Origin of the sequence: Deinococcus sp. AJ005 (assembly GCF_009017495.1) — a bacterium.
Taxonomy (GTDB): domain Bacteria; phylum Deinococcota; class Deinococci; order Deinococcales; family Deinococcaceae; genus Deinococcus.
Window position 1 is genome coordinate 2,222,841 of the sequence record NZ_CP044990.1, and the last position, 111,989, is coordinate 2,334,829.

General features: G+C 64.9%; 111 protein-coding genes (2 of these 111 cut by a window edge). 46 read left to right on the forward strand and 65 right to left on the reverse strand.

The genetic code is table 11. The features are described from left to right. Both DAAJ005_RS12685 and DAAJ005_RS12690 read right to left on the reverse strand, forming a co-directional pair. On the reverse strand, positions 1–260 hold the 5' end (the start) of the coding sequence (locus tag DAAJ005_RS12685) for a class I SAM-dependent RNA methyltransferase (RefSeq protein WP_151847429.1). Its footprint begins 1,015 nt before the window's first position; only the first 260 of its 1,275 coding nucleotides appear in the window; its start codon is at positions 258–260; its stop codon lies off the left edge, out of view. 39 nt (positions 261–299) lie between these two features. Beyond that, a complete protein-coding gene (locus DAAJ005_RS12690; protein WP_151847430.1) occupies positions 300–929 on the reverse strand; it encodes an NTP transferase domain-containing protein in 630 nt (209 codons plus the stop codon). A gap of 185 nt (positions 930–1,114) precedes the next feature. Here DAAJ005_RS12690 and DAAJ005_RS12695 point away from each other — a divergent pair, with 185 nt between their 5' ends. Next, complete coding sequence (locus DAAJ005_RS12695) at positions 1,115–1,579, forward strand: carbon monoxide dehydrogenase subunit G (RefSeq protein WP_151847431.1); 465 nt, start codon at positions 1,115–1,117, stop codon at positions 1,577–1,579. Between the two features lie 16 nt (positions 1,580–1,595). Here the strand turns inward: DAAJ005_RS12695 and DAAJ005_RS12700 are convergent, their stop codons facing one another. From DAAJ005_RS12700 to DAAJ005_RS12730, 7 genes are all read right to left on the reverse strand, one after another. Further along, a complete protein-coding gene (locus DAAJ005_RS12700) occupies positions 1,596–2,219 on the reverse strand; it encodes a hypothetical protein (RefSeq protein ID WP_151847432.1) in 624 nt (207 codons plus the stop codon). Between the two features lie 113 nt (positions 2,220–2,332). After that, the gene (locus tag DAAJ005_RS12705) at positions 2,333–3,238 is read right to left on the reverse strand and encodes a hypothetical protein (protein ID WP_151847433.1); all 906 of its coding nucleotides are present in this window, start codon (positions 3,236–3,238) and stop codon (positions 2,333–2,335) included. Next, on the reverse strand, positions 3,190–4,881 hold the full coding sequence (locus DAAJ005_RS12710) for a hypothetical protein (RefSeq protein ID WP_151847434.1): 1,692 nt from the start codon (positions 4,879–4,881) through the stop codon (positions 3,190–3,192). Before DAAJ005_RS12710 ends, DAAJ005_RS12705 begins: the two co-directional genes overlap by 49 nt. Before the next feature lie 115 nt (positions 4,882–4,996). Continuing rightward, a complete protein-coding gene (locus DAAJ005_RS12715) occupies positions 4,997–5,773 on the reverse strand; it encodes an ABC transporter ATP-binding protein (protein WP_151847435.1) in 777 nt (258 codons plus the stop codon). A 46-nt stretch (positions 5,774–5,819) separates the two neighbouring features. Continuing rightward, positions 5,820–6,533, reverse strand: coding sequence for a hypothetical protein (locus tag DAAJ005_RS19205; RefSeq protein WP_226342414.1), 714 nt, complete (start codon positions 6,531–6,533; stop codon positions 5,820–5,822). 25 nt (positions 6,534–6,558) lie between these two features. Beyond that, positions 6,559–7,113, reverse strand: coding sequence for a DUF402 domain-containing protein (locus DAAJ005_RS12725; RefSeq protein ID WP_151847436.1), 555 nt, complete (start codon positions 7,111–7,113; stop codon positions 6,559–6,561). A gap of 226 nt (positions 7,114–7,339) precedes the next feature. Next, positions 7,340–9,880, reverse strand: a complete 2,541-nt coding sequence (locus DAAJ005_RS12730) for a U32 family peptidase (RefSeq protein ID WP_192930754.1) — start codon at positions 9,878–9,880, stop codon at positions 7,340–7,342. A 192-nt stretch (positions 9,881–10,072) separates the two neighbouring features. On the opposite strand from DAAJ005_RS12730, the gene DAAJ005_RS12735 reads away from it, so the two are divergent. Both DAAJ005_RS12735 and aspS read left to right on the forward strand, forming a co-directional pair. Beyond that, positions 10,073–10,642, forward strand: coding sequence for an ankyrin repeat domain-containing protein (locus DAAJ005_RS12735; RefSeq protein ID WP_192930755.1), 570 nt, complete (start codon positions 10,073–10,075; stop codon positions 10,640–10,642). A gap of 182 nt (positions 10,643–10,824) precedes the next feature. Beyond that, positions 10,825–12,162, forward strand: a complete 1,338-nt coding sequence (gene aspS, locus DAAJ005_RS12740; protein ID WP_151847437.1) for an aspartate--tRNA(Asn) ligase — start codon at positions 10,825–10,827, stop codon at positions 12,160–12,162. Between the two features lie 148 nt (positions 12,163–12,310). Here the strand turns inward: aspS and DAAJ005_RS12745 are convergent, their stop codons facing one another. After that, entirely contained in the window at positions 12,311–12,799 is a 489-nt protein-coding gene (locus tag DAAJ005_RS12745) for a peptidylprolyl isomerase (RefSeq protein WP_151847438.1), read from the reverse strand. 160 nt (positions 12,800–12,959) lie between these two features. Here DAAJ005_RS12745 and glp point away from each other — a divergent pair, with 160 nt between their 5' ends. Further along, a complete protein-coding gene (glp, locus tag DAAJ005_RS12750) occupies positions 12,960–14,165 on the forward strand; it encodes a gephyrin-like molybdotransferase Glp (protein WP_151847439.1) in 1,206 nt (401 codons plus the stop codon). Positions 14,166–14,390: 225 nt separating this feature from the next. Beyond that, positions 14,391–15,314 carry an Ig-like domain-containing protein gene (locus tag DAAJ005_RS12755; RefSeq protein WP_151847440.1) on the forward strand — a complete coding sequence of 308 codons (924 nt, stop codon included), beginning with the start codon at positions 14,391–14,393 and terminating at the stop codon, positions 15,312–15,314. Positions 15,315–15,380: 66 nt separating this feature from the next. On the opposite strand, the gene DAAJ005_RS12760 is transcribed toward DAAJ005_RS12755, so the two are convergent. The 4 genes from DAAJ005_RS12760 to DAAJ005_RS12775 form a co-directional block, all read right to left on the reverse strand. Then, positions 15,381–16,589 (reverse strand): thiolase family protein, encoded by a 1,209-nt coding sequence (locus DAAJ005_RS12760; protein ID WP_151847441.1) that lies wholly within the window; start codon positions 16,587–16,589, stop codon positions 15,381–15,383. A gap of 229 nt (positions 16,590–16,818) precedes the next feature. Then, positions 16,819–17,142, reverse strand: a complete 324-nt coding sequence (locus tag DAAJ005_RS12765; RefSeq protein WP_151847442.1) for a hypothetical protein — start codon at positions 17,140–17,142, stop codon at positions 16,819–16,821. Further along, positions 17,139–18,308, reverse strand: coding sequence for a S9 family peptidase (locus DAAJ005_RS12770; RefSeq protein ID WP_151847443.1), 1,170 nt, complete (start codon positions 18,306–18,308; stop codon positions 17,139–17,141). The genes DAAJ005_RS12765 and DAAJ005_RS12770 overlap by 4 nt, the downstream gene beginning before the upstream one ends. A gap of 73 nt (positions 18,309–18,381) precedes the next feature. Further along, the gene (locus DAAJ005_RS12775) at positions 18,382–20,727 is read right to left on the reverse strand and encodes a 3-hydroxyacyl-CoA dehydrogenase/enoyl-CoA hydratase family protein (protein WP_151847444.1); all 2,346 of its coding nucleotides are present in this window, start codon (positions 20,725–20,727) and stop codon (positions 18,382–18,384) included. A gap of 310 nt (positions 20,728–21,037) precedes the next feature. Between DAAJ005_RS12775 and DAAJ005_RS12780 the strand changes: the two genes are divergently transcribed. Next, on the forward strand, positions 21,038–21,685 hold the full coding sequence (locus DAAJ005_RS12780; RefSeq protein ID WP_151847445.1) for a hypothetical protein: 648 nt from the start codon (positions 21,038–21,040) through the stop codon (positions 21,683–21,685). A gap of 4 nt (positions 21,686–21,689) precedes the next feature. Here the strand turns inward: DAAJ005_RS12780 and DAAJ005_RS12785 are convergent, their stop codons facing one another. The 3 genes from DAAJ005_RS12785 to DAAJ005_RS12795 form a co-directional block, all read right to left on the reverse strand. Beyond that, on the reverse strand, positions 21,690–22,769 hold the full coding sequence (locus DAAJ005_RS12785; protein ID WP_151847446.1) for a hypothetical protein: 1,080 nt from the start codon (positions 22,767–22,769) through the stop codon (positions 21,690–21,692). Between the two features lie 151 nt (positions 22,770–22,920). After that, positions 22,921–23,187 carry a hypothetical protein gene (locus DAAJ005_RS12790; protein WP_226342415.1) on the reverse strand — a complete coding sequence of 89 codons (267 nt, stop codon included), beginning with the start codon at positions 23,185–23,187 and terminating at the stop codon, positions 22,921–22,923. Next, a complete protein-coding gene (locus tag DAAJ005_RS12795) occupies positions 23,184–23,951 on the reverse strand; it encodes a sulfite exporter TauE/SafE family protein (protein WP_075833938.1) in 768 nt (255 codons plus the stop codon). Before DAAJ005_RS12795 ends, DAAJ005_RS12790 begins: the two co-directional genes overlap by 4 nt. A 144-nt stretch (positions 23,952–24,095) precedes the next feature. On the opposite strand from DAAJ005_RS12795, the gene DAAJ005_RS12800 reads away from it, so the two are divergent. Continuing rightward, a complete protein-coding gene (locus DAAJ005_RS12800) occupies positions 24,096–24,464 on the forward strand; it encodes a hypothetical protein (RefSeq protein ID WP_151847448.1) in 369 nt (122 codons plus the stop codon). Positions 24,465–24,531: 67 nt separating this feature from the next. Here DAAJ005_RS12800 and DAAJ005_RS12805 read toward each other — a convergent pair whose 3' ends face one another. The 5 genes from DAAJ005_RS12805 to DAAJ005_RS12825 all read right to left on the reverse strand — a co-directional run bounded on the left by DAAJ005_RS12805 (position 24,532) and on the right by DAAJ005_RS12825 (position 29,771). Beyond that, a complete protein-coding gene (locus tag DAAJ005_RS12805) occupies positions 24,532–26,226 on the reverse strand; it encodes a VanW family protein (RefSeq protein ID WP_151847449.1) in 1,695 nt (564 codons plus the stop codon). Between the two features lie 158 nt (positions 26,227–26,384). Continuing rightward, on the reverse strand, positions 26,385–27,710 hold the full coding sequence (locus tag DAAJ005_RS12810; protein WP_151847450.1) for an aspartate aminotransferase family protein: 1,326 nt from the start codon (positions 27,708–27,710) through the stop codon (positions 26,385–26,387). 86 nt (positions 27,711–27,796) lie between these two features. Beyond that, a complete protein-coding gene (locus DAAJ005_RS12815; RefSeq protein WP_151847451.1) occupies positions 27,797–28,675 on the reverse strand; it encodes a DMT family transporter in 879 nt (292 codons plus the stop codon). Continuing rightward, positions 28,672–29,328: a pyridoxamine 5'-phosphate oxidase family protein gene (locus DAAJ005_RS12820; protein WP_151847452.1), complete on the reverse strand. Its 657-nt coding sequence runs from the start codon at positions 29,326–29,328 to the stop codon at positions 28,672–28,674. The genes DAAJ005_RS12815 and DAAJ005_RS12820 overlap by 4 nt, the downstream gene beginning before the upstream one ends. Next, positions 29,325–29,771: a GNAT family N-acetyltransferase gene (locus tag DAAJ005_RS12825; protein WP_151847453.1), complete on the reverse strand. Its 447-nt coding sequence runs from the start codon at positions 29,769–29,771 to the stop codon at positions 29,325–29,327. Before DAAJ005_RS12825 ends, DAAJ005_RS12820 begins: the two co-directional genes overlap by 4 nt. A gap of 17 nt (positions 29,772–29,788) precedes the next feature. Between DAAJ005_RS12825 and DAAJ005_RS12830 the strand changes: the two genes are divergently transcribed. Further along, entirely contained in the window at positions 29,789–31,255 is a 1,467-nt protein-coding gene (locus DAAJ005_RS12830; RefSeq protein WP_151847454.1) for a PLP-dependent aminotransferase family protein, read from the forward strand. On the opposite strand, the gene DAAJ005_RS12835 is transcribed toward DAAJ005_RS12830, so the two are convergent. The 4 genes from DAAJ005_RS12835 to DAAJ005_RS12850 form a co-directional block, all read right to left on the reverse strand. Next, on the reverse strand, positions 31,252–31,824 hold the full coding sequence (locus DAAJ005_RS12835; RefSeq protein WP_151847455.1) for a cob(I)yrinic acid a,c-diamide adenosyltransferase: 573 nt from the start codon (positions 31,822–31,824) through the stop codon (positions 31,252–31,254). The two genes, DAAJ005_RS12830 and DAAJ005_RS12835, sit on opposite strands and share 4 nt — an antisense overlap. Before the next feature lie 142 nt (positions 31,825–31,966). After that, positions 31,967–33,493, reverse strand: coding sequence for a 4-alpha-glucanotransferase (malQ, locus tag DAAJ005_RS12840; protein ID WP_151847456.1), 1,527 nt, complete (start codon positions 33,491–33,493; stop codon positions 31,967–31,969). A 225-nt stretch (positions 33,494–33,718) separates the two neighbouring features. Further along, positions 33,719–35,404, reverse strand: a complete 1,686-nt coding sequence (locus DAAJ005_RS12845; protein ID WP_151847457.1) for a bifunctional UDP-sugar hydrolase/5'-nucleotidase — start codon at positions 35,402–35,404, stop codon at positions 33,719–33,721. Positions 35,405–35,652: 248 nt separating this feature from the next. Further along, complete coding sequence (locus tag DAAJ005_RS12850) at positions 35,653–36,327, reverse strand: TetR/AcrR family transcriptional regulator (RefSeq protein ID WP_226342416.1); 675 nt, start codon at positions 36,325–36,327, stop codon at positions 35,653–35,655. 505 nt (positions 36,328–36,832) lie between these two features. On the opposite strand from DAAJ005_RS12850, the gene pnp reads away from it, so the two are divergent. Beyond that, positions 36,833–39,001 (forward strand): polyribonucleotide nucleotidyltransferase, encoded by a 2,169-nt coding sequence (gene pnp / locus DAAJ005_RS12855; RefSeq protein WP_151847459.1) that lies wholly within the window; start codon positions 36,833–36,835, stop codon positions 38,999–39,001. A 127-nt stretch (positions 39,002–39,128) separates the two neighbouring features. Here the strand turns inward: pnp and DAAJ005_RS12860 are convergent, their stop codons facing one another. The 3 genes from DAAJ005_RS12860 to DAAJ005_RS12870 all read right to left on the reverse strand — a co-directional run bounded on the left by DAAJ005_RS12860 (position 39,129) and on the right by DAAJ005_RS12870 (position 42,675). Beyond that, on the reverse strand, positions 39,129–39,920 hold the full coding sequence (locus tag DAAJ005_RS12860) for an amino acid ABC transporter permease (RefSeq protein ID WP_151847460.1): 792 nt from the start codon (positions 39,918–39,920) through the stop codon (positions 39,129–39,131). Between the two features lie 203 nt (positions 39,921–40,123). Next, complete coding sequence (locus tag DAAJ005_RS12865; protein WP_151847461.1) at positions 40,124–41,053, reverse strand: hypothetical protein; 930 nt, start codon at positions 41,051–41,053, stop codon at positions 40,124–40,126. Between the two features lie 263 nt (positions 41,054–41,316). After that, entirely contained in the window at positions 41,317–42,675 is a 1,359-nt protein-coding gene (locus DAAJ005_RS12870) for an acyl-CoA dehydrogenase family protein (protein ID WP_151847462.1), read from the reverse strand. 107 nt (positions 42,676–42,782) lie between these two features. Between DAAJ005_RS12870 and DAAJ005_RS12875 the strand changes: the two genes are divergently transcribed. Beyond that, on the forward strand, positions 42,783–43,298 hold the full coding sequence (locus DAAJ005_RS12875; RefSeq protein WP_151847463.1) for a hypothetical protein: 516 nt from the start codon (positions 42,783–42,785) through the stop codon (positions 43,296–43,298). 102 nt (positions 43,299–43,400) lie between these two features. Here the strand turns inward: DAAJ005_RS12875 and DAAJ005_RS12880 are convergent, their stop codons facing one another. Beyond that, the gene (locus DAAJ005_RS12880; protein WP_151847464.1) at positions 43,401–44,870 is read right to left on the reverse strand and encodes a M1 family metallopeptidase; all 1,470 of its coding nucleotides are present in this window, start codon (positions 44,868–44,870) and stop codon (positions 43,401–43,403) included. Between the two features lie 16 nt (positions 44,871–44,886). After that, positions 44,887–45,363 (reverse strand): NUDIX domain-containing protein, encoded by a 477-nt coding sequence (locus tag DAAJ005_RS12885; protein ID WP_151847465.1) that lies wholly within the window; start codon positions 45,361–45,363, stop codon positions 44,887–44,889. A 174-nt stretch (positions 45,364–45,537) separates the two neighbouring features. Between DAAJ005_RS12885 and DAAJ005_RS12890 the strand changes: the two genes are divergently transcribed. The 9 genes from DAAJ005_RS12890 (at position 45,538) to DAAJ005_RS12930 (ending at position 54,197) form a co-directional block, all read left to right on the forward strand. After that, the gene (locus DAAJ005_RS12890; RefSeq protein WP_151847466.1) at positions 45,538–46,668 is read left to right on the forward strand and encodes a B12-binding domain-containing protein; all 1,131 of its coding nucleotides are present in this window, start codon (positions 45,538–45,540) and stop codon (positions 46,666–46,668) included. Between the two features lie 32 nt (positions 46,669–46,700). Then, positions 46,701–47,585, forward strand: coding sequence for a complex I NDUFA9 subunit family protein (locus DAAJ005_RS12895; RefSeq protein WP_151847467.1), 885 nt, complete (start codon positions 46,701–46,703; stop codon positions 47,583–47,585). A gap of 168 nt (positions 47,586–47,753) precedes the next feature. Further along, a complete protein-coding gene (locus tag DAAJ005_RS12900) occupies positions 47,754–48,914 on the forward strand; it encodes a YjgN family protein (protein ID WP_151847468.1) in 1,161 nt (386 codons plus the stop codon). A gap of 2 nt (positions 48,915–48,916) precedes the next feature. Continuing rightward, positions 48,917–50,056 carry a M48 family metallopeptidase gene (locus DAAJ005_RS12905; RefSeq protein ID WP_151847469.1) on the forward strand — a complete coding sequence of 380 codons (1,140 nt, stop codon included), beginning with the start codon at positions 48,917–48,919 and terminating at the stop codon, positions 50,054–50,056. A gap of 9 nt (positions 50,057–50,065) precedes the next feature. Beyond that, complete coding sequence (locus DAAJ005_RS12910; RefSeq protein ID WP_151847470.1) at positions 50,066–50,644, forward strand: NADPH-dependent FMN reductase; 579 nt, start codon at positions 50,066–50,068, stop codon at positions 50,642–50,644. Next, positions 50,641–51,387, forward strand: coding sequence for an RluA family pseudouridine synthase (locus DAAJ005_RS12915; RefSeq protein ID WP_226342417.1), 747 nt, complete (start codon positions 50,641–50,643; stop codon positions 51,385–51,387). Before DAAJ005_RS12910 ends, DAAJ005_RS12915 begins: the two co-directional genes overlap by 4 nt. A 73-nt stretch (positions 51,388–51,460) precedes the next feature. Beyond that, complete coding sequence (locus tag DAAJ005_RS12920; protein ID WP_151847471.1) at positions 51,461–51,691, forward strand: ferrous iron transport protein A; 231 nt, start codon at positions 51,461–51,463, stop codon at positions 51,689–51,691. After that, positions 51,688–53,913 carry a ferrous iron transport protein B gene (gene feoB, locus DAAJ005_RS12925; RefSeq protein ID WP_151847472.1) on the forward strand — a complete coding sequence of 742 codons (2,226 nt, stop codon included), beginning with the start codon at positions 51,688–51,690 and terminating at the stop codon, positions 53,911–53,913. The genes DAAJ005_RS12920 and feoB overlap by 4 nt, the downstream gene beginning before the upstream one ends. Continuing rightward, positions 53,913–54,197: a helix-turn-helix domain-containing protein gene (locus DAAJ005_RS12930; RefSeq protein WP_151847473.1), complete on the forward strand. Its 285-nt coding sequence runs from the start codon at positions 53,913–53,915 to the stop codon at positions 54,195–54,197. The genes feoB and DAAJ005_RS12930 overlap by 1 nt, the downstream gene beginning before the upstream one ends. A gap of 5 nt (positions 54,198–54,202) precedes the next feature. Here DAAJ005_RS12930 and DAAJ005_RS12935 read toward each other — a convergent pair whose 3' ends face one another. After that, positions 54,203–54,904 carry an aminotransferase class IV gene (locus DAAJ005_RS12935; RefSeq protein WP_226342418.1) on the reverse strand — a complete coding sequence of 234 codons (702 nt, stop codon included), beginning with the start codon at positions 54,902–54,904 and terminating at the stop codon, positions 54,203–54,205. Further along, positions 54,901–56,814, reverse strand: a complete 1,914-nt coding sequence (locus DAAJ005_RS12940) for a chorismate-binding protein (protein WP_226342419.1) — start codon at positions 56,812–56,814, stop codon at positions 54,901–54,903. Before DAAJ005_RS12940 ends, DAAJ005_RS12935 begins: the two co-directional genes overlap by 4 nt. Positions 56,815–56,901: 87 nt before the next feature. Here DAAJ005_RS12940 and DAAJ005_RS12945 point away from each other — a divergent pair, with 87 nt between their 5' ends. From DAAJ005_RS12945 to DAAJ005_RS12955, 3 genes are all read left to right on the forward strand, one after another. Next, positions 56,902–57,366 (forward strand): RrF2 family transcriptional regulator, encoded by a 465-nt coding sequence (locus tag DAAJ005_RS12945; RefSeq protein ID WP_029479874.1) that lies wholly within the window; start codon positions 56,902–56,904, stop codon positions 57,364–57,366. 134 nt (positions 57,367–57,500) lie between these two features. After that, positions 57,501–58,586: a quinone-dependent dihydroorotate dehydrogenase gene (locus tag DAAJ005_RS12950; protein WP_151847474.1), complete on the forward strand. Its 1,086-nt coding sequence runs from the start codon at positions 57,501–57,503 to the stop codon at positions 58,584–58,586. Positions 58,587–58,588: 2 nt separating this feature from the next. Next, the gene (locus DAAJ005_RS12955; protein ID WP_151847475.1) at positions 58,589–59,338 is read left to right on the forward strand and encodes a metallophosphoesterase; all 750 of its coding nucleotides are present in this window, start codon (positions 58,589–58,591) and stop codon (positions 59,336–59,338) included. A gap of 207 nt (positions 59,339–59,545) precedes the next feature. Here DAAJ005_RS12955 and DAAJ005_RS12960 read toward each other — a convergent pair whose 3' ends face one another. The 3 genes from DAAJ005_RS12960 to cobA form a co-directional block, all read right to left on the reverse strand. Further along, positions 59,546–60,781, reverse strand: coding sequence for an aminopeptidase (locus DAAJ005_RS12960; RefSeq protein ID WP_192930756.1), 1,236 nt, complete (start codon positions 60,779–60,781; stop codon positions 59,546–59,548). Between the two features lie 112 nt (positions 60,782–60,893). Then, positions 60,894–61,076, reverse strand: coding sequence for a 50S ribosomal protein L32 (gene rpmF / locus DAAJ005_RS12965; protein WP_151847477.1), 183 nt, complete (start codon positions 61,074–61,076; stop codon positions 60,894–60,896). A gap of 206 nt (positions 61,077–61,282) precedes the next feature. After that, positions 61,283–62,803, reverse strand: coding sequence for a uroporphyrinogen-III C-methyltransferase (cobA, locus tag DAAJ005_RS12970; RefSeq protein ID WP_151847478.1), 1,521 nt, complete (start codon positions 62,801–62,803; stop codon positions 61,283–61,285). A 56-nt stretch (positions 62,804–62,859) separates the two neighbouring features. On the opposite strand from cobA, the gene DAAJ005_RS12975 reads away from it, so the two are divergent. Then, positions 62,860–63,591: a GNAT family N-acetyltransferase gene (locus DAAJ005_RS12975; protein WP_151847479.1), complete on the forward strand. Its 732-nt coding sequence runs from the start codon at positions 62,860–62,862 to the stop codon at positions 63,589–63,591. 3 nt (positions 63,592–63,594) lie between these two features. Here the strand turns inward: DAAJ005_RS12975 and DAAJ005_RS12980 are convergent, their stop codons facing one another. From DAAJ005_RS12980 to DAAJ005_RS13000, 5 genes are all read right to left on the reverse strand, one after another. Next, positions 63,595–64,845 carry a peroxiredoxin-like family protein gene (locus DAAJ005_RS12980; RefSeq protein WP_151847480.1) on the reverse strand — a complete coding sequence of 417 codons (1,251 nt, stop codon included), beginning with the start codon at positions 64,843–64,845 and terminating at the stop codon, positions 63,595–63,597. A 116-nt stretch (positions 64,846–64,961) separates the two neighbouring features. Then, a complete protein-coding gene (locus tag DAAJ005_RS12985) occupies positions 64,962–65,408 on the reverse strand; it encodes an NUDIX hydrolase (RefSeq protein WP_226342420.1) in 447 nt (148 codons plus the stop codon). Continuing rightward, on the reverse strand, positions 65,405–65,848 hold the full coding sequence (locus DAAJ005_RS12990) for an NUDIX hydrolase (RefSeq protein WP_151847482.1): 444 nt from the start codon (positions 65,846–65,848) through the stop codon (positions 65,405–65,407). The genes DAAJ005_RS12985 and DAAJ005_RS12990 overlap by 4 nt, the downstream gene beginning before the upstream one ends. A 9-nt stretch (positions 65,849–65,857) precedes the next feature. Further along, entirely contained in the window at positions 65,858–66,760 is a 903-nt protein-coding gene (locus DAAJ005_RS12995; protein WP_151847483.1) for a P1 family peptidase, read from the reverse strand. A gap of 45 nt (positions 66,761–66,805) precedes the next feature. Then, on the reverse strand, positions 66,806–68,611 hold the full coding sequence (locus tag DAAJ005_RS13000; RefSeq protein WP_151847484.1) for a M3 family oligoendopeptidase: 1,806 nt from the start codon (positions 68,609–68,611) through the stop codon (positions 66,806–66,808). A gap of 183 nt (positions 68,612–68,794) precedes the next feature. Here DAAJ005_RS13000 and DAAJ005_RS13005 point away from each other — a divergent pair, with 183 nt between their 5' ends. From DAAJ005_RS13005 to DAAJ005_RS13020, 4 genes are all read left to right on the forward strand, one after another. Continuing rightward, positions 68,795–70,036, forward strand: coding sequence for an ABC transporter substrate-binding protein (locus tag DAAJ005_RS13005; protein ID WP_151847485.1), 1,242 nt, complete (start codon positions 68,795–68,797; stop codon positions 70,034–70,036). 121 nt (positions 70,037–70,157) lie between these two features. Next, on the forward strand, positions 70,158–71,096 hold the full coding sequence (locus tag DAAJ005_RS13010; protein WP_151847486.1) for a carbohydrate ABC transporter permease: 939 nt from the start codon (positions 70,158–70,160) through the stop codon (positions 71,094–71,096). Next, on the forward strand, positions 71,093–71,947 hold the full coding sequence (locus DAAJ005_RS13015; protein ID WP_151847487.1) for a carbohydrate ABC transporter permease: 855 nt from the start codon (positions 71,093–71,095) through the stop codon (positions 71,945–71,947). The genes DAAJ005_RS13010 and DAAJ005_RS13015 overlap by 4 nt, the downstream gene beginning before the upstream one ends. A gap of 230 nt (positions 71,948–72,177) precedes the next feature. Continuing rightward, positions 72,178–73,305 carry an LLM class flavin-dependent oxidoreductase gene (locus tag DAAJ005_RS13020; protein ID WP_151847488.1) on the forward strand — a complete coding sequence of 376 codons (1,128 nt, stop codon included), beginning with the start codon at positions 72,178–72,180 and terminating at the stop codon, positions 73,303–73,305. Positions 73,306–73,379: 74 nt separating this feature from the next. On the opposite strand, the gene DAAJ005_RS13025 is transcribed toward DAAJ005_RS13020, so the two are convergent. The 4 genes from DAAJ005_RS13025 to DAAJ005_RS13040 all read right to left on the reverse strand — a co-directional run bounded on the left by DAAJ005_RS13025 (position 73,380) and on the right by DAAJ005_RS13040 (position 76,970). Then, positions 73,380–73,895, reverse strand: a complete 516-nt coding sequence (locus tag DAAJ005_RS13025) for a hypothetical protein (protein ID WP_226342421.1) — start codon at positions 73,893–73,895, stop codon at positions 73,380–73,382. Between the two features lie 88 nt (positions 73,896–73,983). Next, positions 73,984–75,342 carry a phosphoglucosamine mutase gene (glmM, locus tag DAAJ005_RS13030; protein ID WP_151847490.1) on the reverse strand — a complete coding sequence of 453 codons (1,359 nt, stop codon included), beginning with the start codon at positions 75,340–75,342 and terminating at the stop codon, positions 73,984–73,986. A 39-nt stretch (positions 75,343–75,381) separates the two neighbouring features. Beyond that, positions 75,382–76,491, reverse strand: coding sequence for a winged helix DNA-binding domain-containing protein (locus DAAJ005_RS13035; protein WP_226342422.1), 1,110 nt, complete (start codon positions 76,489–76,491; stop codon positions 75,382–75,384). 2 nt (positions 76,492–76,493) lie between these two features. Beyond that, a complete protein-coding gene (locus DAAJ005_RS13040) occupies positions 76,494–76,970 on the reverse strand; it encodes a peroxiredoxin (protein WP_151847491.1) in 477 nt (158 codons plus the stop codon). A gap of 109 nt (positions 76,971–77,079) precedes the next feature. On the opposite strand from DAAJ005_RS13040, the gene DAAJ005_RS13045 reads away from it, so the two are divergent. From DAAJ005_RS13045 to rpsI, 3 genes are all read left to right on the forward strand, one after another. Next, complete coding sequence (locus tag DAAJ005_RS13045) at positions 77,080–78,219, forward strand: deoxyguanosinetriphosphate triphosphohydrolase (protein ID WP_151847492.1); 1,140 nt, start codon at positions 77,080–77,082, stop codon at positions 78,217–78,219. 222 nt (positions 78,220–78,441) lie between these two features. Beyond that, positions 78,442–78,900, forward strand: a complete 459-nt coding sequence (gene rplM, locus DAAJ005_RS13050; protein ID WP_075834394.1) for a 50S ribosomal protein L13 — start codon at positions 78,442–78,444, stop codon at positions 78,898–78,900. Positions 78,901–78,902: 2 nt separating this feature from the next. Then, positions 78,903–79,304 carry a 30S ribosomal protein S9 gene (gene rpsI, locus DAAJ005_RS13055; protein WP_029479913.1) on the forward strand — a complete coding sequence of 134 codons (402 nt, stop codon included), beginning with the start codon at positions 78,903–78,905 and terminating at the stop codon, positions 79,302–79,304. Positions 79,305–79,390: 86 nt separating this feature from the next. Here rpsI and DAAJ005_RS13060 read toward each other — a convergent pair whose 3' ends face one another. Beyond that, a complete protein-coding gene (locus tag DAAJ005_RS13060; protein ID WP_151847493.1) occupies positions 79,391–79,861 on the reverse strand; it encodes an NfeD family protein in 471 nt (156 codons plus the stop codon). 2 nt (positions 79,862–79,863) lie between these two features. Next, positions 79,864–80,784: an SPFH domain-containing protein gene (locus DAAJ005_RS13065; protein WP_151847494.1), complete on the reverse strand. Its 921-nt coding sequence runs from the start codon at positions 80,782–80,784 to the stop codon at positions 79,864–79,866. A gap of 76 nt (positions 80,785–80,860) precedes the next feature. On the opposite strand from DAAJ005_RS13065, the gene DAAJ005_RS13070 reads away from it, so the two are divergent. Then, the gene (locus DAAJ005_RS13070; RefSeq protein WP_226342423.1) at positions 80,861–82,285 is read left to right on the forward strand and encodes an ATP-binding cassette domain-containing protein; all 1,425 of its coding nucleotides are present in this window, start codon (positions 80,861–80,863) and stop codon (positions 82,283–82,285) included. A 46-nt stretch (positions 82,286–82,331) separates the two neighbouring features. On the opposite strand, the gene DAAJ005_RS13075 is transcribed toward DAAJ005_RS13070, so the two are convergent. Continuing rightward, complete coding sequence (locus DAAJ005_RS13075) at positions 82,332–83,291, reverse strand: SMP-30/gluconolactonase/LRE family protein (RefSeq protein ID WP_151847495.1); 960 nt, start codon at positions 83,289–83,291, stop codon at positions 82,332–82,334. A 158-nt stretch (positions 83,292–83,449) separates the two neighbouring features. On the opposite strand from DAAJ005_RS13075, the gene DAAJ005_RS13080 reads away from it, so the two are divergent. Continuing rightward, on the forward strand, positions 83,450–84,049 hold the full coding sequence (locus tag DAAJ005_RS13080) for a PsbP-related protein (protein ID WP_151847496.1): 600 nt from the start codon (positions 83,450–83,452) through the stop codon (positions 84,047–84,049). A gap of 42 nt (positions 84,050–84,091) precedes the next feature. Here the strand turns inward: DAAJ005_RS13080 and DAAJ005_RS13085 are convergent, their stop codons facing one another. Both DAAJ005_RS13085 and DAAJ005_RS13090 read right to left on the reverse strand, forming a co-directional pair. Next, the gene (locus tag DAAJ005_RS13085) at positions 84,092–84,940 is read right to left on the reverse strand and encodes an HAD-IIB family hydrolase (RefSeq protein ID WP_226342424.1); all 849 of its coding nucleotides are present in this window, start codon (positions 84,938–84,940) and stop codon (positions 84,092–84,094) included. Between the two features lie 220 nt (positions 84,941–85,160). After that, positions 85,161–86,168 (reverse strand): MDR family oxidoreductase, encoded by a 1,008-nt coding sequence (locus tag DAAJ005_RS13090; protein WP_151847497.1) that lies wholly within the window; start codon positions 86,166–86,168, stop codon positions 85,161–85,163. Positions 86,169–86,496: 328 nt separating this feature from the next. Here DAAJ005_RS13090 and DAAJ005_RS13095 point away from each other — a divergent pair, with 328 nt between their 5' ends. After that, a complete protein-coding gene (locus tag DAAJ005_RS13095) occupies positions 86,497–87,834 on the forward strand; it encodes a hemolysin family protein (RefSeq protein WP_151847498.1) in 1,338 nt (445 codons plus the stop codon). After that, a complete protein-coding gene (cdd, locus tag DAAJ005_RS13100; RefSeq protein WP_151847499.1) occupies positions 87,831–88,280 on the forward strand; it encodes a cytidine deaminase in 450 nt (149 codons plus the stop codon). The genes DAAJ005_RS13095 and cdd overlap by 4 nt, the downstream gene beginning before the upstream one ends. 64 nt (positions 88,281–88,344) lie before the next feature. Here the strand turns inward: cdd and mnhG are convergent, their stop codons facing one another. The 7 genes from mnhG to mbhE form a co-directional block, all read right to left on the reverse strand. Continuing rightward, positions 88,345–88,713 (reverse strand): monovalent cation/H(+) antiporter subunit G, encoded by a 369-nt coding sequence (mnhG, locus tag DAAJ005_RS13105; RefSeq protein ID WP_151847500.1) that lies wholly within the window; start codon positions 88,711–88,713, stop codon positions 88,345–88,347. A gap of 22 nt (positions 88,714–88,735) precedes the next feature. Further along, the gene (locus DAAJ005_RS13110) at positions 88,736–88,996 is read right to left on the reverse strand and encodes a monovalent cation/H+ antiporter complex subunit F (protein ID WP_075834375.1); all 261 of its coding nucleotides are present in this window, start codon (positions 88,994–88,996) and stop codon (positions 88,736–88,738) included. Continuing rightward, on the reverse strand, positions 88,993–89,505 hold the full coding sequence (locus tag DAAJ005_RS13115) for a Na+/H+ antiporter subunit E (protein WP_151847501.1): 513 nt from the start codon (positions 89,503–89,505) through the stop codon (positions 88,993–88,995). The genes DAAJ005_RS13110 and DAAJ005_RS13115 overlap by 4 nt, the downstream gene beginning before the upstream one ends. Further along, positions 89,502–91,070, reverse strand: coding sequence for a proton-conducting transporter membrane subunit (locus DAAJ005_RS13120; RefSeq protein ID WP_151847502.1), 1,569 nt, complete (start codon positions 91,068–91,070; stop codon positions 89,502–89,504). Before DAAJ005_RS13120 ends, DAAJ005_RS13115 begins: the two co-directional genes overlap by 4 nt. Next, a complete protein-coding gene (locus tag DAAJ005_RS13125) occupies positions 91,067–91,531 on the reverse strand; it encodes a Na+/H+ antiporter subunit C (protein ID WP_151847503.1) in 465 nt (154 codons plus the stop codon). The genes DAAJ005_RS13120 and DAAJ005_RS13125 overlap by 4 nt, the downstream gene beginning before the upstream one ends. Before the next feature lie 172 nt (positions 91,532–91,703). After that, the gene (locus DAAJ005_RS13130) at positions 91,704–92,207 is read right to left on the reverse strand and encodes a Na(+)/H(+) antiporter subunit B (RefSeq protein ID WP_151847504.1); all 504 of its coding nucleotides are present in this window, start codon (positions 92,205–92,207) and stop codon (positions 91,704–91,706) included. After that, positions 92,204–94,561, reverse strand: coding sequence for a hydrogen gas-evolving membrane-bound hydrogenase subunit E (gene mbhE / locus DAAJ005_RS13135; RefSeq protein WP_151847505.1), 2,358 nt, complete (start codon positions 94,559–94,561; stop codon positions 92,204–92,206). The genes DAAJ005_RS13130 and mbhE overlap by 4 nt, the downstream gene beginning before the upstream one ends. Before the next feature lie 314 nt (positions 94,562–94,875). Here mbhE and DAAJ005_RS13140 point away from each other — a divergent pair, with 314 nt between their 5' ends. Beyond that, the gene (locus DAAJ005_RS13140) at positions 94,876–95,976 is read left to right on the forward strand and encodes a 3-deoxy-7-phosphoheptulonate synthase (protein WP_151847506.1); all 1,101 of its coding nucleotides are present in this window, start codon (positions 94,876–94,878) and stop codon (positions 95,974–95,976) included. A 303-nt stretch (positions 95,977–96,279) separates the two neighbouring features. Here DAAJ005_RS13140 and DAAJ005_RS13145 read toward each other — a convergent pair whose 3' ends face one another. Both DAAJ005_RS13145 and DAAJ005_RS13150 read right to left on the reverse strand, forming a co-directional pair. Beyond that, positions 96,280–96,870, reverse strand: coding sequence for an ATP/GTP-binding protein (locus DAAJ005_RS13145; RefSeq protein ID WP_151847507.1), 591 nt, complete (start codon positions 96,868–96,870; stop codon positions 96,280–96,282). 64 nt (positions 96,871–96,934) lie between these two features. After that, positions 96,935–97,420, reverse strand: coding sequence for a roadblock/LC7 domain-containing protein (locus DAAJ005_RS13150; RefSeq protein WP_029479938.1), 486 nt, complete (start codon positions 97,418–97,420; stop codon positions 96,935–96,937). Between the two features lie 124 nt (positions 97,421–97,544). On the opposite strand from DAAJ005_RS13150, the gene DAAJ005_RS13155 reads away from it, so the two are divergent. Further along, positions 97,545–99,569 carry a phosphodiester glycosidase family protein gene (locus DAAJ005_RS13155; RefSeq protein WP_370519714.1) on the forward strand — a complete coding sequence of 675 codons (2,025 nt, stop codon included), beginning with the start codon at positions 97,545–97,547 and terminating at the stop codon, positions 99,567–99,569. A gap of 146 nt (positions 99,570–99,715) precedes the next feature. Beyond that, entirely contained in the window at positions 99,716–100,951 is a 1,236-nt protein-coding gene (locus DAAJ005_RS13160) for a S8 family serine peptidase (protein ID WP_151847508.1), read from the forward strand. A 29-nt stretch (positions 100,952–100,980) separates the two neighbouring features. Here the strand turns inward: DAAJ005_RS13160 and DAAJ005_RS13165 are convergent, their stop codons facing one another. The 6 genes from DAAJ005_RS13165 to DAAJ005_RS13190 all read right to left on the reverse strand — a co-directional run bounded on the left by DAAJ005_RS13165 (position 100,981) and on the right by DAAJ005_RS13190 (position 105,315). Then, a complete protein-coding gene (locus DAAJ005_RS13165; RefSeq protein ID WP_151847509.1) occupies positions 100,981–101,523 on the reverse strand; it encodes a PolC-type DNA polymerase III in 543 nt (180 codons plus the stop codon). Positions 101,524–101,593: 70 nt separating this feature from the next. Further along, positions 101,594–102,481 (reverse strand): UV DNA damage repair endonuclease UvsE, encoded by an 888-nt coding sequence (gene uvsE / locus DAAJ005_RS13170; RefSeq protein WP_192930757.1) that lies wholly within the window; start codon positions 102,479–102,481, stop codon positions 101,594–101,596. Then, positions 102,478–102,657, reverse strand: coding sequence for a DUF2256 domain-containing protein (locus DAAJ005_RS19440; RefSeq protein ID WP_151847511.1), 180 nt, complete (start codon positions 102,655–102,657; stop codon positions 102,478–102,480). Before DAAJ005_RS19440 ends, uvsE begins: the two co-directional genes overlap by 4 nt. Beyond that, complete coding sequence (locus DAAJ005_RS13180; RefSeq protein ID WP_226342425.1) at positions 102,647–103,144, reverse strand: gluconokinase; 498 nt, start codon at positions 103,142–103,144, stop codon at positions 102,647–102,649. The genes DAAJ005_RS19440 and DAAJ005_RS13180 overlap by 11 nt, the downstream gene beginning before the upstream one ends. Positions 103,145–103,253: 109 nt before the next feature. Continuing rightward, a complete protein-coding gene (locus tag DAAJ005_RS13185) occupies positions 103,254–104,492 on the reverse strand; it encodes a TCR/Tet family MFS transporter (RefSeq protein ID WP_151847513.1) in 1,239 nt (412 codons plus the stop codon). 187 nt (positions 104,493–104,679) lie between these two features. Continuing rightward, positions 104,680–105,315: a nitroreductase family protein gene (locus tag DAAJ005_RS13190; protein WP_151847514.1), complete on the reverse strand. Its 636-nt coding sequence runs from the start codon at positions 105,313–105,315 to the stop codon at positions 104,680–104,682. An 88-nt stretch (positions 105,316–105,403) separates the two neighbouring features. Here DAAJ005_RS13190 and DAAJ005_RS13195 point away from each other — a divergent pair, with 88 nt between their 5' ends. The 9 genes from DAAJ005_RS13195 to DAAJ005_RS13235 all read left to right on the forward strand — a co-directional run. After that, complete coding sequence (locus DAAJ005_RS13195; RefSeq protein ID WP_151847515.1) at positions 105,404–105,784, forward strand: helix-turn-helix domain-containing protein; 381 nt, start codon at positions 105,404–105,406, stop codon at positions 105,782–105,784. Between the two features lies 1 nt (position 105,785). Further along, complete coding sequence (locus DAAJ005_RS13200) at positions 105,786–106,013, forward strand: hypothetical protein (protein ID WP_151847516.1); 228 nt, start codon at positions 105,786–105,788, stop codon at positions 106,011–106,013. A gap of 43 nt (positions 106,014–106,056) precedes the next feature. Then, on the forward strand, positions 106,057–106,644 hold the full coding sequence (locus DAAJ005_RS13205) for a hypothetical protein (protein WP_151847517.1): 588 nt from the start codon (positions 106,057–106,059) through the stop codon (positions 106,642–106,644). Positions 106,645–106,863: 219 nt separating this feature from the next. Beyond that, positions 106,864–107,835 (forward strand): aldo/keto reductase, encoded by a 972-nt coding sequence (locus DAAJ005_RS13210; protein ID WP_151847518.1) that lies wholly within the window; start codon positions 106,864–106,866, stop codon positions 107,833–107,835. Then, on the forward strand, positions 107,829–108,749 hold the full coding sequence (locus DAAJ005_RS13215) for an NAD(P)-dependent oxidoreductase (RefSeq protein ID WP_192930758.1): 921 nt from the start codon (positions 107,829–107,831) through the stop codon (positions 108,747–108,749). The genes DAAJ005_RS13210 and DAAJ005_RS13215 overlap by 7 nt, the downstream gene beginning before the upstream one ends. After that, positions 108,746–109,732, forward strand: a complete 987-nt coding sequence (locus DAAJ005_RS13220) for an SDR family oxidoreductase (RefSeq protein WP_151847519.1) — start codon at positions 108,746–108,748, stop codon at positions 109,730–109,732. The genes DAAJ005_RS13215 and DAAJ005_RS13220 overlap by 4 nt, the downstream gene beginning before the upstream one ends. A 193-nt stretch (positions 109,733–109,925) precedes the next feature. Next, the gene (locus tag DAAJ005_RS13225) at positions 109,926–111,224 is read left to right on the forward strand and encodes an aminotransferase class I/II-fold pyridoxal phosphate-dependent enzyme (RefSeq protein WP_151847520.1); all 1,299 of its coding nucleotides are present in this window, start codon (positions 109,926–109,928) and stop codon (positions 111,222–111,224) included. 54 nt (positions 111,225–111,278) lie between these two features. Then, entirely contained in the window at positions 111,279–111,779 is a 501-nt protein-coding gene (locus DAAJ005_RS13230) for a MarR family winged helix-turn-helix transcriptional regulator (RefSeq protein WP_151847521.1), read from the forward strand. Between the two features lie 150 nt (positions 111,780–111,929). Next, on the forward strand, positions 111,930–111,989 hold the start of the coding sequence (locus DAAJ005_RS13235) for a VOC family protein (RefSeq protein ID WP_151847522.1). Its footprint extends 1,620 nt past the window's final position; the window shows 60 of its 1,680 coding nt (coding positions 1–60); its start codon is at positions 111,930–111,932; its stop codon lies beyond the right edge, outside the window.

The following is a 111,989-nucleotide window of genomic DNA, read 5'->3' on the forward strand; positions in this document are numbered from 1 at the left end:
GCGTGGCCCAGATCGGCGGTGGGAAGATTCGGGCCGTCCACGCGGTCTGGGCTGGCGTTCAGCACTTCCACCGTGACGGCCTGACGCACGCCCCGGCCCGCGCGCACGGTGGCCCGCACGCGTTCGCCGGGCAGCGCGCCGCGCACCAGCACCACACCGTCCTCGTCACGGGCCAGCCCCAGACCCCCCGCGACGAGCTTCTCTATTTCCAGCGTTAACACTTCGGGTTGTGGGGCAGGTTGGGGGGCAGCTTCAGACATCAGACCTTCAGGGTAGCGCGGCGCGGGCGCGGCAACCGTTCACCCCCTCTCCTTCAGCGCTGCCCATGCCTCCTTCAGACCCTCCGGCGTGTCCACATCCAGCAGCATGGCGGCGGGAAAATTCAGTGTCAGCACCGACTTTCCCTGGGCGGCGATGATCCGCCGGGGACCGTGATCGGCGTCGGGCAGGGTCAGCAACTCGGGCAGGAGGTCCGCGCGCAGCAGGTGGGGCGGGGCGCGCACGGCGTCCTCTCCAGTTCCGTAAGCGGCAATGACGACGGGCGCGTTCGTTTCCCTGAAGGCTGAAAGCAACTTCGCGTGAAGGTCCGCCGACACCAGCGGCATATCCGCCAGTGCAAAGGCCGCGCCGCCCAATCCAGCCGGAAGAGACTCAGCGGCCACCCGAAAGGAGGAAGCCATACCTAGCTCAGGCTGCGGGTTGACGACAAAGGTGAAGGGCAGGCCAGCCAGTGCGGCGCGGATGCCCTCGCCCACCGCACCAGGGGGAATAACGGCCAGCAGGGGTGAATAAACCTCTGCCAGCGCCTGAGCCGCGTACAGGCAAAGCGGTTGCCCATTCAGGTCCGCCAACTGTTTGGGACGGCCCATGCGCTTGCTGCGGCCAGCGGCAAGGAGGACAGCCGCGACGAGGAGAGGTTTGGGGGACATGGCGGCAGGATAGCGGGGGCGGGCGGGGAACGGTCTCCCCAAATCCTCCACCAGCCTCGCCATCAGCCTCCATCAAGGGGAGCCGAGAAGACTGCTCACCGTCCGGACTGTTCTACCCGCCTACAATCAGAGGAGCAACTGCAATTCAGCCTTCTTAACCCACCTCTATCAAAGGAGCGTCCACCATGAAACTCAATTACTCAGGTACAGAACAGGTCAAAGCCGCCCCCGCCGTCGTGTGGGCCTTCGTGCAGGACCCCGAACGGGTGGCCCGCTGCCTGCCCGACGTGCAGGAGGTGACGGTGCAGGACGCCAACCACATGGAAGCCACTGTGCAGGTGGGCGTGGGCATGGTGCGCGGCAAATTCAAGTTCAAGATTGAGGTCTTGCCTGACGAGGCAGCGGGCCGCGTGAATGTCAACGTGCGCGGCGGCGGACTGGGCAGCGTCGTGGACCTGACGGCAGGCGCGAACGTGGTGGACAACAACGACGGCACCACGACGCTGGACTGGACTGGCGAGGCCAGCATGCGCGGCCCGGTGGCCACCGTGGGCGGACGGATGCTAGACGTTCAGGCCAAGAAGCTGATTGAAAAGACCTTTGAGAACATGGGAATGGCCATGAGCGCAGCGGGCGGAACGCTGGCGTAAAGGCGTCCTCCGCCGTTCAGTCCAGTTCCGGCAGCGTCATCTGCTCCAGCAGTTGCACGGCGGTCACGACTCCGTGTGGGGAGACGGACAGCACGCGGCGTTCGGCCAGGGTCCACAGGGCGCGGTGGACGGCCATTTCCCCCTCGGCGCTGCCGCTGGGGGCCAGACGGTCCAGCAGCGTGGTGTAACGCAGCGGTCCCGCTTCCGCTGTGCCACTCGCCCAGACCGTCACCCCGGCCACCAGGGTCAGGATGCGGCGCTGCTCGGGGGTCTCAGCACGCTCCAGCAGTTGCTGACGGGCCTGGACGCGGCGGATACGGACATCGCGTTCGCGGCGGCGCGTCTCCAGCAGCGCGGCCACCTCGTCGGGTGTGGCCTCCCCCCGGCGGGCACGGGCGTCGCCGATCAGGCGTTCCAGATGGCGGTCCGCGCCCTCGCCCGCACGGGTTCTCACCGCCTCGGCGCGGTCACGGATCAATCCAGCAGCGCCCTGCACACGGGGATCGTTGAGGGCGCTCTGGGCGGCGCGGCGGGCAGTGTCGCGCAGGCCACCGCTGCCTTCTGCGGACTTGGAATCGGGTTCACGCAAGGCTCGGGTCACGCGCATCAGGGTTTTAAAATTGGGGCGTCGGCGGGTCATGCGTCCTCCAGGCGGACAAGAAAGGGGGAAAGAGAAACGGCGCCCCTCCCTTATAGCGAAAGAACGAGGGAGAAAACGTCACCCGAAAGTGAATTTCAACCCCACCCACACGTTCACTCTTTCTCGCCCTTGCGTGACGCCAGAAAGCGTTGCTGGGTTTCCCAGGCCCGCCGCCCAGCCTCACCGCCCGAATCGTCCACGCCCGCAATCTGGCGCACCTGCTCCAGCGCCCGCGTCAGCTCATCCAGATCGCGCTGGTCCTCGGCCTGGGCCTTCCAGGCGTTGACCGTGTTGGGCAGGTAATCCGTCAGGCCCTGGCGGGCGTCGTAGGAGCGGCGGGTATCCCCATTCTTCCCCGCCTCGGCGGCCACCGTTTCCAGATGTTCCACGGTGGCAAAGACCTGTCCGGCCACAGCAGGGGGCAGGCCCCGGCACAGCGCACGAATGTCTATCTCGGAGATGGTCTCGCCGCTGGACTGGACGGGGAGGGCGGGAACGGCAGCAGGCGGCTTTATCTCTTCCACGTCCGGCACAGAAGCCGAGCCAGTGCGGACCGTCAGCATGGCAGCGGCCAGCGCCAGAGCGGCCACCACCAGCACCAAGATCATCAGCGCCGGGTTGCCGTCAGTGAAGATGCCCGCCACCGCGAACACGGGAATGATCAGCCGAAAGGTGCGCCGGAAACCCGGCAGGGTCAGCAGGGTGGTCATTCCCCGCTGCGCCTGCGCCGAGACGAAGTAAAGCCCCGTGAGCAGGGCCACCAGCCCCAGCAGGGTGAACCCTACCACCGCGTTGCCCTCGCTGAAGATCAGACCAATCGCAAACAGCGCAATCAGCGTGCCGCCCAGCATGGACAGCGGATCATTCCTGCGCTGGGCGCGGCGTTCGGCCCAGCGCTGCTGTTTTTCAATATCGTCGGCCATCTTGCGGCGATTATGCACCCCACCACCGCTGCGCGCTTCGCCCAACGCTATTCCAGTGCGTCCAGCCGTCTCCAGCCCAGCCGCAAGCTGAGCCACGTTCCCAGCACCGTTGCCAGCGTCAGGCCGATGAGACCCAGCACGCCCTCGGGCGTTCCCAGCGCAGACAGGCCAGGAAAGAGGTCCGGGCGCAGCACGCTGCCCGCCGCCGGACGCGCCAGCAGCAGCAGGCACAGCACCGAGTACGCCAGACTCAGGCCCATGAAGGCCAGCCCGCCGGGACTGACGCCGATTTCTGCCGGGTTGTCGGCGTCAAATTTGGGAGCCGCCGCGCCCAGACCCACGCCCAGCGCCGTAATGACGAAGGCATTGCTGACGCTGACCAGCACGCTCAGAAGCAATAAGGTTGGCCCAAGATCCATGCTCCTGGCGCTGGCGATGCCCATGACCAGTCCCATCGTGAGCGTGACCGGCAATACGCCGTAAAACTTGCTCAGAACGATCTGCTGGGCGCTGATCGGCCCCGTTCGCAGCAGCCAGTAGGATTTGGCCTCGGTACTGAGGGCGGGAAAGGCCAGCCGCACGGCCACGCCGGACACGATGAAGCCCTGAAAGGCCAGTTGCACGTAGCCCAGGATGCCCCGGAACTGCGGAATGGGAATCGGCACGGCCTTGACGCTGACCAGATACACGCCCGCCAGCGCCACCACCACCAGAAGCTGGCTCCACTGCGTCGGATCACGCAACGTGACGCGCAGGTCTTTGTAGGCCAGGCTGCCGCCAGGGCCGAGGCGTGCGAACAATCTCTCCGCTGTCGTCGCTCGCTTGGGCGTCGGATCGAGCCGGGGCGTGCTGGAGTCCAGCGCCCGCGCCCAGCCGTCCTGATATGCGCGGGTGGCGAGGGCAGTGGCGGCGGCCAGCAGGCCAACAGTCAACAGTAGCAGGGGCAGCAGAGCCACTTCCAGCCGTCCGTGCGCCGCGCCCCAGATGCCCTGCGAGGCCCAGACAGGCGGCAGAAGCGGGCTGCTGGGGCTGGCGAAGTTCTTGAGCAGGGTTTCAAACTGCGCCGGATCCTGCATCTTCTGGATCAGCACTTCAGGGCGCAGGGCACGGATAGCGTAGACCAGTCCGGCGCTGATCAGCACGCCCAGGCCGGTGCTGACCTCGCGCACCCGGCCCACCGGAGCAACGCGCATCAGCAGTACGGCCAGCAGTGCGCCCAGACCCACCGGGGCGGCAAAGGTCATGAGAGCCGTCAAGACCATCAGCGGGTACGCCCACAGTGGTGCGTGGAAATACGCGCCCACCGTCAGCAGCAGCGGAATGGTCAGGAAGGCGGGGACCAGAGCCGTGTTCAGGAAGGTTTCGGAGACTTTGAGGGCAAAGACGCGCCAGGTTTTGATCGGCTGGGTCAGCAGGAAGTTCAGATCCTCGCTGAGGTACAGCGTGGAAATGGCGGCGGTGGTGGCGCTGAAGGTCACGCCACTAGACAGGGTGATCAGGCCGATCTCCAGCACACGGGCAAAAACATTGGTGCCGATACTGCCGAATGACCCCAGGAAATTGAGTGCCCTCCAGGTGCCGTAGACCTCACCCCAGACGAGCAACACTGCCAGCACAGCGACGAAAGCGTAGCCCCACTTCGGCCCCCGCCGCAGCGTGTGGCGCAGGGCGGTCAGCTTGAGATTCAGGAGGCTGGGTGGGCGCATGGACTGGGGGATAGGGGCAGGGCGGGTGGTCATGTGATCACGGGTGGAGGGCACGTTATTTGATTGGTGGCCTGCTCGGTGGCCCCCTCACCCCGCCGCCTGCGCGGCTCCCTCTCCCTCTGTGGGAGAGGGGACAAATTCTCCAAGCTCATCCCGCCGCCACCCCTTCCTGCCTTTGCCTCTGCTCCTCCTGCTCCTCTTCTATCAGGCGGAAGAAGATGCGCTCCAGACTGTCGCCATGAACGCCCCCGGCTGCCGTGCCAGTGCGGGCGCGCAGATCGTCCATCGTGCCCTCGCCCAGCACGCGGCCCCGGTCCAGCACCACCAGACGATCACAGACAGCCTCGGCCAGCGGCAGGCTGTGGGTGGTCAGCAGCACGGTGCGGCCCCGGTCAGCGTGGGCGCGGAACAGTTCGCGCACCTGACGGGCGGCGTGGGGGTCCAGGCCCACCATCGGCTCGTCGATGATCAGCACGCCGGGATCGGGCAGCATGGCGGAGATGATCGCCACCTTCTGCCGCATCCCGTGCGAGAAGGTCTCGATCAATTCGTTGCCGAAATCTTCCAGGCGAAACAGCGTGAGCCAGCGGTCAATCTCGGCGTCTGCGCCCTGCACCTTGTAAAGCTGGCCCACGAAGCGCAGTAGCTCGCGGGCGGTCAGCTTGCCGTACAAGTATGGACGGTCCGGGATGTAGCCAAAGGCGGCCTTGGCCTTCACCGGCTCCTTCCACACGTCAAATCCAGCCACGCGCACCGTGCCGGACGTGGGACGCGTCAGGCCCACCAGGGCGCGGATGGTGGTGGTCTTCCCCGCTCCGTTGCTGCCCAGCAGACCAAAGACCGCGCCAGGCTGCACAGTGAAACTGAGATCCTGCACGGCCTCGTGTGCGCCGTAGCGTTTGCTGTAGTGGCTGACCTCGATCATTGGGCAAAGTTTAGGCCGGGCGGAATGACAGGGGCCTGACTCGGATTCAGGGAACGGGTGCGGGTGCGGTTCCGCCATCCCGGTAGATAAGATTGCCCGTCAGTCTCATGACCAGCTTCTCTAACCCCTCCTGCCGTGAATCCGGTTCAGAGGCGGTGAGAACGGCATTCAACTCCCGAGCCGCCTCTGGATTTTTGACGGCGAGATCGGCGGGCCAGCGTTCGCGCTTGACCTCCCACCAGCCGTTGACCATGTAGAGACGATCCACGGCTCGACTCGCCACAGCCAACGCCAACAGGGCATGTGTGGGCTGATCGACTACAGCGCGGCAGTCCATAATCTCGTCAACCAACTTGAAACGCCCGTCCTCAGTCAATGGCCTAGGCTTCGGGCCAGCCGCGTGGAGGGCACGGGCCTCGGCCATCAGCGCGTCCAGATCAGGATGGGGCAATACGGCCCGGCCCTGGGCAAACATGGTGATCGTCGCAGCGTCCTCTGCGGCGAACATGGCGCGCACTTTACGAACTGGGTTGTGAAACACTTCCACGGGCACGCCGTCCACCACGAAATTGCTGCGCCAGCGGTGATCACCTGTCACCAGCGCGTGAAAATCCAGATCGCTGTAGGCGTTGGCCTCCCCACGCGCCGCAGAGCCGCACCACAGCGCCGCGTAAACGCCCGGTGTGGCAGCAATGCGTTCCAGCACGGGGGGCAGGGCAGCTTCCAGGCGAGTCTGATGTGGGTTGTCGGCAGCCTTCACCCGTAGATTTTAAGACAGGCAGATGTTAGGACAGGGCCGTGTGTCTGGCCTCGTCCATCTGCACGTCCTGGGCGTCGCTCTGCCATTCCAGCCGCAAATCCTGCGCGGTCAGCCAGTGGTTCAGGGTGTACTCGGCGCGGGCCAGTGCCGAGACGGTGCCGTGGGCCACCTCAATGGCCTGCCGCAATTCGTCGGAGGTCAGGAAACCCGCCTCCCAGGCCGCCAGCAGCTCATCGGTATCGGCAATTTCTGCACCCAGACCGTCATGCAGCACGATATCCAGGTACAGGTCACGCACGCTCCAGACTCCATCCGCGCAGCTGATCTGGGCCACATCAATGTAGTAATCGTGTTCGCGCCGCCCATGGAAGGCGTAGCGGCAGACCACCAGACTCTGTGCGGGCAGCAGGTGCGCCTGCCAGTGGCGAATGCGCGGATGCCCCACGAAATCGCGGGCCACATACAGGCCCGCGCTCGTCTCTCGGTAGGTTTTCACAGCGCGCACGCCGGTATTGGTGTAGTGACATTTCGCCTGAACGTCGTGCCGTTCCACCTTGACCGGATGCGCGTGAGGAAGCATGGAACAGCGTACCCGAAGACGCCCCAATTGACCGGGAGGAATCTAACATCCCCGTTCGGAATGTCGGGACTGCCTGGAGCAGTTCTCCGAATTACGTCACCGGAATAGAAGACTTCCGGTGACTCCATTCTCTCGTTCCGAGCTGTACCAGTCCGTCCTGCTCGGTAAAAGTCACTCGCTTCGCTCGGTCATAAAATTGGTCTTTTCATGACAACGGCTTTAGAGATTACACGATGGGCAGCGCGTCCAGCATTCCGAAGTCATGCGGTATGAACAGGCTGCCCTCGGTGGTCCCGCCGTCGCTGAGGCCGGAGAGACGGCTTTCGAGTGTGGCGGCATTTATTTCGCCCTTCAGGAAAGCGCGGTGGGCACGGATGACCTCGCGCACCCCCTCGGGCGTTTCGTGAACGAATTCGAGGCGCAGGTCCCGCAGGCCCGCCCCCAGCCAGTCCTTCAGATGCGCGGCGGCAATCTGCGGACGGCCCTCGAACACCGTGTTGCGGCAGCCCACGTCGGCCATCACCGGATGGGTACGTCCGCGTTCGTCGCGCAGGGCTATGCGGTGGGTTTCGCAGGGGTGACCGCAGTTGGTGTAATCCGTGCCATCACTCAGGAAGCGGCAGAACACGCAATGCTCGGTGTGAAAGACGGGCAGGTGGCCGTAGGCGATGACCTCCAGCCGCCCCGCGCCCACCAATCCGGCCAGCTCCGTGATCTGCTGCGCGTTCAGGTCGTGCGTGGGCGTCAGCCTTTGCAGTCCCAGCTCTAGCAACGCGCGGGCGGTCAGGACGTTGGCGGCGTTGAGGGAGAAGTCGCCTGTCAATTCCGCATCCGAACCCTGCAAACCTTCCAGCAGGCCCCCGCTACGAACCAGAATCCCGGCGTCCAGCGACAGCAGGAACTTCTGCAAGTTCTGCTCCGTAGGCTTGAGGATGCGCGGACTCGCCACCCGCACGGCGATTCCAGCCGCTTTCACCCGCTCCACACTGGGTTTCAGACCGTACAGTTCCAGATAATCCAGCGTGATGGAATCAGGATTCTCTGCGAGGGCCGCGTCCAGTTGTTCGGGGGTACGGACGAGAATGTGCAGGCGTGGTTCTGTCACCACAGGCGAAGATGCGGCAGCAGAGACATTCAGCACGCTCTCAATCCGCCGCACTGGAGCCTGCGACCGGAGGGCGGTCAATCCCTCCACCGCCTCCCGCCGCAGTCCGTTCAGGGCGCTGACGGGCAGAAACCCCTCGCCGCGCAAATCCACACTCAGGCCGGAGAGGTGATAGCCCGTGCCGCCGAGTTTCCCCAGTTGCTCTCTCAAACTGGATTCGTCCAGCGCACGGTTACGGGCAGGCGACAGGGGTTCTGACAGTGTGGCGGCAAAGCTGTGACCCGCCTCGTCAGTCAGGATGAGCTGGGGCGGCTGCCCCACATGGCCCACGAAATAGGCGCTGATCGGGCGCGTATACACCGGATCGCCCGCCTCAATCAGCGGTTTGACGCGGGCATTCAGGCTGGGATCGTGCGTGCGCCACACCGGATCGCCCACCCGCACGCGCGAGCCGTCCACCGCGCCGCGCCCAAAACGCAGCTCGTAGACACCGCCGACGCGCACATCCTCGGTCTGCTGTCCGTTCTGCCACAGGCCGTACAGGAACCCGCCTTCCTCACGACCCTCGGGCGTGCGCCAGTTGGCGGGATCGAAGACCAGACCGTCGCCGGGCTTCAGCGGTTCGGACAGTTCAGCCAGCACACCGCGTTCGGTGACGCCGCGCACGGTGCCGACGGGCACGCCCCGGTGCCTCGGCGCACGTCCGCGCACCACGGTCTGGTGGTTGGTTCCGGCCATGAAATGCGGGGCCAGACCGCGCGAATACACCTGCTCCAGATCCCGCTCCTGCTGCGGCGTGATGCTCAGGGGCAACCCCGCCCACGCCTCATCCACGGCCTGACGGTAGGAGGCGGTGGTCAGGGCCACGAATTCGGCGTCCTTGTAGCGCCCCTCGATTTTCAGGCAATTCACGCCGATCCGCACCAGCTCCGGCACCTGATGCAGCGCGTACAGGTCACCGGGGGACAGCAAATAGCGGGCGTCGCCCAGATCACGCTCTTCGCCGTCTACCAGCAGGTCATACGGCAACCGGCACGCCTGGGCGCACTGGCCCCGGTTGGCGCTGCGGCCTCCCCACGCTTCGGAGGAAAAGCACTGGCCGGAATAGCTGACGCACAGTGCGCCGTGGACGAAGGTTTCCAGCTCTATGTCGGTCTGGCTGGCAATGCGTTCGATGTCCTTCAGGCTCAGCTCACGGCCCAGCACCACGCGGCTGGCCCCGAAGCGGCGGGCGTGTTCGGCCCCCTCGGCAGAGGTGATGCTCATCTGCGTTGAGCCGTGGATGGGCAGATCGGGGCAGATCTGCCGGGCGAGGCGGGCGACGCCGTGGTCCTGCACGATCAGGGCATCCACCCCAGCCTCGGCCAGCGCCATTAACTGGCGTTCAGCGTCGCGCAGTTCACGGTCAAAGACCAGCACGTTAAAGGTCACAAAACCCTGCACCCCACGCGCGTGCAGACCGCGCATGATTTCAGGCAGTGCCTCGGCGTCAAAGCCGACTTTGGCCCGTGCGTGAAAGCCAGCACCATCTGCCCGGCCCTCACCGCTGGCTGGATTGACACCGAAGAACACGGCGTCGGCCCCGGCTTCCACCGCTGCTTTCAGTTGGGGAAAACCTCCCACTGGACTCATCACTTCGGGCTTGACTCGGGGGCGCAACATAACAGGGCAGTGTACGGGCTGCGGGGCAGGGCATATGGACGAGAGGAACAAAGCGGTCTGCCACGCCTCCACATCAATGGCCCTTATGCTGGCGTTGACCGGCGGCCCGCGCCTTCCAGCACACTGAACCCCATAAGTTCGCCCACCTCCCAGCCGCACTTGCCCAAGCCGCATTCACAAAGGAGTCTCCCCATGTCTGCCGATCACGAGCCACAAACCCATCCACAATCCGCCGACGCCACCGACGCCGAGGTGCTGGACATCATGCAGTCGGCCTTCGAGGCGGCGCGCAACGGAGACGCCGACTTCCTGAAAACGTGGCTGGAAAAGGGCCTGCCGCCCAACCTCCAGAACACGCGCGGCGACACGCTGCTGATGCTGGCGGCCTACCACAGCCACACGGAAGCGGTTCGCACACTGCTGGACCACGGCGGCGATCCCGACATCCTGAATGATCAGGGACAGACACCACTGATGGGCGCGGCCTTCCGGGGCGATCAGGCCACCGCCGAGTTGCTGGTAGAGCGCGGCGCGGGGCTGGACGTGGCCGCGCCCGGCGGCAGGACGGCGCTGATGATGGCCGCCATGTTTAACCGCATGGACATGCTGAACTGGCTGCTGGAGCTGGGGGCCGATCCCAACATGCGTGACGCGGGTGGGGCCAGCGCCGCAGACGCCGCACGCGTGATGGGCGCGGCACAGACGGCGGCAAGATTGGACGCTGTGATGGCGGCCCGTGGCGAGGATGCCACCGCTGACTAGTCTCCCCTGCCTAGCCGCCGCATTGACCCCCACCCACGCGCCCGCTAGACTTGCCCGCATGTTCGCGGCTGCCCTGAACGACAACGATAACGATCCCCAGTAGGGGACGCTTAAGCCGTTGCGCCCCTGACCTCCTTCTCGGAGTCGGGGGCTTTTTTTAGCCAGTCCATACAGGAGACCCTATGACCACCGAAACCCAGCCCGCAACTGCATCAGCACAGAAACTCCCCCGCACCCTGACCCGTGATCTCGCGCAGCACGACGGGCAGACCGTGCGCCTGCAAGGCTTCGTCCACGCCCGGCGCGATCTGGGCGGCGTGCAGTTCGTGGTGCTGCGCGACGTGTCCGGCATTACCCAGTGCGTGGGCAGCGGCCTCGCATTGCCTCTGCCCGAGAGCAGCATCGAGGTGATCGGCAAGGTCAAGGCGCACCCCAAAGCGCCGGGCGGATTTGAGGTGCAGATCGAGGACTTCAAGGTGGTCAGCGCCGCCGTGGAAGCGCCGCCCCTCGAAATCCCCAAGATGGAATGGAACGTCAACCCCGAGACCATGCTGGATTACCGTTACGTCTCGCTGCGCGGCCTGCGCGAACGGGCGGCGCTGAAGGTACAGGGCGAGATCGTCTACGGCTTCCATACCTACCTGCGCGAAAACGGCTTTACCGAGATCAGCACGCCCAAGATCGTCTCGGCGGGGGCGGAGGGCGGCGCGAACCTGTTCAAGCTGGATTACTTCGGCGAACAGGCGTATCTGGCGCAGAGTCCTCAGCTTTACAAGCAGATCATGGTGGGCGTCTTCGAGCGGGTGTACGAGGTGGCCGCCGTCTATCGCGCCGAGGAACACGCCACCAGTCGCCACCTGAACGAATACCTGTCGCTGGACATCGAAATGGGCTTTATCGACAGCGAGGAAGATGTCATGGCCCTTCAGAACGGCCTACTGGCGTCCATCATGGAGCGGCTGCGCGAGACCAGCGCCGGGGAGTTTGAGCTGCTGGGTGCGACGATTCCCGACGTTCCGGCCCACATCCCGCGCATCCCGTTGATGGAAGCCCGCGCACTGGTGACCGAGAAATACGGGCATCAGGTCGGCGGTAAAGATTTAGACCCGGAAGCCGAACGTCTGCTGAGCCAGCACTTCGCGGAAACCGAGGGCAGCGATTTCGTGTTCGTGACCAAGTACCCGCGCGCCGCCCGGCCCTTCTACACGCACGCCGATCACAACGCGGACGGCACACTGAACCCTGATCTCACGCGCGGCTACGATCTGCTGTTCCGGGGCATAGAGATCACCTCCGGTGGGCAGCGCATCCACAATTACGCCATGCTGATGGACTCGATCCGCGCCTACAAGATGAACCCCGACGCCATGACCGGTTACTCAGAGGTCTTCAAATTCGGCATGCCCCCGCACGGCGGTTTCGCCATCGGGGCCGAGCGGTTGACAGCCAAGCTGCTGGGCATTGCCAACGTGCGCTATGCCCGCGCATTCCCCAGGGACCGGAACCGCCTGACGCCCTGACTTTCAGCGGCCCCTCACACACGAGTAGAGGGGGCGATGCAAAGCGGCGGAGACAAGCCGTACCCTCCACCATCATCTTAAAAAGCAGGGCAGAGACTGGCCGTCCATCGGCTCACCTCTGCCCTGCTCTATCCTGCACGTTCAGGTTTTACGCGTCGTGTTCGTGTTCCATCATGTCCGGGGTATGGGCGTGGCCGTGTTCCAGTTCCTCGGCGCTGGCGTCACGCACGCCCACCACAGTCACGTCGAAGTTCAGGACCTCGCCGGCCAGCGGGGGGTTGAAATCCACCTTGACCATGTCGCCGTTCAGTTCCATGACCGTGAAGGGAATCACGCTGCCGTCCTCGGCCTGCGCGTAATACGTTTCACCGATCTCGATGTCGTCCTCGAAATCCTCGCGGGCCAGTTCCTCGGTGTTGTCCTCGTCGCGCTCGCCGTAACCGTCCTCGGGCTGCACGGTCACCTGCATGGTGTCGCCCTCGCCCTTGCCTTCCAGCGCCTTTTCCAAGCCTGGAATGATGTTGCTATGGCCGTGCAGATAGGTCAGCGGCTCGCCGGGTTCACTCTGATCGACAACCTCGCCCTTCACGGTCAGCTTGTAATCCAACTCGACAACTTTGTCCTGTTCAATGTTCATATGGCCCTCCATGTCTCGTCCGGCGGCAGATGCCAATGGCTCGGGACGAGTTTTCTCGCCCGAAGAGTGTAACGCTTCGGGATGAGCGGCGCGGCCCCCGGCCCTACGGCTTCGCTTCACGGACGGATGGATGCCGGGCCAGCCCTCTATGCTGACCCCCATGTCTGCCCCCACTTCTTCCGGCCACCCCTTCCCGATGCACGTCAGCGTGGCCGAGGCCCGCGAAATGCTGGCCACGCTGCTGCCCGAACTGGAGACCGAGACCGTGCCTATCGCTCAGGCGCTGGGCCGCACCCTGGCCGCCGATCTGGAGGCCCTGGTCAGCCATCCCAGCGCCACCGAGAGTGCCCTGGACGGCATCGCCGCGCGTGAGGCGGACACGCTGAGCGCCAGCGCCGAGGCCCCGGTACGCCTGAAGATCGTGGGCGAGAGCCGCGCCGGAATGCCGTTTGATGGCCGCGTGGGCGCGGGCGAGTGCGTGCGGATCTACACGGGTGCGCCGCTACCGCGCGGGGCGGACGCGATCTGTCCTGTCGAGGAATTGGCCGATGGCGGCCCCGAACACGTCCATCTACTGCGCCCCGCCTTTCCCGCCGACGTGCGCCCCGAGGGCGGCGACTTCCGCGCGGGCGAAACAGTGATGCGCGCTGGCCTGCGCCTGAGCGCCCCCCGCGTGGCGCTGGCCGTCTCGCTGGGCCACGCCCGCCTGCCGGTGCGCCGCAAATTGCGCGTGGCGCTGCTGTCCACCGGGGACGAGGTGATTGAGCCAGGGTTACCTCTGCAAGCGGGTCAGGTCTACGACAGCAACCGCGTGGGCCTGTCGGCCATGCTGGAGGAAAGCGGCTGCGAGGTCATTGAGCTGGGCCACGCCCCCGATAGCCCGGCGTCTCTACAGGCGGCCATCGCAAGTGCGGGCGGCGCGGACATGCTGCTGACCAGCGGCGGCGTCAGCATGGGCAAGTACGACTTCATGCGCGATCTGTTGATCGAACGTGGCCGGGTCTCCTTCTGGAAGGTGCGGATGCGGCCCGGCGGCCCGGCCATTCTGGGCGGCTGGAACGGCCTGCCCGTCTTCGGCCTGCCAGGGAATCCAGTCAGCAGTCTGGTGGTCTTCCACGTCATCGTGCGCCCCGCCCTGACCGGGCAGCCGGTGCAGAGCCTGAAACTGCGCGCCGCCACGCCCTTTCGTGGCCTTAAAGACAAGACCGCCTTCTGGCGCGGTGTCATTACAGACGGAGAGGTGAGCGATTACGGCCCCCAAGGCAGCGGCATCCTGCGTTCGCTGAGCGACGCCGACGCGCTGGTGATCGTGCCGGAGGGCGGCGGTGTGCAGGCCGGAGACGTGGTGGACGTGGTGCTGCTGTAGACGCTCTAAATCTCAGTCCAGACCCGGCAACCCAGGCAGGATGGTGTGATCGTCCGCGAAGTGGCGGACAAAATAGCCCTGCTGCCTGGAAGGGCTGCATCTGGATACGCGCCTTGCCGATCACATTGCAGGACGACTGGTGGCGGATCACGCCAATCTAGACAGCGCTGAGGACAAAGCAGAATTCCACCCGCGTCTGTCCTTAAAAAACTCTAATGTATTGAAGTGAAGACACTCCTCCTCCCAATTCTCAGCATCTCCCTGCTGCTTGCCGCCTGTGGTAGCGGCACTCCACAGCCCGCCGCCGACATCACCGCGCCCGCCGTTGGCCTGAACGCCTCCCAGAGTGGAACCAGCGTCAACCTGCTGGCCACGGCCACCGACAACGTGAAGGTCACCAAAGTGGAGTTCTACCGGGGCAGCACCCTGATCAGCACCGACGATTCCGCGCCCTATGCGGCCATTGCCACCGTTTCAGCCGCCGACAATGGCAACGTGACCTACACGGCCAGAGCGTTTGATGCCGCAGGCAATGTAGGGCAGGGCAGCAAGACAATTACGGTGAGCGTGACGCCGCCTCCTGCCACCAAGAAGCTGTATCAGGGCGTATGGAGCTGGGCCATTGGTGACCTGGCCTCCAGGGCAGTGATCGACAGCGGCGTGACGGTGTTCGCGGATGAATTTGCCAGCGAAGGCCGGACCATTGCCTTTGGGGTGTATGCCAACCAGACAGAGCTTGCAGCCGAAGGCACGGGCAAGTTCGGCGCGGCCCTGATGGGTCCCGTGGTTCAGGCAGGCAATTTGGACGTGGGCTTCTTTCTGGGCACGGACGAGAATGCCGGAATCTTTTTCATCGGTCAGGACAGCGACAACACACTGGGCGTGTTCCAGGGTAAAGCCGCTTTCGAGGGAACGGGCAACATCGCCACCGCCACCAATGAAGCAGGGCAGGCTGTGGCGATAGCCCTGGTCCAGGTGAGCGACACGGTCCCCACCAGTGCAGCGGCGCGGGATGGGTTAAATATGCAGGGCAAGCGAATGGCAGCGCAGGCACTGCAAGCCGCTTTCGTCAGCCCCGCTCAGGCCACCGCCAAGGCCAATCCGGCACTGTTCAGGGCCATGCAGCAAAAGCTTCAGCTTAACCGCTGAGTCAACACCACATCCAACGAAATGCGGCCCCGTGAACCAGCGGGGCCGCATTTCAATTCACTGGGTTCAGTCTGCCGCTTGTGCCTTCTCTTCCGCCGGGTACACTTCCAGCACGCCCGCTGCGCCCATGCCGCCGCCGATACACATGGTAATCAGCGCCTTGCCGCCGCCGCGCCGTCCGAGTTCGTAGATGGCCGTCGTCGCCAGCTTCGCGCCGCTGCATCCCAGCGGGTGGCCCAGCGCAATCGCGCCACCGTTGACGTTGGTGATCTCCTCGTTCAGGCCCAGTTCACGGATGACCGCGAGGCTCTGGGCGGCGAACGCCTCGTTCAGCTCAATCAGGTCAATGTCGGCCAGGGTCAAACCCACCTGCTTCAGCACCTTCGGAATGGCCTTGACCGGGCCGATGCCCATCAGTTCGGGGTCCACGCCCGCCACTGCGAAGCCCAGGAACTTGGCGAGGGGCTTGAGGCCCAGCTCCTGCGCCTTGTCGCCGCTCATCATCAGCACGGCGGCGGCTCCGTCAGAAAAAGGACTGGCGTTGGCTGCCGTCACGCTGCCAGTGGTCTTGAAGGCGGGGCGCACCTTCGCCATGTCCGCCAGGTTGGCGTCGCGGCGGATCAGCTCGTCCTTTTCAAACGGAACGGTCTCGGACTTGATCTTGGTGCCTTTCACGGTGTCTTTCTCCACCGGGACGGCCACGATCTCGGCGTCAAAGCGTCCGGCGTCCTGGGCGGCGGCGGCGCGTTGGTGACTGCGGAAGGCGAAGGCGTCCTGATCGGCGCGGCTGATGCCGTACTTGTCGGCCACATTCTCGGCGGTCATGCCCATGCCAATGTACGAGCCGGGGCGGCTGTCCACCAGATCAGGGTTGGGGCTGGGGTTGTGGCCGCTCATGGGCAGCATGCTCATGCTTTCCACACCTCCGGCCAGCATCACTTCCGCCTGTCCAGTCTGGATGGCCGCCGCCGCCATAGCAATGGTCTGTAGCCCGCTGGAGCAGAAGCGGTTGACGGTCACGCCGCCCACGCTGTCGGGCATTCCGGCACGCAGTGCGGCGAGGCGGGCCACATTCAGGCCCTGCTCGGCTTCGGGAATGGCGCAGCCCAGGTAGACGTCTTCCACCAAAGCGGCATCAATTCCGGCGCGGCGCACGGCCTCGTTCATGACCAGTGCGGCCAGATCGTCGGGGCGGGTATTGGCGAGGGTGCCTTTAATGCCGCGTCCCACGGGGGTACGGACGGCGGATACGATTACTGCGTCTTTTAGATTCATGGTTTACTCCTTGAAAGGGCTAGAGGCTAGAGGCTAGAGGTTGCTCTATTTCCGATGCTAGTTCAATAATTTTCGGAAATAAATTATTTTGGTATGCATGTTCAAGGTCTTGCAAACAGGCTTCGGCTAGAGCTGAAATTCCTTGAGAAAAACTGCCTAAGTCTGCAAGCTGAATGGTCTTACCAGGCTCGGTCAGCAAATCGGCATCACCAATAAGATAAATGGACTTTTAGGTAACTGATTCTGTGTAAGTCAGAATGCAAACTTCGCCACGGACCATTCCCCAATATAGAAACCTGCCCAACCGATTTGGCTCGCATTCGTATATAAAATTTAAGTTCCAGCAGAAGACAAGACCCTCCGCATCTTTTAATTCAATGGTAGACGAGGCATGGATTTCACCTTCGGCAAATGAACCTGTCCAAGATGTTTCGCCTTTAGACTCAACTAGATTTTTCTTCTGAAGCTGTTCAGATTGAGCCAGAGAGCTACTCCGAAACTTCTCCCAGAGCGAATCCAATGCCCGCGATACACAAAGTTCTTCAGGAGTCATACCTTCACCCCCGGCAAAACCCTCGCTATGAACGCCTCCAACTCCGCGTCATATTTCTGCGGATTGATGTTCCAGCAGCGGATGTGTTTGGCCCCCTCCACACGGTGGTATTCCACCAGATCGGGGCGGGCGGCGGCCAGCGCGTCGGACTGGCGGATGGGAATGGTGGCGTCGCGCGTGCCGTGCCACAGCAATATGGGCAGGTTGAAACTGGGGGCGGCGGCCAGTTGATCCACCACATCAAAATCCTGCCCGCTGCGCCGCGTGACCAGAAACTGCACGAAGTTGCCGATGTGACGCGCCATAAACGTGGGAATGCCGTAGCGCTGCCCGTTGCTGCGGATGGTGTCGCGCCAGTCCAGCGCCGGGCAATCCAGCGCCACGCCCGTCACTGGAATCGGATACGGCTGATACCGGGGCCGCAGCACGCACAGCGCGACGTTACCGCCCATGCTGAAGCCGTACAGGATAGCCCGTTTGTACCCGGCAGTTTTAGCCCACTCCAGCGCGGAAATCACGTCGGCAGCCTCGCCGTCGCCCAGGCTCAGGTAGCCCTTGCCCACACGCGGCGCACCGTGCGCGTTGCGGAAGGTGACGAACAGCGAGGCCACCCCTGCCCTCCGCAACGCCGGAAGCATCCTCAGCGCCTGCGCCCGCTGCCCGCCGTGACCGTGAATGACGATGGCAATGGCATCCTTCTCGCCCGACACGGCGGGAATGTGCCACGCGGGCATCTCCCCGACTTCCGTATGAACCGCCGTGTGCTGGAACGGGATGCCCAGTTGCTGCGGCGTGCCGTTATAGACGAAGGTGGAGACCCACGCCAGCGAACCGTTGGGCAGCACGCCGCGCTCCTCCAGAATCTCGCGCCGCACCAGCGTTCCGGCCAGTTTGGGCGGCCCCAGAATCGCGTGACCCTTGTTCGGCAGCAGCGGCACGATGCCCACCACCCCGCGCGACAGCGTTTCCGGCGAGGCAGGCAGATACACCGAATTGCCCCGCCGCCCCACCGGAACGAACTCGCCCTTCACCCGCCGCGTCTTGGACCGCAGGGTAATCTCTGCGCCCAGGAACGCGCCGCTCAGGACGGCTACCGTATAAGAGAAAGCAGCCCAGCCCAGTGCGCGGCGGCGATTGATCTGGCGGATTCGGGTGAGGATGGACACAGGGCATTCTCCTACGAAGGGGCGAGGTGAAACTCCAGCTCTGCCTCCCTGCGAACAGAGAGGGAGAGGAAACTCAGTTCCGCAAAGGCTTCCCAGTCTTCAGCATGTGGTCAATCCGCTGTTGCGTTCCCTTCTTGCCCAGCAGGGTCAGGAAGGATTCGCGTTCCAGATCCAGCAGATGCTGCTCGGACACCTTTGCGGTGCGGTTGTTGCCCGTGCCGCCGCTGAGAACCTTGCCCAGCTCGTGGCTGACCACCAGATCGTAATCGGTGATAAATCCACCCTGGTGCATGCCATACAGCGCACTTTTCAGCGCGGCGATGGCGGCGTCGCCCATCACGGGGATGTCCTGACGGGGGATGGGTTGCACGTAGCCGGGGGCCAGCGCCAGCACCTGCCGCTTGGCTTCCATGATGATGTGATTCTTGTTCATGGCGATGGTGTCGGTGTCGCGCAGGAAGCCCAGATTGCGGGCCTCCAGGGCGCTGGTGGAGGTCTTGGCGGTGCCGATCAACTCAAAGGCACGCTGCACGGCGGGCAGCATGGTTGCGCCGATCTGCTGGCCGGGGTGCAACTGATCGGTGAAGCGCAACAGCATTTCCTTGGTGCCGCCGCCGCCCGGAATCAGGCCGACGCCCACTTCCACCAGACCCATGTATAGCTCCGCCGAGGCAACGACATGATCGGCGTGCAGCGTGAATTCCGCGCCGCCGCCCAGGGCCAGCCCAAACGGCGCGGCGACGGTGGGATGCGGGGAAAAACGCAGTGAGGTTGTCGTCTGCTGGAACTGCTTGATGGAGTCGTCCAGCTCGTCCCACTCGTCCGCCTGCGCCTGCGAAAGCACCAGCGGCAGGTTGGCCCCGGCGCTGAAGTTCTCGCCCTGGTTGCCCAGTACCAGCCCGGCATACCCCATCTCCTGCACCAGTTTGTGGCCGTCCTGCACGGCGCGGAGCTGATCCTCGCCCAGCGCGTTCATCTTGGCGTGCCATTCCACCAGCAACACGCCGTCGCCCAGGTCAATGACACTGGCCCCGCCGCGCTTCTTGACCACCTTGGAGGCGTCTTTCTTAAGATCAGTCAGGATGAAATACGGCGCTTCGTACTTCGTCGGCTGGCCTTCGGGAGTAACCGTTTCGTTACCCTCATAGAACTTCTCGCGCCCGCTGTCCTTCATGGCCTGGAGCAGCGGCGGCAGCGTGCGGCCCTCGCCTTCCAGATTGGCGATGACGGTCTGCACGCCCAGAGTGTCCATCGTCTCGAACGGCCCCTGCTCCCAGCCGAAGCCCCATTTCAGCGCGTTGTCGATGTCCTGCAAACGGTTGGAAACATTTCCGGCCATCTTGGCGGCGTACCAGAAGCCGTCGTTCATCACGCCGCGCAGGAATTCACCTTCCTTGCCCTCGGCGGTGTAAAGGGTCTTCACGCGCTCGGCCAGCGGCTTGCCCTTGACGGCTTCCACGGCGTCCACCTTCACGCGGCCCTGATCCTCGTATTCCATCGTATCCAGATTGAGGTTCAGGATTTTGGTCTTGCCCTTTTCATCTTTGGTCTTCTTGTAAAAGCCGCTGCCGGTCTTGTCGCCCAGCATCTTCTTGTCTTCCACAAGGGTGCGGAAGCTGTCAGTCAAGCTGAAATCCTCGTCGTCAGGCGTGACCTTGCCGATGTCGTTGGCGACGTGGTAGATGATGTCCAGCCCCGACAGATCAGCCGTGCGGAAGGTGGCGGAGTTGGCGCGGCCCAGCACGGGTCCGGTCAACTGATCCACCTGCGCGGGGGTCAGCCCGGCCTCCTGCATGTGCTTCATGGCGCGGATGATGCCGTACACGCCAATGCGATTAGCAACAAAGCCCGGCACGTCGTTGGCGATGACGACACCTTTGCCCAGCGTGGTTTCGGCAAATTCGCTGAAGGTTTCCACGATCTTGGGATCAGTCTTGGGCGTGGGAATGACTTCCAGCAGATGCAGGTAGCGCGGCGGGTTAAAGAAGTGCGCGCCCACAAAACGGCGCTGGAAATCCTCACCTCGGCCCTCAATTTGCAGGTGCATGGGAATACCAGACGAGTTGCTGGAGATGATGGCGGTCTTCTTAGCCACCTTCTCCACGCGCTCCCACAGGCTGCGCTTGGCGTCCAGTTTCTCGATGATGGCTTCCAGCACCCAGTCAGCGTCCTTGAGTTTCGCCAGATCGTCTTCCAGGTTGCCAGGAGTGATCAGGGCGGCGCGGGCCTTGTCCATAAAGGCGGCGGGACGGGCCTTCAGGGCACGCTGAATCCCCTGTTTCGCCAGAAAATTACGGTCCGGGTTGCCTTCCAACACGATGTCAAGGAGCATCACGGGAATGCCCGCGTTGGCGAGTTGCGCGGCGATGGCAGCGCCCATCACACCCGCACCAATTACGGCAGCTTTCTGAATCTTCATGGAACCTCCTAGAGAGACGGCGAATAAGACAGAGTGGGAACAATAAATTTAGACTCGGTTCAAAGTTTAGTGCAAGCCAGGGTTCATTGTCCACCGCAGAAGTGAGGCGAAACCTTTATCTGGTCTGGTTCAGCCTGTCTGCACCTTCGGTTTACGGCAACGTCAATGCCTATGTCCCAGCACACGATTCTTCCAGCCTCCCCTACGTGTTCCGAGAGCGAGTTCGATCCTGCACGGGGTTTGGAGCGTGATCATGGACCGATCACGTTCCCCCTTCTATGCTGTCTTTGTTGCTGACTGGAGGTCCACTATGAAATCACCTGTCTGGTCCCGCCCCGCCCACTTGCTGACCGCCCCGCTGGCCCTGGCTGCCGTGGCGCTGGCGGCTGGCCCGTACACCGTCCAGTGGAACGGGAAGACCGTTTCCGGCGACGCCATCATGCAGGGCGGCAAAACCTATGTCAGCGCCGAGGCCCTTAAAAATGCAGGCATCGGCGTGAGCGTCAGGGGCAACGTGGTCAGTCTGGCTCCCATCGGCGGCGCAAATGAAGTCGGGGCCGTCGAGGGCTGCCTGAATCAGCAACTGTTCAACGGCGTGTGGCGCTTCAAGGTACTGTCGGTGGTGCAGAGCGGGCCGCTGTGGCGACTGAAGGTGGAAATGAAATTCGGCAGTGCCACGGGCGGTTACAGCACCAGCGGCACGGGCATCCTGGGCTACAACCTGCAAATGGAAAGCGGCAAAGTGATTCCCGTGAACAACAGCGTGCTGGAATTGCGCGACAGGGCTTTCATTCCCGGTGAGGGCTTCACGACGACGCTGGACTTTGAGGCGGGTGCGGGCGACGGTAAACCCAGGAAGCTGGTGGTCCCCGTCGATCCGCAGGGCATCGCCAGCACCAGCCTGAACTACTCAGTCAAAGACCCGTCGTTCCGGGTGGACCTGACCTGCAAGAAATAACAGCCTACCGGGCCACCAGCCACGTCTGGGTCTTCGTCTCTAGGTCTGAAAAAGAGTCAAAGCCCAGTGCCTGTGCCGCTCCGTCCGCCTCACCAGTCTCCGCAAAAGCCAGTGCCAGACGCATCGGGACGTCTTTGCCACAGGTATCGGCCAGAAATTCGACAAGGCCCAGGCCCTGCGCGTAGACGTACTTCCACTGGCTTTCGGGAACGGCGTTGAAGTCGGCCAGTTCAAAGAGCGGTACCCAGTCTGCCTTGGCATATCCAGCCACGCGACCACGGCGGCTCTCGGCGGCTCCTGGCGTCCAGTACGCCCTTGAGACGAAATCGGCCAGCCCCTCGTGCAACCACCAGGGAATGCGCTTGTCTTTCCCCTCGCCTGCCGCCGCCGAGACGCTCAGGTGCGTGAATTCGTGAGACAGCACGCGCAACAGTTCCTGATCGGGATTCGCGCCGCCCGGCAACACCAGCTTGATCGCCTCGCCCGGCTCGTTCCAGCCGCCGACGGGTTGCAGCGACAGGGCGACGCTGGCGCTGAGGACCGCCATATCGGGGTAAACCTTGACGGTGGCGGCGTCTGGCACTTCCATACCCAATGTGTCACGCACGCGGACAGCGGCCTGTGAGAGCAATGGCGCGATGATGGCGGCCCGCTCTGGAAGACCCGGCATGTCCAGCGCCAGCAGCGAATATTTTCCGGCGGGCAAGGCTTGTAGAGATTCGCCGCCGTAGCGCCAGACCTCGCCCACTTTGAACAGCGTGACCGGCAGCAACACCCGCGACATCTGCCCAGGTACGCGCTCCCAGCTCAGGCTCAGGCGGGCGCTGGCCTGTGGGCCATCCAACCTGATCCCGGAAAAGAGGTACGTGGCGGTGGGCTGCGGCACCCGTCCCAGATCGGCGGCAAAATTGGGGCCTTCCACCGCGAACGTGCCCTCTGCGTGCAGCAGTCTCTGGTAGCCGGAAGCGTCCCCGGCCCGCGCGGCAGCTTGCAGTGCCCCGGCCAGCGCTTCGGGCGTGGTCTGGGCAAAAGCCGTCTGGACACAGGCCAGTGAGATCAGCAGGACAAGAAGCAGCAGGCGCATCCGCTCAGGGTAGCGGGAAAGGCAGCGTGGCGGACCAGCACCGCTTCCTGCACGCCACGCGCGGAACCCGTCTCTCTTCTCCCCGCGTCCACTCGGATCAACCCGTCCTCGAATCAACCCGCTTTTGCAACAGATTTCATCGAAGCTGGTGTCAGTTGATCAATTGCTTGACGAAGAAGACTGCCACCAGTCCCGCCAGGGCCAGCAATGCAGCCACACTCAGGCGGCGGTCCCTGTTCCAGGCAGTCACCGCCACCCATAGCGCCGCCAGCACCGGCACCGCGCCGATCCAGGCCACGCCCACGGCAGCCAGTCCAGGGAACAGCACGCCCACCGCCAGCAGCGCCACGCCCACCCAGAATCCGGCGGGATACAGCCAGGACGGCAGGCCCGCAATTTCGGCAGATTTGTCGGTCACGCGCTCCCCCAGTACTTCCACAGCAACTGAATGGCGGTAAAGATCAGCAACAGGCTGAAGACCAGCTTCAATCGGTCAGCGGGAATGCGGCTCTGTAATCCAGCCCCCGCCCGCGCGCCGATCAACACGCCCAGCGCCACTCCACCGGCCAGCCGCAGGTCCAGCAGCCCCCCGGCCTGATACACCAGCGCGTTGCCCACGGCAGTCAGGCCCATGATAAAGGTACTGGTGGCAATCGCCTCGCGGATCGGGACCCCGGCCATCAGGTTCAGGACCGGGACCTGCACGGTGCCGCCGCCGATGCCCAGCAGGCCGCTCATGATTCCGGCGAAGGTCATGGCGGGGGTCACCAGTCGGCTGGGTTCACGTTCGGCCTCTACCCGCTTCAATCCGCGCAGCAGGTTGTAAGAGGAGTACAGCAGCAGCAAAGCGAACACGGTGGCCACCGCCCGCGCGGGCAGCACCAGGCCCAGGAAGCTGCCCACCGCGCCGCCCGCAATGGTGTACGGCGAGAGCAGGTAGCCGGTGCGGGCGCGCACCAGACCGCGTTGCAGATACGCGGCAGCCCCGGAAAGGCCCACCGCCAGCACCCCGATCTGGCTGATCGCCACGGCCTGCCCGATGGTCACGGCATGCCCGAAGCGCGGCAGCACGAATTCCAGGGCGGGCACCACCACCACGCCGCCCCCCAGGCCCAGGATCGCGCCCAGCACCCCAGCCAGCAGGCCCACACCGATCATGGCCAGCGTCAACGCGGAAATCAAGGTTGCATCACGGCCCAGAGGCTAACACGGCGGGAGGGCCAGGAGTCCTGTCTGTCCGTCCTGAAGTCTGCCGCGCCGCTCCCGCTGACGGGTTGGACCCCCGGCGGACAGTTGACTCCGGCCTGCTGTGGCAGCATGGAGGATGTGAACCCTACTTTTCTCCCCCGCACCGCCCTGATCACGGGTCTGATCATCGGCGCGCTGAACATCGTCTTCGGTGGCGTGGAATACGGCTTTGCCAACCTGCCCATCTGGTTTTATCTGGTGCAACTGCTGCTGATTCCAGCCATGCTGGTGCCGATGTTCTACTTTCCGCAGGCCGCCGTCGCGCGCGATTTTCTGCGCCGGGCCGCCTACTTTGCCATGGGCTGGGCCGTCCCCTTTGCCATCTACAAGTTCTCGCTGGACGTGCTGAGTCCCAATTTCAGCCCCGCCGCCTCGCTGCTCAGCTACCTTGTCGTGATCGCCGCCTTCTCGCTGATCATGGCCGCCGTCCGCAAACCCATCAAATAAACCGTCTTCAAAAGTAAGCGTGGGCCAGAGAAAAACTTCTGGCCCACGCTCATATGTTGTTTCCAGCTCAGCCCGGCCCTACCTCGTACACAGCCTGCCAGGGCTTGTAGACCGTGCTGGTCTTATCGGTCCGCACGCCACTGGCATCCTTGATGGTGCGGGTGATGTAGAGGTTGTAGCCGTCCGCTGCCCAGTCCACCTGTTTGCTGGTGCCGGGGCGCAGGTTCGGATTGACCACGTATTTGGGGGCAGGGTGCGCCGTGCGAGACAGGATCACGGCGGGGCTGACCGTCACGGTACGCGCCTGCTTGATGCCCCAGACCTGCACTTCCAGTCGGCTGGCCGCGTCATTGTTGATGGTCTTGATCAGCAGCGGGCCGCCCGTGTCGTTGCCAAATTTGAGGTCCAGGCCCGGATCGTAGACGGCGGCTTCAAAGCCCACCTGCGGCTCGTAGTAGCCCACGCGGTAGCTGTGCTGGTTGCGTTCCTCGACAGGCAGCCCCGCGCCGTACATCGCGCGGAACACTGTGGTGCTGACCTGACACACGCCACCTCCCAGACCGTCCACCGTCCGCCCATCCGCGATGATCAGGCCACCCACGAAGCCGTTCCCCTCAGTGATGCCCCCCAGATTGGCCAGAAAGCTGAAGGTGCCGCCCGCCGGAACCACCGCACCGTTGATCTTGGCGGCGGCGTTGGCGACATTGGTGCGGCGCTCGGGGCTGCTGTGGTAGTAGGTGCTGACTCCCGTGTGGATCAGGGTCAGCTTGCTGGCGTCAGGCAGTTGTGCGGCGGTCAGGACCGGACGGACCTTCTTGGAGGCGAGAACCACGCTGGATTTGGACGGGTCCAGCACGCCCGTCTGGAAGGCCGCGTAGGCCGAGGTCTGGGTCACGCGCCCGGCCTGTTCGGGTACCTTGACCAGAGCGCTGCCTTTGAAGGCGAAGCGGGCATTCTGTGCGGGCTGATCGATCACACCCGTCAGCAGCGCGAAGGCGCGTTTCATGGCCGGCTCGTCTGCCACGATCCCCTGCGGCCTGACCCAGTACAGGTTGGCGACTTGCAGCGGGGTCAGCACACCCTTGCGCGTGGTTCCGTCCAGCGTGACGCCGAAAGGCCGCATCAGCGCATTGCCCTGATCGGCGTAGTTCTGGAGGGCCTCGGCGGTGTACTGCGCCTCCCACTCCTTCACTGGAATCTGAATGCTGGTGGCGGTGGGCGTGGCCGCGTAGGTGCTGGCAGCGGTGGCCGCATCGTACTGGCGACCCGGCGCGTCTTTGGCTGTCACGGCGTACTTCAGGGTTGTCTTGTTAAAAGCCACGGCAGCGTTCTTCGGCTGCACGTTCAGGTTGGCAGTGAGGCTGGACAGGGCGGCCTTGGCCACAGCAGGATCGACAGCGGCGATCAGCGGAAAGTTCTGCGGCTGCTCCTGACCGACCATACCCTTGACGCGCTCCACCAGGGTGCGGGCCGCACTGACCTTCTCGGCGGCGGCCACACTGGTTGCGGCGTCGGCGTGCCAGCCGAGCTGATCGGCCCCCAGGGTCCAGGTCTGCGGCCCAGCCGCGACCGTGACCTGCGGGGCGGCAGCGGCGCGTTCACCGAGAGCCGCAATAGCCTGCTGCGGCGTCAGGCCGCCCACATCCACCCCGGCCACGCTCAGGCCCGGCGCGAGTTTTTCATCGGAACTTGCCGCAACGCCCATGGCCAGCGCCCCACCCAGGAGCGCCACCATCGGTATACCCACTAACCAGAACTTCACGCCTCACAGTGTAAGGAAGTTCACCCCCACAATTTGAGGGATTTCCACACTCTGTCGCGTTTTCCGGCTGTATTGCGCCCCTGTTCGCCCTACACGGACATCAAAAAAGGCTGGAGGCCAGTCCGCAGACCCGCCTCCAGCCTCATTAACAGATGAGGTTACTCGCTCTGTTTTTCCTCGGCCTGCGCGGCCAGTTCGGCCTGACGCTCGGCACGGGGATTGACGCCGTTCAACACGCGCGTAAAGGCGTCCACCACGGTGTCGATCTGTTCTTTCGTAATGGTGATCGGGGGCAGGAAACGGACCACCAGCGGCGTGGCGGCCAGCGCCATCACGCCCTCGTCATGTTCCAAGGCGGTGATGTAGGGCGCACTCTTTTCCTTGAGTTCCACCCCGATCATCAGGCCCATGCCGCGCACCTCGCGGATCTTGGCCGAGTCGATGGCGCGCAGGCGGTCCATAAAGTACGCGCCCTTCTCGCGGGCCTGCTCGGCCATGCCCTCATTTTTCATGGCGCGGATGGCGGCTATGCCGGCGGCCATCGCCAGCGGGTTGCCGCCGAAGGTGGTGCCGTGTCCGCCTGCGGGCATCTTGTCGGCCACGGCGGCGGTCATGGCAAAGGCCCCGATGGGCACGCCCCCAGCCATCGCCTTGGCCAGCGTCATGCCGTCGGGCACCACCTGACACTGGCTGTCCACTTTGCAGCCGCAGCGAATGCCGTCGGCGTCCTGGCACTCCTGGGCGCAGAAGTGTTCCACGGCAAACATCTTGCCCGTGCGGCAAAACCCGGTCTGAATCTCGTCCAGAATCAGCAGGGCACCCTTCTCGCGGGTCAGCTCGCGGGCCGCCCGCAAGAACTCCACGTTGCTGGGCCGCACCCCGCCTTCTCCCTGGACCGGCTCCATGATGACGGCGGCCACGTCTTCGGTGATGGCGGCCCGCAGTTCTTCAATGTTGCCGTAGGTGACGAATGAAACGTGTTCGTTGTCCACCGCCGCGCCGAATGGCTCGCGGTATTTGGGTTCCCAGGTCAGGGCCAGTGCGCCCAGCGTGCGGCCCGAAAAACCGCGCTTCATGCTCACGAAGCGGGTGCGCCCGGTGGCGGTGATGGCAAACTTCTTGGCCGCTTCCACCGCTTCCGTGCCGGAGCTGCACAGGAAAACCCTGTCCAGGCCAGCAGGCAGCACGCTGGTCAGTTCCTGCAAAAACTCCCCGCGCTTGTCGTTGGGCACGCTCTGGGGCATGACCATCAGCTTGCCCGCCTGCTCCTGAATGGCTGCCACCACGTCCGGGTGGCTGTGGCCGATGTTGGCGACGCCGTAGCCCGCCACGCAGTCGATGTACGAGCGTCCGTTCTCGTCCCACACCGTTGCGCCCAAGCCGCGCACCATCACCACTTCATGCTTGTTGTACACGCCACTGTCGTACTTCATCTCGGCGTCCAGCCACTTGCTGTTGGTCTTGCTTTCAGGGGTTGCGGTCATAAAATCCTCCGTGTGCCTTCAGTGTAGGCGTCGTCAATGGGAAAGTCGGTAAGGTGTCCAGCCTATCGGTCAGAGGAAGCCACAGGTCAGGCCGGGGCAGGCTGGCGGGGGCGTCTGGACCGCAGATTCAGCAGCGCCAGCCCGGCCAGGATCACGCCCACACCAACCACCGAGAGCAGGCCCACCCGCTCCCCGGCCACCGCCCCCCAGAACAGCCCCCAGACGGGCAGCAGATAGGTGACGGCGGTGACCTGCGTGCTGGACACGCGCGCGAGTAGGCCGTAGTAGAGCAGGTAGGCAAAACCGCTGCCGAACACGCCCAGAAACAGCATGGACAGCACAGCCTGTGAAGTCAGCGCGGACGGCACGGGGCCGAGCAGTGCGGCGGGCAGCAGCATCAGCCCGGCCAGCGACAGTTGGGTGGTCGCCAGCCCCACCGGATTCTGGCCACCCAGCGTGCGTTTGGCCACCACCGTCGCCAGCGCATACCCCAACCCCGCTGCCGCCAACACGCCCACGCCCAGCGCCGAGGCATGGCCGCCGCTCAGCCCTCCTGCCACGGTCAGGCCCACACCGCCCAGACCCAGCAGCACGCTCAGGATCACGCGGGCGCTGGGAGCAATCTCGCGCACGCCCAAGCTGATCATCAGCGTGAACAGCGGCGTGGTGGCGTTCAGGATGGCCGCAATGTTGCTGGACACGGTCTGCTCACCCCAGGCGAAAAAGGTCCACGGCACTACGTTGTTGAAAAAGGCCACCAGCAGCAGCGGTCTCCACAGGCTGGCAGGAGGCAGGGTGTGGCGGCCCAACCGCAGCGCCATCCACAGCACCGCCGCACCGAACACGCACCGGAGCAGCGCCATCCACAGCGGCGGAAAGACCTCGCCGCCCCACTTGATCAGCAGAAACGAGATGCCCCACACGGCAGAGAGCAGAAAAAGCTGGAAGGCGTCCTGACGGGTCACGGCCTGACTCTAGCGGGATCGGGCACGGCAGGGTTGGGAATGGCAGGACGCAGGCGGGCCAGTTCCGGCGTCAGAGCGGGCCAGTCTTCGGTCTGATCAGTCATGGGCTGCCAGTTTTCCTTGCCACTCCAGCGTTCCACCGCCAGCGAGTAGACACTGGTGCACGCCAGATCGGCGTCCAGAATCGGGCGGGTCTGCTGGCCGATCCGCAGGTCAGGAAATAACCTTTCGGAGAGAACGCGCAAAGCCTCACGGGCTTCCTCCCGGTCTGTCAGGAGGCGGGCTGTGCCAAAGGCCACGGCGCTACGGTACTGCACACTCAGTTCCAGCGGATTGTTGCTGGGCAGCAGACACCCGATTTCCGTGGCCTCGAAGGTGGTGGGGTGGCCCAGGTGTTGACTCTGGCCCACATTCGCCCACAGCCGCCCAGTGATGTTGGTGTGGTACACGATGTCGTGCGCTTCGGGACGGTAGGCGAAGGCCAGCGTGGTGATGAAGGGGAAAGGCTGCCCGTCCTCCGACTGCCAGACGGTGGCCACCCGTCCGATGCCCACGCGGGCCAGCAATTCCTGAATCCAGGCGTCGTCGCGGCGATTCTGCGGGCGGCGGCTGACGGACGGGTCACGCTGCTGGGGATCGTAGAAATCGGTCACGGCAACTCTTTCGCAAAGTGATGTGCCGTGATGTTCATACCGTGCTTGAGGTACTGACGGTGGGCGGTAAAGCGGGCCGGGCCAACGCCGGAATCGAGGTGCAGGGCAACGCAACCCAGATGCAACGCCTCGGCGTCCAGCCACTCCAGCAGCGCGCGGGCGTGACCCCTGCCCCGTGCGTCTGGCAGGGTGGACAGGTCATCCAGGTACAGGATTCGCCCATAAGCCAGCATCTCCATCACGCGGTATCCGGCTACGGCGGCAGCGTCCGTGCGTCCCTTCTCGAACGCGCCCGCCAGTCGGTAGCCCTTGGCCTGGGTAGCGGCCAGATGTGCGGCAAAACTCGCCTCATTTTCAAGTGCGGGCGAGTGGGAACGCAATTCACGCAGGGCGGGCAGAGCCAGAGCAGCGTCAGCGGCGGAAATGGCGCGAACATGGTTCATTCCCCTACACTAGCCCGATGGTGGCCCCCCAAAAAGCTCCACTTCAGACCAAACAAAGCAGTCCACTCACGGGCGATCTGCCCATTGCGCTGAATCTGAAACGCGGCGTGGAGCAACCCCTGCACGCGCAACTGGCCGAACAGTTGCGGGCAGCGGCGCTGTCAGGGGCGTTGCCAGCGGGCCTGACCCTGCCCGGTTCACGCACGCTGGCCGCCGGACTGGGCGTGACGCGTGGAGTGGTGGCCGACGCCTACGCCGAACTGGTGGCCGACGGTACGCTGGAGACGGCGGTGGGACAGGGAACGCGCGTCTCGCTGGGCGCGGCACAGGCCAGAGCTGTGGGCGGCGGCGCACCCGGCTGGTTCGTGCCCCCGCAAGGTGCCCCCGTGGACGGTCCCCGTCAGCCCGGAGGCATCCACTTCCGGGCCGGGGTGGCGACGACAGCCACGCTGGACATCCGGGCGTGGCGACAGGCATGGGCGGCTGCGGCGCGGGCCGACGTTCCGGGCGATTACGGCAATCCGGCAGGGGAACCGGAATTGCGCGCGGCGCTGGCCGCGTTCGTGGGGCGCTCGCGCGGGCTGGGTGCCACGTCAGAGCGCGTGCTGGTCACGGCGGGCAGCCTCCAGGCCCTGAATCTGATTCTGCGGCTGCTTCCCCCCGCCTCTGCGGTACTGTTCGAGGCCACCGGCTACCGCGCCGCGCGGCAGGCCATTCTGGACGCCGGACACACCCTGATCCCGCTGGAACAGGATGCGGACGGCCCCATCATCACCCCCGAAACGCCGCCCGCCCGGCTGGCCTACGTAACACCCAGCCACAGCTTTCCCCTCGGTGGGCGCATGAGCGTGCCGCGCCGACTGGCCATGCTGGAATGGGCCACGCAGCACGACGCGCTGATCGTGGAGGACGATTACGACGGCGAATTCCGTTACGGTGCGCCGCCCCTGCCCACCCTGGCAAGTCTGGATTCCCAGGTCAGCCGGGTCCTCTACCTCGGCACGCTATCCAAGGTCCTGACGCCGGGCCTGCGGACGGGCTTCCTGATCGGCCCGCCCGCGCTGATGCCCACGCTGGTGCGCGCCCGCACCTTGCTGGATTCGGGCCACCCGCTGCCCGTCCAGCACGCGCTGCTGCATCTGCTGAAAACGGGCGAGGTAGACCGCCACATCCGCCGCACGCGCCGCTGGCACGCCGGGGTGCGGGCAGTGCTGACCCGGATTCTGGAACCGCTGGCCCCGCGCGCCACGCTGGGCGGCATCGAGGCCGGGTTACATGTCTGCCTGTTCCTGTCCCCGCCGCTGGACGCGCGGGCCGTGGCCGCCGAACTCTCGGGGCGCGGTGTCCATGTGTCCACGCTGGATACCTACACCTTCGCCGGGGCCGTACCAAACGCCCTGCTGCTGGGGTACGGCGGTCTGACCATTCAGCAGGCGGAAGCGGGCGCGTGGGAGATCGTTCAGGTCATTTCTGGAACAACTTAACGCCGGCCCTTGACCAGCCAGGCGTGTTCCTCGATGCCCGCCGCCTGATTCGCGGCCCGCGCCATCACGAACAGCAGGTCCGACAGGCGGTTCAGGTAAATCTGCACTTCCCTGTTGGCCTCCTCCACTTCCAGCAGGCGGATCACCTCGCGTTCGGCGCGGCGGGCCACCGTGCGGGCGATGTGCAGCGTGGCGGCGGCGGGCGTGCCGCCGGGATGAACAAAGCCAGTGAACGGCGGCGCGGCCTCCTGGTAGCGGTCGATCATCGCCTCCAGAAAAGCGGCGTCTTCAGCGTCGATCCGGCTGATCTTCTTCTCGTAGACCGTGCCGGGGCGGGTGGCGAGGTCTGCGCCCAGATCGAATAGCGCGTTTTGCAGGTATTCCAGATCGGCGTCCAGCGTGGCGTCTGGCTTGTGGCTACGGGTGTTGTGGGCGCGGGCCAGACCGATGGCGCTGTTCAGCTCATCCACAGTGCCGTAGGCCTCCACGCGCGGGTGCGTCTTGCTCACGCGGTCCGCGCCGTAAAGGCCAGTGGTGCCGCCGTCGCCTGTCTTGGTGTAGAGCTTCATGGGGCACAGCGTAGTGGGTTTGGGAGCCATGGGGTGTGGGAACGGCAAAAAAGACCGCTGGAGAGAGGTCTTTGGGAAACTTGATTTTGTTGTGGAGGAGGAAGGCCACCTCTCCCCCACTTCAGGCCAGTTCACCAATTGCTCAGTTGCCCTGCCGCCCGGTTTCCTCAGTCAGCGCACGCAGATTCGCCGCCAGATCGGGGCGGAGATCGCCCGCGTGATACCGCCAGGTCCAGTTGTGGTCCCCAGTGGTACCGGGCAGGTTCATGCGGTCGTCGGTGCCCAGGTTAAAGACATCCTGCAAGGGAACCACGGCCAGATTGGCGCGGCTCTCGAAGGCCAGACGCATCATCTGCGGTACGAAGGTGGTCTCGCTGGGGTCCGAGGACGTGTAGGTACGGAAATTGTGCTTCTCCAGTTCCTCGGCATGAACCCACCAGCCGCGCGTGGTGTCGTTGTCGTGGGTGCCGGTGTAGACCACCTGATTCTCGCGCAGGTTGTGGGGCAGGAAGTCGTTGACCGCGAAGTCGCCGCCCCCGAAGGCAAATTGCAACACCGCCATCCCTGGAAACTCGAAGTCGTCGCGCAGCTTCTCCACATCGGGGGTGATCACACCCAGATCCTCAGCGATGATCGGCAGTACACCTAGCGCGTCGCGCACGGCCTGGAACATCTCGTGTCCTAGCGCAGGCACCCAGCGCCCGTGCATGGCAGTGTCGGCGGGAAAGGGAATCTCCCAGGACGCCGCGAAGCCCCGAAAATGATCGATGCGGATCAGGTCGAACAGTTTGAGACTGCCCTTGAAGCGCTCGACCCACCACGCGAAGTTGTCCTTCTGCATGGCCTTCCAGTCGTACAGCGGGTTGCCCCAGAGTTGCCCGGTTTCACTGAAGTAGTCCGGCGGCACCCCGGCCACCACGGTGGGCTGGCCCTGTTCGTCAAAGTAGAACAGATCGCGGTTGGCCCAGGCGTCACTGCTGTCCATCGCCACGAAAATGGGAATATCGCCGATGACCTCAATGCCCCGCTCGCGGGCGTAGGCGCGGATGGCATTCCACTGGCGAAAGAACAGAAACTGGATGAACTTGGTGCGCTCGATGGTCACGTTCAGGTCGCTGCGGGCCAGTTCCAGCGCCTCTGGCTGGCGGTCCCGCACGGCAGGTTGCCAGGCGTTCCAGGGCAGCCCGCCGTGCGCGGCTTTCAGGGCGGTGAACAGCGCGTAGTCGTCCAGCCACCCAGATTCTTCGGCCTTGAATGCCTCAAAATCCGGGGTCAGGTGTTCAGCAAATCCGCCCACGAACGAGATGTAGGCGCGCTCCAGCATCTGGTTGCGCCAGATGTATTGCAGGCCGAAATCCACCCTGGCCGGGGCGAAAACGGGCGTGGCTGCAAAGTCAGTCTCGTGCAGCAGGCCCTCGCTCCGCAGGGTGGCCAGATCGATCAGGTACGGGTTGCCCGCGAACGCACTGAACGCCTGATAGGGGCTGTCGCCGTAACCGGTCGGCCCCAGCGGCATGACCTGCCAGTATTTCTGCCCCGCATCCGCGAGCCAGTCGATGAAGTTGCGCGCGTAGACGCCCAGTTCGCCAATGCCGTAGGGGCCGGGCAGGCTGGTGGGGTGCAGCAGAACGCCGCTGGAACGGGACAGGGTGAAGTGGGGCTGGGTCATACAGAAAACCTCCTGGGAGGGTGAGTGCGTTTGGAAGTGATTCCACAATCCTTGAACTGTGGCCAAATCAATACCGCCGAGGATAGTACACGCGCCGGGTCTGAAACCCGCCTTCAAAGGGACGGTCAAGACCGGCGGCACACGACTGCGCCCCCACCTCCTTGCCGGGGTGAGGGCGCACAGTCGATGAATTTACAAGAGGTCAGAGGCCGCGAATCATAGCCCTTACTTGGTCTTGGTGATCCGGTCCTGCGCGCCCGCCGCCAGACCAGGGTTGGCCTTGACGTAGGACACAGCGGTGTCCACATCCACCAGATTGGGCAATTGCAGCACGTTGGTGCCGTCCTTAAAGGCCACGAAGTTATCGCCGCCGCCTGCCAGGAACGAGTTCATGGTCACGCGGTAGGTCTTGGCAGGATCGATGGTCTCGCCACCGAGCTTGATGCTGGCTGCGTCCACCCGGCTGCCCTTGGCAGCGGTGCTGTCATAGCTGTAGGCAAAGCCCTTGCTGACCTGCAAGATGCGGCTGCTGGTCGCGTCAGGGTTGTCGAACTGCTGCTCCAGCAGGGTCTTGATCTGCGCGCCAGTCAGGTCCATGACCACCAGCGTGTTGCCGAAGGGCTGCACGGTGAACAGATCGCCAAAGGTGGCGGTATTGCCCGCCGCACTGGCCATCAGGTCCGCACGGATGCCGCCGGGGTTCATGAAAGCGATCACGGCCCCCTTGTCGGCGGTGGCGGCCAGTTGCGAGTCGGCGATCACGTCGCCCAGCGCGCTCTCGCCCGCCGCGTTGTTGGTCCGGCTGATGCTGGCGACGGCCAGGGTGCCCACCGGGGTGCCCTTCACGGCGTCGGTCAGTGTCTTGGCGCGGGTCAGGATGGCGGTCATGGCCGGGTCCTTGGGCAGCGTGCGGGTGTCCATGACCACGTTGGCGGCGCTGACCGAGAGCAGCTTGTGGTTGGCCTTATCGACAGTCAGGTCCAGGCGTTGCAGCAGGTGACCGTAATAGTCGCCCTGGATGACCACGCGGCCTCCCACCAGACAGTTGTAGCCCTGGTGGGTATGCCCGCTGACCACCGCTTTGATAGACGGGTCCAGCTTGTTCACGATGTCCACGATGGGGCCGGTCAGGGTGCCGCAGGCTGGCTCCGAGAAGCCGTCCTTGGCCGTGCCGCCCTGGTGGATCAGCACCACGATGGCGTCCACGTTCTGCTTTTTCAGTTCGGGAACGTACTTGTTGATGCTGCTGGCCTCGTCCAGAAAGTCCAGCGTCTTGATGCCGTCGGGGCTGACGATGCTGGGGGTGCCCTGAAGCACCGCGCCGATAAAGCCGATCTTCGCGCCGCCGATTTCCTGGACGGCGTATGGCTCGAAGACAGGCTTCCCGGTGGTCTTGTCCACCACGTTCGCGCCCAGCCACTTGAAGCCCGCAGCGGGGTAAGGGTTCTCGAACTTACAGGCCTTGGCCATGTCGTTGCTGTCGCAGCCGCCGTTTTGCATCCGCATCAGTTCCTTGAGGCCCTGATCGAACTCATGGTTGCCCAGCGAGCTGAACTTCATGCCCAGCTTGGTCATGGCGATGGTGCTGGGTTCGTCACGCAGCAGGCTGCTGGTGATGGGCGAGGCCCCGATCACGTCCCCAGCCCCCACGAAGATCAGGTTAGGATTCTTGGCCCGCTCCTGGTCCAGGTAGCCGCCGATGGCCTCGATCCCGCCCGCTTGCAGGCGAACCTGTTTGGTGGGGTCCTTGGGATCGGGAATCATCACCCCCGAAAAGTTGGTGGCTTCCAGGTTGCCGTGGAAGTCGTTGAGGCCCACCACCGTCACCGTTACCGGCTCTGCGGTTTTGGACATCATGCTGCACGAGGACAGCGTCAGGGCTGCGCCGATCAGAAAGAGATTTCTTTTCATGGGGGTCCATCATAAGCGCCTCTCATCCGCTGCGGATCAGGATCACAAAAACCAGCAGACCAGCACCAGACCTGGAATAGGGCCTGTCCGCTGATGCTGGACTGCGGCGATAGGCGGAACCATCCTGCATCTGGTCTGCCAGTTTGCTGAACCTGCGGGATAGAACGGGGCGGAAGGGCCAGAAAAAACTCCCCTCCCAGTTGGGAGAGGAGCGCAGGGGAGGTGGACGGGGTGGCCAACACTCCAGCTCAGGCAGGCGTAGCCACGCGGGTCACGCGGTCAATCACGGCCCGTACTGCCAGCCCGAATTCTTCTTCGGCGGCGTTTTGCCTGATGTTCAGCACGCAGCTCAGGCCCTGCACCGGATCACTCTGCGCGCCGCCGGGCCGGGGCTGGGACCGGGTTTGAGACTGCTGGGGCTGCTCGGACAGGTGCTGCCAGCCGATGGCCAGGGCGTACAGGTGACGCAGCACGCGCACAGACACCTCACGTTCCAGCGGCATCAGCGCCAGCAGACGCTCCAGATGCGCATTCAGGTTCTGATAGAAGTCCTGAAGCAGTTCCGGGCGGACCCGGCGGTCCAGGACCGTTCCCAGCAAAACCAGCAGGCGGCGCACCGACTCGGAATCCTGCCCGGCCTCCAGCAGCGCGTCGGCCAGTTGCGGTGGCGTGCGGGGGCCACGTTCTTCCAAGGTCGCGGCAGCGCGGGCGATCCAGGCGGCCAGATGGCCGTCTACCAGCGCCAGGAACAGTTCTTCCTTGGTGTCGAAATACAGATACAGGGTGCCTTTGGCAAGCTGTGCGGCGCTGGCCACCTGATTCATGCTCAGGTCCGCATAGGGGGTGGTGGTCCAGAGATCTTCAGCGGCGCACAGAATATCAGCCCGGCGCTGCTGCTTTTCAGCCAGACTGCGCGCGCGCATGGGACGAGGTGAATGAGTGGTCATGAGGGCTGAACATAGACTCCAGCACCGCCCCACCGCTGTTAAGTGCTTCACTCGCAGCCTTAATGGGGGTCCACTCAATGAATTGAGGAGGTTTGCCCAATGCCGCACAGGAGGCGTGCCCGAACCACACGGCGAAAGCTCCAGTGTTAAAAATTGAGCAGAGGTGGTGGGCAGATCGTGTCCGACGCACTCCGCCCTGTATTGGAGGCCCGTATCTAAAAGTCTAGCTGTGGAGACGGGTCTCTGGACAATCGACGTTCCACTGATCCGAGGCATAGACGAGGTGGCGTGAACTTGGGGCATGCATGACCGCACCGTGTATTCCTGATGTTGTGCGCTCCACGCAAGACGGTACCTGGCCTTCCACCCAGGCCAAAGCCGACAGCCGCCGCAATCCGTGTCAATCCATGAAGAGTTGCCGCGATCCCACGGCGGTGCAGGACCCTCTTCACGGGGGACCGTGCGGGATAGACTGCCCCTCATGATTGGAAAAACCTACACCACCATGCTCGGCGGGCGCGAGCTGAGCATCGAGACCGGCAAACTGGCCAAGCTGGTCAGCGGCAGCGTCACCCTGCGCTACGGCGACACCATGCTGCTGGTCACCGCCCAGGCCCGCGACGACAAAAGCACGCTGGATTTCCTGCCGCTGACCGTGGAATTCGAGGAACGCCACTACGCCGTGGGCAAGATTCCGGGATCGTTTCACCGCCGCGAGGGCCGCCCCGGCGAGAAGGCCATTCTGGGCGCACGCATCACGGACCGCCAAATTCGCCCGCTGTTCCCCAAGACCTACCGCCATGAAACCCAGGTGATCATCACCGTGATCAGCGCCGACGGTCAGAACTCGCCGGACGTGCTGGGACCCGTGGGTGCCTCGGCGGCCCTGAGCCTGAGCGACATTCCGTGGGCTGGCCCAACCGCCTGCGTGCGCGTGGGCCAGATTGACGGCCAGTACGTCATCAACCCCACCGTGGAGCAACTGGCCCGCAGCCCTATGGACCTCGTGGTGGCCGGAACCCGTGACGCCGTGATGATGGTGGAAGCCGGGGCGCACAACGCCAGCGAAGACGATCTGGTGGGGGCCATCGAGTTCGCCCACGCCGAGATGCAGGGCGTCATTTCGCTGATCGAGACCATGCGCGAGGAGATGGGCCAGGAGAAATTCAACTTCCTGGAAGAAACCGACCTGACCACTGATCTGGTCCCTGAACTGACCGAGAAGGCCAAGGCGGGCGGCCTGAAGGACGCGCTGCTGACCGTCAAGAAAAAGGAGCGCAGCGCCCGCACCAAGGCCCTGCGCGACGACATCATCGCCGGGTACGAGCCTGATCCCGACGCCGAGGGCGCGAAGGAACGCATCACTGCCCTCAAGAACGCCTTCAACAAGGTGGAGAAGAAAGAACTGCGCCGCCTGATTCTGGAAGATGACATGCGCGCCGATGGCCGCGATTCCAAAACCGTGCGCCCCATCTGGATTGAGGCCCGGCCCCTGCCCCGCGCCCACGGCAGCGCCATTTTCACGCGCGGCGAGACGCAGGTGCTGGGCGTGGCGACGCTGGGCACCGAGCGTGACGAGATTCTGGTGGACGACCTGACCGCCGAGACGGGCGACAAGTTCATGCTGCACTACAACTTCCCGCCGTACTCCACGGGCGAGGTCAAGCGCATGGGCGGGCAGTCGCGCCGCGAGATCGGTCACGGCAACCTCGCCAAGCGGGCCATCCGCGCCGTGCTGCCCAGCTTTGAAGAGTTCCCGTATGTCATCCGCATCGTGGGTGAAGTGCTGGAATCCAACGGCTCATCTTCAATGGCCACCGTGTGCGCCGGAACGCTGGCGCTGATGGACGCGGGCGTGCCGATCAAGGCCCCGGTGGCCGGGGTGGCGATGGGTCTGGTCATGGAGGGCGACAAGTACCGCGTCCTGACTGACATCCTGGGCCTGGAAGACGCGCTGGGCGACATGGACTTCAAAGTCTGCGGCACCGCAGAGGGCGTCACCGCGCTGCAAATGGACATCAAAGTGGGCGGCATCACCCCGCAGATCATGCGTGAGGCGCTGGCGCAGGCCCGCGACGGACGCCTGCACATCCTGGGCAAGATGGCCGAGGTGCTGGCCGCGCCGCGCCCGGAACTGTCCCCCACCGCGCCGCGCATCATTTCCCTGAAGATCAACCCCGAACTGATCGGCAAGGTCATCGGGCCGGGCGGCAAGCAGATCCGCGAGCTGGAAGCGATGGGCGCGCAGATCACCGTGGAGGAGGACGGCACCGTGCGCGTGTTCAGCGCCGAGAGTGCGTCTGCCGAGGCCGTGCGCGACCGCATCATGAGCATCACCCGTGAAGCGAAAGCGGGCGAAGAATTTGACGGCACGGTGGTCAAGACCACGCTGTTCGGGGCATTCATCAACCTGTATCCCGGTCAGGACGGCATGCTGCACATCTCGCAGATGTCCGAGGAACGCGTCAACGCCGTGGAAGACGTGATGAACGTGGGCGACAAGCTGCGCGTGAAGATCGTGGCGGTGGATGATCGGGGCAAGATCGACCTGATCCGCCCCGAGCTGGAAGATAAGATCGCCCCTCGTGAAGCGCGTCCGCCGCGTTCTGGTGGTGGCGACAGGGGCGGAAGGCCTCCCCGCCGGGACTGAGGGAAAGGGTCGGGGCTTCCTGGCCTTGCTTGAAAGATAGGAGAGAAAAGAGCCACCCCAATCACAGAGGTGGCTCTTTTTTATTGGTTTGCGGGCTGATCTATAAAACTCGCACCGCGCCCCATTCTCACCGACTCGCAATCTTGGTCCGGCGCTCCAACTGATCCGTGAACAGCGTCAGCACGGTGGTCAGGGCCAGATACACCACGGCCACGGTGGTCAGCACTGGGATGGGCTGGAAGCTTTCCGAGCTGACACGCGATCCGGCCAACGTGAGTTCCAGCAGGGCGATGCTGGACGCCAGCGAGGAATCCTTGAGCAGCGCCACGATGTTGTTGACCAGAGGCGGCACCACGATCCGCAGCGCCTGCGGCAGCACCACGGTGGTCATGGTCTGCGCGCCGCTGAGGCCCAGGCTGCGGGCCGCCTCGGTCTGGCCGCGCGCAATCGCCATGATGCCTGCGCGGATCACCTCGGCATTGTACGCACCCACATTCAGCGACAGGGCGATCACGGCAGACCAGAATTCATCCAGTTGCAGGTTGATGCCGATGGCCGCCAGGATGCCGGGCAGCGCGTTGTACACGAACAGAATCTGCACCAGCAGCGGCGTGCCGCGCACCAACCAAATAAAGAAGTTGGCGGGCGCACGGACCCAGGCGTTTTCGCTGGTCTTCTGAATCCCCGCGATCATGCCGATCACCAGCCCGATCAGGCCGCTGACCACCGTGAGCTGCACGGTGACGCGCGCGCCCTCTGCAAACAGATCGGCGCGCGGGCCAATCGGATCGGGCATCAGGCGCAGGACGAAGGTGATCACGAAAAACAGGGCCAGGAAGGCAGCTACCGCCCCCAGCAGCCACAGGAAGATGGACGGGCCGCCTGCTGCGGGAGGACGAAAGGCTTTCGGCGCGGTCATATGCGGCGCTCTGGCAGCAGGGGCAGACGGGGACGAGAGCTGAGTTTCATTTCGCCGATGATGCCACAGGTCACGTTCGCCGTCGCAAATTCGTTCAGGTGCACCCGCTCTGGCAAAGCCAGCGACACCAAAAAAGCTGCACCCCCGATCGGAGGTGCAGCCTTGAAAGGTCCTACTCTGAGAGTGCTTGGTTGGGAGAGTGCTTAGTTGGGGCGGCGGGCGGCGACGTTGGTCACAGGGGTGGTGGCTGCGCTGCGCGCACCGAACACACTTGCCAGCAGGGTCAGTCCAGCCACCAGCAACCAGCCCCAGCCTGCCGTGCTGGCCGCGCCACGGGCAGCAGCTTCAGCGTTCTTGGCGGCCTGCTCGGCCTGCTTCTGAATGCGGTCCACCGACTTGTTCACCTCGGTCTGCACTTCGGTGGCCTGGGCGTTGCTCAGCCCCTGGCGCTCCAGACGGGTCACGAACTGCGGGCCGCTCAGGGCCTTCTTGATCGAGTCCACGCGGGCCGTGGCAAAGTCACCGATGTTGGTCAGGTCCACGTCGCCCAGATCGTTGCTGGCGCGGCGCACGATGCCAGAGATCACGTTGGCGCTGGCAGTGACCTGCTCCTGATCCAGATTGGTGTTGTCGGCAATCAGCCCTTCGGCGTCGGCAGGGGTGATGCCGTTGAAGAAGCTCTGGATGCCAGGCACCTGCGCGCCGCCCACACCAGCAGCAGCAGTGGCCGTGGCAGCCGTACCCACCAGACCGCCGATGGCGCTGGTGGCCGTACCGACGATGCGCGAGGCGCTGTTGAAGGCGAACAGGGTGGTCAGCAGCACCAGCACGCTGCCCATCACCAGGCCGGTCAGGCCCGCGTCGTCACTGGTCATGGCGGCCACACCGTCGCGGCTGGCCGGAGCGTTGGAGCGCACGGCAGTCAGGCCCGCCAGATACGCGCCCACCAGCGCGGCGATACCCGTCCAGATGGCGGCGGCAATGCCAACGCCGCTCAGGCTCAGGCCAGTCAGGGCGGTGATGACCAGACCCAGCGCGATGATGGTGAGGATAGAGACGAGTCCAACCACCAGACCGGCGATGATGCCGCGCCAGGAAAGTCGGTGGGAATTGAAGTCACGGTTCAGGGTCATACTTACTCCTTGTGCGCCCGACTGGGGAATATGGGGCCAGCCCAGCGCCGCGCTCCCGAACCGTTGTGGTTGTGGGGAACGCCTTTCATGTCCCCCAACTTAACCGTCCCGGCCAGAACAGCGTGCATTCCTACACTTAACGTGCTGCTCATATGAAAACGTCGTGTGGAACAGCGAAACACTGTGTTGAGAATGGCTTAAAGAAGAAGCATGAAAAAAGGGATGAGTGCATCTGACTCTCATCCCTTTTCATATCTGGGCGTTTAGACGAAAGCGCTGAGTCCGGTGATGGCGCGGCCCACCACCAGCGTGTTGATCTCGTTGGTGCCCTCGTAGGAATAGATCGCCTCAGTGTCGGCGAAATGCTTGGCGACGCCATATTCCAGCAGGATGCCGTTGCCGCCGAAGGTTTCGCGGGCAAAGGCTACCGTTTCGCGGCATCGGGCGGCAGTAAAGACCTTGGCCAGCGCGGCGTGTTCGTCCTTCATGTCGCCGCCATCCGCCATGTGGCTCAGGCGCAGGCACAGCGCGAACATGCTGGTCACGTTGCCCAGCATATGCACCAGATGGTTCTGGATGAGCTGGAATTCACCGATACGCTTGCCGAACTGCTCGCGTTCCTGGCTGTATTTCACGGCCAGTTCATACGCGCCCATCGCGCAGCCCACGCCCTGCCACGCCACGCCCGCGCGGGTCAGTTTCAGGACTTCCGCCGTGGTGCGCCAGCCCTGCACGTTCTGAAGGCGGTCACTGTCCGGCACGCGGCAGTCGTCCAGGGTGATCAGGCCGTTTTCCACGATCCGCAGGGCGATCTTGCCCTCAATCTTCTCGACGCTGTAGCCCGGCGTTCCGGCGCGCACGATGAAGCCGCGCACCTCCTGGGTATCCACGTCACGCGCCCACACCACGGTCATGTCGCTGAAGGTGGAGTTGCCGATCCACTTCTTCTGCCCGCGCAGGGTCCAACTGTCGCCGTCGCGCTTGCAGGTGGTCCGCATGCCCTGGCTGACCTGCGAGCCACCCTCGGGTTCGGTCAGGCCGAACGCGCCGATGGCCTCGAAATCCATCATCTTGGGCAGCCATTCCGCCTTCTGCACGTCATCGCCGCCCAGCGCGACGCTGGCGAAGGCCAGACCCGCATGGACGCCAAAGAACACCGCCGTGGACACGTCCACTTTGCAGCCTTCCAGCGTGATCAGCCCTTCAATGACGGTGGCGTTGGGTTTGCGGCTGCCGTCCTCGTTCCAGATTTTACGCAGCAGGTCCAGCTTTCGCAGTTCGGGGATGATCTGCTGCGGGAATTCGTCGCGGCTCCAGTGTTCGTTCATGATTGGGGCAACGTGATCGTGCATGAATTTGCGCGTCACCATCGCCACCTCGCGCTCCTCGCCGGTCAGGGTGTCCATCTGGCCGTAGAAGTCGCCGTTGGCCTCGGGCAGTTCCCTGGCCTTGTCTTCTTTGCCGCCCGCCAGCATGCGCGTCAGTTGCTTGAGCTGGCCCTCGCTCATGCCTGACGCGGCGTTCAGCAGGGCGGGCAGGTCCACCTTCTGGCTCAGGCGGCCCAGGGCGTCCATGTCGATCTGCGCGAGCAGGGCCATCGGATTGGGGGCAGATTTGGTCATACATCTTTGTACCGCGTTCAGCATTTTCCGACAGGGTGAAAGCGCCCAGCCCCATGTTCACCGATCCTTTAGGGCCAGGAGGCAGGGCGAACGGGTAACATGGACCCATGACCGCCTCTGCCGAGCGGCCCACCCGCCCGCTGGCCGCCAAGCCCGGCGGGTACGTGGAGCTGGCGCGCTATTCCAGCCTGTCCCGGTTCTGGGCGCTGCTGGGGGGCGCTGTGCGGGCAGACCGCAGCGTCAGCACCGTGCGCGGTGACCCGCCAGAGGTCTGCCGCCGCCGGATCACCGGGTATACCCTGCCCAACGCCTCCATTTTTCTGGACACGTCCCGGTTGCTCAAGGAGTTGGAGGACGGCTTTGAACCGCATCCAGCGCTGGTGGACCTGCTGTCTGGCGATCCCTTCCCACTACGCGCCGAACTGAACGCCCATTTTGAATTGCGCGCCAATTTCGTGATCGCCTTCACCGCCCGCCGCGACCTGATCGCCCGCCCCGAATTCCGTTTCACCCCTATCGTGCAGGGCCTGAGCAGCCTGCCGGACGGCCTACCGCTGGACGCAAGGCGGTTGGGGCGAGATGAGTTGCATCTGCTGTTGCAGCGGGCGTGCGGGGTGGCGTAGGGGCGCTCGCCGCGCCGTCTAAAGGTCAAAAAGTCTAACCGTCTAACCGCCAGAAAATTCCGGCATCTTTTGTAGGTTGACCGTTCGACGGTTTGACCCTCTTCACCTCTGTGGCATCGGCGGCAACTCCGGCGACTCTGCCCACAACCGTAGCGCCGCCTCTGCCTTTGCTCCCAGACGCGTGCGAGTGTAGGTCAGCAGATCGGCGGTGGTCACAGGCTGAGCCGAGAACCCAGAGACCCAGCCGCGCAAGTACGCCTTAAAAGCCGCGTCGTCCACGGTCACACGAACGGCTTGCAAGGCCAGCGCACCCCGGATATACGCGGTGGTGTCGAACAGTTGAGATTCGGTGGTGGCAACGAGCGGGCGGGTCTGGCTGCGGCCCACGCGGGCGTACCAGCCGCGCACCATGTCATCCCCAGTTTCGCCCTGCGCCTGCGCCCACAGCAGTTCGGCATAGGTGGCGAAGCCCTCGTTGAGCCAGACCCCGGACCAGTCGGCCAGGACCACGCGGTCCCCAAACCATTGGTGGGCGGTTTCGTGAACCAGCACGCGCACGTTGCTGGACGTGACCGGCATGGTGGACAGCGTGGCCGTCTCCAGCGCCGGAATGCGCGGCGTAACGATGGCCGAGCCGTAGGCGCTGAAGGGGTACGGTCCAAACCAGTCGGTCAGCACTCTTAGAATCTCGCCCGTGGAGACGTAGGCGTCGCGCGTATCAGCCAGGACACCGACAGGGAAGTAATCGCGCCGGATCACGTCTGCGCCGCCCTTCCCCACCGGGACGGCAGCGGAATCCACGCGCTCGAAGCGGTTGACGTGAACCGCCAGCGCATAGGTGGGAATCGGCTGCACCTGCTCGAAGGTGAAGGTGCGTCCCCCATCTGACGCAGCAATCTCGGAAAGCTGCACGCCGCTGGCCGCCGCCGTATATCCGGCGGGAACGGTGATGCGGGTGGTAAAGGTGGCCGGGTCAGACGGGTGATCGTTGACGGGCAAGAAGGTGCGCGTGCCGTCCGGTTCGCTGAGGGTGAAGTTCGCGCCTACCCGCCCACCCGCTGCCGGGACTGCCTGCCAGCCCACGTTGATCGGCAGGTCCGGGTCAGGCCGCACCCCCACCTGTCCGGCAAAGCGCACCATCACTTCGGCGCGCGTGCCGGGAAGCAGAGGCTGGGGCGGCTCGACGGTCAGCTTGCCCACTGTCTGATCGTGCCGGTAGGGGGCGAGCAGGCCATTCCAGCGCACCTCCAGCACCTGCGGCCCCAGGAAATCCAGATTCAGCATGGGCAACGGCTTGGTGGCAGTGACCGTCAGAACCACCGTGCCGCGCAGCTCTGATGTGCCGGGACGGTCCACGGTCAGGTCCAGATCATAATTCAATACGTCCAGCCCGGCCTGCCCCAGTGCCGGGAAGATCGAGTCTCCAATCGGCTCTGCCGCGACTGAAGCCGAGAGCGGCGGCAGCGTGGGAACAATGGTAGGAATGACCGCCTGCCCCTGAACGCCAGTGAAGAGCGTCAGAGCCAGCAGACCAGAAAGCCTCCAGCAAGAGCCGACAGCGGTGCGGGCCATGCCTGTGAACCTCAACTTAGATCGGGTAATAGGCGCGCGGCTGGCCCTTCACGAAGTCTCTGGTGGGCACCCAGATCAGGGGGTTGCGCTCCTCGATCTCGGGCGGGGGGCCGTAACGCACCAGCATCTCCACCTCTGCAAACGGCACCCAGCGGATGCCCACCACTTCGGGATCGGTGGGGTTCAGTTCGCCGGAAAAGGTGGCGGTGAAGCGCCCGAAGTTGGCGTAACACTCATTGCGAGTGCCGGTCAGCAACTCGCCTTCCAGCAGACTCAGGAAAACCAGATCGGTGACGGTCAGGCCCGTTTCCACCAGCACCTGCCGCACGGCGGCGTCGCCCAGCGTCTCACCAGGATGGGCCTTGCCGCCGGGCAGGCCGTAGAAGATGCTGCCGTCGTCCATACGTTCCTCGACCAGCAGCAGCTTGCCGTCCTGGACCAGATACACATGCGCGGCGCGCTTGACGGGCAGGGTACGCGACAGGTGGCTCATAGAAGAACCGGGGCGAAGGGGCGGTGGGTGCGCGGCAGGCGGGTCATGTGCAGCGCAGTCTAGCGGAGACCTGCCGCGTGAGGCGGGTCTCAAGGAATTGTCTGTTCTGGAGGGGTGGGGTGGGCACGAAGCGTTACGGTCCTCCTGGCCTGCTTTAGGCCACAATGCGCGGTGATGACAGTAGACGGCGGGAACCAGGAACAGTGGGCGCAGACCGCCATGTTCACCGCCTCGGAGGTGGAGACGCAAACGGGCGTGCCCGCCGCCACACTGCGGCAGTGGGAGCGGCGCTACGGCTTCCCGCGCCCGGTCCGTGATGCCAACGGCTACCGCCTGTATTCGCCCGGAGACGTGCGCGATATCGGCATCATGCTGGAGCATCAGCGGCGCGGGGTGGGTGCCAAACTGGCGGCAGAATTGACCCTGCGCGGGGTGGCGGTGGGCCACGCCGGAAAACCACCGCCTGTACCCGTGCCGCAGCGCGCGCCCCACCGTCCCCCGATGGATGTGCCTGGGCTGGCCCACGCGCTGGCACAGGCGCTGATCGCCGCCGACAACACGCGGGCCGGGGACCTGCTGGCCGAGGCCCACGCCCAGTTGCCCGTGGAAGAGGTCATGACGCACGTGATGTCCCCGGCCCTGGTGGAGATTGGGGCGCTCTGGGCAGGCGGCGAGATCACCATTGCCCACGAGCGCGCCGCCAGCCATTACCTGCGCTCACGGCTGTCGGCACTCATGGAAATCGCGGGGGGCGAGGAAGGCCAGGGCGGCAGCTTCGGTCCCCTGGTGGTGGCCGCCTGCGCGCCAGGAGAGCAGCACGAATTGGGTCTGATGATGCTCACGATGGCCCTGCGCCGCCGGGGGGTGCGGGTGGCCTATCTGGGCGCAAACGTGCCGCTGGGCGACCTGACCACCTTTGCCCATGAGCGGCAGGCGCAGGCCATCCTGCTGGGGGTCAACGGCGAATGGGCCTTGCAGGGCTGGGTGGCCGGGGACTGGAACGGCAAGAGCTGGGTGGCCGATACCTCCTCGCCGGAAGACCCATTGACGCACGCGGCGGGAAAAGGGCGGGTGCTGAACGGCGCAGGCAGAGCTTCGGCGTCCAGAACACCCATCCTGCAACGGCTGGGGCTGCCCGTGTTTCTGGGCGGCGCGCTGATGAACGCCCGCCCCGAACTGGCCGCCGAACTGGGCGGCATCTATGCTGGACCCGACGCCACAGTGGCCACAGCCATCATTTCTGAGGCGCTGGACCACGCCTCACAGGCTGTGCCGGACTCAGGCCAGAAACCCACACCAAATTAGAACCTGAAATCAGACCAGGAAGGAGAACAACCATGAAGATACTCGTGACCGGGGGAACCGGATTTGTTGGGCAGGCTGTTGTGAAGGAACTCGTCTCGCGCGGCCATCAGGTCTGGGCAGGCAGCCGCGAGGGCAAGGAGGGCGGTGCGGGGCAGGCCGTCAAACTGGACGTGACCGATCCCGCCAGCGTGCTGGCCGCCGTGGCAAAGGTGGACCCCGATGCCGTGGTCCATCTGGTGGGCATCATCACCGAGAAGGGCGCGCAGACCTTTCAGGCCGTACATGTGGAGGGCACGCGGCATGTGTTGGCCGCCGTGCCACGCGGCGCACGTTATATCCACATGAGCGCGCTGGGGGCCGATGTGGACAGCGCCAGCGGCTACAGCGCCAGCAAGGGCCGCGCCGAGGCCTTGGTCAAGAGCAGTGGCCTGCGCTACACCATCTTTGAACCCAGCCTGATCTTCGGTCTGGGCGACGACTTTTTTGGGCGGGTGCTGCGGGAACTGGTCAGCGTGGCCCCCATCGTGCCGCAGATCGGCGACGGCAGCTTTCCATTCCGGCCCGTCAGCGTGCAGGACGTGACGCAGGCATTCGCCGGGGCCGCCGAGTCGGACACCGGCGTGGGCGAGACCTACGCCCTGACCGGCCCAGAGGAATACACCTTCCGGCAGTTGCTGGAAATGGAACTGAGCGCACTGGGCAAGAAGAAACCCATCGTGCCCGTGCCGATTGTGCTGATGAATCTGGCCGTGCCGATGATGAACCTGCTGCCCAACCCGCCGATCACCAAAGACCAGTACGCCATGCTCAAGGAGGGCAACACCGCCCCCAACGAGCCAGCAAAAACGGTCTTTGACCTGCCCATGCTGAAGCTGCCGGAGCATCTACCGCAGATCGTGGCGGCGGCGAAGAACTAGGTGAGATCGGGAAAAACGTCGTCATCTGCGCGCTTTCCCCGCAGTCTCTGACCCTTCCCCATCAAAGTTGATCCCCATGCAGTGGGGGTGGTGTACCCCCAGAGCGCCCTTTGACCCCCTCGTTTCGACTGTTCATTGCCCCTTTTCAACGCATAGCATGGCAGTCAGATGATCGATCCTGCCGCGCCCCCGAACGAATCTCCGAATCTGGGCCGACACGTTCACGTTCTGTCCTCCGAAGCCCTTCAACCCGGCCCTGCCACGGTTACCGAATATCCCGTCGGCTTTACGGGCACGGCGGGCGAGTATTTCCGGCTGTGGATCGTGAATATCGCGCTGACCTTCGTGACGCTGGGGCTGTATCTGCCGTGGGCACGCGTTCGCAACCGGCAGTATTTTTACGGCCACACCTGGGTGGACGGCCAGAACTTCGAGTACCGCGCCAATCCGGCGGCGCTGCTGCGCGGTTACCTGATCGTGGCGGCGCTGTTCGTGGCCTACGCGGTTTCGGGGCAATTCGAGCGGACGCAGTGGGTGGCGGCAGTGCTGGCCGTGGTCTATGGGGTTGGCTACCCGGTGCTGGTGCGCCAGTCCATGCGCTTTCAGGCGGTCAACACGGTTCACCGGGGCCTGCGCTTCCGCTTTCACGGCACCACGGGCGGCGCATACGTGGCCTACATGCTGGCCAATTTTGTGGCAAGCCTTTCCTTCGGGCTGGCGCTGCCTTGGGCGTGGTACATGCAGCGGCGCTATCAGGTAGAGGGTCTGGCCTACGGCTCGGCGCGTGCCACATTCCGGGGCGATGTCGGCCCCTTTTACCTGATCGGCCTGACCGCGCTGGGTCTGACCATCGCGGGCGGTGTGGTGATCGGCATCCCGCTGGTGGCGCTGGCGGCCACGCTGCTGGGCAGCTTCGATTTCGCCGACATCAACCTGGCGAATCTGGCGGCCTCCGCGCCGTTTCTGGCAGCGGCAGCGGCTGGCTATCTGGCGGTGCTGGTCCTGTATGTGGTGGGCTGGCAATACGTGCGCGGCGCGACGATGGTTTACGTTCTGAACAACATGGAACTGGGCGGCGTGATCCGCACGCGGGCCACCTTCAGCCCCTGGCGGCTGGTGTGGATCAGCGTGACCAACAGCGCCGCGCGGGTGCTGACATTGGGGCTGGCCTCGCCGTGGGCGGCGGTGCGCCAGAACCGCTATGTGCTGGGCGGCCTGACCGTGCGCGCCATCGCCCCGCTGGACGACTTCGCGGCGGGGGTGGGCGGCGAAACCTCAGCGTTTGGCGAGGCGGCCACCGAACTGCTGGACATTCAGGTGGGCTTCTAGCGATGCCAGATCAGCCTGGGCCGATCATCCTGGAGGGCGTGTACTTTGATGGCCGCAGCAGCCGCGATCAGCCCGCGACATTGACCGTGGACGCGCAGACGGCGTCGCTGAGGATGGCCGCGAGCGCCGGTCTGGGCCTTCCTGGCACGCTGCCTTTTGAGCAGAGCTGGCCCGCACGGACGCTGGGCGTGGAGGCCCCGATTCCTGGCGTTCGCCGCGCCATCACCTTCCCCGGCGCAGGCCGTTTTGAGACCCGCGACGACGCGGGCGTGAGTGCCTGGGAACGCGCCACCGGGCGCAACCGCGCCCTGAGCGGCGTGCGCGCCCTGGAATCACGCTGGTGGGCGGCGCTGGCCGCGCTGGGGGTTTCGCTGGCCGCGCTGGCGCTGTTCGTCGTCTACGGCATTCCAGCGGTGGCGCGGCAGGCCGCCCTCGCCACGCCCAGAAGCGTGCTGGCCACGTTTGACCGTGAAACCATCGGCGTGCTGGAAAACGGCGATTACTTTGGCCCATCTAAACTCAGTGCGGCGCGGCAACAGCAACTCAAGGCAGAGTTCCGCAAGGTGGCGGCCTGGGCGGGGGGCGGCTACCCGTACCGCCTGCTGCTGCGCGACGGTGAGGCAGGCGGCGCAAACGAACTGGGTGCAAACGCCTTTGCCCTGCCCGGCGGCACGGTGGTCATGACCGATCAACTGGTGGCGCTGGCAAAAAGTGACCGCGAATTGATGGGCGTGCTGGCCCACGAAACCGGGCATGTGACCAACCGGCACGGACTGGCAGGCGTGTATCAGGCGCTGGGGCTGACGCTGGCGACCACCGTGATCACGGGCGATCTGATCAGCGCGGGCACGTTCGCGGCGGCGGTTCCGGCGGCCCTGCTCAGCGGCGGCTACTCGCGCGCGGCGGAAACCCAGGCGGACGAGGCGTCGGGCCGGTACATGCTCAGGACCTACGGCACCACGCGCCCCCTGCAAACCATGCTGGCCCGGTTGGAAAAGGACGACGCGAAGGATTCGGAGACTTCAACGAAGAAGTCCGGGCCGTCCATCGTCGACCTGCTCAGCACCCATCCGGGGACGCCAGACCGCATCGCGCACCTGAAACGAATTGAGGCGGAGGGCAAACCTGTCCCGAAACGCTAGCCTGCCCGTATGAAGTTCGCTGTCATCTCCACCAGCCTGGACCCCGAGAGCCGCAGCGCGTGGCTGTGTACGCGGGCCGCGCGACAGCTCCGCGAGGCCGGACACACGGTCACGCATCTGGACTTGCGAGAGACGCCGCTGCCGCCGTTCGACAACGCCACTTGCTACGCCCACCCCAATGCGGACCTGTACCACCGCACCATTCTGGAGGCCGACGGCGTGCTACTGGGCGTCCCGGTTTACAACTGGGGGCTGGGTTCGGGGGCACGGACACTGGTGGAACTGACCGGCAGCAGCGACGCGGAGCGCGGTCTGCACGGCGCATGGTTTGACAAGCCCGTCACCTTTCTGGTGTCGGGCGGCCTGGACCACGGCTATCTCAGCCACGGGGCCTTTGCACTTGGTTTGATGTACGACTTTCGCTGCGTGATCAACCCTCATTTCGTCTACGCCACCTCGGCCCACTGGGACGCGCCGGAGGTGGCGGGGGAATGGCTGGCGGAGCGGCTCGCGCGCACGGTAGACAGAACTGTTGATCTCTCCAAACGTCTGCATGGGCGCGACTATCAGAGCGTGTGGGAGATTTGACCGCCCCAGGCTCTGAAAAACCGCGCATCATCACCGAACATCCCGACTTCTACATTGTCCACAAACCCGCGCTGTGGCTGACGCACCGGGTCCATACGGGGGGAAGGGTAGCTGTGCCCGATGTCCTGAGCTGGATGCAGCGCGAGACCGGGGAGCCGGACCTTTCGCCGCCGCACCGCCTAGACCGCGAAACCAGTGGCCTGCTGGTGCTGTCGCGCGACACCGACGCCGCCCGCCGTTTTTTCACGCTGTTCAAGACGCATCTGGTGGGCAAGTCCTACCTGGCCATCGTGCACGGCACGCCCCACTGGGAGCGCCGCACGCTGGACGCCCCGCTGGGCGATCTGGGCCTGGGCGCGGCCAACCGGGTTTTGATGCGGCAGGCAGTGGTCCCCAACGGACGCCCTGCCATCACCGATTTCCGGGTGCTGGAACAGCGGGCCGGACACGCCTTGATCGAGGCACACCCGCGTTCAGGCCGCCTGCATCAGATTCGGGCGCACCTGTTCCATCTGGGCCTGCCGATGGTGGGGGACAAGATTTACGGCCCGGAGCGGGATGCCTTCGTGGAATTCATCGAAACCGGGCAGACTCCCGAACTTACGGCCCGCCTGGGGCTGGAGCGTCAGGCGCTGCACGCCGCCCGCATCGCCTTTCCGTGGGCCGGGGCACAGATGATGGCCGAGGTGGAGATGCCAGAGGATATGCAGGGGTTCTGGAACACTCTCGGCGCACAAGTGTAATGTTCATACCCTTGCCTTTTCCTCTAATCCGAGTAATCTGATCAGGTATGGGATTTCCCACCTTGGAGCAGGCATGAACGAACGGACGCTGGACCAGTTGACCCCCGGCGAGAGTGCCCATGTGGTGGGGCTGGACCCGGCCCATCCGCTGCGCCGCCGCCTGCTGGAACTGGGCTTCGTGCGCGGCGCTCCGGTGACAGTGGTGCGCCGTGCCCCAATGGGCGATCCGTTTGAAGTGCGCGTCAACGGCACCGATCTGGCGCTGCGCGCCGCCGATCTGCACGGCATCCGGGTGCGGCAATGACGGCTACCTTTCCGCCACCCGACGTTCACATTCCCGATGAGGCGGCATGCAAAGCCACTTTGGGCCGACTCAAGGGAGCCAGCGAACCCAGAGTCGTGGTGGTGGGCAACCCCAACGTGGGCAAGACCACCCTGATCAATGCGGTGGCCGGAACGCGCCTGAAGGTGGGCAACTGGTCCGGCGTGACCATTGAGAAGCGCGAGGCGAAGCTGGAATACGCGGGCCGCGCGGTGCATCTGCTGGACCTGCCCGGCGCATATTCCCTCAGCCCGCACACGCCCGAGGAACTGATCGCCCGCACCGCCCTGCTGGACGAGGCTCCCGACGCCGTCCTGAACGTGCTGGACGCCGGGAATTTAGAGCGCAACCTCTACCTGACCTTGCAACTGCTGGACTTCCGACTTCCCGTTGCCGTGGCGCTGAATCTGGTGGACGAGGCGAAGAACAAGGGAATGACCGTGGACGCCGCCGCGCTGTCCCGCGCGCTGGGGGTGCCCGTCACGCAGACGGTGGCGAGCCGCAGTCAGGGCACCGCCGAACTGATGGGCGACGTGTTGAAGGGCGCGACGCTGGGCATTGCGGTTCGGTATCCGCCCCAGATTGAAGCAGCGGCCAATGATCTGACCGCCCGCATGGTCAATGTGCCCACCCTGCCACCGCACGCGCACCGCTATCTAGCCCTCGCGCTGCTGGAAGGCGATCCCAGCGTGCGCGGACGGCTGGCGGCCACCGGGCACACCGCCCTGTTGGACGCCGCAGATGCCCATCTAGCTGCGCTGGAAACCGAAGGCATTGATCCTCTGATTGAGATTGCCGAGGCCCGCTACGCCCGCGCAGGCGACCTGGCGCGGGTGGCCGTTCCGCAGGCCGAGGCACGGCGGACCCTCAGCGAGAAGTTGGACCGATTGGCACTGCATCCTATTCTTGGCATTCCCATCTTTCTGGCGCTGGTGCTGCTGGTCTTCCGGCTGACCTTCAGCGTGGCCTCGCCCTTCGTGGACCTGATCGGCGGCCCCCTCCAGACCATCATCGGCGGCTGGGCGGCGGCGGCATTGAGCTGGTTCCCGCTGGGGCGCGATCTGGTGGTGGGCGCGATCATTCCGGGGGTGGGCACGGTCCTGAGCTTCCTGCCCACGCTGCTCATTCTTTACCTCGCCATGAGCTTTCTGGAGGACAGCGGCTATATGGCCCGCGCCGCCTTCCTGATGGACCGCGCCATGCGGAGCATCGGACTGGACGGGCGCTCCTTTATTCCGCTGATCCTGGGCTTCGGGTGCAACGTCCCGGCCATTTACGCCACCCGCGCGCTGGAGCGGCGCAGTGACCGCGTGCTGGTCAGCATGATCCTGCCCTTCATGAGCTGTTCGGCACGGCTGCCCGTGTACGTGGTGTTCGCCGCCGCGCTGTTTCCACGTTCGGGAAGCTGGCTGGTCTGGAGCATGTACGTGCTGGGCATGGCGGTGGCCTTCTTCTTCGCCCTGATCCTGCGCCGCACCACCCTGCCTGCCGAGGGCGGCGGCGTGCTGCTGGAACTGCCCCCGTACCGCTTCCCCGCCTGGAAGGTGCTGTGGAAGCATGCCTCGCGCCGCACCGCCTCGTTTGCCCGCCGCGCCCGCACCACGGTCATGGGCACGGTGGCCGTGGTCTGGCTGCTGCTGGCGCTGCCCGCCGTTTCGGGGGAGAAGTTTGCCACGGTGCCGCCGCAGGACAGCCTGTTCGGCACGGTCAGCCGCGCGATCTCACCGATCTTTGCGCCGCTGGGTTTTGGGGACTGGCAGGCGACGGGCGCGCTGATCCCCGGTTTTGTTGCCAAGGAAGTCGTGGTGGGCACACTGGGCCAGATCTACCTGGGCGAGATCGCCGCCAATCCTGAACCGCTGGGCGTGGTTGAGGGCATTACGCAGACCGTTGTTGCCACCTGGGATACCATCAAGGCCAGCGTTTCTGCACTGCCCACGGTGCTGGCCCTGCCCAGCCTGAGCGCCGACGCCTCCGCCGAAACGAAGACCCCACTGGCGACGGCTCTGGCAAAGGCATTTACCCCAGCCTCCGCACTGGCCTATCTGGTGTTCGTGCTGCTGTATACGCCGTGCATTGCCACCGTGGGCGCGATGGCGCAGGAGCATGGGCGGCGGCTGGCCTGGATGACCGTGGGCTGGCAGATGGCAACCGCGTGGATCGTGGCCTTCGCCGTTTATCAAGTCGCCGTGAGGCTGCTGTAATGGCCCCGCTCGCTGTGATCCTGCGCGCGGTGGCCGGGGAACCGCGCACGCCCTCCGAGCTGGCGCGTGACCTGGGCAGTTCGGAGGCGGCCCTGAGCGGCATGCTGCGAACCCTGCAAACCGGGGGCTATGTGCAGGAAGCCATGCCCGCCGCCGACGGCTGCGCCTGCGGCCCCTGCGCCCTGAAAAGCATGTGCCGGAATGCGGACGGCGAAACTGCGCCGATGTCACTGCTCAAGCTGACGGCGCGGGGAGAGGCTTATCTGGGGCGGATGGGCGGATAGCAGGTTTACCCTTCCGGCCAGATCAGCGCCCAATCGTCCGTTTCCGGCCACTCCACGGGCAGAAAGACCTTCCAATCCTCGCCCACAATTTCCCGCACGGACACGACGCCAACGCCGCTGCCGCAAATCCACGTGCGGGTCACGCTGGGCAGTTCCGAGCAGTGGACTCTGCGCTCTACCCATTCCCGGTCATCCAGAAACGCGGCCCGCGTGATACTCGGCAATCCACCTTCTGGCACTATCAATTGCCCACCGATTTCCAGCAGAGGCGCGGTGCGGGAGCCGTCGGCCAGCGTGCCATCCGGGCCGACGAGCCAGCCTTCAAAAGCGTCCCCAGCCCTCTGCATGGCGAGGCGATACGGCAGGTAATTTCCAGTCTTGTGCACGGCCAGTTGCGGGTGAATCTGGATATCCGTCAGGCGTACGCGCACGCCGCCTGACGGACGCGGGCCGGGGGTCAGGCGGCGGTGGGTCCAGAACGTGCCCTCCGCACCCACCGTAACGCGCAGCAGGCCCCAGGGCCACGGCTCCAGCGTTGGCAGATCGGCGTCCAAGGCGGGCAGGCCCAGAAACGCACAGGTTTGGCGCAATCGGTTCAGGTGTGCGGGCCATATCAGCGGTTTACCCTGGCGCGTGCGAACGGTGGTAAACGCGGTCATCCCATGCAGCCACGCGGGATGATTCAGTTCGGGGGGCAGGGGCTTCAAACCTCCCGCCCCCGCTCCGCTGCCTGCGCGTTCCACTCTCGGCTCAGCCGCAGCCAGTTGCCCAGCAGCACCCGGCCTGACGGACTCAGCACGCTCTCGGGATGGAATTGCACGCCCCAGGCGGGTTTATTGGGAACAGCCAGCGCCATGATCTCGCCGCCCGCGCCCGTAGCTGTGATGTATTCAGGCGGCAGACCCCGCACCACCAGCGAGTGATAGCGCCCGAATTCTGCGGCGGGCAGTATGCCTTCAAAGAGTCCCTCGCCGCCGTGCTGCACCGCTTCCGGGCAGCCATGTACGGGCGCGGCCCGCTCCACCGTGCCGCCCAGCACCTGCCCCAGCGCCTGATGGCCCAGGCACACACCCAGCAGCGGCAGGCCGAGGCGCAGACACTCGCGGGTCAGCCCCAAGGTGGGATCACTGCTGTCTGGCGTTCCCGGCCCCGGCCCGGTCAGCACGGCGTCGGGGTTGTCTTTCAGGATTTCTGAAACCTTCGCATCTCGGGAAAAGACCATGACTACCGCGCCCAGCGCCCGCAGATCATGAACCAGATTCCAGGTAAACGAATCGCGGTTGTCCAGCAGATGCACCCGCAAACCCTGACCCGGTGTGCTGGACGCAGTTGGAGGCGTCCACACACAGCCCGGCGTGGGCGGTGCGGGCGGCTGGGCTGGGCGGCCCGGCACACCGGCCAGCGCACTTAAAAGGGCCTGGGCCTTATGCACGGTCTCCTCCGATTCATGCTGAGGGTCCGAGTCAATGACCGTGCCGCCGCCTGCGCGAACCTCCACCTCCCAGCCGTCTTCCAGGCGCGTGAAGGCTGCCGTGCGGATCAGAATATTCAGGTCTATCCGTGCGCCGCCGATGATGCCCATGCTGCCGGTGTACCAGCCGCGCGGTCCCGGCTCGTGATCCCGGATGGCGGTCATCACCCGCTGTTTGGGTGCGCCCGTGATGGTCCCGCCTGGAAAGGTGGCGGCCAGCAGATCGCGCAACGTCAGGTCATCTGCCGCACCGCCCCGAACCTCCGAAACCAGATGCATGACATGGCTGTAGCGCTCCACCAGCATCAGCTCTGGCACATACACACTGCCCGCTGCCGCCACCCGGCCCAGGTCATGGCGCACCAGATCCACCAGCATCAGGTGTTCGGCCACCTCCTTGGGGCTAGCGCGCAGTTCGGCCTCCAGCGCGGCGTCCTCCGCAGGGGTCTGGCCGCGCCGCCGCGTTCCCGCAATCGGGCGGGCCGAAACTTCGCCCCCAGCCCAGTCCACCAGCCGCTCGGGGCTACACGACACCACCACCTCTGAACCCATGTCCAGGAAGGCCATGAACGGGCTGGGATTCAGCTCCCGCAGCCGCAGGTACGCCGCCAGCGGATCGCCCGTCGCCTGCGCCCGCACCCCCCGCGAGAGATTGACCTGATAGACCTCGCCGGCCCGGATCAGTTCCTGAATGGCGCGCACGCCTGCCGGATAGTCCACGTCATCGGCGCCGAATTCACTGACGTTCAGCGTCGGCAGAGGAGCCGGGTGGGCGGCCAGCAACGCTTCCCAGTCCACATGTGGCTCCCCCACGATTTCCAGCGTTCCGGCATGGCGGTCCCAGACCAGCCCTGAGGGGTAAAAACCCCACCACCCGGCCTCACCATGCGCCGGATGCGTGTCCAAACCGGATTCCTGCGCCGCCTCATATTTCAGGCCGCCCAGCCACGCGGGAAAAATAGTGTTGCCACTGGGACGCTCCGGCAGGCTGGACTGCACCCGCGTCGGCCACGCGCTGAGAAACGAATATCGGCCATAGAGCACGGCAGGTCCCAGCGATTCCAGCAGGGCTACGCCCGGCGCGTCCGCTGCCCGCAGGCGCAGCAGCACGTCGGCGGGCGAGAGGAGGGGCAGGGCCGGGGTCACGCCAGAATTGTACGCACCGCAGCCCCACACGCGCACCCAACCTTAATCCCTTACAGTTAACCCGGAATTAGCTGATAGACTGCCTTTATGTGGGTGTCTACCAAAGCTCAGTACGGCCTGCGCGCCATGATCGAGATCGGACGGCAGGGGGGCGCTGCCGTGCCTCTCAAGGACGTATCCGAGCGCCAGGGCCTGAGCCAGCATTATTTGGAGCAGATCGCCAGCAACCTGCGCCGCGCCGGGTTCATCCGCAGCATTCGGGGGGCGCACGGCGGCTACCGGCTGGCGCGTCCGGCAGCAGAGATCAACGCCTACGACGTGGTCACCGCCCTGGAGGGCAGTATCGCCCCGGTGCAGTGCGTGGAGGATGACCACACCTGCGAGAGCCAGAACGTCTGCGGCACGCAGGACCTGTGGTTTCGGGTGGACGCCGCACTGCGTGACGTGCTGGGCGGCACCACGCTGGCGGACCTGATCGAACAGAGTGACCGCCAGCAGCACTCGCGTCTGGTGCAGATCGAGGGCAGTTACACAGGCTCAGCCGGGTCTTGAGAATCAGAGAGTAAAGCCAGAGAGCAAGACAGTGAGGCGGGCCGGAAAGTCGGTTCCGCCTTTTTTAATCTCAGTGCTGATGATGCGAGCCAGACCACCGCCTCGCCGCCGCCGTATGCGTATTCTGTCGGGCGATGTATCGCCGCCTTGCCCGCCCGCTGCTGTTCCGTCTGGACGCCGAAGACGCCCACCACCTGACCCTGAGCTTGCTGGAAGTGGCCTCGAAGGTTCCGGTCTGGCCTGGGCTGGCCCGCGCCGTCACGTCACCTGACGCGGCGCTGGGGCAAATCGTCTTCAGGCACTCCTTCGCCTCCCCCATCGGGCTGGCGGCTGGGCTGGACAAGAACGCGGTGGCCGTGCCTGCCTTCGCAGCGCTGGGCTTCGGCTTTCTGGAAGTCGGCACGGTCACGCCCCGGCCCCAGCCAGGAAACGAGCGGCCCCGCCTCTTCCGGCTGCTGGAAGACGAGGCGCTGATCAACCGCATGGGCTTCAACAATGCCGGGGCAGACGCGCTGCACGCCCGCCTGAGCGCGCTGCCCCCGCAGTCCGCACCCATCTGGGTCAATATCGGCAAAAACAAGGACACCCCCAACGAGGAATCTGCTGGGGACTACCTGAAGTGCGTGCATGCCTTGCAGGACGTGGCCGACGCCTTCGTGATCAATGTCAGCAGCCCCAATACCCCCGGCCTGCGTGCCCTGCAAGCGGCAGATGGTCTGGGCGAACTGGTCCGCGCCGTGCTGGACGCTACCGAGGCGGGCCGGGTCCGCACCCTGCGCCGCCCCCCCGTGCTGGTCAAGCTGGCCCCGGACCTGCATCCCGCCGACTTCGAGGCCAGTGTGGGAGCCGTGCAGGACGCAGGCGCACATGGCCTGATCGTCAGCAACACGACACTGAGCCGGGATGGTCTGTTCAGCGAGAAGGCGGGTGAAACGGGTGGCTTGAGCGGACGCCCTTTGACGCAGAAGTCCACCGCTTTGGTCCGCGATGCGTACCGCCTGACCAACGGCAAGCTGCCCATCGTGGGCGTGGGCGGCATTTTCAGTGCTGCCGACGCCCACGCCAAACTGCGCGCCGGGGCCAGTCTGCTGGAAGTCTACAGCGCCCTGGTCTACGAGGGGCCAGGGCTGGTACGTCGTCTGAACCGGGGGCTGGCCGATCTGCTGGCCCGCGACGGCGTGGCAAACGTGGCCGAGATCATCGGCGTGGACGCCCGCTGACCGTGCGGGTTGCCGTCCTAAGCGACATTCATGGCAACGCCTTCGCGCTGGAGGCGGTGCTGGCGGACATCCGCGCCGCGTCGCCCGACTTGATCTTCAACCTGGGAGACCAGATCGAGGGCAGTGCTGATCCGGCCCGCGCCGCCGCCTTGCAGGCCGAACTGGGAGCCATAGAGGTACGCGGCAACAACGAGGAAAAACTGTGGCCGGGGGGACGCCGCGCAAAGATTTCAAAGGAGATCGGCGCGTGGCTGGCGACGCAGATGGACGCCGCCGCTCTCGCCCGCCTCGCCGCCCTGCCGCTGACGGCGCACGCGCTGGATGGGCGGCTCTTCGCCTGCCACGGCACGCCCACGAGCGCCTGGGACATGCTGCTGTGGCACTGGGAAGACGAGCCGGAGCGTGGGCCAGGAGCCGGGTATTACCGCGCCCGTGATCCCCGCGAACTGCGCGCCATCGTCGAACCGCTGAACGCCGAAGTCGTGCTGTGCGGCCATACCCACCGCCCCGGCACAACCCGCGTGGGCGACACATTGGTGGTGAACACTGGCTCGGTCAGCGATCAGGTGGACGGCGATCCGCGTGCCCGCTGGACGCTGCTGGAAGAACGTGGCGGACACTGGGCAGCGGATTTCCGTACCGTGGATTTCGACATCGAGGCTGCCGTACGCTGGTCCCAAACGCATTCCCCCTTCGGAGAGTTCGAGGCCATGCTGCTGCGAAGCGGCGAAATGGTGGGGCGCGGCGGCTAGGGCCAAGGCAGTATCTCTTTTGACCCTGGCTCATCCGCCCCCCAACCTTCAGGCGGTCACACTCCAGAGGCCCAATAATGGTCGGTGGGACCGAAAATCAGTCCGGGCGTCTTGAACTTCATCGTTGAGCATATGGCAGGAAAAAGGCCGTCCAAGCCGCCTTGAAGCAGGCAACCTGAGCGACCTTGAAGTGGCCTCAGCTCGCGCTCAGATCACGAATTCGCCCGCCCTCATCACTGGCTCGCGGCTGCCGTCCTTCAGGATGCCGTCCACATCCATCTCTCCGCTGCCGATCATCCAGTCCACATGGGTCAGGCTGTCGTTGCCACCCCTGGCGTTGAAATCCCCCACGTTCATGTCCACGCCGCCCGCCACGTTGAAGCGGTAGGCGTTGCCAATGGCGATGTGGCTGGCCGCGTTCTCGTCGTACAGGGTGTTGAAGAAGAACAGACCAGATCTGGAGATCGGGCTGCTATGCGGCACCAGCGCCACCTCGCCCAGGCGGTGGCTGCCCTCGTCGGTGTCGATCATTTTTTCGAGGGTGGTCTGCCCCTTATCGGCAGTGGCGTTCGTAATGCGCCCATCCCTGAACTCGATGCGGATGCCGTCCAGCAGCGTGCCGTTGTAGGACAGCGGCTTGGTGCTGACCACCACGCCATCCACGCGCTCACGGTGCGGGGCCGTCCAGACTTCCTCGGTGGGAATATTGGCGGTGAAGGTGATGCCGCTGGGGGTGTCCGCCGCGCCGCCGCCCCATAGGTGGTCATCGGCCAAGCCCACGGTCAGGTCCGTCTCGCCACCTTTGAAGTGCAGCGCAGCGTATTGCTTGGCGTTCAGCACCTCGCGACGACGTTTGAGGTTCGCCAGATGCTCCTGCCACGCTTCTACCGGATCGGACTGATCGGCACGGGTGGCGGCAAAGATGGCGTCCCACTGCTTCTCCACGGCTTCATCGGCATTTGAATCGGGGAACATCAATTCGGCCCAGCCAGGGATCGGGGCGCTAATCAGGTTCCAGTTCAGGCGGTTGGTCATGACCTGCTCGGTGTAGGGCCTGCGGTAGGCTGCCAGCGCCTTCTGGTGCGTCGCCACGCGCTCGGCGTCCACCCCGCCCAGCAGGTTGGGATTGGTGGCCCGGATGGCGAGGACTGCGCCGCCCGCCTCTGCCGTCTCGATCTCGGCGTCCACCCGCCACTTGCTCAGGGTGTCAAAGGTGCCGTCTGGGGCTAGCTCGAAGCGGGACAACTGAACGTCATCGTCGTCCCAGCGCACGTCCACGAAAGACGCGCCCGCCGCATACGCCTCGCGCACCACGGCGCGGGCCAGGGGCGCGGTGTCTACCGGGGCCTGAATCAGCACGCGCTGACCCTCGCGCAGGCCCAGGCCGACGCGGACGGCCAGCCGTGCGTAATTCTGCAACTTCTCCTCGAATGTCAGACTCATAGCCGGGAGGATAACGCGCCGCCCGCCAGGGGCCGGGAGGTTAAGAAAGGAATAAAAAAGCTCCCACATGGGGAGCCTCTTCTCGAACTGGTCTTGCTTGGATTGAACTCGCTTAGACGGCCAGCACCTGACGGCCATCGTAATAACCGCAACTGGGGCAGATGTGGTGCGAGAGCTTCTTGGCGTGGCAGTGGGGGCACTCGGACAGGTTGGGCACGGCCAGCGCGTGGTGACTGCGGCGCATGTCGCGCTTGCTTCTGCTGGTCTTCTTCTTGGGAACGGGATGTTTAGCCATGTCGTGATTTCTCCTCTTGCCGGGCGTTTCCCGCCGCAGCGCATTCTGCCCGCCATGTTGCGCTCAGGGACAGACCTGAAGCAGCGGGCGAGACAACAGGCGGGAGTATAGCACGGCTCAGGGTTTGGGCGGGATGTGAGCGAGAGTCATTGCCAGTGCCGGGGGGGTGGATTCGGTTCAATCCCTCAATAGTTTCCCTCAAAGGGTCACTGCTCGCCGCCCATCGCCCGCTCTGCCGCGTCCGCCAGGGCTTCCAGGCTGGCCGTTTCCGCCACGGTCACGCGCGTGAAGCCGGCATCGCGGGCGGCGTCGGCAGTCTGCGGCCCCATCGCAGCGACAGGCATGTTCAGCGGATCGAAGTCCGCATCTGCCAGCTTCGCCAGATGGCGGGCTGCACTGCCAGAGGCCAGGGTCAGGACGGCGGCGTTCTTCAGGCGCTCCAGCTTATTCTCGTCCGGTGCGGCGGCTTCCGTGCGATACAACTCGGCCCGCGCATAGCCGATATCCCGCAACTCCAAAGCCCGTTGCAACTCGTCCTCGGCCAGTTGGGAGGTCAGGTGCAGGGTGGCCTCTCCCCCATCAGTAGGCAACTCCGCGCCCAGGTGGCGTGCGCCGGGGGTAGACGGCACAAAGTCGGCGCGCAGGCCACGCTCGGCCAGACTGCGGGCCGTGCTGGGGCCGACGGCGGCAATCCTGACATGCGCCAGGGCGCGGGCATCCAGCTCAGCGCCGTCCAGCAACGAGAACAGCGCCGTCACGGCCTGATTGCTGGTCAGTAGCAGCCAGCCCCTGAAGTCGCGCAGGGCGCTCAGAGCCGCCCCTCCCCCATCGGAGGCCGCCTCGAAGCGGATCAGCGGCACTTCCAGCACCGCTGCGCCACGTGCCCGCAACACGTCCGAGAGGGCGCTGGAGCCGTCGCGGGTGCGGGTCACAGCCACCGTCTTGCCGCTCAGGGGGCCGCCGAAGGTGGGGGCATTATCGAACCAGCGCAACTTGTCGCGCAGCTTGACCACCTCGCCCACCACGGTGACGGCGGGGGCTTCCAGGCCAGCATCCTTCACCGCCTGAGCAATGGTTTCCAGCGTGCCCGTCGCCACGCGCTGCTGGTGGGTGCTGCCCCACTGGACGGTGGCGGCAGGGGTCTGCGGGTCACGCCCGGAGGCGATCAGCTCGGCGGCAATGGTGTCCAGATTCCGCACGCCCATCAGCAGCAGCAGGGTATCCACCCCTGACAGCCGCTCGTAGTGCGCGCCGCCCTCACGGGTGTTGCCGGTCAGGACGGCGAAGGAACGCGCCACGTCGCGGTGCGTGACTGGAATTCCGGCGTATGCGGGGGCGGCAATGGCGCTGGTCACGCCGGGGACGATCTCAAAGGGCACGCCCGCATGGGCGCACGCCTCGGCTTCCTCGCCGCCGCGCCCGAAGACGAAGACATCGCCACCCTTGAGGCGGGCCACGCGCTGGCCGCCGTTTTGCTGCGCCGTGTTCACGATCAGCGCGTTGATCTGCTCCTGGGTGATGTACTCCGAAAAACCCTTCTTGCCCACGTAGATGGTTCGGGCATCCGGGCACCAGCGCAGCAGTTCGGGGTTGGCGAGGTAGTCGAACAGCACCACATCGGCGTTCTGGAGAGCGTGCTGGCCGCGCAGGGTCAGCAGTCCGGGATCGCCCGGCCCGGCCCCGATCAGGGAAACGAAAGCGCGCGAGGAAGTTGAAGCCTGAGTCATGCTGCCTAGGCTAGCGGGCGGAGGCGGGGACAAATGCGGGACGCTACGCTGGCGGGATGAATACAGACGTTTTAACCCGGCTGGCACATGGAGAGGCCACAGCGCACGCCCGGTATGGGCGCACAGGCAGGGCAGCGCGGTTTGGCCCGCTAGTAGCCGTTCACGCCGGGCCAAATCTGCCCCTGAACATCGCCTGGTATGACGGCACGCGCCTGCCCACGCCAGAGGAATTGGCCGAGTTTGAGGCGTTCTGTACGGAGCAGGATCAGCCCGCCACCATCCACCTGCTCTCGGCCTTCGCCGCCGCCGGGCTGCCGCTGCTGACTGCGCGCGGCTACGTGCTAGATTACGTGTTACACGCCTACGTTCACGGTCTGGCCCATCTCCCCGAGCAATCTCTGACCCAGATTCGGACGGAAGAGGCCGAAGCCTGGGCCACTCTGGCCGCGCGGGGTTTCGGCCCGGGAGCCGAAGAGATCATGTCGTTGGTGGCACACGCGCCGGGAACGCAGCTCTTCGTCGCAGATGTGGACGGTCTACCTGCCGCGACTGCCGCCCTCAGCGCCGTAGAGGGCGTCGCCGCCTTTCACGGCACGGCCACACTGCCCGAATTTCGGGGGCGCGGGGTGCAATCCGCGCTGCTGGCCCACCGCCTGAGGATCGCGGCGCAGGCCGGGGCAGATCTCGCCAGCGTGTTCGTCACACCGGGCACAGGCAGCGAACGCAACGTGGAACGGGCCGGATTCAGGCTGGTGGGCGCGCGGTTGACGCTGACACGGCGGGAATGAAGCTCAGTTGAGCTTACTCGATGCTGGCTTTTGCTGGTCTGCCCAGGACAGCACCCGCTCCAGCGGCAGCCAGTCGCTGCCGTAGCTGTTGTAGTGCGCGGTCTCGATCACACCGTCCGCACCGATCAGGAACTCGGCGGGCATCCGCAGCAGTTCGCCGTCGTCCTTGAGGGCGCTGGCACCCATCATGCGGAAGCCCTGGATCATGGTGGACAGGTTGCGGGGGTCCAGCGTGCCTTTAAGGCTCATCCGCAGGCCGTAGCGATCATAGGTTTCGTCTTTGGGATCGGCCAGCACCGGGTAGGGCGGACGCTGCCTGCCAATCCCGTCCGAGAGGTCTTCCAGCGGGCTGCCCCACACCGACACGATCTGCACGCCGCGCTCACGCAGGCGCTCATGCATGGTAATGATCTTGGCATGATGTGGGTTGCACATGGCGCAGGTACTCTGGCGGTTGAACACCAGCCACACCGGCTGGCCGCGAAGCGCGCTCAGGCGCAGCTCGCCCCCAGCCAGATCCGGCAGACAGAAGTCCGGCGCAGCCTGCCCGGCCTTCAGCGCGTCGGCCACCTCACGCGGCGCGGCAGCGTTCTGAGGGCGCAGCGCTCCCTCACGCAGCAGGCGGCTCACGGTCTGTGTCAGGGTGTCCCAGCGTTGCGGCGTCCGCTGCGACATTTCCCCCAGGCTCAGGCCGCGCATGGCCGCGTGGTAGACGCGCTCCTTGCCGTCGTCTCCCAGCAGCGCCGGGACCGAGAGAGGATTCGCCGCAAAACGGGAAGAGGGTTTGAGAGAACGCTCCTCCCGAGTGAGCAGGGCCGCATGACGCTCGGCGGCTTCGACGGCCTGACGCGTCTGGGTGCTGTTCAGGGGCAGTTCGGCGGGGGCATCGGTCCACGGGGCCGAACTGGTCATGCTGGTCTGCCACGCCAGCGGCAGCAGCGCCGAGAGAGCACGCTCCTGCGCCGCCATGTCCAGTTGCGTGCGGCCCAGATATCCCCGGTCCAGCAGGAAGGCCAGCGCGCCCTGCAAATTCCCCCCCACCTGCTGCGCCTCGGCAATCGTGGCCGGATGCACGCCCAGCGCGATCAGGGACACGCTCCAGGGCGGCAACACACTGCTGCGCAGCCCCACGATCTGCCCCTGCATCAGCCGCAGGGCCGTATTCAACTGCTGATCGGCAAACGAGAGGTTCAAAACGGTGGGGCTGTCTTTCGCGGCCACCTGAGACACGGCTTGCAACACGGGGAGCAACATGGACCGAGTGTAAAAAAGTTCACCTCACAGAACCCTTTCGTGAAGATTGGTCTAAGGACTGAACCTGTCATCTCTACGAGAGGAGAATCGGCAACTGGACTCCGGGCAGGCAAGGGTCAGCGCCCCCGCAGAAGCCTCAGCACCTCGCCGTCCACCGGGCCAAGCGAGACGGGCAGATGGTCCAGACGAAAGAAACGAAGTTCACTGCCTTCCTCGCCATCTGGGACAGGAACGCCATGCCATTCGCGGACCACGTAGACGGCCACCACCTGATAGAACTCGTCCCCGTTGGGAAGCTTCTGATAGGTCTGCGGCCCGCTGATAACCGTCAGGAACTCAGGGTTGAGCGGGGTGATGCTCGCCTCCTCCCACAGTTCGCGGCGCAGGGTTTCGGGGAGCGGCTCGCCCAGTTCCGCGATGCCGCCGGGGGTGCCCCAGCCGCCAGTATCGGTGCGGCGTTGCAACAGGACTTCATTTTCGGTGTTCAGGACCAGCGCACAGACGCCCACCCAGTTGACTGGCGCATGACCGATCAGCGCGCGGAGATCGCGGACATAATTCATGCCAGCCACGCCTGAGCTTTGTGGCCCAGTCGATTCAGGGGCGGCAGATCATTCAATGAAAAGAAACGCGCCTCAGCGATCTCCATACAGTCCGGCACAGGTGTTCCGCTCCAGTCGGTCACGCGAAACAGGGCGGTGTAGCTGTAGAACTGATCGCCGTTCGCCACCTGGGCCAGCGCGACAGGACTGAGCATTTCCAGCAATTCCACCGCGCCGATCCTCAGCCCTGTTTCCTCCAGAGCCTCGCGCCGGAGCGTTTCAGAGAGCGACTCGCCCAGTTCGCTGATGCCTGCGACCAGTCCCCAGTTCTCCGCTCCTGCCCGCCGCAGTAACAGTAGTTCGCCGTCTCCGTTGACGATGATGCCCGCCGCGCCCACGAAGTTGACGGGCCGCGTACCGATGACCCGCCGCAGCCCAGCCACGTAATCGATTGTACTCACCTGAGTATCTTACACACTCAAATTGTTGGCCTGCCGCACCGCATCACGCACCGCCGCGCAGACGGCTTCCTGTACCAGTGCGCCCAGCAGCAGCGGATCAGCGGGCGGCTTCGCGCAACTGCTGAGCATGAAGGCGGCGTCGCCGTCCCAGTAGGTGTGGCTGGGATGGATCACGCGGCCCAGCGCAGTTTGTGCGGCGTCGGCCAAGCGTCGGCAATCGGCCTTGCTCAGGGTATGTTCGGTCACGACGGCAATCAGGGTGGTGTTCTCCACATCACCGGGGGTAAACGACACGGCCCCTGGCCCCGTTCCTGGCCCGGCCAGCACGCCACCGCGTTCGTCCAGCACGTCGCCAATCGGGTTGACCACCGCCAGTGCACCCACGGAAACGCCATAACGCTCCAGCATCACGCTGCCCAGGCCGCCGGGAACCGTGCCAGGGCCTCCCAGGTACTTGCCCGCCGTCGTCCCCGTTCCAGCGCCCACCCGGCCACGCGGCACGGGATCACTGGAGGCGGAACGCGCCGCCAGCTCACCCTCCCGTTCACCCGGACGCGCCAGAGGATCGCCTACGCCCAAGTCATAGACCACCGCCGCCGGAACAATCGGCACACGGGCAAACGGCGTCTGGTGACCCACACCGCGCTCTTCCAGCACGCGCACCACACCGGACGCCGCCGCCAGTCCGAAGGCACTGCCGCCCGTCAACAACAGGGCATGAACGCGCTCCACCTTCTTCTCAGGCGACAGCAGCACGCCCTCACGCGTCGCCGGACTCGGCCCCAGAAACGAGGCGGAGGCCACTGCGCCCATATCTGGGCAAAGGATCACGGTGCAGCCCGTCATTCCCACGGAATCCGTCCAGTGGCCGACGCGAAAGCCGGGGATGGCGGTCAGCGTGGAGTTGGTCATGGACGCCCTTTCATCGGGAGGGAATCCAGAACATCTCCCGCTCTGTCAGACCCCACGGTCAACCGCCTCCACATAGGCCTCGATCTGCTGCCGGATCACGTCCAGGCTGCCTTCCCAGAAGTCCGGGGCGTGCAGATCAATGCCGAAGCGGGCGGCCAGAGCAAGCGGACCCTCGCGGCCCGTGGAGGCCAGCAACTCGTCGTAACGGGTCTGGAATTCGGCCTCCGTCCCGGCCTCGCGCGCCGCCACATACTGCGCATACAGGCCCAGACCGAACAGTAGGCCAAAGGTGTACGGATAGTTGTAGAAGGCCAGGCTGTAGTAGTGCGGCTTGACCGCCCACATGTACGGGTGCAGCGTGTTCAGCGCGTCGCCGTAGGTCTCGCGCTGCGCCCAGGTCATCAGATCATTGAAGTCCTGCGGGTTCAGGTCACCCTTCTCGCGCCGCTCGAATACAGCCCGCTCGAACAGAAAGCGGCTGTGGATGTCCACCACCACCTGCGCGTGGCCCATCAGACTGGTTTCCAGGACGTAGAGGCGCTCTGCCCCCGTCGCTTCCGCCAGCGCAGCATTCTGCACCACCGTCTCGCAGAAGATGGAGGCGGTTTCGGCCAGGGTCATGGGCGTCTCGCGTTGCAGCGGCTCAGACTGGGCCAGTCGGGCGTTGTGGTAGCCGTGGCCCAGCTCGTGCGCCAGGGTGGACACGCTGTCGAGGCTGGGGGCGTGGTTCATCAGAATGCGGCTCTTGCCCCGCGTCCAGCGCATGCAGAAGGCCCCGCTGCGCTTGCCTTCGCGGGGGCCAGCGTCCACCCAGTCGCCGTCAAAGGCTTCGGCGGCAAAGTCGCCTAACTGCGCGGAGTAGCCCCGAAATTGGCGTTCCACAAATTCGGCTCCCGCGCCGTAGGTCCACTCGGTCTCACTGCGGCCCACCGGGGCTAGGATGTCCCACCAGTCCAGCTTTTGCTTGCCCAGCGCCCGCGCCTTGGCGGCAAAGTAGCGCCGGAAGTCGGAGAAGGAGCGCACCACCGCGCCCTGCATGGCGTCCAGCGTCTGGCGGTCAATGCCGTGCGTCAGCAGGCTGGGGGCCACCGCGTCCTCAAATCCGCGCCGCCGGGCCAGCGTGCCTTCCTCACCCTTAACGCCGTTCAGGGCGGCGGCAAAGACCACTTCCGACGATTTCCAGGCGGCGATTTCTGATTCGTAGGCGTCGCGGCGCACCGTTTCGTCCGCGTCGCTGGCGAGGGCGCGCAGGGCGGTGATGGGCAGACGTTCGCCCCGGAATTCACCCTTAAGCTGGCTGCTCACATTCCCCTGGAGTTTGGACCAGCCCCCGGCCCCACTGGGACGCAGGCGGGCGGCCAGATCTTCCTCAGGGGGCGACATCTGGTGACGGGCCAGTTGAATGGCGCGGCGCAGAAAGTGTTCGTGGTCCCGCACGGTTTCGGAGGCGGCCAGCAGGTCAGAGAGTTGCGCGTCATTCAGGCCGCCCAGCCACGCGGTCAGGCGCGAACGCAGCGGCCCCAGCGGCAGCGTCAGGGTGGTCAACGCAGCCATGCGGCTCTGGGCCAGCGTGTCGCGGCTGTCGGTGGTGAAAAAAGCGTTCAGATAAGCACCGATGGGGCCGCTGCGGTTGCTCAGGGCATTCATGGCGTCCAGCACGCGCCCCAGCGTTTCGGGGGTGGCATCAGGACCATCCATACGAACCTCCAGCTCGTCAAACAGCCGTTCGAGGTCCGCGATCCCGGCGCGTAGCCCTTCCAGGTCCTGTTCCAGCCGGGGGTCACTCAGGCTGGCGTACAGGTCATCGGTGCGCCAGCGGGGCATCTCGGGGGCGGTGGGTGTGGAGGTCATGCCCCCAGTGTAGGCCGGGTGGGAATGACAAAAACCGCCGATACAAAACGCCTCACTTGATCGATTCAGTCCCGCACAGCAACGCGGTTCACACTTTGCGGCCTGCTCTGCCAGAAGTGCTATTTTAAATGAACCATTAACCCATCTGGCGTCACATGGACGCCCACTCTGGAGGTTTCACCTATGCGTACCCGTTTGCTGTTGTCCGCTGCCCTCGCCGTATCCGCCGCCCTGACCACCTCGGCCAGTGCCGTGACCACCCTGAACGTCTTCATGGGCAGCCAGCAGCGCCCCGAAGTGTTCCAGCCGCTGTTCGACCGATTCGAGAAGGCCAACCCCGACATCAAGGTCAAGATTGAAACGGGCGGGGCCACCAGCGAGGCGCAGAACCAGTACCTGACCACCGTGCTGGCCGCCCGCGACGACACCCTGGACATCTTCCTGATTGATGTGGTCCGCACCGCCACCTTCGCCGCCGCCGGGTGGGCCGAGCCGCTGAACGGGTACATCAGCGGTGTCAACAGCTACCTGGGAAGCTTCCTGCCGGGTCCGGTGGCCGCCGCCACCTACGGCGGCAAGTTGTACGCCATGCCCGCCTTCACCGACGCGCAGTTCCTGTACTACCGCAAAGACCTGCTGACCAAGTACAAGCTGCCCGTCCCCAAAACCTGGGACGAACTGACTGCCACCGCCGCCAAAATCCAGAAGGGCGAGGGAGGCAAGATGCAGGGCTTCAACTTCCAGGGTGCGCCCATTGAGGGCACCGTGTGCAACTTCCTGGAAACCCTGTGGACCGGGGGCGGTGACGCCAGCAACGTCAACAGCGCGGCGGGCAAGCAGGGCCTGGGCTTCCTGGTCAACTCGGTCAAGTCCAAGCTGTCGCCTGCCGCCAGCTCCGAGATCAAGACCGACGACTCGCGCCTTCAGTTCCAGGCCGGGGACGTGGCAATGGGCCTGAACTGGAGCTACGCCTGGGCGCACTTCCAGGGCAACAGTCCGCAGCCCACCACCGTTAAGGGCGACGTGGGCGTGGCTCCGCTCCCCTCGTTCGGCAAGAACCCCACCGCCACCTGCACGGGCGGCTGGGAATGGGGCGTCAACGCCTACGGCAACCACAAGAAAGAGGCCGTCAAGCTGCTGCAATTCATGTCCAGCGTGAACATCCAGCGTGACATGGCGGTCAACGGCGCTTACCTGCCCGTCCGCAAGAGCCTGTACAGCGATGCCAAGGTGCTGGCCGCCAACCCGCACTTCAAGGCGCTATACCCGGTGATCCTCAAGGCCCGCCCGCGCCCAGTCACGCCCAACTATCCCAAGGTCAGCGAGATCATCCGCAACAACGTGTCCGCCGCCGTGGCAGGCAGCAAGACCGTGGACTCGGCCCTGAGCGACATGCAGCGCGATCTGGCCCCTCTGCTGAAGTAGGGCACGTCTGACGCCCCGCCCCCCACATCTGGAGCTGGATAGAGATTGGGGGGCGGTTTCTTTCAAATGGAACACGCTCCGGCTCTTCTCTTACCTACACTCCGCCCCAAAGGAGCCATCCATGACCCAGAAGAACATCGCCGCCCCGCTGCCCAAACCCAGGGGCCGCAGCCGGGGCGAGGCCAGCGAGGGGCAACTGGCCTTCTGGCTGCTGCTGCCCGCCGCGCTGCTGCTGTGCGGCGTGCTGCTGTTTCCGATGATCACCACCATTCGCGACTCCTTTTACTTCAACAAGCTGACCGAGCCATTTAACGGGCAGCCCTTCGTGGGTCTCAAGAACTACGTGCAGATGTTCGCTGACCCGCGTTTCGGCACCTCGCTGCGAAACACGCTGTTCTTCGCGGTGCTGACGGTGGGCGGCTCCTTCCTGATCGGCATTCCAATGGCGCTGGCAGCCCACACGCCCAGCAAGGTGCGCGGGCTGGCGCGGGTGGCGCTGCTGCTGCCGTGGGCCATGCCGCCAGTCATGACCGGATTGATCTTCGCGTGGCTGTTCAATGCCCAGTACGGCGTGTTCAACGACATTCTGGTGAGGCTGCACATCGTCAAGGAACCGCTGCTGTGGCTCAGCACGCCGGGACTGGCGGTGCTGGCGATGGTGGTTACAATTGTCTGGAAAACCAGTTCCTTCGTGGCCCTGATCGTGCTGGGCGGCCTCCAAGGCATCCCCCGCGAACTCACCGAGGCGTCGGAGGTGGACGGCGCGAGCCGCGTTCAATCCTTCTTCCGCATCATTTTGCCGCTGCTGGCCCCCAGTCTGGCGGTGGCGTTCATCTTCCGCTCCATCAGCGCGGTGCAGGTGTTTGACATTCCGTACACCTTCATTCAACAGGCTCCGGCGCAGGGGCTGCTGGAAACACTGGGCGTCTACATTTACCGCACCAGCATTGAGTTTCTGGACTTCGGCTACGCGGCCACCCTGAGCGTGGCGCTGTTCGCGGTCAGTCTGGTGGTCACAGGCGTTTATGTGCGCTTCGTGCGTGACGGGGCCAGCACATGAGCGGCGAAACGGCGGCCCCCGAACGGCTGACACTGGGAGACAAAATAGGCCGCTGGGCGGGCCTGATCGCGCTGATCGTCGGCGGTTTCTTCCCCCTGATCTGGATGCTCCTAACCAGCCTCAAGACGGAAGCCGAGTTGCAGAAATTCCCGGTGCAATACCTGCCGAGCATGCTGAATTTCGCCAACTATGCCCGCGTGTTCACCGAGCAGCCCTTCGCCCGCTTCTTCTTCAATTCCATGACCGTCAGCCTGCTGAGTACTGTGCTGTGCATCGCTGTGGCGGTTCCGGCAGCCTACGCGCTGGCGCGGCTAAACATCCGGGGGCGCGGGCTGCTGCTGACTGCCGTGGTGGCCTTTTCCATGTTCCCTGTGGTCAGCCTGCTGGTGCCGCTGTTTCGCCTGTTCCGTGGCCTGAGCCTGCTGAACAGCTACCCCGCGCTAATCCTGCCCTACGCCGCTCTCAGCCTGCCGGTAGCAATCCTGACCCTGGTGGCCTTCTTCAGCGCCATTCCGCGTGATCTGGAGGCGGCGGCCATGATTGACGGCACCTCCCGCGTGGGCGCGTTGATGCGCGTGGTGCTGCCCCTTTCTGCCCCTGGCATGGTCACGGCGGCGCTGCTGATCTTCGTCAACTCGTGGAACGAATTCCTGCTGGCGCTGAGCTTCAACACCAAGCTGGACATGCGAACCGTCAGCGTGGGCGTCACGCTGTATCAGGGCGAATTTGCCTTCCCGTGGCCGCTGATCGCCGCCGCTGTGGTGATTGCGACGATTCCGGTGGTCATGTTGATCGCCGTCTTCCAACGGAGGTTCGTGGCCGGATTGACGGCGGGGGGGGTCAAGGCTTGAAGCTTTGCTCAGCGAGGTTTCTGGGTGGCTGCCACGGTTTGACCCCTCCGCCCCTTCGGGGCACCTCCCCTCAAGGGGAGGCAAGTGGATTTCTCCGTGGCACGATCTACTGCACCTCTTGGCTCCCCTTGAGGGGAGCTGGCAGCGAAGCTGACTGAGGGGTTAAACCGTAGCGCCCCCCCTTGCCACTTCACCGAATCCCGCTCCTCTCCCACAACCGAGGTTTCCCCATGACCAACCCATCCCAGTCTGAATTCCTGTGGTTCCTGCAACTCTCGCGTGACGGCGAATTCATCGGCACCAAAAACAAGATGCCGCGCAAGCCCACGCTGCCCTACCTGCAAAGCCTGATCGCCACGGCGGGCGAGGCAGGTTTTGACGCCCTGCTGACCGCCACCAATTACCACAGCGAACACGAGAACTACACGGCGGCGGTGGCGGCACTGGCGCAGACGGCGGCCACCGATCCGGCACTGCTGATCGCCGTGCGGCCCGGCATGTTTCAGCCTGCCATGTACGCCAAGATGCTCGCCACCCTGCAAAACCTGTTTCCGGGCCGCGTGAGATTGAACATCGTGACGGGCAGCAGCCCCGCCGAGAACGCCATGTACGGCGACTTTGAAGACCACGCCAAACGCTACGAGCGCACCCGCGAATTCATGCAAATCCTGCGCCAGTTGTGGACCCAGCCGCCTCCGCAATCCTTTAAATCGGACATCTACGCCTTTAATGACGCCGTGCTGGACCCCGCCCCCGTGCAGCCCATCCCCATCTACTTTGGCGGCGCGTCCCCGGTGGCGCAGGGGATTGCCGCCGAACTGGCCGACGTTTACCTGATGTGGGGCGAGCGCGAGGACATGATCAAGGAGAGAATGGCGCAGATGCAGGAGCTAACTGCGAAGGCGGGGCGCACCCTGCGCTATGGCCTACGAACCCATGTCATCGTCCGCGAAACTGAAGAGGAAGCGCGGGCTGCCGCCGAACGCCTGATCAGCCGCGTGGACCCGGAAGTGCGCGCCGCCTTTGTCGCCAGCCACGCCCATGTAGACGGCGTGGGCCAGCAGCGCCAGATTGACATGGTCAAGAATCTGGACGCCGACCTGATGGTGGAGCCGGGGTTATGGGCGGGTGTAGGTATGGCCCGCAGCGGCGTGGGCGTCGCCCTGATCGGTGACCCGCAACAGGTGGCCGACAAGATTCGCCGCTACGAGGACATGGGCTTTTCCTCGTTCATCTTCAGCGGCTACCCGCATCTGGAGGAAGCCCGCCGCTTTGGGGAGCTGGTCATGCCGCTGCTCAAGGGCAAACAGGAAGAGGGCCGCGCCATTCACACGGATAAGGTGGCCCCGGTGGCCTGAATCACAGCAAAAAAAGGGAGATGGAGCTGAATGGCCCGCCTCCCTTTTTTGGTTATGCTGTTGACTTGACGCGCCTATTTGACGGTGGCCCGGATAAAGCAGGTGACCACCCCACCGCCCTTCAGATCGGGAAGCTGCCAGCGGACATTGGTGTACTCGCTGGGGTTGACCGTCACTTCCTTCTTCACGTCCTGGCCGTTCTCGGTGACGGTCACGAACTTCTTGAGGGGTTCGGCGGCATAAGCTTTGCCGTCAATGCTGAACAGCGCCGTCACGCCGTCCACGTCGCACTGCTGTGAGGCAAATGCCGTGGCCGCCGGGACCGCCATATTCAGCTTGAGCTGCTTGACGGGCATTCTGCTGGTGTTCTCCACGCGCTGCTGCAACTGCAACAGGTCGCCCGGCGACACGCCCCGGTTGGCGGTATCAGTCAACTTCTCCACGGTCTTGCCGTCCGTCTTCACCTGTGTGACCAGCAGGGTGGACGCGGTGACTTTCAAGGGCGAGTTCTGCGCGCCTGCGATGCCCGCCAGGGCGGGCGCAACCAGCAGCGCGGTCACCAGGGCCTTAGTGATCTGGGTATTTTTCATGAGAATACCTCCTGCTGCCATTGTGCCCAGAGCGGATGAGAGTCGGGGGCTGCGGGGCTGATCAGATGCGTCAGACACCGGGGGGGGGTCACCCACCAGCGACTGCGCCGCTCAGCCCACGTTCCTCGACGACGGCGGCCAGCACGCGGGCAATCTCGTGGATCTCGGCAGCGTCCTGGCCCTCCACCATCACGCGGATCAGGTTCTCGGTGCCGCTGGGGCGCAGATTGACGCGGCCCCGGCCTGCCAGTTGGGCCTCGGCCCTGGAGACGGCCAGTTGCACTGTCGCGTCGCGGGCAATCGCCTTTTTATCGGCCACGCGCACGTTCACCAGCGTCTGCGGGTACATGGTCAGTTCGTCGAACAGCACGTCCAGCGTGGTGTCTAGTTGTCTCATGCTCGCCAGGGTCAGCAGCGCGGTCAGCACGCCGTCACCAGTGGGCGAGACGTCCAGGAACAGCACATGGCCGCTCTGCTCGCCGCCCAGATGCAGGCCCTTGGAGTGCAGACGCTCGTGGACATAGCGGTCTCCCACAGCGGTGCGCTCCAGCGCAATTCCAGCCTCCTCCAGCTTCACCTCCAGCGCCATATTGGTCATGATGGTGGCCACCACCGCCGCCGCCGGGCGCGCGCGGGCGTTCAGCAGCAGCATGTGATCGCCGTGGACCACGTTGCCGCGCGAATCCACGAACAGCGCGCGGTCCGCGTCACCGTCGAAGGCCACGCCCAGGTCATAGTCGCCGTTGCGGACAATCGCCTGAAGGTGGTCCATGTGCGTGCTGCCGCAACTGCGGTTGATGTTGCGCCCGTCGGGGGTGGTGTAGACCGCGAACACGTCGGCCCCCGCCGCCTGAAAGACCTTGGGGGCCACCCGGTAGGCTGCCCCGTTGGCACAGTCCAGCGCGATCTTGAGACCACTCAGGTCCGGTGCATGAGAGACCAGATACTGGATATAGACGCGCTCGGCCTCGGTGGAGTTGGTCACGCCGCCCAGGTCCACGCCGGTCACAGGGGGCAGGCCGCCCACCTCGTCGATGGCCGCCTCGATCTCGTGTTCGGTGGCGTCGCTGAGCTTCTGGCCGTCGGAGCCGAAGAATTTGATGCCGTTGTCCTCGTATGGATTGTGGGAGGCACTGATCACCACGCCTGCGTCTGCCCCCAGTTGCCGCACCAGATAACTGACGCCGGGGGTGGGCAGCACGCCCACATGGATCACGTTGACGCCGCGTGCGGTCAGCCCCGCTGCCAGGGCCGCTTCCAGCATGTCGCCGCTCTGGCGGGTGTCCTTGCCGATCACCACGCTGACCTTGCCTGTTTGCGAGCGGCGCGTCAGCACCTCGCCCGCTCCCACGCCCAGATTCATTACCCAGGCGGCGGTCAGGGGAAACTCGCCCGCCACCGCCCGCACGCCATCCGTTCCAAAGTACTTGCGATCATTGTCACTCATATTGCTATCAGCATACCGCCCATGAGTGCCTTACGCACCTCACTCAAGTCCGTTAGCTGAAGAGGCGGTCAGAAACGCGCGGTAACGGTCCAACTCGGCTTCCAGCCCTCTGCGAAAGGCAGCGGTCTGCCGGAAGGCGGGAACAAAGCCCAGCTCTGCATCCACCTCTCCCCCACTGAGTTTCAGATTGGCCCAGCCCACCGAACGCCCAGCATAAAAGACAGGCAGCGCGTAATAGCCCATCGTGCGTCTGGCGGCGGGCGTATACGCCTCGAAACGGTAGGGCCAGCCGTGCAGATGCTCGAAGCGGCGTCGGTCCCAGACCAGCGGATCGAACGGCCCCACGATCCGCACGCCGCGCGGGGCATCGGCATCTGCGGGAGACTGTTCTGCCGTCCAGACGTAAGGCACGCCGTCCACTTTTGCCCCAGTCAGTTCCTCTTTCACCACCACTTTGAATGCCGCCTTCAGCTCGCCGCGCAGGTGCGGGAAGCCGAAGCCGGACAGGCTGACCAGATAGCGCAGGCTGGCTTCCGGCAGCGGGCCGTAAAGAGCAGCCAGCAGATGCACAGTGCGGCTCAGCCGTTCGGCTTCAGGTAGCGGCGCAGCGCGCAGGGCCGCCAGATGCGGGGCGGGGCCGTACAAGCGCACGCCGCCCACCCGGCGGGTCACGCGGGCCTCGCCCCGGTAGTGCAGTGTGCCCAGAATGCGGGTGGTGGCGCTGGACTGACCGCCCCACGCGTTGACAGTGCGGCCCTTGCCCAGCGCGGCGGCCAGCTCGCGGGGGTGCAGTTCCTCACCCCCGTTCAACTGGGCGCGGACCTCCTCCAGCAGCCCAGGATGCTCCAGCTCCACGCGGCCCGGCGCAACCTCACGCGGGTGCAGCAACACCTGCACGGCGCGCGGCACGAAACCGTAGTTAGGAATCATGTCTTCCTCGGCATCCAGTTCGGCGTAGCGGCGTTCCAGTTCGCCCACCCGGTAGCCAGGAACGCGGGCCAGCAGCGTCAGGTCCTGCGCGCGGGCGGGGGCGCGAATAGGATCGGCCTGCAAGAAGCCCATGCGGTCCAGCGCCGCCTGAAGCGAGGGCTGCGGCGTCAGAGTGCGGAAAGCTGCTGCCCGCAGATCGGCTAGAGTGAGTGGAGGCACCGCTAATCCGTCTGAGTTGCCCCGACCCGCCGCTCCAGTTCCTGCAAGATCACCGAGGCGTGGCCCGCCGGGTTGGCGCTGCGGTGTTCGTAGGCCAGCACGCCCTGTGGATCAATGAGAAAGGTGGCGCGCGACGCCATGCCCAGCAGACCGCCCAGACCGCCGACGACGCCGTAAGCCCGGCAGAGTTCCTTATCCCCGTCGGGAATCATGGGGTGCGTCAGGCCACAGGTGTCGCGGAAATGGGCCTGATGGGCCTCGGTGTCGGTGCTGACGCCGATCACCGCCGCGTTGAGGCGCTCGAACTCGGGCAGGGCCGCCTCGAAACGCCGGGCCTCGATGGAACAGCCCGGCGAACTGGCGCGCGGGTAAAAGTACAGCACCACCCACTGTCCGCGCAGGCCAGACAGGCTGACAGTGCGGCCATCGTCGCTGCGGCGCGTGAATTCGGGGGCCGGTTTCTGAACGGCAGGCTTCATGCCCGCAGTTTAAAGGTGGGACCGTGTGAATGGCGCGGGGCGGTTCTCTGAGATTAGGGCTGGCTGGAAGAAAACCCCTCCTGCCCATTGTCTGCAATACACTGCCCTCATGCTCAGCCGCGCCGATCTGGAGGCCCGCGAGGCGCAGACGCTCGCGCCCTACGCCACCCTGAGCCAATGGTCGCGTGGGCGGGAATACCCGGAGGCCGAGAGCGCCACGCGCACCGCCTTCCAGAAAGACCGCGACCGGGTGCTGCACACCACCGCCTTCCGCCGTCTGGAGGCCAAGACACAGGTGTTCCTGAACGCCAGCGGGGACCACTACCGCACCCGCTTGACGCACACGCTGGAGGTGCAGCAGGTGGCCCGCTCCGTGGCTCTGAACCTGGGCCTGAACGAGACCCTGGCCGAGACGGTGGCGCTGGCGCATGATCTGGGGCATCCCCCTTTCGGCCACGCCGGGGAACGCGTGTTGAACGCTTTGATGGAAGGTCATGGCGGCTTTGACCACAACTCTCAGGCCCGGCGCATCGTGTCGGTGCTGGAGCAGCCCAAAGCGGAGTATCCGGGTCTGAATCTGACGCTGGAAACGCTGGACGGCCTGAACAAACATGACCGCGCCAGACTAGGCCAGCACTTGAAACAACCCAGTCTGGAGGCCCAACTGGTGGACGCCGCCGACGCCCTGGCCTACACCGCGCACGATCTGGAGGACGGCTTGCGGAGCGGTCTGCTCTCGCACGCGGGGTTGCTGGAGCTGCCGCTATGGGCCGAACTGTCCAGCCGAACAGGTGTGACTGGCGCAGTTCTCTCGGAAGGGCAGAGGCGGACCCTGCACCGCGAGCTGCTGGGCTGGCTAATCGGGGACCTGACAGTGGCGAGCGACGCGGCCATCGCAGAGAGTGGCGTGAGCAGCGCCGCCGCCGTTCAAGCCTTGCCCGCCCGCCTAATCACCTATAGCCCCCGCCTCCGCGCCTTGCTGCGGGACACGGGCGTCTTTCTGAAGGAAAACCTGTACCGCCACTGGCGCGTGGAGATGCAGGTGGAGCAGGGCAGCCGCGTGCTGACCACGCTGTTTCACGCCCTCGTGCAGCGCCCCAGTATGTTGCCCCCGCAGTTCCGGGAGCGCACACAGTCGGAGGAACTGGCACGCGTGGTCTGCGACTATCTGGCCGGAATGACGGACCGCTACGCGCTGGACATGCACGCCAGCATCGCCCCACCTGCCCAGCACGCCCCGCATTTCTAGGCCGCGACACGAAGAACACCGTATGAAGAAACCGCCGTGCGGCTCTTTTCATCAAACTCCACTTGCCCAGCCACACCTCAATCTGATAGCCTGACCTTTAGTGTCTTGCGCTTGGTAGAGCGCGGATTGCCGGGCTGGCACCCGGACACGCACGAAACCTTTCCCCCCGTTAGGCCGGGGCGTGTCGCAGCCAAATCCCACTTCTCTGTACGGAGTTTTACCGTGAAAACCTTTGTTCCTAAAAATGACGAGCAGAACTGGATCGTGGTGGACGCCACCGACATCCCGCTGGGCCGACTGGCCACGGTGGTTGCAAGCCGCATCCGTGGCAAGCACCGCCCCGACTTCACCCCCAACATGATCCAGGGCGACTTCGTGATCGTGGTCAATGCCTCCAAGATCGCGCTGACCGGCGGCAAGCTGGACGGCAAGGTCTACACCCGCTACAGCGGCTACCAGGGCGGCCTGAAGAAGGAAACCGCCCGCGAAGGTCTGGCCAAGCACCCCGACCGCGTGATCGAACACGCCGTCTTCGGGATGCTGCCCAAGGGCCGCCAGGGCCGTTCCATGCACGGCCACCTCAAGGTCTATGCCGGAGAGCGCCACCCGCACGTCGCGCAGAACCCGCAGCCGCTGGCCATTACCAACACCGCCCGCACCAAAAATAACGAGGTCAAATAATCATGGCGATTCAGCAACCCGAACAGTTCTACGGCACGGGCCGCCGCAAGACCGCCGTGGCCCGCGTGTTCCTGCGCCCCGGCGAGGGCAAGATCATGGTCAACGGCAAGGAGTTCCAGAGCTACTTCCGTGGCCTGCTCCGCTCCGTCAACGCCCTGCAAGCCTTCCGCGAAACCGGCACGGCGGGACGTTATGACGCCCTGATCACCGTGACCGGCGGTGGCCCCACCGGGCAGGCCGACGCGATCAAGCTGGGCATCGCCCGCGCTCTGCTGAAGGTCAATCCCGACTTCCGCGCCGTCATGAAGCCCTCGGGCCTGCTGACCCGCGATTCCCGCGAAGTCGAGCGCAAGAAGTACGGCCTGAAGAAGGCCCGCCGCGCGCCCCAGTTCAGCAAGCGCTGAAGCAAGATTCCACTCAAAAGCCCCTCCAAATTCTGGAGGGGCTTTTTTTAGTGTGGCGAACAGAACGGGCTGCAAACTCAGGCGTTCTACACCCAGGTTCCGCTGATTTCCCGCACCGCCAGCGTCGTTCCTTCAGCGCTCACGATCAGCACCTGCGCGCCCTCAGGGGTGTCGGGACCCGTGGCACGCCACTCGCTGTCGCCCACGCGGACGCGGCCTGCGCCGTTGTGGATGGCGGCGGTGACGACGACGGTGCGGCCCACCAGACGGTTTGCCCCGGTGTTCAAGCGGTCACCCTCGGAGCCGCCCAATACCAGCTTGCCCACGTAGCGTTTACCCAGGAAGACGGCCACGACGCTCAGGACGGCGAACAGGGCCAGTTGGAACGGGACCGCCAGTGGCAGCACGAATACGATCAGACCCAGCGCGAACGAGGCCAACGCCAGCCACACGAAGAAGATTCCCGGCGCGGCCACCTCCAGCATTAGCAGCACCGCCCCCAGCACCCACCAGTGGCCGGGCAGGATACGGTCTAAAGACGGCAGCAGGTCGCCCATAGCTACCTCTTGTTCCCGCCGAAGGCTTCTTTCGCCACCTCCGCGATGCCTTGCAGGCTGCCCAGAACAGCGGTGGCCTCAATGGGCAGGATCAGGGTCTTCTGGTTGGGGGCGATGGCGATTTCCTTCAGGGCGTCCACATAGCGCTGCGCAATGAAGTAGTTGATGGCCTGTGCGTTGCCGTTGGCAATGGCGTCGCTGACCAGCCGGGTGGCCTCGGCTTCTGCTGCGGCCTCACGCTCGCGGGCCTCGGCTTCCAGGAAGGTGGCCTGGCGGCGGCCCTCAGCGTTCAGAATCTTGGCCTGCTTCTCGCCCTCAGCCTTCAGGATGGCCGCCTGACGGAAGCCCTCGGCGTCCAGAATGTTGGCGCGCTTTTCACGCTCGGCCTTCATCTGACGCCCCATGCTCGCCACCAGATCGGCGGGCGGCTTGATGTCCTTGACCTCGATACGTGTGACCTTGACCCCCCACGGCTCGGTGGCCTCGTCCACCACGGCCAGCAGGCGGGCATTGATCGAGTCGCGGTTGCTGAGCAGCTCATCCAGATCCATGCCGCCCATCACGGTGCGGATGTTGGTCATGGTCAGGTTGAGAGTGGCCTGTTCCAGGTTGCGAACCTCGTAGCTGGCCTTGGCCGAATCCAGCACCTGATAGAACACCACGCCGTCCACGGTGATCAGGGCGTTGTCGTGGGTGATGACTTCCTGGCTGGGCACGTCCAGCACCTGTTCCATCATGTTGACGCGGCGCCCGATCTTGTCGATGTACGGAATGATCAGGTTCAGACCCGGCTTGAGGCTGCGCTGATACTTGCCGAAGCGTTCCTGCGTCCACTCGTACCCTTGTGGAACGCTCTTAACACCTGCCAGCAACGTGATCAGCACCAGTAAAAGAAGAACGACGATAACGATGAGTGGACCCATGAATTTCCTCCTGACAGTAAGTACGAGGCATGGAGGCGGAAGGTTCCCGCACCAGCAGGCCCTAAACTCTGTTCCGATGACGCTGATGGAGTTGAAAAATGTGACCGTGAGGGCGGGGGGGCGTACCCTGCTCGAAGACGTGAACCTGAGCCTGAAAAGGGGCGAGGCCCTACGCCTGTTCGGCCCCAACGGCGGCGGCAAAACCACGCTGCTGCGCCTGCTTTCGGGGGAGGTCTCGCCAGTCAGCGGAACTCGGACTTATGTTCTGAACGGCGTGGAACAAAAATCTGCAGTCCGGGCGCGGCGCAGCCTGTCCGTCGTCGGGCCGGATGCGGAGGCGTTTTATCTGACCCGCGACTGGGCGCAATCTGTGCAGGACGTGCTGCTGGCCGCTTTCGAGGGCGACACCCTGAAACTGTGGGACGCCACGCCGGAAGCCGAATCAAGGCTGGCCGAAGTCGTCTCGCTGACTGGCCTTGAACCTTTGCTGGAGCGAGACTTCCGCACCCTCAGTCACGGGCAACGGCGGCGGGTGGTGCTGGCACGGGCGCTGATGCCCCGGCCCGAAGCGCTGCTGCTGGATGAATTTACAGACGGCTTGAGCGTGGGCGCACGTGCTGAACTGGGCCGCGTGCTGGCCGACGTTCACGCTTCTGGTGTCGCCCTCGTCCTCGCCACCCACCGCCCGGAGGAAGCGCCGGAATTGCCGTGGCGAACGGTGCGCGTAGAAGGCGGACGCGTCAGCGAGGAGGAAGCTGGCTCTCCCCCATCCGCCACCGCCCTGAGCCTGCCCATCCCGCCGGGAACGGGCAACTTGATCCGACTGGACGATGTGGAAGTCTGGCGCAACGGCGCGCGGGCGCTGGGGCCAATCAGTTGGACGTGGGAGGCCGGGCAGCACTGGCTGGTCACGGGCGAGAACGGCAGCGGCAAGAGTACGCTGGCCCGACTGATCGCCGGGGAGCTGCATCCCGCGCTGGGCGGCAAAATCCAGCGCCCGTATCTGCGCCGTGATCTGCTCAGCGAACGCCGCCGCACCGTGGGCATCGTCGGGGCCGAACTGGGCATCCGGCAGCGGCGCGACTGGACCGGGCAGGACATCATCGGCAGCGCCCTGCATGGCACAGAAGGCTTTGTGCCGGAGCTGAGCACGGATGAGTTGGAGAAGGTGACGAAGCTCGCCGCCCAACTTGACCTCACCGATCTGCTGCCACGCCACGCCGAAACATTGTCTCAGGGGCAGCTCCGGCGGCTGCTGCTGGCCCGCGCCGTGCTGCACGCGCCCACGCTGTTGATTCTGGACGAGGGCCTGGATTTCCTGGACGCCGCGAGCCGCGCTCGCTTTCTGGCTCTGCTGCCGGAACTGGCGCGCGGCGGCACCCACATCATGGTGATCGCCCACCGGGAAAGCGACGCGCCGGACGGCTTGACGCATCACCTGCATCTGGACGGCGGGCGGATCGGCATGGTTTCGCGTTTGCCCGTCATGTCGGCCACATAAAAAAGAGGGAGCCAACCCGCGGCCCCCTCCCATACATTGAAAACGCTTACTTGATGGCGATATCGGAAACCGTGAACGGCACTTCCGGCGTCAGGCCTGGGCCACGGTTGTTGAACTGGGCGTTGACAACCAGCAGGCGCTTGCCTTCCTGCGCGATGGTGGTGGGATAACGCAGGCTGGGGTCGCTGAACGGCGTGCCCAGTTTGCCCGTGCTGAAATCGGCGGACATGGTGACGGGCACGATGATCACGTCCTGGTTGCGGACCACGTACAGCGTCTGGCCATCGAGCAGGATGCCGTCGCCATTGGGCACGGTGTTGCCGCCCACACCGCTCAGCTTGATCTCGGTCACGGACTTGTCGGAGGTCTTAATGCGGAACAGTTTGCCGGTGTTGCTCTGAACCACGATCAGGGTGGCGCCGTCCGGAGTGGAGGCGATGCCGTTCAGGTTGAAGCCCGGCTGGTATTGCAGGGCCGTACCGGTGAAATCCAGCCACGCTTCCATATCGCCCACGCTGCTGTCCGTGCGGGTGGCGCGGAACAGGATCGGGCGCTGCGAATCGGTGAAGTACGCGGCACTGGGCGTGAGGGTCACGTCGTTGATAAAGGTGTCTTTGGTCGCAGGCGTGGTCAACAGCTTGAGGCGCGTCTTGTTGACCGTGTCGTAGACGAACGCCTTGCCAGTCCCGCCACCAGCGACATACAGGCGGCCCTTATCATCGATCTTCATGCCGATGGCGGTGGTGCGGTCCGCGTCGGGCAGGGCAAAAACCTCGGGGGCCTTCTGGCCCAGCGTGCCCTTGAAAATGGTGCCGTCGGTGGTGCTGCCGACGTAGAAATTCTGGCTTCCGGCCAGATGCGCGATGCCCTCCGGGAAAACAGTGTTGCCGGGCAGGGTGTAACTGGTCACCGTGTCGGGCATCTCCGTTTCGACGGGTGGCTTGGTCTCGGGGCCGCAGGAGGCCAGGGCAAGGGTCAGGGCGGCGGCAGTCAACAATCTTTTCATATGACCCGTTATAAAGGTCACGGGGCATCCCAGCGTGCGAGCCGACTTCAGATCCATTTATACACAGTTCAGAAATAAGTCTGCACTACATTTTACAGCGTCTTCCGGCAGCGTCACTGCGTCAGACTCGCCTCACTTTCAGGCACTAGCCTCCGCGCATGACGCGTTTTGCTCCATCCCTCCCTGTGCTGGTTCTCACCCTGCTGACCCTGCCCGCCCTGCCGTCTGCACTGGCGCAGACCACCCCTGCCGCGCCCGCTCCGGTCACGGTCCCAGGTGCCACGCCCGCTGGCCAGAAAGTCATCGAGGCCATTACCGTGACCAGCAACCAGGGCTATTCCATCAAGGTGCCGGGCGGCTGGACACCGTTGAAGAACTCCCCCGGCGCAGATGTGGCCTTCGTCAACAAAACCGTGGGGCAATTGCGTCCCACCGTGACCGTTGTGGTGCAGGACATTCCCGCCGACCTGAAAGCCACCCTGGCCGACGTGCGTGATCTGAATGCCCGCAAGATGCCCGAAGTGGTCCCCGGCCTGAAAATGCTGGGCGAGAAGACCATCAAAGTCAGTGGTCAGAACGCCATCCTGTGGAACTACAGCGGCGACGGCGACGGCGGCAAGGTGCGCTGGACCCAGGTGCTGACCCTGAAGAACAACCGCCTGTTCACGGTGACCCTGGTGACCCCTACAGGCACCCCCCAGGAGTTGCTGGACAGCGGGCGCACGATCATCGACAGTTTCGCTCTGACAGCGAAGTAAGCCCTTTCACCCTCCCCCTCTTCCCTGCGGAGAGGGGATTTTTCAGCCTTGTTCCAGCCGGTCTGCCCATTCCCCCAGGTATGCGCCCAGATCGGTCTGGCGGTCCAGACGGGTGTGGGCATGGCGGGTCAGCAGGGGCAACTGCCCCACCTGCACGGCATAGCCCGCCACCTCCAGCATGGCCTCGTCGTTGTCGCTGTCACCAAAGGCCACCGCGCGGTCATGCGGCAGCCCCAGAGCGTCAGCAATCAGGGTCAGGGCCGCGCCCTTGTGCGCCCCCTGCGGCGTGATGGTCAGGAAACTGAGGTAGGGGGGCTGTGCCCCGGTCACCACCAGATGCGGATGGGACTGCCGCAGCCGCCCGGCGAACCCCGCCACTTCCGGGTGGTAGAACCCGGCTTTCAGGATGTCGCCATCAGGGGCTTCAGCCAGAGGGCCATAGCTGCGGGCAATCATCCAAGGTTCTGGCTCGGTCCCATTCGGCAGGTCCACGAACAGGCGATCCGCCGTGAACAGCACGATTCGCGCGCCTGTCAGTTCGTGGGCCAGCACCGCCTCCAGGTCTGCTGGAGTGAAGCGGGCCTCGCTGTGTAACTCGCCGTTCACCACAATCCGTCCGCCGTTGTTGGTGGCCACCGCGTCGGGCTGCATGGCCTCCAGCACGGCGTCGGGGGCCAGATCGCGCCCGGTGATGATCGCCAGCTTGACCCCCAATGCGCGCAGCCGGGCCAGCGCGCGGGCCGTGGCGGCGTCCGGCTCACGGCCCTGTTCGGTGATCAGGGTGCCGTCCAGATCGAAGGCCATCAGCAGCGGCAGGCCCGCCGGGGGAAGCAGGGGTAGGCGTCCGGCGAGGGGCTGTCCGGTGGGGGGCTGGGCATCGCGGGAGGTCACGCGCGGCAGCCTAGCAAAGACGGGCGGAGCTGGGGGCAAAGGGAGTGACAATGGACGCCGCCCACAGCTCCTTGCCCATAGCTCCTCGCCCAGCAGACCACCTGAACTGGCCCTGATCCCTCTTGACCCGTTCAGACGGGTTCCGTCTGTTTCCTTCTTGCGCACGCTCGGATGACATCGTTTACAAAAACGGTTGAATCGGAGTCGGCATCACCCCAACTTAAGCGTTCACGTCGATCACGGTACGGCCCCGAACCTGCCCGGCCAGAATCTGCGGGGCCAGCGTGGTCACCTCGGACAGCCCGCGCGTCTGGGTCACGCCCGCCAGACGCGCAGCAGGCAGATCGCGGGCCAGCCGCTTCCAGGCGGCCTCACGGCGCGGCTGCGGGCAGGTCACGCTGTCGATGCCCAGCAGCGATACGCCGCGCAGGATCAGGGGAAACACGGTGGTCTTCAATTCGATGCCACTGGCAATACCGCAGACCGCCAGCGCTCCGTGCGCTCTGGTAGAGGCATATGCGCCCGCCAGTGTCGCGCCCCCCACGCAGTCCACCACGCCACCCCAGCGCTCCTTTTCCAGCGGGCGTTTCAGGGACGGCAGCTCATCACGGGAGATGATGCTGGTGGCCCCCAGCTCTCGCAGGTACGCCTCTTCCTCGGTGCGCCCGGTGCTGGCCGTGACCGTGAAACCTGCGTGGGCCAGCAGGGCAACCGATGTGCTGCCCACGCCGCCCGCCGCACCCGTGACCAGCACGTCGCCGTGTTCGGGGCGCACGCCCGCATCCTCCAGCGCCATGACCGCCAGCATGGCCGTGAATCCCGCCGTACCCACGCTCATGGCCCAGCTCGCGTCGGTGCCCTCAGGCTGGCGGACCAGCCAGGCCGCCTTCGCGCGGGCGTGCGTGGCGTAGCCGCCGTCCTGCCGCTCCCCGATGCCCCAGCCGGTCAGGATCACGGCGTCACCGGGGGCGTAGGTGCCGCTGCGGTCCTCAATCACCCTTCCCGCCAGATCGATACCGGGGGTCATCGGCAGATGGTGCAGGATAGCGGCGGCCCCGGTGACGGCCAGCCCGTCTTTATAATTCAGGCTGGAGTGGGACACCTCAATCAGCACCTCGCCGTCCGGCAAGTCAGAGAGCGGCAGGGTCTGGAATTCGGCGCGGCGTTCGTCGCCGTCCTGGATGACCCGCAGGGCGCGGTAGGTGTCGGGCAGTGTGGGTATGGTCATGGGTGGAACCTCCAGAACATCGGGGGGAAGGAAAGGGCGGCTGACGAAGGGCAGGCTAGCGTCTGAACGGCGGCCCGACAGTCATAACGAAATGTTCAAGTACCAGGCCAGGAGCAGATGTGTTAAACTCTGCGCTGCTATGGAGCCTCCCAGTTTCGGCTCTTCCCCAGTGCCCGGTGAAACCCGCCCAAGGGCGGCGTTTTTGCTGTGGCACTTCAGCTCTGGTTTGACGCAACACCACCGGTCGACGACGATCCCTCCACGCGGAGCGGACGGGCAGCATGTGCCACGCGGATGACCGGGGCGCGGTTATGGAGCGCGCCCACACATGAATGACATTCTCGGTTTACTCGCGCTGGTCGCTCTGGTCCTGATGAACGGTTTTTTTGTGGCAGCGGAATTCTCGCTGGTCAGCGTGCGCCGCACCCGCATCGATCAACTGGCTGAGGAAGGCAATGCCACAGCCAAGGTCACGCAGGGCGCACTTAAGAATCTGGACCTGTACATCGCCGCCACGCAACTCGGCATCACCATGGCAAGTCTGGCAATTGGTTTCGTAGCTGAGCCGGCCATCGAGCATCTGGTCTCACCGCTGCTGGCAGGCACGGCGCTGACCGAGGGCCAGATTCGTGGCATTTCCTTCGGCCTGGCCTTTGCCATCAGCACGATCTTGCACATCGTTTTCGGTGAACTGGCCCCCAAGACCTGGGCCTTGCAGCGCAGCGAGCAGGTGGCGATGCTGGTCACCCGCCCCTTGCTGGTCTTCACTTTCGTTTTCAAGTGGGCCATTATCGTTCTGAATGCGATGGGCAACGGCGTGGTGCGGCTGTTTGGCCTGCGGGGCGTGGCCGGGCACCACACCGCCTACTCGGAAGAGGAAATCCGCATGATCGTCGGCGCGTCCAGCCAGGAAGGCGTGCTGGAAGACGGCGAGCGTGAACTGGTCTATAACGTCTTCGATCTGTCGGACACCACCGTGCGCGAGATCATGACGCCGCGCGTGGACATGATCGTTGTGGATGGTGCCTCGCCCCTACGCCGCATGTTGGAGCTGAACGCCGAACACAGCTACTCGCGCGTGCCGGTCTATCAGGACACCCCCGACAACATCGTGGGCGTCGTCCACAGCGGCGACGTGCTGCGCCACCTAAACGATCTGGACACCCTGACGGTCTCCGGCATCATGCGTAAGGTTTTCTTCGTGCCCGAAAGCATGAAGATCAGGGACCTGCTGACCAAGATGCGCGAGAAGAAGTCGCACCTGAGCGTGGTGGTGGACGAATTCGGCGGCACGGCGGGGCTGGTCACGCTGGAAGACGCCCTGGAAGAGATCGTGGGCGAGATTTACGACGAGACTGATGAGGAGGAGTTGCCCATGTTCATCGAGGTGGGCGAGGGCGTGTACCTGATCGACGGCGGCATGATCGTGCATGAGGTAGAGGGGATTCTGGGCACCAACCTGGAAGACGGCGAGGGCGAGTTTGACACCCTGGGCGGCTTCATGACAGACCGCTTCGGCGACATTCCCGAGGTGGGCTACACCTTTGTCCACGAGGGCTGGGCCTTTACTGTCGAGGAAGCCGACGAGCGCCGCGTCAGCCGCGTGCGGGCCGAACGCACCGACGAATCCAGCCAACTCATTCTGTCTGAAGAGGGTGAAGTGTGACCACAACAGATTCAAACGCCCTGGGCCTGACCCCGGACCCGGAACTGCTGGCCGCCGCGAAAGCCGCCTTTGCAAAGGCCTACGCCCCCTACAGCAAATTCCATGTCGGCTCGGCGCTGCGGACTCCAGATGGGCAGGTCTTCATGGGCGCGAACGTGGAGAACGCCAGCTACGGCCTGGGCCGCTGCGCCGAGCAGTCGGCGGTGCAGGCGATGGCGACGGCGGGCGCGCGGACCTTCACCGATCTGGTGGTCTACGCCGATTCCAGCCCGCCCGCCAGCCCGTGTGGCGCGTGCCGTCAGGTGCTGTACGAATTTGCCCCCGACGCCCGCGTGGTCTGCGTGAATGCTGAGGGCGAAGTGCTGAGCGGTCTGGTGCGCGACTTCCTGCCCCACGGCTTCCGGCTGGAAGAACGCGAGGACGGGCATGAGGTGGGAACGGAGTAAAGACCTCTCATCACCCAACCCTCTCTCCACAACCCTCTTCCCAGCGGAGAGGGTTTTTTTGCCTCTAGCGCTCCAGCTCCTCCAGACGCTTGTCCAGCAGCGCCGCCTTGCCCAGCGCGTTCCATTCGTCCGGCCCCTCCAGCAGCGGCTCCAGCCCGCGCAGGTAGGCTGCCTGGGCGATCAGGTAGGCACTCAGGGGCGTGGTCAGGAACTGAAACAGGAGGACCGCCGCCAGCCGGGTCAGCGCCTCGGTCTGGGCAAATTCCAGCCCCACGCCAATGAAGATACCCGCCGAACCCAGCGTGATCAGTTTGCTGCTGGCGTGCAGGCGCGAATACAGATCAGGAAAGCGCACCAGCCCAATGGCCGCCGTCAGCACGAAAAAGGCCCCCAGCAGAATGGGAATATCGCGGGCGGCATTGAAGTCGTTCATGGCTGGCCCCCTGGATCAGTTCTCACTTCATCACCCGCCCCAGCAACAGGTAGCGCGTCAGGGCCACGGTGCTGAGGAAGCCCAGCAGGCTCAGGACCAGCGCGGCGTCCAGCATCACGATCAGTTTTGTTTTGACGGCGATCAACGCGATCAGCACCACCAGATTGACGCTCAGGAAGTCAAAGGCCATGATCCGGTCCCCCCAACTGGGGCCGCGTAGCACTCGCACCGTGACCAGCAGGACCGACAGCGTGACGATGCCTAGGGCCAGATTGATGATCATGCGTTTTCCTCCAGGACAGCGGGATCGGCGGCAGCACCCTGACCGTACAGCGGCAGCAGGGCGTCCTCCACTTTTTTGAGGCTGGCACGGGCCGCCCGTGGATTTTCCGCACCGATGACATGCGCGTACAGCACGCTGCGCTCGGGATTAAAGCCCATCGCCACCGAGCCGGGCATCAGGGTAATCGTGGCCGCCAAGACGGTTTGCCCGTTGTCGCCACGCAGACGCAGCGGGTAGGCGATGATCATGGGGTGCAGCGGCGGGTGCGGACGCAAGGCCCACAGCGCCACCTGAATGTTGGCCACCGTCAGCTCGCGGACGAAGAAAAATACGAAGCGCACCAGAGCCAGCGCCCGCCCCACGTAATTGCCCGTCCCCAGCGACAACGGAAAGATGCTCAGGATGGCAAAACCCAGCAGCATCCCGATCGCCAGTTCGCGCAGGCTAAACTCGCCCACGAACAGTGTCCAGACGATGGCCAGCAGGATATTGAGAGAGACGCCCCTCATGGTGTTCCCTCCGGTTCCTGCACGTCGTCGCCTTTCGGGCGGGCAGGCAGCTCCAGCGGCTGATCGCCCAGCACGCCCAGGATGTAGGAGCCGTTGCTGCCCAGCTCGTCGGCAGTGCCACGCGCATAGCCCAGCAGAGGTCCGGCAAAGACCGCCAGCGCCACCACCAGCGCTGAGGCCAGATAGGCGGGCAAACGTTCGGGCCAGCGCACCCGGCGCACTGGTTCCTCGCGCAGGTGGCGGCCCCAGAAAAAGCCGCTCCAGACCCGCAGCAGCGCGTACAACGTGAGCAGACTGCTGATCAGGGCGCTGGCCGTGGCGACATAAGCCAGCACAGTGCCGCCCTCCAGCCCGGCGCGGATCAGATCAAACTTCACCACGAAGCCCGCGCTGGGCGGCAGACCCGCCACTGTCAGGGCGCAGAACAGGAAACAGGCGGCCAGCAGCGGCAGGAATTCAATGAAGCCGCGCGCCCGCACCAGTCGGGTTCCACTGGCGCGTTCCGCGACGGCGGCGATCAGGAACATCGCCAGGGTCACCACGACGCTGACCGCCAGATACGCCAGACTGGCCCGCAGGGCGTCCGGTGAGTCCAGGCCCAGCCCGAAGGCCAGATAGCCCACCGAACCCACCACCGTGAATGACAGGATGCGCCGCCACTCGCGCTGGCTGACCGCGCCCAGCGCGCCGTACAGCATGGTCACGGCCCCCAGCACCAGCAGCAGCGTGTTGGGCAACTCTGGGTCCTGATTGAATACGGTGGTGAAGACGCGGATCAAGGCGTACAGCCCCACCTTGGTCAGCACCGCCCCAAAGAATGCGCCCGTGGCAGGAGGCACTGCCGGATACGTGCCGGGCAGCCAGAAGCCCAGCGGAAACAGCGCGCCCTTGGCCGCGAACACGATCAGCAGCAGCACGCCCACGGCGGTGACGGTGGTGTTCGGCCCCAGCGCAGCGCTGCGCTGTGCCAGATGCGCGAAATTCAGCGTGCCCAGCGTGCCGTAGGCCAGCCCGCACGCGACCACCAGCAGCGCCGAGGCCGACAGGTTCATGACGATGTAGCGGAAACCCTCGCGCAGTTGCTCGCGGGTGGACCCCAGCACGGTCAGGGCGTAGCTGGCCACCAGCATGACCTCAAAAGCCACGAACAGGTTGAACAGATCGCCGGTTAAAAAGGACAGTTGCACGCCCGTGAACAGGAAAGAGGTCAGGGCAAACGAATGGTGCTTTTCTCGCACCGGGTCCGGCTGCGCGGCCATCAGCCAGACGGTGAAGACGCCGCACAACGCGGCCAGCACGCTCATGAAGGACCCCAGACGGTCTGCGGACATCACGATGCCGAACGGCGCTTTCCAGCCGCCCAGTTCGCTGACCAGCACCCCGCCCAATGTTGCGTTCATCAGCAGTAGCGCGAAGATCAGCGTGAGCAGGGACGAGGCCAGGGCCAGCGACACCCGCCACCTGCGCCGCATGGGAATCAGCAACAACAGCCCCAGCCCCAGCGGGGTCAGAATCGGCGCGAGGGGCAGGGCGGAGGTGACAACCCCGGTGAGTTCAGAATTCATCTCGTGATCCTTCGCAGGCGCTCAAGCTCGGCCATCTGTATCTCTGTTTCATCGGTGTGGTCCGTTTCTGGCGTATCGGGGCTGAGGTGTTCGGGATCGGCGTGCTGGCCGTCCGGGGCGTCGGGATTGCGGGCCAGATTGTCGCCGAAAGCCGCCACGTCGTCGTGACCGGCCACCTGATAGGCCCGCAGCGCCACGGTCAGCAGCAGCGCCGTGGTGCCGAATCCGATCACGATGGCGGTCAGCACCAGCGCCTGCGGCAGCGGGTCCACATACGGCCCTTCCAATGTCAGCAGCGGCGGCGATTCCTGCCGCAGCCCCGACACGGTCAGGATCGCCAGATTGACCCCATAGGCAATAAAGGCCAGCCCCAGCACCACCCGGATAATGGTGCGCGACAGCATCAGGAAGACGCCCGCCGCCACAAGCAGGCCGATCAGGACGGCGAAGAGGGTTTCCATTAGTGGGCCGCCCGTGGGGAGGGTTGAGGGTGGATGGTTAATGGCTTGGAAGACCTAGAGACCCGGTCAAATGATCTAAAAATCAAACCGTCAAACCGCAAAACGACAGGACAAAACACACGCGTTCCAGCGATTAGACCGTTGGCCCATTTGACCGTTTGACCCCTGCGCCTCACGAATCCCCCTCCACCAGTTCCGTCGGATCAACCTCAATCAGGGCGTAGGCCAGGGCAAGCCCCGCGCCCACCACCACCAGAAACACGCCCAGGTCAAACAACAGTGCGGTGGCCCATTCAAATTCGCCAGTCAGGGCCGTGGTGAGGTAGCCGTAATCGGATTTCAGGAAGGGGCGGCCCAGCAGGTACGGGACCAGCCCGGTGGTGAAGGACAGGGCCAGCCCCCACGGAATGAACTTCACGGGGTCCACGCGCAAGGCGCTGTCGCCATTGGCGATACGGTGCAGGATCAGCGCGCAGACCGTCATCAGGCCCGCGATGAAGCCGCCGCCGGGGGCATTGTGCCCGCGCCACAACAGCAGCAGCGCGAACAGCATGACCAGCGCAAAAGCGGCCCGGCTGATGGTCTTGAGAATTGGATCGTTGATCAGCAGATCGCCGGGCCGGGGCTGAGCTGACGCGGTTTTGACCGCCTTCTTCGGTGTGCGCTTCGGACTCATGACTGCCTCTTTTGAAGGTCCAGCAGGTCCTGTGACGCGGGCGCGGTGTCCTTCTCGCTGCGGGCCTGTCCCCGGCGGCCCAGGCGCACCAGACTGCCCACCGCCAGCGCCACCATCGCCACCACCATGATCTCGCCCAGCGTGTCCCAGCCCCGGAAATCCACCAGAATCACGTTGACCACATTCTTGCCGCCGCCCTCCTTGTAGGCGTTTTCCAGGTAATACGGCGAGATCGGCGGCGACAGAAAGCGGATGCTCGCCAGAACCAGCAGTGTTGCTCCGATGCCTGCCGATCCGGCCAGCACCACGTCAATCACCCCACGCACCCGCCCGCGCGGCAGACTGCGGAAGCCCGGCAGAGAGCGGAAGACCAGCAGGAACAGGATCACCGTGACCGCCTCAATCAGCAGTTGGGTCAGCGCCAGATCGGGGGCGCGCATGGCCAGAAAGGCGACGGCGCTGCCGAACCCGGTCAGGCCAGTCAGGACCACGGCGGTCAGGCGGTTGCGAGACAGCAGCACGCCCAGCGCCCCCGCCACCAGCAGCACGGCGATGGGCAGCGTACTCAGCGGCACGGCCTCCAGCGGCTGGAACACCTGCGGCGCGCGCCACACCGCGTAACCGCCCATCAGTCCGGCGGCGGCCAGCGTGATCCGCAACTGGTCCGGCAGCGCCAGCCCCTGCGTCCCGGCGATCACGCGCGAGGCCAGGGTTTCCAGGCCACGCAGCAATCCCCGGTAAATGCGGTTGGAACTCAGGGGAAACTCCACATGGACCTGAAGAAAATAGACCCGCGCCGCCTGCCACACCAGCAGCGCGGCCAACCCCCAGGTCAGTAGCGTGAGGAGTAACGCGGGCGTGACGCCATGCCACAAATACAGATGACCCTCGTATCCGGCAAAGTTAAGCGCCGCCCCGGCCCGGCGGGTCAGCCACTCCGCGCTAGAGGGCAAAATGCCAAACAGCAGCGCCGCCCCAGCCAGCAGCGCGGGCGGCAGCAGCAGGCCAAGGCCAGCCTCATGAATGTGGGGCTTGAGGGGCTGCCCGGTGTCGTCCTCGGGGGCGCGGAAGTCACCAAAAAAGATGCCGATCAGCCGCGCGCAGTAGGCCAGCGTGAAGGCGCTGCCGATCACGGACACGGCGATAAACCCTGGCCCGGCATGAATCATCGCCTCGTAAAACAGCTCCTTGGAGATAAAGCCCCCCAGCGGCGGCAGCCCGGCCATGCTCAGGGTGGCGAGCAAGGCCACGGCGAAGGTCAGGGGCAATTTGCGCCGCAGCCCGGACAGCCGGAAGGTCTCGCGCGTGCCCGTTTCATGATCAATGATGCCCACCACGAAGAACAGCGCCGCCTTGAAGGCCGCATGGTTCAGCAGATGCGTGGTGGCGGCAAAACGGCCCTCCGCGTCGGCCAGCCCGTACAGGGCCATCAGCAGGCCCAGTTGTGACACGGTGGAAAAGGCCAGCAGCGCCTTGAGGTCCGTCTGCTTGAGCGCCCGCCACGATCCCCAGAACATGGTTGCCAGCCCCAGCGGCACGATGATCCCGCCCCACAGCGCACTGGTACCGAAGATCAGGCCAAATTTCGCCACCAGCACCACCCCGGCCTTGACCATCGTGGCCGAGTGCAGGAAAGCGGAGACCGGGGTGGGCGCTTCCATCGCGGTAGGTAACCACAGGTGGAAAGGCAACTGGGCGCTCTTGGTAAAGGCTGCCAGCAGCGTCAGTAGCAGCGCCGGGATAAACATGGGCGAGGCGCGCACCGCCTCCAGATCCAGTCCCGAGAGGGTGGTGCTGCCCCCGGCCACCGACAGCAACGCCACCGCCGCCAGCAGCCCCAGCCCCCCCAGCGCGCTGACCAGAAACGCCTTGATCGCGCCGTCGCGCGCCTCGCTGCGGGTGTGCCACAGGCCGATCAGCAGGAAACTGGTCACGCTGGTCATCTCCCAGAAGGCAAACAGGGCGATCATGTTGTCGCTGAGAACCAAGCCCAGCATGGAGCCGCCGAACAGCAGCAGATACGGATAAAAGCGCCCGAAGCGTTCGCGCTCTGACAAGTACGCTACCGAGTACAGCGAGGCCAGCGCCCCGATCACACCGATCAGAACCGCGAACAGCAGCGAGAAGCCGTCGCCCCGGAAAGCGAAATTCAGGCCCAGTTCCGGCACCCAGCCCGTCACCTGATTGAAGGGAGTACCGCCCACCTCCACGCTGTTTCCGGCCAGCGGGACAGCCAGCAGCAGCGCGGGCAAAAAGCCCAAAGCCGCCAGATATCCCGTGCGGCGGCCCAGTTGGCGGGCCAGCAGCGCACACACGGCGGCCATGATGAGGGGGAACAGGACAGCGAGGGTCACAGGCTGGGAAAAATGGTGAATGGAAGGGCCTTCATGCGCCTTCTATCAAAGCACACCCGGATGAAAGGTGCACCGCTGAGGGTTACACCGCACGCAATTCAAAAAGCCTTCTCCTTCACCCCGCCTAGACCGCCCGCCCTCAGCCTCTCCCCTGTCCCCCTACACTTTCCCCATGCTTTTCAACAGCGCATTTTTTTATTGGTTCCGTTTCCACCGGGCCTAACATCGCGCTGTTTCAACCCCAGACCGCCCGGTAGACGCCCCACAAGGCCACCGGGCGGCATTTTTTGCCTGTAAGAAAAGGAGACCCACCCATGACGCAGCCCCTAGAAGTTGACCTCCCCTGCCCCGAAATACAAACGCCCGCACCCAGCCGCACCGAGAACCTGAACGTCTCCAGCTTCACGCCGCTGCCCACGCCCCGCGAACTGAAAACCGCGCTGCCGCTCACGCCAGGGGCCGAGCGCACCGTGGTGGCAGGCCGTCAGGCGGCGCAGGCGATTTTGCGCGGCGAGGACAAACGGTTGCTGGTGGTGGTGGGACCGTGCAGCGTACACGACTCTGGGGCGGCGCTGGAGTACGCTCGCCGTCTGGCCGCGCTGCGGGAACAGGTCAGGGGCACACTGGAAGTCCAGATGCGCGTGTACGTGGACAAACCGCGCACGACGGTGGGCTGGCGCGGCTTCCTGATGGACCCCGACATGACCGGCGCAAACGACGTGGGCCGGGGGCTGGCCCTGACCCGCCAACTGATGCTGGAAGTGGGCGAGCTGGGCCTGCCGGTCGCCACCGAACTGCTGGACCCCTTCGCACCGCAGTACCTGTTTGACGCGGTGGCCTGGGCCTGCCTGGGAGCACGCACCACCGAATCCCAGACCCACCGGGTCATGGCAAGCGCAGTGAGCGCCCCGATGGGCTTCAAGAACGGCACGGGCGGCGGCCTCAAACTGGCGGTAGACGCGATGGTGGCGGCGGCGCACCCGCATGTGTTTTTCACTGTAGATGACGATGGACGCGCGTGCATCGTGCAAACGCAGGGCAATCCCAACGGCCACCTGATTCTGCGTGGCGGCAAGAATGGGCCGAATTACGCCCCGCAGTTCGTCAAGGAGGCCGCCGATCTGATCACGGCGGCGGGACGGCCTCCGGCAGTCATGGTGGACTGCTCCCACGCCAACAGCGGCAGCGATTTCCAAAGGCAGGGCCTGATCTGGCGCGACGTGATCCAGCAGCGCCTGGGCGGCCAGCACGCCATTCGGGGCCTGATGCTGGAAAGTAATCTGGAAGAAGGCAAGCAGAGTGTCCCCGCCGATCCCACTACCCTGAAACACGGCGTCAGCGTCACGGACGCCTGCGTGGGCTGGGCCGAAACCGAGGCGCTGTTGCTGGAGGCAGACGCGGCTTTGCGGGGCTGAGTTAAGAGTTACGCTGGAAGGCGAACCCCTCTCCTGCGGAGCTTTGCAAGCCAGTCTGTTTCGTAGCCAACTCTCCTCAAAGGGAGCCAGGAGTGCGCTGCTAGCAGGGCAATTCCAAGACTCTTGCTTCTCTTTTGAGGGGAGGTGCCCCGAAGGGGCGGACTCGCAGAGCTGCGGAGCAGAGGGATTAAACCGTAGCAGCCACCCCTCCATGCTGCCAGGCAGAGAGATTAAACGTAACGCCCAACGCAAGAGCCGGAGAAATGGGAATCCCCACGCCTCCGGCTTTGAACAAACTCTGCTTTACTTCGTCTGAGACAGCCGGGCCAGCACCAGACGGCTGACCGTTTTGAGGGTCTCGAACACGCCTACGCCCTTGTCGGACATGGCCTCGAACAGTTGCAGTTCGTTGCGGGGATCAATCACGGCGCGGATCATGCTGGTGGGCAGGGCGTCGGGCAGGTCACGCTTGTTGACCTGCAAGACAATCGGCACGTCGCGCACATTGATGCCGTGTTCAGCGAGGTTCTCGCGCAGGTTACGCATGCTCTCGGCATTGGCGCGCAGGCGGTTGGGGGCGCTGTCGGCCACGAAGACGATGCCGTCCACGCCGCGCAGGATCAGCTTACGGCTGGCGTTGTAGAAGACCTGACCCGGCACGGTGTACAGGTGAAAACGGGTCTTGAAGCCCTGCACGCTCCCCAGATCGAGGGGCAGGAAGTCGAAGAACAGGGTGCGCTCGTCCTCGGTGGCCAGCGAGACCATCTCGCCGCGCAGGTGGCCGGGCACCTTGGCGAACACCTGCTTGAGGTTGGTGGTCTTGCCGCTCATACCGGGGCCGTAGTACACGATCTTGCAGTTGATTTCGCGGGCGGCGAAGTTAATGGTACTCATGCGCTGGTGCCTCCTGTGGGCAAATTCAGACGTGAAAAGAAAGTCAGGTCAACCGGGCTGAGGCTTAGCCCAGCAGATCGTCGAGCAGGGCCGTGGCCCCCGCGCTAAAATCCCCACCGAGCTGGATTTCGGGAATGTCCTTGAGTTCATCCAGAATGGCGGCGAGCTGGGGCACGGTCTTCTTGGAATAGACCTTGACCCGGCCCAGCGGCACGCTGGAATCGAAAATCAGCGTAAGCAGCGCGTCTGTCCCCACCGATTCCACGTACAGGGTTCCGTTCTCGCCCTGGTGAATCTGCTCGCTAAACGTCCGCTCGCCCAGCATGTTCGCCAGGGCGGCGGTGGCGGCGGCGTTGCTGGCCACCAGTGTCGCCACGCTGTCCAGCGCGGGCGGGCGCGGTGCCCACAGCGCCTCCTTGTGCGACAGCACAAAGCCCTTGCGGTCCACCAGCAGACCGTAACGCACGCCAGCGGCGTCCAGCAGCTCCTGAATAAGCGCGTCCACGCGGGCATAGGCTTCCCCGTAGAGCGCGAGTGAGGGTTCGATCATGAAATGTAGTATGAACAGAGGCCAGCACAAGAACCTGACGGCACTGGAAATGAGTGGCGAAAATGCCCCATCGGTCTGGTGCGTGGCTCATCCGGTCAGGCACGCAGGCGCTAGACTCCGCCGCGTGAAGTTTGGTCAGAGTGGTGAAAACAACAGACGACGGCGCACCCTGGGGCTATGGCTGTTGATCGGGGCGGGCCTGCTGGCGGGCAGTGCGCTGGCACGGCCTACCGCCATCGGGGGGGTCCCGCAGAGCGCCGGGGTGGATTCCAGATTGCTGGGCGGCACCGAGATGCTGGCGGTCTGGACCCTGCCGCGCCTGGGCGTCTCTGTCCGCAACGATCCGCAGGACCTGCGGTTGCTGCTGGGCAAACGGGAACTGCGGTACGCACCCGGCAAGGGCTGGACGGCGCTGGGCTTCACGCTTTCCGGCACGCTGCCCACCCCGGTCATCGCCAACGGCAGCATGCAGGTGCCGCTGCGGGCACTGCAATTGCTGGGCGTGCGGGTGCTGACGGATACTCCCAGCCTGCTGGGGTTTGCCACGCCCGCTAGCGTGCCGACGGCGACGCTGCTGCCCTCGGACGGTGGCCCTGAACGTCCAGTCATTCGCCCGCCTATCGCTACGACACCTCCAGCGACGACGCCAGCACCATCGCCCGTGCAGTCTGCGCCTCTCGCCGTCCAGCCAGCGCCAACACCAGCAGCACCAGCTTCTCCCCCACCCACGCCGGCTGCGCTTCCAGTCCCCCCCGAATCTCTGCCTAACATTAAGCCCATCCCGTCACTACCCGCGCCGACGCCTCCGCCCCTGCTGCCCACCCTGAGCGTGCCGAAGGTGGCGAATCTGGACACGGTGCGGATCAGCCGGACGCTGTACCGCACGGTGGAAGTTCAGCGCGTGGTGATGGACCTGAGCGCCCCAGCGTCGCAGGTCATCTCGCGCGAGGCAGGTGGGCTGAGCGTGCTGCTGCCGGGGGTCACCGTGCAGGGCAGCCAGCAGACGCTGCCGGGGGGCGACACCCTGACGCTGGCCCAGACCGGGGCGGGCGCGTCGATCCGGCTGGGCACCGGGGGCGGGCGCAGCGAGATCTTCACGCTGGACAATCCCTTCCGCGTGGTCATCGACACCACCACCTACACCGATTCCAGCGTGCCGCCGCCGATTGACCCCGACGCCCTGCCCGCCGGAGTGAGTTACCGCAATAAGGGACTGCTGCACCTCCTGAGCTTCGATCCGGCGCTGTTCCAGCCGCGCGTGGTCAGTGCGCCGCTGGGCCGTTCGCTTTCGGTGCTGGACCTCGTGAAATTAGCGGGAGGGGTCGCCGGGGTCAACGGCGGCTATTTTGATCCGCGCAGCAGCCTGCCCGTCGATCTGGTGGCGGTGGGCGGCCTGATGACAGCGGCCAGTCTGGAAAAGCGCGCCACCGTGGGTTTCACGGCAGGGGGCGAGGCGCTGTTCGGCTACCCGCGTCCGCGCTATATCCTCAGCGGACCGTTCGGCAGTGTGACCGTAAACAGCGTGCGCGCCACGCCCAATGCTGCGCTGCTGACCGCCTTCGTGGGGGACGGCAAAACGTTGGTGGGCGGCACCGGTCTGACCACCCTGCTGCTGGCTCCCGGCAGTGTCAGCGTCACCCGCGCCCTGACCGGGCAGATCACCCCGCCCCCCCGGACGCTGGCCTTCACCTTCGATCCGGCCCGCTTTCCGGCACTGCCAGTGGCAGCGGGCGCACCCCTGAATGTGGCCCTCAACTGGCAGGCCACCGACGCCCCCTGGGGCAGCGCCGTGGACGCCCTGAGCGCCGGGCCGCTGCTGGTGCAGGGCGGCAAGGTGGTGATCGACCCGCACCGCGAGGGCTTCAACACCGCCGCTGGCGTCTGGCGCTCCACCCGGCAATCCGCGCTGGGCACGCTGGGCGGTCAGCCCACCATCGCCTATTTCGAGTACGGCACCCCCGAAGCCTTCGCTGCGGCCCTGGCCGGGGCAGGCGTGCGCGACGCCGTGCGAATGGACAGCGGCAGCAGCGCCACCGCCTACCTTCAGGGCGGGTATGGGGGCCTGGGCGGCTACCTGAACACGGTCTGGAGTCAACCAGTGCCGAACGCGATTGTCTTCGTGCCGCGCACAGTGGTGGGGAAGAAGTAGGAAGGGTCTGAAAGCCTGAAGGCAAAAGATGCTGAATGATTCGCCAAAAACAGAATATGCCTGCTTAGAAAAGCTCATGACAGAATTATATTTCTGGGTTTAAACTGTTCCTCAGACCGCCATTCGCGGTTCTGGGGAGGGGCGGCATGAAGAAAGACCGGTTCATCGTGTGGCGGCAGGGCGGCGAGGGTCAGGGCCAGGTCAGGGCCGGGGAAAGCAGCGCACTCGCGCCGCGTGCGGGGGCAAATGCGGAGTCAGTCCACCCGCCCGCCATGACCCTGGAAGTGGCAGTCCTGGATCACCGCGAACTCCCTGATCTGCTTCAGGAAAGGGGCGTGCAGATGGCCGCCCCCAGCATTCCCATGCGCCTGATCCGCCCGGTCAGTCGTGCGGAGGCCGATGCGAGCGCCACTGGACCCACCTGGGGCATGCAGGCGGTAAAAGCCGACATCAGCCCGCAAAACGGCAAGGGTGTGACCGTTGCCATCCTGGACACCGGCATCGACCCGGAGCACCCCGCCTTCGCAGGCGTGAATCTGGTGCGGCGCGACTTCACGCTAGCAGAGGGTGACGCCGACGGTGGCGTGGACGCCGAGGGCCACGGCACCCACTGCGCCGGAACAGTGTTTGGGCGCGACGTGGCAGGGCAGCGCATCGGCGTGGCCCCCGGCGTGGAACGGGCGCTGATCGGGCGGGTGCTGGGTGCGGATGGCAGCGGCAGCAGCGAGGGCATTGCGCGGGCGCTGGCCTGGGCGGTGCAGGAGGGCGCACATGTGGTCAGCATGTCGCTGGGCATGGACTTTCCGGGGCTGGTGGCCGAACTGATCAAGCGCGGTCTGCCCGCCGAACTGGCCACTTCACAGGCGCTGCTGGACTACCGCGCCAACCTCAACCTGTTCGGGGCGCTGGCTGCCTACGCCCGCAGCTATGGCGGAGACACCACACCCACACTGCTGATCGCCGCAGCGGGCAACGAGAGCCGCCGCCAGCAGAACCCCGACTGGGAGGTGAGTGTCGCGCCGCCCGCGACTTCCGACGGCTTTATCTCGGTGGCAGCGGTGGGATTAGGGAGCGGAAACAAACCAGATGCGGGCCTGACCGTCGCGCCGTTTTCCAACACGGGCGCAACCCTGAGCGGCCCCGGCGTGAATGTCACCTCGGCCAAACTGGGCGGAGGGCTGGTAGCCTACAGCGGCACCAGCATGGCCACGCCGCATGTCGCTGGGGTGGCGGCGCTGTGGTTCCAGTCGCTGATCGACTCGGGTGACCTGACGCGCAACACCATCGAAACCGCCCTGAAAGGCAGCGCCACGCGCAGGCCCCTGATCGCGGGCGTGGACAAACTGGATGTGGGACTGGGGCTGGTGCAGGCCCCACAATAAACGAGCTGGGGCACAGGAACTCTCTGCCCCTACGCGCCCACCCTCAACATCTCCAGCAGGCGCAGATATGCCTGCGCCGTCACCTGCACGTCGCCGTAACTGCGGTGGCGTCCACCGGGGGCGAAATTCAGGCCCAGGCGTTCGGCCAGCACGGTCAGGTTGTGGGCGCGTTCGCGTGGGAAAGCGCGGCGGGAAAGCTGCACGGTGCAGTGTTCCGCCGCCGGTTTCCAGACCAGACCCTGGCGTTGGGCATTGGCCCGCATAAAGCCGCTGTCGAAGCCGATGTTGTGCGCCACCACGGCGGAATCGCCCACGAAGTCCAGAAATTCGGGCAGCACCTCGGTCATGGTGGGGGCGTGGCGGACCATCTCGTTGCTGATGCCGTGAATGCGCTCCACACGCCAGGGAATCAGCAGCGGCTGGCCGAAGTCGCCGACGGGCTTGACGAGCGTTTCGTATTTCTGCGTTTCCTCGATGCGCCCATCCACCACTCGCACCGCGCCGATTTCCACGATGGCGTCGCGCTCCGGCGAGAGGCCCGTGGTTTCCAGATCGAAGACGACGACGTTCACGCCGCGTAGGCTAGCGCGTGGAATGCGATGTGACCGTGGGACGGAGAATGGGCGGGGAAATTCCAGCCCTTCACACTCTTTCCATCAGTCCCCCCACCGCCTCCTCCTTGCCCTTGGCCTCCACCTCGATCCAGGGCACATCGGCAAAGGCAGCGGGCAGGTGCGTGATCAGGTGGCTGTGGCGGCGGTCCTGCGGACTGTCGATGCCGTTGGACAGGTGGACCACCTGCCAGTCGGGCGAAGTCCAGGTGGCGCGGGCTTTCAGCACCCACTCGCGCACGGCGGGATCGTCCTGATCGGGCAGCTTGTCGTGGATGACGTGGTGGTGGCCGTCGTAGACCAGCGGCACGCCCGTGGCCTCGCAGACGGGCAGCAGATCGGCGGGGCCATAAGCGTACTCGTCGTTTTCCAGGCCCAGGCGCAGGCGGGCAGCGTCGGGCAGATCAGGAATGACCGCCTGTAATTCGGCGGCGCGGCCCCCCTTGCCGCCGTGCAGCAGCAGCAGATTCCAGGGGCTGCGCTCCAAGCCCATACCATCCATCACGCGGGCATGCGAGTTCAGCGCATGAACGCTGCGGACGCGCACATCCGGGGTGTCGCTGTTCAGGACGATGAACTGTTCAGGGTGCATCAGCACGCGAATACCGCGTTCGACAAAGGCTGCGCCCGCCTCCCGAAGCTGTGTGGAAAGAGAGGTCAGCACCGCCTCCCCAGTGTCGTCGCCGATCAGGTCAAGCATGGGAAAGAGGCTGGCGCTCATGCGGTACAACCGGATGCCGCGCGCCGCGCAGAAGTCGGCAGCCCCACGCAATCTGGAGATGTTGTCGGTGTACAGGTCCAGCAGCTTGGCCTCGCGCTTGGAGGGTGACAGCGCCCGGTAGCGGCTGAGGGTCACGGTGCGGAATCGAACCTCCGGCCCCACGGTCATGCAGACCAGACCATAGGCGGGGGCAGTCATGCGCTGCCCTTCGCCGCCGCACGACATCTATCCGAACAGTATTTGACGCTGTCCCAGTCGCGCTCCCACTTCTTTCGCCACGAGAAGGGCAGGCCGCACACCGGGCAAATCTTGCTGGGCCGTTCGGAGGGCTTGCGGCCCCCACCGAATGCCTTCTTCGCAGCCTTAGCGGGCATCGGCAAGCCCCAGGGCGGACAGCGTCAGGCGTGTGAGATCGGCAGACGAGTCCTGGGCCGTGACGTGCAGGGTCAACACATCGGCCTCTCCCCGGTCCGGCGGCTCCAGCGTCTGCAACTGCGAGGGCAACAGATCGGCGTGGGCATAATGCCCACCGCGCTCTTGCAAACGCTCCAGCAGCAGCGACTGTGCCACGTTCAGAAACACGAAACGGGCGTCAGGCACGCGCAGCACGTCGCGGTAGCTGTGGCGCAGCGAGGAACACGCCAGGATCACCTCGGGCCGTGCCAGCAGTTCGGCGCGCAATCGCTCCAGCCACGGCTGGCGGTCCTCGTCGCTGAGACCCAGCCCGGCAGCCATCTTGGCCTTCGCCTCGGGGGTGTGAAAATCGTCGCCGTCCAGAAACGGCCAGCCAGTGCGGGCTGCCAATGCCTCTCCCAGAGTGGTCTTGCCGCTGCCGGACACGCCCATCAAGATCAGTCTCACTTTGCTTGCCGCCACATTACTTCCAGTCTGTCGCAGTCGGGCCGCGCGTGGACAAGAGCAATGGGAAGGCTCTCTTCATCTGTAAGCAAGACTGGGTTACAGGCAAGGCTCAGTCGCCCACGCCGCCCAGCGTCGCCTCTTCCGGCGTGCGGCGCAGCACGGACCAGATCATGAACAGGCCCGCCAGCGAGAGCGCGGCCCCCATGATGAACGCCGCCCCCGGCACCCGCACGGACGCGCCGCCGCCGTTGAAATAGGCAAAGACGGCGGTGGCGACAATCGGCCCCACCACCCCCACCAGACTGGTCAGGCTGGTAATCGCGCCCTGTACGCGCCCCTGCTCGGTCTCGCTGACCTGACGGCTGATCAGGCCCTGAATGGCCGGTTGCGCCAGCCCGCCGCCCGCGCCCACCACCAATGAGGCGTACAGCACCGGGGAACTGCGCGCCACGCTCAGGAGCAGGAATTCGGCGGTGGACAGCGCCAGCCCCAGCAGGATGGTGCGCCGCTCGCCCAGTTTCTTGATGGATATGCCGATCAATCCGCCCTGCACCACCGCCGTCAACAGGCCGAAGAAGGCCAGCGCGATTCCGTTTTGCAGTGGCGTCCAGCTCAGCACGCCCTCCGTGTACAGGACCCAGGTGCTGAAGATGACCTGCCCGGCCAGCCCCAGCAGCACAAAGGTCAGCGCCAAACTCCTGAGCAGCGCGTACTCGCCCAGCGCCTTCAGTGGAGTGAGAGGATTGAGGTCCTTGCGGTTGAGCTTCTTGCCCCGCGCCGAGGCGGGCAGCGATTCGGGCAGCACGAAATAGCCGTATAGCAGATTCAGGCCGCTCAAGGCTGCCGCCGCCAGAAACGGCACCCGCAACCCGTATTCGCCCAGCAGCCCGCCCAGCGCTGGCCCCAGGATAAAGCCCAGACCAAACGTTGCCCCCAGCAGCCCGAAGTTCTTGGCGCGGTCCGCAGGAGGGGTCACGTCGGCAATGTAGGCGTTCGCCACCGTCAGACTGGCCCCGGTGACCCCGGCGATCAGGCGACCAATGAGGAGCCACCACAGGCTGGGTGCAAAGAACAGCAGCAGGTAATCCAGCGCCATGCCCAGCAGGCTGAGGAGCAGCACGGGCCGCCGCCCGTAGCGGTCACTCAGCGTGCCCAGAATGGGGGCGAACACGAATTGCATCAGCGCATAAGCCGCCGTCAGCAGGCCGATGTCGCGCGCCCCTGCCGCCTCCGATCCGGCCAGTTCCTTGACCAGCCCCGGCAGGACCGGGATGATCAGCCCGATGCCCATGATGTCGATCAATGCGGTGATGAGGATAAAGATCAGGGCGGCGGGGCGTTTGGACATAACAACCTTCTTTGGCGGCGGGAGGACGGAAAATTGAGTTGATGGGACTCACGCAGAGTTTCGGCTTAAATGTAATTCCCTGAACAAATTACGTCAATAGGCAAAGAGGCAGATGTGTTTCGGTGGGTGAAAACCACAACCCACAAAAACCGCCCCCACTTCGGAGGGCGGCTCAGAATTCAGGACTTCAGTAGAACTTGGTGACGCGCTCGACGTTGTGGCGGTGATGCGGGAAGCCGTCCTCGGCGCGCTTGCCGATGGGCAGCAGCCCAGCGAACTGGACGTGTTCGGGCAGGCCCAGCAGTTCGCGCACCTTGTCGGGCTGGAATCCCAGCATGGGCACGGTGTCGTAGCCCAGACCACGCGCCGCCAGCATCACGAAGCCGAAGGCGATGTTGGCCTGCGAGAGGCCCCACTGCCCGCGCTGGGCCACGTCCTGACCGCCGAAAGCACCGTCGAAGGTCTTGCGCTGTCCGGCACGGCCCTCGTCGCCCATGCCAGGGTGCGCGGTTTCCTCGACGGTGTTCAGGGTATCTTCCATGTCGCTGTAGACCACGATCACGGCGGGCGCACTGCCGATCTGGGGCTGACCGTAGGCGGCGGCCATGAGCTGCTCCTTGATCTCGGCGGTCTGGACCACGGCGAAGCGCCAGGTCTGGGCATTCCAGGCGCTGGGGGCCAGGCTGGCGAGGCGCAGGATCTCGTGCAGATCGCCCCCATTCATGGGTTCCTGCACAAACTTGCGAATGCTGCGGCGGGTTTCGATGGCCTCGGCAACGGTGAGGGGGGCGACGGTCTGGGGCTGGGTCAGGGTGGCGGTCATGTCCAGAACATTACGCCCACCAGTTTAAAATGTCAAGCGGTGTAATCCCCGCCTTAATTGGTTTTGCGTTTAGGTGTAGAATACTACCATGAACACGGAACTTTCCACTCCCGGCCCCTCTGCCACGGCAGTCGAGAAGGGCTTTTGCCCGGTCTACCGGGCCATTGGCGTGTTGCAGGAGAAGTGGGTGCTGCACATCGTCCGCGCGCTGCTGGACGGCGAAAAGGGCTTCAATGAGCTGGCCCGCGCGGTGGGCGGCTGCAACAGCGCCACATTGACCCAGCGTCTGGAACACCTGGAAACGCTCAAGATCATCGGCAAGCGTACCGAGGACACGCACGGCAAGCTGGCCCGTAGCGTCTACACGCTGACCCCGGTGGGCCGCGAGTTGCAGAGCGTCATCGATGCCATCGACACCTGGGGCCGCGCCCACCTGCAAGAAGGGCCTCCGAGCGTGGCGGGCTGCTGAGATGTGGGCCGCGCTCATCTTTGTCGCGCTTCCCCTCGCGCTGATCGTGCTGGCCTTCAAGATCAAACCGCTGGTGCCGCCGGACCAGACGCGCGGCGACGCGATGGGCGGAGCGCGTGCGTCTGGCGGTCTGTTCGGCAGCCACGGCCTTTCGCCCGACGAGCGCAGCGTGCGCGAAGACACTGAGCGTGTGCGGCTGAATCTGGATCAGGTAAAGGCCCGTGAGTGAGGCCCCATTTCCGGCCTGATCGCCACTGCACTAAACTGACCCCATGAGCCTTAAAGACAACTTCACGGCAGACGAGTGGTTCAAGGTCATGACTGGCCCCGGACGGGCGGGCGCAGCAGTGGTGGCCGCCAGTCCCAGCGGCTTGACGGGCCTGCTGGCCGAGGCGCAGGCGATTGCCAACGCGGTGCGCGAGAGCGTGAGCAGGGACAGCCGCACCCCACTGATGGAGGCGATGGCCGCCGATCTGCTGGGCCAGCCCGCCGCCAGAGCGCCAGAGCAGGAACGTGCCCGCAATGTGGAAGACGTGAAAAATCAGAGTCTGGAAGGCGTGCGTCAGGCCATGTGGCTGGTCAATGCCAAGACCAGCGCAGAAGACGCCGCCGCCTACCGAGAGATGCTGATGCTGGTGGCGCAGCGCACCGCCGAGGCCGCCAAGGAAGGCGGATTCCTGGGCTTCGGCGGCGAGCAGGTCAATGACAAGGAACGCGCCGTGATCGAGGAACTGCGCCAGTTGATCGGCGCCCAGCCCACTGGGGGCGATGGGGCGGGCACGATCACGCACGAGACACCTCCCGAAGCATCGGAAGTGCGGCCAGAACCGGGGCCGGATGGATCGGGAAACAGCAACTGAAGCTGAGTTGAGCGAATGATCTCTTTCGACAGACGGCCCACCCAATTCGGTGGCCGTCTGTATTTTTTGCAGGATGCTGGGGTGGCTGCCTGTGTTTGATCCCTCACCTTTCAGTGCCATCAAAAGACCACAAAAAAGATGAAGACCGCGCCAAGATGACGCCGCCGCGTCCGCGGGTGTAGCGTCGGAGGCAGAGCAAAACCCAAGGAGGCGTCAACTATGGATTACCGTCATCTGGGCCGCACCGGCCTGAAAGTCAGTCCCCTGTGTCTGGGGACCATGAACTTCGGCCCCGAAACCACCGAGCAGGACAGCCACGCCATCATGGACGCAGCGCTGGAGCGGGGCGTCAATTTCTTCGACACCGCCAACGTGTATGGCCGTCAGCCCGGCGAGGGCGTGACCGAGCAGATCGTCGGGCGCTGGCTGGAAAGCAACCCCGGCAACCGCGATAAAATCGTGCTGGCGACCAAGGTCTACGGCAAGATGGGCGACGGCCCCAACGATCAGAAACTCTCGGCGTACCACATCCGCAAGGCGTGCGAGGACAGCCTGCGCCGCCTGAAGACCGATCACATCGATCTGTACCAGATGCACCACATTGACCGGGCCACGCCCTGGGAAGAGGTCTGGCAGGCGATGGAACAACTGGTGCGCGAGGGCAAGGTGCTGTATGTAGGCAGCAGCAACTTCGCGGGCTGGAACATCGCGCAGGCCAACACGCTGGCGGCCCAGCGACACTTCATGGGTCTGGTGTCCGAGCAGAGCCTGTACAACCTGTCGGCGCGCATGATCGAGCTGGAGGTCATCCCGGCCTGTCAGGCGCTGGGACTAGGTCTGATTCCCTGGAGTCCACTGGGCGGCGGCCTGCTGGGCGGTGCCTTGCAAAAGGCCAGTGAGGGCCGCCGCGCCAGTGAAAACATGCAAAAGCAGATCGACAAGCACCGCCCACAACTGGAGCAGTACGAAGCGCTGTGTAAGGAACTGGGCGAGTCCCCGGCAGACGTGGCCCTGGCGTGGCTGCTGCATCAGCCCGCCGTGACGGCCCCGATCATTGGCCCGCGCACGGCAGAGCAACTCGGCGGCGCACTGAAAGCGCTGGACATCAAGCTGAGCGACGAAACCCTGAAGAAGCTGGATGACACCTGGCCCGGTCCCGGCGGACAGGCCCCGGAAGCCTACGCATGGTGAAGGCCAGCGCCCAGACCCCTCCGACAGGACCCGTGGTGCTGACCGGCGCGGCAGGACGGGCCGGACGCACGGCCCTGAAGCATCTGCTGGAATACGGCCATGAGGTCATTGCTGTGGACACCCAGCCCATCCCCAAGCCAGAAGGCGAATTCCCCGGCTCCTTGAGAGCCGTTCTGCGCGCCGATCTGACCGACCTAGGCCAGACGCTGGAGGTCATGCACGGAGCGGGCAGCGTGGTTCATCTGGCCAATATTCCGGCCCCGGACCTTCAGGCCCCGCACCACACCTTCGTGCAGAACGTGACCATGAACCACAGCGTCTTTACAGCGGCCACCATGCTGGGGCTGGAGCGGGTGGTCTGGGCGTCCAGCGAAACGACGTTGGGCCTGCCCTTCGACGTGCCGCCCCACTACGCCCCGGTGGACGAGGTGCACTACCCACACCCCGAGTCGTCGTATGCCCTGAGCAAGGTGGTCACGGAGACGATGGCGGAGGATTTTGCGCGTCACTCGGGCATTCCTTTTGTGGCCCTGCGCTTCTCTAACATCCTGGGGCCGGAGGAGTACCGCCGTTTCCCGGAGCTGGCGTGGCCCGATCCCCACGCCCGCAAATGGAACCTGTGGGGCTACATCGACGAGCGGGACGCCGCGCTGGCCTGCCGTCTGGCGCTGAGCGCACCGCTCCAGGGGGCCAGCAGCTTCATCATCGCCGCCGCCGACACCGTCATGCCGCAGCCCTCGCGCACGCTGATGGAGCAGGTGTTTCCAGGGGTGCCCCTGCGCGAATCGTTGAAGGACTTCGAGACGCTGCTGAGCATTGACCACGCCCGCGATAAACTTGGCTTCGAGCCGCAGCACCGCTGGCGGGACACGCTGGGCGAGGACGGTGCAGCCAACCAGGGAGAGCAGCCATGAAGGTCCTGTTTATCGGCGGCACGGGCATCATCAGCTCGGCGTGTTCGGAACTGGCGCTGGCGCAGGGGATGGAGCTGTACCTGCTCAACCGGGGCGAGTCCTCCCGGCCTGTGCCCGACGGCGCAAAGGTCTTGAGAGGCGATATCCGCGATCCGGGCAGCGTGCGGCAGGCGCTGGATGATCTGGAATTCGACGTGGTGGTGGACTGGGTGGCTTTCACGCCCGAACACATCGAGACTGATCTGGAATTTTTTTCGGGCCGGACCAAGCAGTACGTGTTCATCAGTTCGGCCTCCGCGTACCAGAAGCCGCTGGGGCACCTGCCGATCACGGAATCCACGCCGCTGCACAACCCGTTCTGGGGGTATTCGCGCGACAAGATCGCCTGCGAGGACCGCCTGACCCGCGCCTACCGCGAGGACGGTTTCCCAGTAACAGTCGTGCGGCCCTCGCACACCTATGACCGCACGCTGCTGCCGATGGACGGCGGCTGGACCGTGGTGGACCGCATGCGCCGGGGCAAACCCGTGATCGTTCACGGCGACGGGACCTCGCTGTGGACCCTAACCCACCACCACGACTTTGCCGTGGGCTTCGTGGGACTGCTGGGCCGCCCAGCGGTGATCGGCGAGGCCGTGCAGATCACGGGCGATGAGTGGCTGACCTGGAACCAGATTTTTGAGCTGGTGGCCGGGGCAGCAGGCGTCAAGGCCCAGCTCGTCCACGTTCCATCCGAGGTCATTGCCGCCTTTGCCCCCGACTGGGGCGCGGGTCTGCTGGGCGACAAGGCCCACAGCGCCGTCTTCGACAACAGCAAGATCAAGCGTCTGGTGCCCGAATTCAACGCCACCATCCCCTATGCGCGCGGCGTGCGCGAGGTGCTGGCGTGGTACGACGCGGACCCGGCGCGGCAGGTGGTAAATGGGGAATTGGACGGGCTGATGGACCGGATTATCGGGCAGATTCAGAGCGTCAGGCCATAGAGGGCGACATCTCACGGCACACACTGCCCCCGCCGTTTCTCATGGGGAGGGCTTTTCTATTGCTATCGCCTGATCCCTTCGGCACCCATCTCGGACACGGACCGACTCTGCCGCTCTCTCCAGTTTCCCGGAAGGAGCGGCCCCGCCAAACAACCTCACCCCCCTGGCCCCGCCGAACGGATAACGTACAGGCATGACCCGTGATGGTTCCGCACCTGCCGCCGCCGATGCCCTGAGCGCCGCCCAGACCGCCTACGACGCCATTCGCGCTAAAGGATTGAAGCTGAACATGCAGCGCGGCCAACCGTCCGACGCGGATTTTGACCTGTCCAACGGGCTGCTCGGTACGCTGGGCGAAACGGACCTGAGCATGGACGGCATCGACCTGCGGAACTATCCGGGCGGGATTGCCGGGCTGCCCAGCGCACGCAGGATGTTCGCGGACTATCTGGACGTGAAGGCCGAGAACGTGATCGTGTGGAACAACGCCTCTTTGGAATTGCAGGGCTTCGTGCTGACCTTCGCGCTGCTGCACGGCGTGCGCGGCAGCACAGGGCCGTGGGTGAAGGGCGAGAGCAAGCCCAAATTCATCGTGACCATCCCCGGCTATGATCGGCACTTCCTGCTGCTCCAGACCCTGGGCTTTGAGCTGGTGGCTGTGGACATGCAGCACGACGGCCCCGATCTGGACGCCATCGAGCGGCTGGCGGCAGCGGACGCGAACATCAAGGGCATCCTGTTCGTGCCCACCTACAGCAATCCCGGCGGCGAGACCATCAGCGCCGAGAAGGCGCAGCGGCTGGCCGCGCTGAAAGCTGCTGCCCCCGACTTCACCATCCTGGCCGATGACGCCTACCGCGCGCACCATCTGGGCACGCCGCCCGAAACAGTCAACTTCGTGACGCTGTGCCGGGACGCGGGGCACCCGGACCGGGCCTTCGTGTTTGCCAGCACCAGCAAGATCACGCTGGCGGGGGCGGGGCTGGGGTTCGTGGCGACCAGCGAGGACAACATCAAATGGATGTCGAAGTACCTGAATGCCCAGAGCATCGGCCCCAACAAGCCCGAGCAGGCGCGGCACGTCAAATTTCTGGGCAGTTATCCCGGCGGCATCGATGGCCTGATGCGGGACCACGCCGCCCTGATTGCTCCCAAATTCCGCGCGGTGGGCGAGACCCTGCGTGCCGAACTGGGCGAGGGCGACGACTTTGCGACCTGGGCCAATCCACAGGGCGGCTATTTCATCAGCCTGGACACCACCGCCCCAGTCGCCGCCCGTGTGGTGGAACTGGCCGACGCGGCGGGCGTGAGTCTGACCCCCGCCGGGGCCACCTACCCGGACGGCAAGGACCCCGGCAACCGCAATATCCGTATTGCGCCAACGCGCCCGCCCGTGGGCGAGGTCTATATCGCCATGAGCGCCGTCGCCGCGTGCATCCGCCTAGCCACCGAGGAATACCGCGCCGGGCAGCAGGCGCAGGGCCGTTCCTGAATCTTTCGCCTCGCGGCTTGATTTCCCTGCGCCCTGTGGGCCAGAAGGCCCGCTATGCCTAACCATTTTGCGGGTAATGCCGCCGAACGCGCCGCACTGGACGCCTATATCAAGCTGTGGCGGGGCGCGCATGCGGTTGAAGTCGCGGCCAACCGGCATCTGGCGGACCACGGTCTGACCCTCAGCCAGTTCGCGGTGCTGGAGGCGCTGTACCACCTGGGGCCGCTGAGCCAGCGCCAACTGGCCGACAAGATCCTGCGCTCCAGCGGCAACCTGACAATGGTTATCGACAACCTGGAGCGGGACGGACAGGTCAGCCGGGAGCGCAATCCGGCAGACCGCCGCGCCTTCCAGATTTCCTTGACAGTGGACGGGCGCAGCCTGATCGAGCGGATTTTGCCCGGCCATGTGGGCGGCATCCGGGAACTGTTCAGTGTGCTGGAACCGGATGAATTGCAGCAGCTCACCATTCTGACCCGCAAGATCGGACTGGAAGCCCAGCGCCGGGACGCGGAACGGGGCGAGGCGGAGACGACACGGAGAGCAAAGGTTTAGAGAGCGCTCACGCTATTTTTCAGAAAGACAGAACTGCCCTCCAGCACGAAGAATACATACCCTTCGAGAAAATAGCCTCTGGCCTCCCGAAGAACAGCCTCAATTCAGGTTCAGCTTGAAAACCGCTTAATGTTAAGCTATTATTGCGGCATGACTTCCTCTCCTTCCAGCCAGACTCCCCCGGCCCAGATCTCCCCGGTCCAGGGCCTG

Coding starts and splice junctions, on each gene's coding strand:
- DAAJ005_RS12690 (WP_151847430.1), bottom strand. CDS start 929: ATGTCCCCCAAACCTCTCCTCGTCGCGGCTGTCCTCCTTGCCGCTGGC.
- DAAJ005_RS12695 (WP_151847431.1), top strand. CDS start 1,115: ATGAAACTCAATTACTCAGGTACAGAACAGGTCAAAGCCGCCCCCGCC.
- DAAJ005_RS12700 (WP_151847432.1), bottom strand. CDS start 2,219: ATGACCCGCCGACGCCCCAATTTTAAAACCCTGATGCGCGTGACCCGA.
- DAAJ005_RS12710 (WP_151847434.1), bottom strand. CDS start 4,881: ATGACCACCCGCCCTGCCCCTATCCCCCAGTCCATGCGCCCACCCAGC.
- DAAJ005_RS12715 (WP_151847435.1), bottom strand. CDS start 5,773: ATGATCGAGGTCAGCCACTACAGCAAACGCTACGGCGCACACGAGGCC.
- DAAJ005_RS12725 (WP_151847436.1), bottom strand. CDS start 7,113: ATGCTTCCTCACGCGCATCCGGTCAAGGTGGAACGGCACGACGTTCAG.
- DAAJ005_RS12730 (WP_192930754.1), bottom strand. CDS start 9,880: ATGTTGCGCCCCCGAGTCAAGCCCGAAGTGATGAGTCCAGTGGGAGGT.
- DAAJ005_RS12735 (WP_192930755.1), top strand. CDS start 10,073: ATGTCTGCCGATCACGAGCCACAAACCCATCCACAATCCGCCGACGCC.
- aspS (WP_151847437.1), top strand. CDS start 10,825: ATGACCACCGAAACCCAGCCCGCAACTGCATCAGCACAGAAACTCCCC.
- DAAJ005_RS12745 (WP_151847438.1), bottom strand. CDS start 12,799: ATGAACATTGAACAGGACAAAGTTGTCGAGTTGGATTACAAGCTGACC.
- glp (WP_151847439.1), top strand. CDS start 12,960: ATGTCTGCCCCCACTTCTTCCGGCCACCCCTTCCCGATGCACGTCAGC.
- DAAJ005_RS12760 (WP_151847441.1), bottom strand. CDS start 16,589: ATGAATCTAAAAGACGCAGTAATCGTATCCGCCGTCCGTACCCCCGTG.
- DAAJ005_RS12765 (WP_151847442.1), bottom strand. CDS start 17,142: ATGACTCCTGAAGAACTTTGTGTATCGCGGGCATTGGATTCGCTCTGG.
- DAAJ005_RS12775 (WP_151847444.1), bottom strand. CDS start 20,727: ATGAAGATTCAGAAAGCTGCCGTAATTGGTGCGGGTGTGATGGGCGCT.
- DAAJ005_RS12780 (WP_151847445.1), top strand. CDS start 21,038: ATGAAATCACCTGTCTGGTCCCGCCCCGCCCACTTGCTGACCGCCCCG.
- DAAJ005_RS12785 (WP_151847446.1), bottom strand. CDS start 22,769: ATGCGCCTGCTGCTTCTTGTCCTGCTGATCTCACTGGCCTGTGTCCAG.
- DAAJ005_RS12810 (WP_151847450.1), bottom strand. CDS start 27,710: ATGACCGCAACCCCTGAAAGCAAGACCAACAGCAAGTGGCTGGACGCC.
- DAAJ005_RS12825 (WP_151847453.1), bottom strand. CDS start 29,771: ATGAACCATGTTCGCGCCATTTCCGCCGCTGACGCTGCTCTGGCTCTG.
- DAAJ005_RS12830 (WP_151847454.1), top strand. CDS start 29,789: ATGGTGGCCCCCCAAAAAGCTCCACTTCAGACCAAACAAAGCAGTCCA.
- DAAJ005_RS12835 (WP_151847455.1), bottom strand. CDS start 31,824: ATGAAGCTCTACACCAAGACAGGCGACGGCGGCACCACTGGCCTTTAC.
- malQ (WP_151847456.1), bottom strand. CDS start 33,493: ATGACCCAGCCCCACTTCACCCTGTCCCGTTCCAGCGGCGTTCTGCTG.
- DAAJ005_RS12845 (WP_151847457.1), bottom strand. CDS start 35,404: ATGAAAAGAAATCTCTTTCTGATCGGCGCAGCCCTGACGCTGTCCTCG.
- DAAJ005_RS12850 (WP_226342416.1), bottom strand. CDS start 36,327: ATGCGCGCGCGCAGTCTGGCTGAAAAGCAGCAGCGCCGGGCTGATATT.
- pnp (WP_151847459.1), top strand. CDS start 36,833: ATGATTGGAAAAACCTACACCACCATGCTCGGCGGGCGCGAGCTGAGC.
- DAAJ005_RS12860 (WP_151847460.1), bottom strand. CDS start 39,920: ATGACCGCGCCGAAAGCCTTTCGTCCTCCCGCAGCAGGCGGCCCGTCC.
- DAAJ005_RS12865 (WP_151847461.1), bottom strand. CDS start 41,053: ATGACCCTGAACCGTGACTTCAATTCCCACCGACTTTCCTGGCGCGGC.
- DAAJ005_RS12870 (WP_151847462.1), bottom strand. CDS start 42,675: ATGACCAAATCTGCCCCCAATCCGATGGCCCTGCTCGCGCAGATCGAC.
- DAAJ005_RS12875 (WP_151847463.1), top strand. CDS start 42,783: ATGACCGCCTCTGCCGAGCGGCCCACCCGCCCGCTGGCCGCCAAGCCC.
- DAAJ005_RS12880 (WP_151847464.1), bottom strand. CDS start 44,870: ATGGCCCGCACCGCTGTCGGCTCTTGCTGGAGGCTTTCTGGTCTGCTG.
- DAAJ005_RS12885 (WP_151847465.1), bottom strand. CDS start 45,363: ATGAGCCACCTGTCGCGTACCCTGCCCGTCAAGCGCGCCGCGCATGTG.
- DAAJ005_RS12890 (WP_151847466.1), top strand. CDS start 45,538: ATGACAGTAGACGGCGGGAACCAGGAACAGTGGGCGCAGACCGCCATG.
- DAAJ005_RS12895 (WP_151847467.1), top strand. CDS start 46,701: ATGAAGATACTCGTGACCGGGGGAACCGGATTTGTTGGGCAGGCTGTT.
- DAAJ005_RS12900 (WP_151847468.1), top strand. CDS start 47,754: ATGATCGATCCTGCCGCGCCCCCGAACGAATCTCCGAATCTGGGCCGA.
- DAAJ005_RS12905 (WP_151847469.1), top strand. CDS start 48,917: ATGCCAGATCAGCCTGGGCCGATCATCCTGGAGGGCGTGTACTTTGAT.
- DAAJ005_RS12910 (WP_151847470.1), top strand. CDS start 50,066: ATGAAGTTCGCTGTCATCTCCACCAGCCTGGACCCCGAGAGCCGCAGC.
- DAAJ005_RS12920 (WP_151847471.1), top strand. CDS start 51,461: ATGAACGAACGGACGCTGGACCAGTTGACCCCCGGCGAGAGTGCCCAT.
- feoB (WP_151847472.1), top strand. CDS start 51,688: ATGACGGCTACCTTTCCGCCACCCGACGTTCACATTCCCGATGAGGCG.
- DAAJ005_RS12930 (WP_151847473.1), top strand. CDS start 53,913: ATGGCCCCGCTCGCTGTGATCCTGCGCGCGGTGGCCGGGGAACCGCGC.
- DAAJ005_RS12945 (WP_029479874.1), top strand. CDS start 56,902: ATGTGGGTGTCTACCAAAGCTCAGTACGGCCTGCGCGCCATGATCGAG.
- DAAJ005_RS12950 (WP_151847474.1), top strand. CDS start 57,501: ATGTATCGCCGCCTTGCCCGCCCGCTGCTGTTCCGTCTGGACGCCGAA.
- DAAJ005_RS12960 (WP_192930756.1), bottom strand. CDS start 60,781: ATGAGTCTGACATTCGAGGAGAAGTTGCAGAATTACGCACGGCTGGCC.
- rpmF (WP_151847477.1), bottom strand. CDS start 61,076: ATGGCTAAACATCCCGTTCCCAAGAAGAAGACCAGCAGAAGCAAGCGC.
- cobA (WP_151847478.1), bottom strand. CDS start 62,803: ATGACTCAGGCTTCAACTTCCTCGCGCGCTTTCGTTTCCCTGATCGGG.
- DAAJ005_RS12975 (WP_151847479.1), top strand. CDS start 62,860: ATGAATACAGACGTTTTAACCCGGCTGGCACATGGAGAGGCCACAGCG.
- DAAJ005_RS12980 (WP_151847480.1), bottom strand. CDS start 64,845: ATGTTGCTCCCCGTGTTGCAAGCCGTGTCTCAGGTGGCCGCGAAAGAC.
- DAAJ005_RS12985 (WP_226342420.1), bottom strand. CDS start 65,408: ATGAATTATGTCCGCGATCTCCGCGCGCTGATCGGTCATGCGCCAGTC.
- DAAJ005_RS12995 (WP_151847483.1), bottom strand. CDS start 66,760: ATGACCAACTCCACGCTGACCGCCATCCCCGGCTTTCGCGTCGGCCAC.
- DAAJ005_RS13000 (WP_151847484.1), bottom strand. CDS start 68,611: ATGACCTCCACACCCACCGCCCCCGAGATGCCCCGCTGGCGCACCGAT.
- DAAJ005_RS13005 (WP_151847485.1), top strand. CDS start 68,795: ATGCGTACCCGTTTGCTGTTGTCCGCTGCCCTCGCCGTATCCGCCGCC.
- DAAJ005_RS13010 (WP_151847486.1), top strand. CDS start 70,158: ATGACCCAGAAGAACATCGCCGCCCCGCTGCCCAAACCCAGGGGCCGC.
- DAAJ005_RS13015 (WP_151847487.1), top strand. CDS start 71,093: ATGAGCGGCGAAACGGCGGCCCCCGAACGGCTGACACTGGGAGACAAA.
- DAAJ005_RS13020 (WP_151847488.1), top strand. CDS start 72,178: ATGACCAACCCATCCCAGTCTGAATTCCTGTGGTTCCTGCAACTCTCG.
- DAAJ005_RS13025 (WP_226342421.1), bottom strand. CDS start 73,895: ATGAAAAATACCCAGATCACTAAGGCCCTGGTGACCGCGCTGCTGGTT.
- glmM (WP_151847490.1), bottom strand. CDS start 75,342: ATGAGTGACAATGATCGCAAGTACTTTGGAACGGATGGCGTGCGGGCG.
- DAAJ005_RS13040 (WP_151847491.1), bottom strand. CDS start 76,970: ATGAAGCCTGCCGTTCAGAAACCGGCCCCCGAATTCACGCGCCGCAGC.
- DAAJ005_RS13045 (WP_151847492.1), top strand. CDS start 77,080: ATGCTCAGCCGCGCCGATCTGGAGGCCCGCGAGGCGCAGACGCTCGCG.
- rpsI (WP_029479913.1), top strand. CDS start 78,903: ATGGCGATTCAGCAACCCGAACAGTTCTACGGCACGGGCCGCCGCAAG.
- DAAJ005_RS13060 (WP_151847493.1), bottom strand. CDS start 79,861: ATGGGCGACCTGCTGCCGTCTTTAGACCGTATCCTGCCCGGCCACTGG.
- DAAJ005_RS13065 (WP_151847494.1), bottom strand. CDS start 80,784: ATGGGTCCACTCATCGTTATCGTCGTTCTTCTTTTACTGGTGCTGATC.
- DAAJ005_RS13070 (WP_226342423.1), top strand. CDS start 80,861: ATGACGCTGATGGAGTTGAAAAATGTGACCGTGAGGGCGGGGGGGCGT.
- DAAJ005_RS13075 (WP_151847495.1), bottom strand. CDS start 83,291: ATGAAAAGATTGTTGACTGCCGCCGCCCTGACCCTTGCCCTGGCCTCC.
- DAAJ005_RS13080 (WP_151847496.1), top strand. CDS start 83,450: ATGACGCGTTTTGCTCCATCCCTCCCTGTGCTGGTTCTCACCCTGCTG.
- DAAJ005_RS13090 (WP_151847497.1), bottom strand. CDS start 86,168: ATGACCATACCCACACTGCCCGACACCTACCGCGCCCTGCGGGTCATC.
- DAAJ005_RS13095 (WP_151847498.1), top strand. CDS start 86,497: ATGAATGACATTCTCGGTTTACTCGCGCTGGTCGCTCTGGTCCTGATG.
- mnhG (WP_151847500.1), bottom strand. CDS start 88,713: ATGAACGACTTCAATGCCGCCCGCGATATTCCCATTCTGCTGGGGGCC.
- DAAJ005_RS13110 (WP_075834375.1), bottom strand. CDS start 88,996: ATGATCATCAATCTGGCCCTAGGCATCGTCACGCTGTCGGTCCTGCTG.
- DAAJ005_RS13115 (WP_151847501.1), bottom strand. CDS start 89,505: ATGAGGGGCGTCTCTCTCAATATCCTGCTGGCCATCGTCTGGACACTG.
- DAAJ005_RS13120 (WP_151847502.1), bottom strand. CDS start 91,070: ATGAATTCTGAACTCACCGGGGTTGTCACCTCCGCCCTGCCCCTCGCG.
- DAAJ005_RS13125 (WP_151847503.1), bottom strand. CDS start 91,531: ATGGAAACCCTCTTCGCCGTCCTGATCGGCCTGCTTGTGGCGGCGGGC.
- DAAJ005_RS13130 (WP_151847504.1), bottom strand. CDS start 92,207: ATGAGTCCGAAGCGCACACCGAAGAAGGCGGTCAAAACCGCGTCAGCT.
- DAAJ005_RS13140 (WP_151847506.1), top strand. CDS start 94,876: ATGACGCAGCCCCTAGAAGTTGACCTCCCCTGCCCCGAAATACAAACG.
- DAAJ005_RS13145 (WP_151847507.1), bottom strand. CDS start 96,870: ATGAGTACCATTAACTTCGCCGCCCGCGAAATCAACTGCAAGATCGTG.
- DAAJ005_RS13150 (WP_029479938.1), bottom strand. CDS start 97,420: ATGATCGAACCCTCACTCGCGCTCTACGGGGAAGCCTATGCCCGCGTG.
- DAAJ005_RS13160 (WP_151847508.1), top strand. CDS start 99,716: ATGAAGAAAGACCGGTTCATCGTGTGGCGGCAGGGCGGCGAGGGTCAG.
- uvsE (WP_192930757.1), bottom strand. CDS start 102,481: ATGACTGCCCCCGCCTATGGTCTGGTCTGCATGACCGTGGGGCCGGAG.
- DAAJ005_RS19440 (WP_151847511.1), bottom strand. CDS start 102,657: ATGCCCGCTAAGGCTGCGAAGAAGGCATTCGGTGGGGGCCGCAAGCCC.
- DAAJ005_RS13185 (WP_151847513.1), bottom strand. CDS start 104,492: ATGTCCAAACGCCCCGCCGCCCTGATCTTTATCCTCATCACCGCATTG.
- DAAJ005_RS13190 (WP_151847514.1), bottom strand. CDS start 105,315: ATGACCGCCACCCTGACCCAGCCCCAGACCGTCGCCCCCCTCACCGTT.
- DAAJ005_RS13195 (WP_151847515.1), top strand. CDS start 105,404: ATGAACACGGAACTTTCCACTCCCGGCCCCTCTGCCACGGCAGTCGAG.
- DAAJ005_RS13200 (WP_151847516.1), top strand. CDS start 105,786: ATGTGGGCCGCGCTCATCTTTGTCGCGCTTCCCCTCGCGCTGATCGTG.
- DAAJ005_RS13205 (WP_151847517.1), top strand. CDS start 106,057: ATGAGCCTTAAAGACAACTTCACGGCAGACGAGTGGTTCAAGGTCATG.
- DAAJ005_RS13210 (WP_151847518.1), top strand. CDS start 106,864: ATGGATTACCGTCATCTGGGCCGCACCGGCCTGAAAGTCAGTCCCCTG.
- DAAJ005_RS13215 (WP_192930758.1), top strand. CDS start 107,829: ATGGTGAAGGCCAGCGCCCAGACCCCTCCGACAGGACCCGTGGTGCTG.
- DAAJ005_RS13220 (WP_151847519.1), top strand. CDS start 108,746: ATGAAGGTCCTGTTTATCGGCGGCACGGGCATCATCAGCTCGGCGTGT.
- DAAJ005_RS13225 (WP_151847520.1), top strand. CDS start 109,926: ATGACCCGTGATGGTTCCGCACCTGCCGCCGCCGATGCCCTGAGCGCC.
- DAAJ005_RS13230 (WP_151847521.1), top strand. CDS start 111,279: ATGCCTAACCATTTTGCGGGTAATGCCGCCGAACGCGCCGCACTGGAC.